Genomic DNA, 100,343 nt, shown 5'->3' on the forward strand with positions numbered 1-100,343 from the left:
CGTATTAAATGTACGATATTTACCTAATTTGCCACACTTATAAGTAGTAACCCACCTCCGCAGCCATTTATTGGTGTGGTCTACAGAGGATTAAGTCTTTTTAGAGGGGAAAATCCCTAGAACCCCATTGTGATACTTGGTAATCATTCCCCCCACGAAATTTATTGCCATTAACTGAAGTAATAGCACGTTTTAACTGATGGTATGCTTCACCTCTGTTCAAGGCTTGCTGGACGTAATGACGCAACGTTGAATTATCAACATACTCCAAAACATAAATAGATTTAATTAAACGGTCGTACTCATGCAATGCTGACAATCTTCGGCTCTTGCCGTTACTCAACTTTCTAATGATTGTGCTTTGAGTGGTGGTTTTACGACTCAATGAACAAACAATATGCTGAATATTGTCCCATTCTTCAGCAATTAGCTTATGATTAATATCTTTCTTTAATTGAATACGGCCTCCGTTCTCTTCAGTCACTTCAAATAGCTCAAAAAACACCTTTTTCATTTTCGCGTATCGAGGGGCGAATGTGTAACCAAAGAAATCTAATATAGCGAAGTTAACATTATTGGTACCATGCGTATCGGTCGATAAGGTATTAGGCTGTATATCTGAAGAGTTGTTATAGAGTAAGTCAAAAGCAAAGTGACCTTCATATTCGTTAGCGCCAATGACTTGCGTACTCACCGGAACATGACGTGGTCAACCAAAATTGACCAACCCAGTTAAGCTACTTTTTTCAATTTCTTCATGTCCGCCTCATATTGATTTGAAATTTCCATACTTTATCTAATTCATGTTTTTCTAAATTAGCTAAAATGCAACTCAGAAATGTCCAGAAGTGAGTTGTGTGGTGTCGAGTGGAGATTGTACGATTAAGCCCCTAAGTAATTAGTCCGTCAGTCTCCCTCGGTAATCAAATTAGTACATCTTAGCGATCAAATTGGTAAAAAATTAGACATGTAGATGAATGCCCACCTTAAAAAATAGACAGCGGGTTGGGCTGGGTGATTTTTCTGGTGTTAGACGCCAGCAACCCATGCGGCAGAATGGTTGCTCACTTACTCGTCTATTTTTAGCGGGAATTCTTAGCCAACTGTACGCGCTGTATGCAGATTTAAGCAGTCGAGTGATGCGCACTTTGGAGGAGATGGCACCACGAGTAGAGGTTTACTCTATTGACGAAGCGTTTTTGGATTTAACCGGTATTGAGTCTGCCATATCTCTTGTCGAGTTCGGACAACAAGTGCGAGAGCGCATAGGCCACTGGATTGGGATCACCGTCTGTGTAGGCATTGCACCGACTAAAACACTCGCCAAACTGGCTAACCATGCCGCCAAAAAATATCCAGCTACTCAGGGGGTTGTAGACCTGACCAATCCAGATCGGCAACGTCGATTGCTCGCATTAGTCCCGGTTGATGATGTTTGGGGCGTTGGTAGACGGCTTTCTAAGCGTTTAAATGCGTTGGGTATCACCACAGCCTTAGATCTCGCCAATGCCTCTCCTAGAGCCATCAGAGACCAGTTTTCAGAGGTTTTAGAAAGAACCGTCAGAGAGCTCAATGGTGAGTCGTGCATTGAACTTGAAGAGATCCCGCCAACTAAGAAGCAAATCGTCTGTAGCCGTTCATTTGGCGTAAAAGTGACGCACTTTGAATTTTTAAGTGAAGCCGTATGCGAATACGCAACCCGCGCCACTGAGAAACTTCGCAAAGAACAGCAGCAAGCCAAAGTGCTGACCGTGTTCATACGTACCAGCCCCTTTAAGGACAACGAGCCGCAGTACAGCAACTCTGCATCGGGTGAATTGCTAATCCCCAGTTGCGACACGCGGGATTTTATCGAGCTGGCCAATCACTTACTCAAGCGGATATGGAAGGATGGTTTTCGTTATGCCAAAGCGGGCGTCATGCTGTCTGACTTTTACGATCCTGGCATGTTTCAACCAGGACTATTCGATGACGTATCGACCCGCTCTAATAGCCAGCAGCTAATGTCTGTATTGGACACCATTAACCAAAGCGGTGCCGGAAAGGTTTTCTTTGCTGGACAAGGACTCAAGAAAGATTGGTCGATGAAGCGAGAGCATTTGTCTCCCGCTTATACAACACGCTGGGACCAGTTACCGCGAGTGAAGTAGCGCAGTTGACTCAATACGCATTCACTCTGCGACGCAGCATGTTGAGCTTATCAACCTGGCGTCGAATATCACTGAAGAATTCCTCTTTCTCCATGGCCAGCGCTAGCTCCCATTCTTTGGCCAAACCTTGGCAGTCTAAAAATGCGTATCTCAGCTTCGTCTTTGAGATACGCAGCCCCTTGCTAAAGACCACGCGTTTGCCTCGTTGACCGTGAAAACTGTTGATATACCACTCTATGCCAAAGCCATACTTAAAGTCTCTGATACGGACACCAAGCAGACCCCAGTCTTTAAAGGGCTCATTCTCTCGAACCTTGTAATGGGTAACCCAAAAGTCATCAACTTCAGCTCGTGCCAGCGCTTTTAGCCTGTCCGTTTCTTGCTGAAGTAAATCTGATACATCTGCTTTCCATTGTTCATTGACGATTTCTACCAAACCAATTTCCCCATCCAATTAACCCCTAAAGCCAAAACCACTATCCGTTTGGCTTTTGGATCGAAACGCCAAACGTAAAACTGCCGTCACAATCACTGTTTGGCGTCTCGATATAAATCGACTCGCTCAATCCCATACCCGACAAGGGATACAGGCTGATTTCACTTAAAAACACCTAAAAAGACGTATCGCCATGAAGATACAAACCGTTTGGCAAGTTCAGGCCAGAATGCAAACGACGTTTGGCGTCTCAATTTTTTTGGCTAGGTCACCAGCCGCCAAACAGAGCCTATTCTCATACTTTTGCAAAAATGCAATAGGCAGATAGATGAAAGGATTTGTCACCTTTCTGCCCACCGCCAGTGCACCGAATCCTGATAATGACATTTGAGTAAACCGCCAGAGCACTTGGAAATGCCCAAGCGTGAACAGCGCGGTTGATTGAAAACCGTTAGAGCACTTTGAGTGCACAGGAGATAAGTATGTTTGTACTAGGCGTAGATATCGGTTACTCAAACCTGAAGCTGGCAATTGGCCAATCAGGTAGTGAACCGAAAACCATTATTCTACCTGCGGGTGCCGGTCCAGCGGATCGTATGCCGGAGCGTATCGGTGGAGGCGATGATGAAACTTGTTTGTATGTCTCTGTCGATAATGAGCGCTGGGCCGCTGGTGTTCCTGCTGGACGCCTTCAAGGCTGGGAACGAGAGCTTCACCCGGAATATCCCACCACAAAAACCTATAAGGCACTTTTTCATGCCGCCTTGTTAATGGCTGAAACAGAATCCATCGATTTGGTTGTCACTGGATTACCGGTTTCCCAGTTTCATGAACCACAACGTAAGTCTGACCTTGTGCAGCGTTTAAAAGGTGTCCATCAAGTGACGCCTAAGCGCAGCATCACCGTTCATGACGTCAAAGTACTACCACAGCCTGCCGGTGCCTATATGGATCTGGTTCAAACGGGTGGTGATCTGGGCTTGATTGAAGAAGGTCGTGTCGTCGTCATTGATCCCGGCTTCTTTTCTGTTGATTGGGTTGCCCTTGAGGCCGGAGAAATTCGCTACAGCTCATCAGGAACCAGTCTTCAGGCAATGTCCGTGCTACTGGAAACCATCGATAAGCTGATTTCGGAAGATCATGGTGCCAAAGTCGGAATGGATCGACTTGAAAAAGCCATGAGAACCGGCGACTTACAGGTCCTGCTATTTGGAGAAAAAGTCGATATTTCACCTTATCTGAATGCTGCCATGAAAAAGGTAGCGCCTGTTGCTCTTACAGCCATGCGTCAATCCATGCGTGACGAAAGCATTAATGCGGACTTGGTATTGATCGCCGGAGGTGGAGCCTTGGCTTATAAGGAAGCGGCCAAGGAGATTTTTTCACGAAGCAAGATCATCGTGCCTGAGCAGTCTGTTTTGGCGAACGTCCGAGGCTTCTGGTTTTATGGGGCATGATCATGAGAGTTGTCGTCAACATTCCCCCAGGGAGCCACCCAGAACTACTCAAAGAATTGGAAAAGACGCCACCACGGGAACGCGCTGAGCGTCTGCGGATGCTGGCAACCTTTGGGTTAATTCAAATGAGCCAACCCAATCTATCCACGACATCTGTACCGGTGGATGGCCTTGCACCAGATGGTGAAGTTACTTCTATGAGTACAGCGCCAGAACCCAAAGCAGAAACACGTAAACAATCATTAAAATCAAAACTAGGGCTGGGCTTATAACATGGCGTTATCAGTTAGCTGGCTCGATGCCAGGTTAAATAAAGAAGCAAAAGAAACCGTAGTAAAAGCCGACCGAGATGGGCTAAGTGCTCGGGTATCGCCCAAGGGCAAAATTGTTTTTCAGTTTCGTTATCGTTTCGATGGCAAGCAACAGCGGGTAGACATAGGTACTTACCCACTTATGAAGCTTGCTGAAGCCAGGAATGAGCTGGATAGGTTAAGGGCAGTACTTGATCAGGGCAGAAATCCCAAGCTCTACCTTCAGCAGGAACGGGCCAGGTATTCTGCCAACCAAAGCTTCGAATCGATTTTTCGAGACTGGATAGACTCTGCCGGTAAGCAAGGGCTAAAGGAGAAAACGTGGCACTTCCAAAAACGCAGCAGTGAAATATATTTGCTGCCCCGACTTGGCAAGTACCCATTAACTGACATCAATGAATTGTCCTTGCGAAACTGTCTTCGTGAGGTTTCGGAGTCGTCCCCTTCAAACACAGAACGCCTAGTGTCTGTACTGCATAAGTTTTATGACTGGCTGATTGATGAACAAATTTTGGAAATTAACGCTGCCGCTGGGATCACAGCAAAAAAGGTTGGCGGTAAGAAAGGCAAACGAACTCGGGTGCTAAATGACAACGAGATCAGGATACTTTGGCGCTATTTGCATGAGTCAAAAATCACTGAGAAGAATCGCATCTACATAAAATTGCTTCTGTTATTGGGAGGCCGTAAGGGAGAACTCATTCAAGCTGAAAAGCATCACTTTGACTTGCAATCTGCAATATGGACAGTGCCCATAGAGATCCGCAAACAAGGTGAGAAAATTGGAGCGCCGATCATGCGGCCATTGATTAAGCCAGCTATTGAGCTGATTGAACTGGCGATGCAGATGAGCAAATCAACCTACTTGTTTCCCGCGAACGGACAAGAAGAGCTTGCCACAAATGGCTTTGATACCACTATTCCTAATAATGTGAAAATCTGGGCTCGCAGATCGCTTGGTGTTGAGATGGAACATTGGTCTATGCATGATCTTCGCAGAACGATGCGAACGCGAATGTCAGCCATCACCACGCAAGAAGTTGCCGAGTTGATGATTGGCCACAGCAAAAAAGGGTTGGATGCTATCTACAACCAATATCAGTACCTGGATGAAATGGGTCATGCTTACGACGTTTGGTATCAACAGCTAGAAACCATCATCGAGCCGACAGGCTTTTCATTCAACTGGCGTTTCGGACAATAAAATAAAAGAAAGAGGCTCAATCCTCTTTCTTCTCATACTCTTCTAGGTCTTCAATGTGCCACAGCTTGTTTCGTGTATTTCGGTTGATACGAGGTTGCGGCAAGCTGCCATCTTTTATTCTTCGCCAGAGCGTCGTATAGCTAATGTGGTAACGAGCCATCACTTCGTAAGATGTTAGAAAAGGGGTTACCTGGTGCGCTACTGCTGTCATCTGCATTCTCCTGAAAATCAATGTAAAGCTATCATCGCCTGATTCATCACTTGTTGATGGTCAGCAAGATGCATGATTTGTTCAGAAGATCAGCCTTATCATGACACCGGTATCATTGTGCAGTTTACCAAATTTCCAGTTTACGGCGAAAAGCGCCGTAAAATCGCATTAAGTTAAACCATCTTTATCGATATGCACGCTCTAGCTACTAGGAATTCAGCGTAGCGGTATACTTCGTAAGTGCATTTCGATGGCTTCAATCACTGACTTAGTGAGGGGTAAATGCGCTTTTTCTTTCGCCCATACCTCATGGAAGCCTGCTACAGTTTGCTTTGCAGTATCTAACACCAATTTTTCTGGCAACATGGCTTTAGCCGCTAAGTGTGATAGCTCATCCAGCGTGAAATCGCTGAATTTCTTGCTACGGCTCACCTTAAGCGATGCACTATCATCTGGGATATAGGGAATGGTTGAAACGAAGTCATAAGCAGGTGCAATAGACGCTGTGCGCTTATCTTTGTAGATCACAGACCAATTCTTCAAATGCATATCAGCATTGCCAATTAGAGTATTGAACACCAATCGGCGAGTAAATTCTGCAATGTCTTCGTCTTCGCCTTCAATACCGATAACCTGAGCAATATTCCGCATACTGGCTTTTTTGTATTTATCTTGAGGATAAACGCCAAACACTTGCGCAAAGTCCTCAATGTGCACAGCTTGACCATCTGCACGGTCAAAACGCTTAATCACAAACGCACTGTCACCAAATTTGCCAATGCCATTTGGGATATTAGCAATTCGATTAATAGGGAGTAGCTGCGTTTCTGGCACGTCCATTCCCAACATTCGAGCCAGTTCCATCATCGAATATTCATTTTCTGGCACAGCTTCAAATCGAGACGACGGCAATTTTACAATCCAAGAACCACCTTGACCGGTTGCTGGGATCGTCAAACCGCCATTTGCCTGCTGCACAGCTGAAAACTTCAATTGAACTCCCGCTAATGAAAAACGCATTGGCCCATCTGTTTTCGTTTCATCTTCTATGTCTTGATGCACATTAGGTGGTAAGGCTTCACCATCCGCAGGCTCAACCGTGATCGCGCCTGCCAAATCCTGTCCCAGCACCCACAATAGAAAAAACTCCCGCGCTGGATTAACACCGGCACGCTCTGCCAGGTAATTTCGCATGGTTTCTTCTGGCAAAAGGTTAGAGAAAAACGGGGTTAACTTGGTTTGGGTCGGTTTGAAGCTAGTCAGCAAGCCACCTAGCGAATCTTTAAAGCCAAGCCCTAACACAGGCCGTGATTCGTCATTAATGTACGAATCCATAAAGGCAAAAAGTGTTCTGTCATTGCCCACGTTGGTGATCGTTGCAATGGGTTCACCGTAAAGCAAAACGTTGAGCGTAGAGACATGGTTAGTCATCGTCGTCTTCCTCTAACTGATATGCGGGCGACATTGGCTCACCCTCGTCGCTGATGCCGTTAATACCTTGTCCACTTCGAATGATCGACTTGATGGCAGGTACAGATTTTTTAGGCGCAACCAATAGCTCTAGGTCTAGTACACGGGCAAGAGCAATCAAACTGGATACTCTTAAATCAACACCGCCAGACTCGATTCTGGATATATGGCTTTGCGGCACACCCGAACGCGCGCTCAGCTCTCTTTGACTAAAACCTTTACGTACCCGAGCTTCTCGAAGGCTTTCTAGTATCTGCTCTGTTACATAGCTCATTTCGATACACCTTAATACATCACTTAAGAATAATTATATACAAAAACATATCACGGTAACTCAAATAACACAAATTCGATTAGCCATTACATATCAAAAGCCATGAACTGATACATAATTACATATAAGTAGAAGGAGATTTTTGTCATCGACAAAAGAGCGATACTCTCGCTGATAATCGCGAACTGACACATCAAACTCCCTAAGTACTTTTGTCGCTCAGACCTTATACAGCAGGGGCTACAGAAGAACTCGCGTCAAATCTCCAGAAGATAAGTGCAACAAAGAGGAAGTTTGTACACAGTTACAGGAAATTTTGTACACACAGGCCGATAATAAAGTGCAAAACGAGGGTATGAACTGTAGTTAAATTTGAGGGTAAGTCCGATATCTCAGTTAGAAATAGTCGTATTGGTTCGCTTCAAGCATCTTCAAAAACAAACGCCAAAGCAAGAATCACACCAACAATAAACCCCTTAATTAAATTTTGTATTTTGGTGCAGAAGAAAACATTTATCAAAAAATGGGGACTCTTTTTAGAGGTAGTACTTTTCACGTAAAACCCAGTAACCACAAGGCCTACAGCCAAGTTTGTGTCATGGAATTATCGCCAAAGGCCTTTAAAACGGAATTTGTACTCAAGTTTGTACACACTTTCCGAGGTTACGCTTGAACATCATTGAAAAGCAAAGAAACGAGAAAAAGACAAAAAGCCTTTAAATTCAGTACGTAGAGATGTGATTGTGGTGTGCAATGAAAGGTGGTTTTAAGCGTTGAAAGGCTGGGCGGCATCAGGGTGCGAAATTATTGCGAAAGTGCGGCGTTGGTTAACCTGACTGATAAATTCTTGATTCGACATGATATGGGCGTTTTGGGTCTGCAGCTGGTAAGGAAAAGTCTAAGGGGCGCTATTGTCCCTGATCTTGGCGGTGGAAACAACGGCAAAAAAGTCGCCTTAGGCAGCGCCGTTATTTTTCGGTACTGACTAATATAGCCGTGGTACTGGGGGGTGTTTCTGGTTGCAAGAGTAACTGTTGTAATTCGCCGATGTTGCCAACCCCATCCGTTTCCAGCTGCTGCTGTACTTGCAAACGCTGGCAGGGGCCGAGAAGCTCATAGCGGTAGGCCATGGAAGTAGCGCGACGTTTATCCGTTTCCAAAGTTTTAAGAGCCGTATAGAAGACTAAGTCGGAACGTTCCGTACCTGCGGCTCGACAGGGAGCTTGTTGAGCTCTGGCAATGTTGTTTTCCTGCCAGTCCGCTCCCCACAAGGAAATCAGGGTATCATGGTGCCGCGTAACCACACTGCGAGCCAAATCTGATGCTTGAATATATTTAATAAGCTGCTCACGAACTCTAGAAATATCACGAAAATCTTCAGAGGCAGGCTTGAACCCGAGCATATCGTCCAGATCCCTTCCGTAGTACTGTACTAGGCCAATGTCCCAACTAACACTCGCTTGATGCAAAATAGCTTTGCGCATACCCGCGAGTAAGGCATGTCGATCAGCCAATGGAATGGTATCTAAACGCAACAAATAGGGAACGCCATAGCGGTTAAAGAAACGCTGAATATGGTGATCAACCACCATCAAGTAGTGGGTTTTGGAGGGATAAATATCGTAAGGCTTAGTAAAACCATAAACCTGAGCCGCATTCTGCTGAGCCCAAGAAACCGGAACAAAGCACAAAAGTACGATAAAAAGCGTTTTTCTCACTAGCATGGATAGAAACACAACCTACTTCGAATCATCACCGGGACAACATAGCATCAATGACGCTCAGGCATATCAGATACAAGCTGAAGATTACTACAAGTTCGCCCCACTGCAACTTAACCCTATCAAAAGTATGTTAATACTCAAACTATTTACTCATTCTGTGAACAGTATTTAAGCAAAACCAACAAACTTCCCGATGCTTTTTCGCTACCATGGGAGTCATTCATTGCCAACGATGAGAGCCCTAACCCATGAGCCACTCCCTCAATCATGCACAACTACCACTCCTGCTGGCCGGACCTATGTTAAGACGTGCCACGCCAGAACAGTGCCTAATTTGGGTGGCAACATCTAGGGCAGTTGAGATAACCGGGGAGCTCACACAAGCTAGCCAAAATGTACCAACCAAGTTCACTAGTCAGAGTGTACGCATTAGCGACGCCTTACATATCCATTTAGTTGAGATTGCGATAAAGGCGGAAATTGACCCACAGATCCCTCTTAGCTACCAGCTTTTTGCCCTTGATCAAGACGGATCAGCAACTAACTTAGTGACGCCAGTAAATGGCAACACCCCCTTCACTTTTCGTCCTTGTTGCCAAATTCGCAAAATTCTGCATGGATCTTGTCGAAAACCACACCATCAACAAACACAACAGCCCCATGCCGATGGTTTGGCTCGAGCAGCCCAGTATTTACGCTCTCACACACCGGAACAATGGCCTGACGTATTGATACTTTCAGGTGATCAAATCTATGCGGATGACGTGGCAGGACCCATGCTAAGGGCAATTCATCAGGTGATAGCACTGCTCGGGCTGCCCGACGAGGAGCTAGATAGCCTAAACAATCATTTAACGGGACTGCATACCACAGCCACCTATCTGTACCGTCGAGAAGAACTACTGCCCTCCAGTGAGGGAAAATCCAGTGATGAAGAAGTTAAGCGGCAGTTTTTTGGTGGCGTGAAGAAACCCATTTTCTCTTCCGACAACGCCCACAATCATTTGATCAGTTTCGCCGAAGTCATGGCCATGTATTTATTGTGCTGGTCTCCCACCCTATGGCAATGGGTGGATTTATCTGCACCAGAAGATTTATCAGAGGAATATATCGAGCGCTATAGCAAAGAACGAATCGCCATTGAAGATTTCAAACGGGGGCTAGGAGATGTTGCTAACGTGCTCGCCCAACTACCAACCGCTATGATGTTTGACGACCACGACATTACCGATGACTGGAATCTTACCGCCGAATGGGAACTGATGGCCTACGGGCACCCCTTATCGAAACGCATTATCGGCAATGCGCTGATGGGATATTTTCTCTGCCAAGGCTGGGGGAATAACCCTGAAGCATTCGACTCGACTTTTCACCAGCACCTTCAGCTAGCCATTGGGAATCTCGGCAAAGAGCAGCATGATGACTTTATTGATCAGTTGCTAAAATTTGACCAATGGCATTACCAGTGGCAAACCACACCTAAGCTAGTGGTATTGGATACGCGAACCCATCGCTGGCGCTCAGAAAGCAACTTCGGCAAACCAAGTGGTCTAATGGACTGGGAAGCCCTAACCGATTTACAACAAACCATTCTTGGTGAGCAGGCCGTGATTTTGGTGTCTCCCGCGCCGGTGTTTGGTGTCAAACTGATTGAAGCCATTCAACGGCTCTTCACCTGGATTGGCAAACCACTGTTAGTAGATGCAGAAAACTGGATGGCACACCCTGGGGCCGCTCACGCCCTCTTAAACATGTTTAAACACCCCAAAACCCCGCAAAATTTCCTGATACTTTCCGGTGACGTACATTATTCGTTTGTTTATGACATCGCGATTCGGAGCAAATTGAGCAGCCCAGATATTTGGCAGGTGACTAGCAGCGGCATTCGTAATGAATTTCCAGCGCCACTGCTAACTTGGTTTGATCGCCTTAATCGTTGGCTCTACGCTCCTTGGTCTCCTCTCAACGTTTTCACCAAACGTCGAGATATGCGAGTCACACCCCGTAAACCGGAGTTCGCCGACAATGGCGAACGTTTGCTCAACCAAGCGGGGATTGGTCTAATTGAATTGGATGAGCACGGCAAGCCAACACGCATAGCTCAACTTTGCACCAGCGGCACAACCATCCATTTTGACCGTGAGCCGGATTAAGAGGCAGTGAAGACCGCACGAATTTGCGTCCATTTGCTGATCAACATAGCGATAAAAATCAAACTACATCCTACTATTTGTGTCAGCGCCATGGTTTCCATAAACCAAAAGCTGGCGAACACTGCCGTCCACATAGGTTCTAGGTTCATAATTACCGCTGCATGACTCGCAGGGGTCAAACTCATACCGTAGGTTTGCAACAGAAAACGCAGACTTGTGGCAATGAGTGTACTTGCAAGGAACCAGCCAAACACCGGCAAGCTAACCACTTCAGGCCATGTTTCCAAAAATAGAGACAAAATAAACGCCAGTGTACCGGCGCTTATAAGCTGGATAGAAGTCAGTACCAGCACATGCATACGGGTGGAAGAACGGGATAGTAAGTTAAACTGTAACGCAAAGGTCACCGCTGCAACTAAAAAATAAAGATGAGATAACTCAAACGCTAAGCCGTCGTTTAACGCCAGTAAACCAAGCCCTATTACCGCCACCGGCAGCGATAGCCATACAGGCAACCCAGGACGGTCGCCAAACAGTAGCTTGGCCATAATCGGCACCAAAATCACCCCCAAGCTGGTAATAAAAGCACCAACACCTAACTGGGTGGAATGGTCTAGTCCCACGATCCATAACATCATAGCCACCCCCATTACCAAGCCTACTAAAATCGCATTCTTGATGTCGGAGAAACGCAGGCCAACAAAGTACTTACGCCCAGCCAATAACAGGATAAAACCAGCAACAAGGAAACGCACACCCATGAATAATAGAGGAGGCAGGCCAGCTAGGGTTTCTTTAGAAAAAATCCAACCGAATGCTGCCAAAATAGTGACGAGGATAAGTACCAATTCAGCACGAAAGTGAGAACGCAGCATGGGAAAACCTCGATGAGGAAAGCGTCAGCGCCTCACATGACGCTGAAACCTGAAGTAAAAACAAATTTAAAGAGTCACACTAGTGACATCGTAGCCATAGATAGGATCAAGCTTCACATTGGCAATAGCAGGAATAAGTTTGGTCGCAAGGCCAATACCTTTAAGTTTCAGCTTGCCGGAGAGACCGCCATACATATGATACAAGCCGGCATTTTCTCGGGAAATACGCTGAATCTCAGTCGCTCTGGGTTTACGCAGCTCTTCGTAGCGCGGTAGCGCCGCTTCCACCGGATCACGCACTAAAAGATTTGCCAGCACGTATGCGTCTTCAATCGCCATCGCCGCACCTTGTGCCATAAAAGGTAACATTGGGTGACAGGCATCTCCGAGCAATACGGCCCGACCATCATGCCATTTTGGTAACGTGGGACGACCATTCAAAGCCCAAACAAAGGTCGACTCGCAAGCTGACAAAATCCCAGTAACTTCAGGATGCCAACCGGAAAATAATCGGCGTAACTGCTGCAAATCCCCTTGATGGCTCCAGGATTCTTCTAACCACTCTGCCCGCTCTTCCACGGCCACAAAGTTAATTAGGTCACCACCTCGCAGGTAGTAGCTGACAAAATGGCGCTTTGGTCCAACCCAAACACACGCATCATGGGCGATGGAGACATCTTTAATCGCGTCCTTATGCACCACTCCTCGCCAAGCAATCTGCCCAGTAAAAATAGGCGCTTGAACTCCTAACATGGTTTCACGGATGGTGGAGCGCAACCCATCGGCGCCGATAATCACATCCGCTTTTTCGCTGCCATGGTCAAGTAATAAAGTGGCTTTATTGCCTTCGTTGCGATAACCCCGCACAACCTGACCGAGCTCGATATCTACCCCATGCTGTACACAGGCTTCTACTAACAGCGCATGTAAATCCGCCCGATGAATATGCAGGTAAGGAGCCCCATACCGCTGCTGCGCCACCTCTCCAAGTGGCGTACGCAGGTAGTATTCTCCACTTTCATAGTCACGTATGGTGGCATTTTGTGGCGCAAAGGCGGTCGCCTTAATGGCCTTCTCCAGATCAAGGTGACGCATCACCTTCATAGCATTAGCACTTAACTGTAGCCCAGCACCGACTTCACCTAGTACCGGCGCTTGTTCTAGCACCCGCACTTGTTTGCCTTTTTTCGCTAGCGCTAATGCTACTGTGAGGCCGCCGATACCGGCACCTGCAACCAGAATGGTGTCTGCAAATTCTGCGTGTTTCAACGGCTTCCCTATTCGCACAATTGGTCAAAAAATTGCTGGTTATAGTAGCAAACTTGTTATCAGAAACGCAGGCCACAAACACGATAAATAACAAGGACATTGACATTTGTTGTGCGCTTGTAAAGAGACACTATTGCTGGCTTAGTTTTTGCTGTTATACCTATCGTGGCAGTCGCAAATAGGACATTAGCCCCTAATTGGGTAAGCACTGACACAAATATGCAAAAAATTTGATCCAAAACGGGATCTAGCACTTGCCTCTAACACCAAACTGGGGCATTGATACACACAATGGATCACGGCAACGCACTACATTGACTCAGCCGATCCCATTGTCAGAGAGGACATACGCCTATGGATACACTCACAAAAAACTATAACAGCGGTGAATTTTACGACGAACTGATGGATCACCAAGGCTCGCCCCGCACTCCTGCAGAACAACTCATTAAATATCTCGACACCCTTCCCCCCGACGAACTAGAAAAACGCAGACTGTTAGCCGAAGCCACTATTCAAGAAATGGGTATCAGCTTCACTGTGTACACGGACGAAGGCAATATCGACCGAGCTTGGCCCTTTGACATAGTGCCCCGTATCATAGATGCGGAAGATTGGAAGGTTGCCGAAGCTGGGCTTAAACAGCGACTTAAAGCCCTCAACCACTTCATCGACGATCTCTACCACGATCAAAACTGCATTAAAGACGGCATCATCCCTGAGCACATCATCAAAGATTCGAAAAACTTCCGCCCAGAATGTGTTGGTGTGAGTCCCGCTTTCGGTGTTTGGGCCCATATTTGTGGTACCGATTTGGTGCGCGATGACAAGGGTACGTTTTACGTACTGGAGGATAACCTACGGGTTCCTTCAGGCGTATCTTATATGTTGGAAAACCGCGCTATTACGAAACGAGTATTACCTGAACTGTTTGAAAACGACGATATCCAACCGGTAGGCGCTTATACAGCCCATCTTTTTGATACCTTGGCGGCACTTTCGCCGCGTAAAGTGGAGCGCCCTGAAATCGTGGTGCTCACACCAGGGATTTATAACTCGGCTTACTTCGAGCACTCGTTCCTGGCACAACAAATGGGGGTTGAGCTGGTCGAAGGCTCGGATCTTTTCGTCGATAGCGACGATTGCGTCTACATGAAAACCATTTACGGGCCAGAGCGGGTCGATGTGATCTATCGTCGCATCGATGACCTGTTCCTAGATCCCGAAGTATTCCAGAAAGACTCTGTGCTCGGTGTTCCTGGTCTGATGCGCGCTTGGAAAGCCGGCAATGTAGCCCTTGCCAATGCCCCCGGGGCTGGGGTGGCTGACGATAAAGTGGTGTACGCGTACGTGCCCGCCCTGATTCATTACTACTTGAATGAAGAACCCATTCTCGCCAATGTGGAAACCTACTTGTGTGAAAACCCGGAAGATCGAGAGTTTGTACTCGCTAACTTAGACAAACTGGTAGTGAAACCTGCCAATGAGTCCGGCGGCTATGGCATGTTAGTTGGGCCCCATTCGACCAAGAAAGATCAGCAACTATTCGCGGAATTGATTCAGAAGAATCCGCGCAACTACATCGCTCAGCCAACGCTGAAACTGTCTACCGCCCCAACGCTCGTTGGTAAAGGCGTACTAGAACCGCGTCATCTGGACCTACGCCCATTTATTCTGCAAAGCAAAGACACCTACGTCACCATGGGGGGGCTCACTCGCGTCGCCTTGAAAAAAGGCTCTTTGGTTGTTAATTCGTCCCAAGGGGGCGGTAGTAAAGACACTTGGATTGTCGCCACAAAAGGACATTAATCATGCTTTCACGTGTTGCAGAACGTTTATTTTGGAGCGCTCGCTACCTAGAGCGGGTGGAAAATACCGCCCGTTTAGTTAGCGTGTATGACGAATTGTTATTTGACCTTCCCAGAGACATTAATATCTCTTGGTATAACTTGATCGAAATTAACAGTGGTGTGGAGCTGTTTGAGCAGCGTTATCGGGTCAAGGATGAGCGCAATGTGGTGAAGTTCCTTCTTGCCGATGATACCAATCCTAGCTCCATGCTCTCTTCCCTAAACATGGTGCGGGAAAACATTCGTACTACTCGGGATGTGGTACCCGGTGAAATGTGGGAGCTGATCAACGAGCTAGATCTATTCGCCAAACAGAACATCAAACAAGGCATCAACCGCTCTGAACGTCACGCTTACCTAAATACCATTATCGAAGGTTGCCAAAAACTGATTGGCTTACTCGCTGGCACCATGCCGCGGGATGCAGGCTGGCGCTTTTTGACTATGGGACGCTACCTAGAGCGGGTAGACATGAATACCCGTATCTTAGACGCAGCTATCTCGCTGATGTTGCAATCCCAAGAGGAAGAGAGCGTCCGTTTAGGGCAGGTCATTTGGTCGAAAGTATTAAAATCCCAGAGTGCCTACTTGAGCTATCGTCGCACCGTACGTGCTGCCGTAAATGGTGCCCATGCGGTGACTTTCTTGATCAATGATCCTTATTTTCCTCGCTCCCAGCGTTACTGCCTCAGCCAAATCAAGGAAGCGGCAGAAGCCCTACCCCGTGCCGGAGTGATTGCTAAGCAAGTGGAAAAGCTACTAGAAGACACGCCAGTAATCGAACACTCGGAAGACTTAAACAAAGCATTCAGCGACTACCTAAATGACGTGCAGTTAAGTCTGATGGAGCTTAACCATCAAATCACGGAAAACTGGTTCTACTTTCAGCAGGGAGACGCCTAATGACAATTCGCGTAGCCATCAAACACTCGACTACCTACGAGTTTGATCGTTTTATTAATGTGTCGCCCCATATCCTGCGGTTGCGTCCAGCCCCCCACTCTCGCACTCACATTCATGGTTATTCCCTGAAAGTGACGCCGGAGAAACACTTTATCAACTGGCAGCAGGATCCTTTTGGCAATTACCAAGCGCGCTTGGTGTTTCCAGAAAAAATGAACAAGTTGTCGTTTGAAGTGGAAGTCATCGCTGACATGACGGTGATTAATCCCTTCGACTTCTTTATCGAGAAATACGCGGAGACTTTTCCATTTGACTACGATGCCAGCCTCAAAGAGGAGCTGGCACCGTACTTGAAGAAATGTGAACTTTATCCAGAATTGGCCCACTGGCTCAAAACCGTGGAGCGCAAAGAAACCGCTATTGTCGATTTTATTGTCTCCCTCAATAGCCGTTTGGCTCAAGAAATCGATTACGGCATTCGCTTGGAGCCCGGCGTACAAACACCCCAAGAAACCCTGACTCTGAAGAAAGGTTCTTGTCGTGATACGTCTTGGTTGTTGGTGCAAATTCTACGTCATCTTGGTCTAGCAGCCCGTTTCGCCTCGGGTTATTTGGTACAGCTTACCGCCGATGTGAAAGCGCTAGATGGCCCTTCTGGTCCAGAAGAGGACTTCACCGATTTGCATGCTTGGTGTGAAGTGTATCTTCCTGGTGCCGGCTGGGTTGGTCTCGATCCAACCAGCGGTCTATTCGCCGGTGAAGGACATATTCCACTGGCTTGCACCGCAGAACCCGCCTCCGCGGCACCCATTACCGGCTTTACCGACGAGTGTGAATGCGAGTTTAGCTACACCAATAAGGTGATTCGTATCCACGAAGATCCGCGCGTCACTAAACCTTACTCCGATGAGGAATGGCTCAATATTAAAGCCCTCGGAGAAGCGGTTGATGAAGAACTCGTTGCTGGTGATGTACGCCTCACCATGGGGGGAGAACCGACGTTCGTCTCCATCGACGATATGGACTCCGCCCAATGGAATACGGAAGCCCTAGGGGCCCATAAGCTAAGTCTGGCAAAAGATTTGCTCCTGCGCATGAAGGAAAAGTACGGTGCCAATGGACTACTGCATTATGGACAAGGCAAGTGGTACCCCGGTGAAGAAGTTCCACGCTGGGCATTGGGGTGTTTCTGGCGCTTAGATGGTGAAGCTTTGTGGCATAACCCAGAACTACTTGCTCGGGTCGATAAAGACTATGGCGTGAGTGAAAAAGACGCTTTGCGCTTCGGACAAACATTCGCCAAACAAGTTGGTGTGGATGAAAAATATGTGCAGGCGACCTTTGAAGATAGCCTTTACTACCTTTGGCTAGAACGCTCGTTGCCAGAGGACGTCAACCCGAAAAAAGCCAAACTTAGTGACGACCTCGAACGCCGTCGTTTAGCCAAAGTGTTATCCCGTGGTCTAAACACCCCAAGTGGCTATGTACTGCCATTGGAAAACCAATGGGGTAGCTGGCACTCTAGCCTTTGGCAAACCCGTGCCGATGTGATTACCCTGATTCCGGGTGATAGCCCCATGGGGTTGCGCTTGCCGCTCAATTCCTTACCGCCAGTCAGCGAGGAAGAATTTACTCCTGAACGCGATCCCTTTGACCCAAGAGACCCATTACCTAAGCAGGGAAAGAAACAAACAGCGTCAAGTACGGAAAAAATCATTAAGAATACCGTTCGCACCGCAGTTTGCTTCGAAGCCCGTGACGGTCGTATGCACGCCTTTTTACCACCCCTTAGTTACCTTGAGCACTATGTGGCACTGATCAACGCCATCGAGAAAACCGCAGCAGAGCTGAAGATACCGGTGGTGATCGAAGGGTATGAGCCCCCCAAAGACTACCGCTTACAAAAATTCCTCATTACGCCTGATCCCGGTGTGATCGAGGTAAACATCCACCCTGCGAAAAGCTGGGATGAATTGGTCTACAACACCGAAACCCTCTATGAACAAGCCTATCTATCACGCCTCGGCACCGAGAAATTTATGCTCGATGGGCGTCATACCGGCACCGGTGGCGGTAACCATGTGACCCTAGGGGGTCTGACCCCTGCCGACAGCCCAATTTTACGCAAGCCGGATTTGTTACGTAGCTTGGTGACGTTTTGGCAGCACCACCCTGGGCTTTCTTACTTGTTCTCTGGCATGTTTGTCGGCCCGACCAGTCAAGCGCCGCGAGTAGACGAAGGTCGTGATGAAGCGCTCTATGAATTAGAAATCGCCTTCCAAAATATGCCCGATGGCTTTGTCGATCAGCCGTGGCTGGTGGATCGCCTTATGCGCAACCTGCTAGTGGATGTTACTGGCAACACCCACCGCTCGGAGTTTTGTATCGACAAACTCTATGCCGCTGGTAGTGCCAGTGGCCGCCAAGGGTTATTGGAGTTTCGTGGCTTCGAGATGCCCCCTCACGCCCGCATGTCATTAGTACAAATGCTACTGCTAAGATGTTTGGTGGCCCGTTTCTGGAAAGAACCTTACAAGCATAAGTTGATCCGCTGGGGCACCCGTCTACACGATCAATTCATGTTGCCATACTACGTTTGGGAAGATATCAAAGAAGTGGTCGCCGACCTAAACCAACACGGCTTCCCATTCAAACTCGAATGGTTAGCGCCATTTGAGGAGTTCCGCTTCCCCCATTACGGGCGCCACCGCATCGATAAAATGGAGCTTGAATTGCGTTGGGCGATCGAGCCTTGGCACGTATTGGGTGAAGAAATCACCCAATCTGGTACCGCTCGTTTTGTAGACTCCTCGGTGGAACGTTTACAGGTGCGTTTAACTGGCTTTATCGAAGGTCGTTACACTTTATCTTGTAATGGTCGCCGAGTGCCGCTGCGCACTACTGGCACTCAAGGTGAGTTTATCGGCTCAGTGCGCTACCGGGCCTGGGCACCACCGTCGGCATTGCACCCTACATTGGGGGTCGATGCACCTTTGGTCTTTGATATTTATGATACTTGGAATGGGGTATCCATTGGTGGTTGTACCTACCATGTGAGCCACCCAGGTGGTCGTAATTATGAAACACTACCGGTCAATAGTAACGAAGCTGAGGCCCGCCGCATCAACCGCTTCTGGGATTATGGTTTCACTCAGGATGTGTTAATGCCGCCACCAGAGTTCAACGCTCTGCGCCGCTTCTATCCGAATGAGACCGTACCGCGTCCAATGTCGCCGCCAGTGGAACAAATAAGCGAGGAATATCCCCATACACTGGACCTAAGAAAGCAGTATACTAGGCTCTAATTTTCGTTCAGACGATAAAAGACTATGCCTAAAACTGCATCCCCTGCACCGACACCGGCCATCGAGCCGGTGTCTTTTGATCATTGTATTGCCCCGAGCAAAGCCTATGACGAGGCCTTTGACGCTTCCCATGGTCTGCGCCCCCACTGGCAATCCTTACTAGATAAACTGACCAAACTTGGCGTGCAAGGGATGCGCGATCGCCAGGCTCACGCCCAACGTATTCTGCGTGATGACGGTGCCACCTACAATTTGAAAAGTGACCCCTTATCACCCAACGTTTGGGCGCTGGATATCATTCCTAATGTCATCCCAGAAGCGGAATGGTATGTGCTAGAAGCTGGCCTTAAACAACGAGCTAATCTGCTCGACCTATTGTTCAAGGATTTATACGGCCCACAAAATCTGATCAAAGATGGCGTGATACCCGCTCAGATCGTTTACTCCCACCCAGGCTTTCTACGTCCATGTCACGGCATGGAACTCCCCGGCGTGAAAAACTTGGTGCTACATGCGGCGGATGTCGTCAAAGATCAAAACGGCAACTACTTGGTAGTTGGCGACCGCACCCAGACCCCAGCAGGAGCAGGCTACGCTTTAGAAAACCGCACCGTTGTCTCGCGGGTGATGCCTGATCTATTCCGGGATAGCAACGTACGCCGCATTATTGGCTTCTTTCATACACTGCGCCGCTCCCTGTCGGAAATGATGAGTCATAACACCGACAACCCTCGGATTGTGGTACTTACCCCGGGCGCATACAGCAGTAACTATTTCGAGCATGCTTATTTAGCGAACTTTTTAGGCTTTCCCCTAGTGCAAGGGGGCGACTTAACCGTACGCAATGGCAAGGTCTGGATGAAATCGTTACACGGGTTGAGCCAAGTAGATGTGATACTGCGTCGAGTTGACGATAGTTTCTGCGACCAAGCGGAGCTGCGTGCTGATTCTATGCTAGGGGTGCCTGGGTTATTAGAAGTCGCCCGAGCGGGTAATGTCTTGATTGCGAACCCACTTGGGGCTGGTATTTTGGAAGCACCAGCACTGATGTCTTTCTTACCCCAGATATGTGAGTACTTACTTCAAGAACCATTACGAATTCCATCTGTCGGTAGTTGGTGGTGCGGCGATCAAGACAATCTCGCCTATGTGGCGAACAACCTGCATGAGCTTATTATTAAACCCATCGCCCGTAGTGCTTTGCAAAAAAGCGTTTACGGCCACACCCTCAATGAACAAGAGCGTACGGCGCTGCTTGCAACCATACAGGAAAATCCAGGAAATTATGTAGCGCAAGCCTACACTCCGGGGCCACACCTGCCGACTTGGCAAAAAGGCAAACTAACTTGCCGCCCAAGTTTACTGCGCACTTTCACAGTAGCCGACGGGAATGACTACAGCGTTATGCCAGGGGGGTTATCCCGTATCGCGACGTCGGAGCAGGAACATATTGTCTCGATTTTGTCCGGTTCTAGTAGTAAAGACACATGGGTCAAAACGAGCCAAGCTGAGCCTTATCGTCCATTGTTGGAAGAGCAACACGAGGACGAAGCTCAGCAAACCAACTTGCCGAGCCGGGTAATCGAAAACCTATTTTGGTTTGGACGCTACGCAGAGCGTGCCGAAACCTGCTTACGCCTGATGCGTACTCTCTTTAAACAGCTCAACGGCTTCGACCCGTTACCCATTGAAAGTAAGCGCATATTACTGCATGCGGTTTCCCACCAAACCGGGGTATTGCCAGGATTTACCAGTGATGAAGCCGAGCTATTGGACGCCCCCGAAGAAACGCTAGCCGCTCTGGTTACCGATGGGGATTTGATTGGCTCAATCAAATCCAACTTACATGCCATGCTGGCTTGTGGTGAACAAGTCAAAGAAATGTTGTCGGCGGATACGCGGGTTATTCTCAACGAATTACGCGACCACATTCACGAGGTGGATCGGGCCTATGTGAACGGTCTGCCGGCTATTCCTGAAGAATCCTTGGACAGCTTAGTCACTTCCTTATTGGCGCTCTCGGGATTGAATAACGAAAGTATGTTGCGGGGCCTAGACTGGGTATTCCAGGAAATTGGGCGCCGTACCGAGCGGGCACTGCAAACCACTACCTTGCTCCAGTCCACTCTGACGCAAGCTTTACCTAGCATGCCTCAGCAGCAAGTGCTGGAATCCGTCTTGCTGAGCGTGGAAGCACTTATCTCTTTCCGCCGTCGTTACCGTACTCGGACAAGGGTGGCGTTTGGTTTGGATCTGCTGATGATTGATCGTACCAACCCACGCTCGCTAATCTACCAAGTGGAGCAACTACGCAAATACTTGGACGCCCTACCTAAGCCCGAGCGGCAGCAGCTAGGTTTAGCGCTGGAGCAACGCTTGATCATCAAATCACTCAATGATTTACAGCTTGCCGATCTAGAAGAACTCGCACAGGCGGATGAAACCACCGGTGAGCGAAAACAGTTGACCGAATTGCTGACGAGCATTACTGAGCAACTAGAGCAATTCACCACCATCATTAGCGATAGATACTTTGATCATACTGCGGGACCACAACAGCTGATCAAGTCAAAATGGAAGGTGCAAGTATGAAGTACCGCGTCCGGCACATCACCAAATACCAATACAATGCGCCCGTTACCTTGTGCTACAACATGGCCCATGTAATGCCCCGAGATACTCATAATCAAAAGTGTCTATCGAGCGCAGTACATATTTCCCCGACGCCTATTTACCAACGGGAAGGGGTCGATTATTTCGGCAATGCCACCTATTACTTTTCCATTCAAGAACCCCACAAAACCTTAGCCATTGACGTGGTGAGCTACTTTGATATCACCCCGAATCAGCACGCTCTTCAAGTAGCCACTCACACTCTAACCTGTGGTCAGCTAAGGGCACTACTCGCGCAGCCGAATACACCAGCTCTGCGACTGGCAGTAGAGTACACTTTAGACTCTACCCATATCCGTCGTTCCAAAGCCTTACGTGAGTACGTGGCCGAGCTATTTAACGATGATGCTCCGGTACTACAAACGGCCCTGCGTTTTACCCAGCAAATCTTCCGTGATTTTAAATTCGACCCAACTGCCACTAGTGTCAGTACACCGCCTGAGCAGGTATTAAAAGAAAAACGCGGTGTCTGCCAAGACTTCGCTCACTTGGCGATCGCTTGCTTGCGCTCTGTTGGCTTACCGGCACGTTACATTAGTGGCTATATTGAAACACTGCCGCCACCGGGACAAGAGAAACTCGTTGGTGCCGATGCTTCTCATGCGTGGTTTGCCCTGTATTTACCAGACCTTGGGTGGGTGGAGTTTGACCCGACCAACAACCAAATGCCCAGCGAGCAGCACATAGTGACTGCCTGGGGGCGAGATTATGCAGACGTAACACCCTTGCAAGGGGTGATATTTGATGGGGGTGACGGACAACAATTACATGTTTCTGTCGATGTACAACGGTTATAATGCCTTCATTCACACCCTAGGCAACAGTCTAGGGTGAACCTGCAAAGAGTTTCCCATGCGTTTTTCTGATTTCCCCCTAAGCGATACCATCCAAAGCAACTTAAACGAATTGGGTTACCAAAACCCAACACCGATTCAACGCCAAGCGATTCCCGAGATTTTGGCGGGGCGCGATGTCTTAGGGGCGGCACAAACCGGCACCGGTAAAACTGCGGCTTACTGCTTACCTTTAATACAGCACTTACAGGGCAAAGCCCGCCCAGCTGCCGCAAAAGTGCGTACGCTGGTGTTGGTGCCCACACGGGAACTAGCCACCCAAGTGGTGGATCAGGTACGGGCCTATAGCAAAGACCTGGGACTACGCAGCCAGATCATAGTGGGTGGCGTTCCGGCTCACCCGCAAATTAGTGCCCTAAAACGGGGTACCGATATCCTAGTAGCGACTCCTGGGCGCTTAGTGGACTTAGCCAAACAGGGGGCGGTGCAATTTGACGAGTTAGAGTACTTGGTACTAGACGAAGCAGATCGGATGCTGGACTTAGGTTTTACCGATACCTTAAACAGCCTTTTGCCCCTATTACCCGATAAACGTCAGACCTTATTGTTTTCTGCCACCTTTTCCGATGTGGTGTTAACCCTAGCGACGATCTGGCAAAGCAATCCCACCAAAATACAGGTGAGTAAGCAAAATAGCGTCGCCACTACCGTACGTCATCAGCTTTATCCTGTGGACAAAGCACGTAAACCTGAACTACTTATCGACCTGCTCACCCGACAACATTGGCAACAGGCCCTTATCTTTGTCAAAACCAAACGGGGGGTAGACGAGCTAACCGAACTATTACAGGCGGAAGGATTTCGGGTGGACTCGTTACATGGGGACAAACCCCAAGCGGCACGCCTACAGGTGTTCCAAGCCTTCAAGGCTGGCACGTTACCCTATCTGGTGGCTACCGATGTGGCGGCACGGGGTCTGGATATCGAAGGCTTGCCAGTGGTGATTAACGTCGATCTACCCCATGTGGCAGAAGATTACATCCACCGTATTGGCCGTACCGGACGGGCGGGACAAGAGGGCCGAGCAGTGTCTCTTGTGAGTGCTGATGAAATCGACAACTTGCGTGCTATAGAAGCGTTGCTCAAACAACGCATCACCCGCCGTGAGATTCCAGGGTTTGAGCCAGACCATCGTGTGCCAGACTCCCACCCTCGCAATCAACGGGGAGCAGACGCGGGAACGAAAAAGCCTAGCAAAGGTGGCAACAAACAGAAAAAACCAAAACCACCCAAACCAGATATCAGCCAAGGGCCGGGGCTACGCTCCAACCCATTTGCCAACGCGAAAAAGCGTTAACTTATGCTAATGGTTGGGATGCTACATCCATACTTTGATGTAGCACTCTCACGATTTCTAAACTCTGATGAGCGACTTGATACAGTAGAATATGCCGCCCACAGGGGTATAAACGACAGTTCGTAAAGATCTCATCGACAGATCTTCCCATGGTTGGGTTGTCAGCAAGCTTGGATACTTGAGTAGAAATATTCGTTACGTAAAGATCGGCTTGGGGTTGCCCCCAAGTTTTTGCTGTATAACGCCAAATTTCAACCAAGTCTTTCCGTGCTAAGGGCCGAATTTTTATCTCAAGCATTACCTTCAAACGTATCCTTCGCTTCCTGCAAAATACTATCTAAATCGAAAGGTTCAGCATCACCACTCTGTAATCCGGCTGATGCTGCCGCACGCAGAGCATCCAGCTTGGCTTGGTAAACCTGTTCCTGCTGCATTTTCATACGTAACGCTTCCCTGATCACTTCACTTGCATTGTTATACAAACCAGCATCCAATTGCTGTTTGATATAATTCTCAAAAACTGGGCTTAAATTAACATTCATGGCAGATACCTCTACCATGAATGCTAGTTTTTACTGTCCAATATTGTCAACATCTGACAACCTCCCTTAACGAATCTTATATGAAGACACCTCGTGCAGTACTTGATCAAAGCGTTTCATGGCTTGTTCAGTACCCGTTTCAGTATCGGTAACTGCATCCAAGATATGATGGGAACGCTCATTCACAGTTTGCACATTACGGTTGATGTCTTCCGACACCTGTGATTGCTCTTCCGAAGCTGTCGCTACTCGCTCGATGGTTTGGTTAATGGTATCGATTGAGGCAAATAAGGAGCGCATCATTTCTACGTTTTGATTCACGACGCCAGAAGTATCCGTCGCCATTTTGGAGCAACGATCCATAGAGGTGAGCGCACTTTGACCAGAACGAACCAAAGACTCAATCATGGTTCGAATTTCCTCGGTGGAGTCTTGCGTGCGTTGGGCAAGGCTGCGCACCTCATCCGCCACTACGGCAAAGCCGCGGCCTTGCTCGCCAGCGCGGGCTGCCTCTATCGCCGCATTCAGGGCGAGCAAATTGGTCTGCTCGGCAATTGACTCAATGGTCTGCAATATGGAACTAATCTGTTCCGTCTGATCGGTAACTTGCTGCACCGCTTGGAAACCGCCTTCGACTTCATGGCTCAACGAACTAATGGAGCCCAAAATGTTATCCATACGGTCACGACCTTGGTTACCTTGCTGTTGAATTTGCTCGGTTTCCTTGGCGAGGGATACCATGTCCTCGGAAATGGTATTGCTCGTCAACGACATTTCTTCCACCGCTGAGGCAATTTGATCGGTACGATTAAATTGATCTTTTGTCTCTGCTAATGCCGCTTGGGCACGACCGAACAGAGACTGCATGCTGTCCCTCGACTGCTCTGACAAGTCATACAACAAAGAGAATGATTTGGATAAATGCACTAGGTGCTCATTCAATGCGGTGATAATCTCACCCACTTCATCGTCAGCGGTATTGGGGATCTTTTGGGTCAAATCCCGGTCTTTGGCAATCGCCCGTAGTACGTTATGGATCAATTCAACACGGGAGGCGACCGAACGAATTACGCTACGAATCAGCCACAAGACAGGAACCGTCACCACGAATAACAACACAAGCAGCAAAGTCATACGCTGCTTGCTGGCATCCACGTTGGCCATTGCACTTTGGGCAACCCGATCACCGATATTGTCCGCCACACCTTTTACTAAACCGATGCGTTTCGTCGCGATGGCAAACCAATTCTCTGGGCCATTGATAGCGCTAAGATCTTTAGCCTGACTAAATGCCAATACATGAGTATCCACCGCTTGCCATTCACTGGCTTTCATCGCTTGATCCAATTCTGCTAAGGACGCAGTACTAGCAAAGGCACGAAAATCCTGTAGCCTACGCGTTTCATCGCTTAAATACCCCAAGATCTCGGTGTAGCGTTGCGGGCTTACCGATTTGGCCGCAAACACACCATTTAGCGCCCCACGGTACTGGCCGATACGCTCTTTCATCCATTGCAGACTCAAGCGAGCGTTGAGCATATGGGCAAGATCCACATCGCTAATATCGGTAATCAAATACTTGATACTACTCAGTGCGGTAGCATTCAGCTTGGAATAGTAAGCAAAAGCGCCGTTATCTGGAGCAAGTTGATCTATTTTATTTCGTACTTGTTTTTTACCATCGAGTAAACGCAGTACCGGATCAACTAAAGCTTCCAACTCGGCGTCGGTCAACTGATCAAAATCCGCCGCGGTTAACGCCCGCAGCCGCTGAGCTGATTCATCGGCAACGCCACGTTGCTTGAGCATCGCCTCCTTGCCATTAACGCCCTTCGACCCCAGAAAGCCAGCCGACAAACCACGCTCTACAGCATGGTTATGGGCAACACTATCTAAATAACCGGAGAGCTTTACCATATCTTGGGCACGCTCCCCTTGGCGGATTTCAGCTAACTGGCCATTGATCAGCAGCCCAGCTAAAACCAGCGCCAACAGCACCGGTAGAAAACCGACCAAAGCAATAGCGTGGGAGACTTTTAAACGTAAAGCAGACATGAACATCCTCTTTCAAACAATGAACAGCAGTGCGAACGACTGCTGTAAAAGTTTCACGAATAAAAAGAATGGTCCATGAATGGAAATACGGCAAATTTTTCTGTGTTTTTGCCGACACAAAATTCAGAAGATACTTTGATGTTGAGAGAAGAATATTTTCTTTGATTAAAGGTGTTTCAGAACAGTAGAAATGAAAAAGGCCGCCAATACTGGCAGCCTTTCTGTATATGGTGGGCCTTCCGGGACTTGAACCCAGGACCTGCCGATTATGAGTCGGATGCTCTAACCAACTGAGCTAAAGGCCCCAAAAACGGCGCTCATTATAGCCACCCCCAGCATTAATGCCAATACAATGGGTGGAAATAATTACCGCTAAATCAAGGAGCTAGTTTTACATAGCAGCGCGGAAGATATCAGCCACTTCAGCATTGCTTAGCTCACGAGGGTTAGTGAGGCGGCAAACGTCTTTTTGCGCGTTCTCTACCATCTGGTCGATGTCTTCTTCTTTTACACCAAGCTCAGCTAAGCCTGATGGGATACCGACATCAGCAGACAAGGCCAAGATAGCATCGATGGCGTATTCTGCAGCGTCTCGTACAGATAGGCCTTCGGTGTTTTCACCCAAAGCAGCGGCGATATCTGCGAAGCGTTCCTGGCGTGCCATTAAGTTCACTTGGCATACATGAGGCAATAGCAGAGCATTACATACCCCGTGTGGCAGATTGTAGAAGCCACCAAGCTGGTGTGCCATAGCATGCACGTAACCTAGGCTGGCATTGTTAAATGCCATACCCGCTAGGTACTCTGCGTAGGCCATTTTGTCACGGGCTTCCATATCACTGCCACGGGCAACGGCGCGACGTAGGTACTGACCGATCAAGGTGATGGCTTGTAGCGCGCAGGCATCGGTAATTGGTGTTGCCGCGGTAGAAACATAAGCTTCAATCGCGTGGGTCAACGCATCCATACCGGTTGCTGCAGTCAAAGACTGGGGCATATCGACCATGAGCTCGGGATCATTAATCGCCACATCTGGGGTCACACGCCAATCAACAATAGCCATTTTCACATGGTTAGAAGTATTAGTGATGATGGTAAAGCGCGTCATCTCACTGGCTGTACCCGCCGTGGTATTAATAGCAATGTATGGAGGTAGCGCCGCTTTTGCTTGGTCTAGCCCTTCGTAGTCATGGATGGTGCCACCACTGGTGACCACCAAACCGACCCCTTTACAACAGTCATGGGCGCTACCACCGCCAAGGGAAATCAACATATCACAGCCGTTGTCTTGGTAGACTTTCACGCCATCGGCGACGTTGGTATCCGTTGGGTTCGGTACGGTTTCGTCGAATACTACCGACTCAAAGCCTGCCGCCCCCAAAAGTTCGGTGATTTTGGCGGTGTAGCCAAGCTGAGTCATCCCCTTATCTGCAACTACGAGTGGCTTCTTGCCACCTAGCATTTTAACGCGCTCTGGTAACGACTGTAGGGAACCTGGGCCCATCAAAGATACGGTTGGCATAAAAAACGCGGTAGTAGACATGTTGATCTCCTTGTGTTTGGTTTGGTTATTAGCCAAGCCCGATGCTAACCTGCCCACTTAGTTAGGATTCTGACAATTGTCAGTCTTTAGCCCGATGAAATATGAAGGTTTTGTGAGCATTTCTCTGCACAATCCATCAATTTTCGCTGTACATTTTCTCGTCTTGCCATACTATCAAAGTCGTTCACTGACCCGCCTGTATGAGACCCAAGGAATGCCTGAGAACCCCTATTTAACCCGCGTGCGCACTCTTTCCGACCGCCTGGTCGCGATTCAAAAACCGATCCAAATTCTGGATGCCATTAAATGGCCGAACCACATTCAAGAAACCTTCTTCGCCACTGGTGAAAAAGAGCTTCCTAAGATCGATCGGGAATTTTATAAGCAGCAAGCATTGAGCTTCGATGATCAAAAGGTATACGGGGAGTTGCTTGAGCTGCGGCGGGATATTAAGCGCCAACTGGGTAACAAAGACGGTTTAGGGCGAATCTTGCTTGATACAGTGGATCAATATCTCGTGGTAATCGACATGTTACGCCATCGTGGAGAACCTTTGTTTGGTGAGTCTAGTATCCGCTTGTATGGCAGCGCCCATGAAAAGCTGAGAGGGGATCGCAAAACCCTGCGCGAGGTGGGTGAACGTCTATGCGCGATTTTCTCCTCACCGGCAGTGGAACATTTAAAGCGTCCCTATGCCAACGACATTCCTGCCTGCCAGGCAGTGGACTTACTTGCTCGTAAACTGCATACCTATTTTAATGAAGGGGATATCAAGGTCATGCTTAGCAACGGTATCGTTTCCGATGCGGCAGCCGGTGGCGATACCATCAAACTGAATGAAAGCGCCATGTTTTCAGAGCTGGATTTACAGGTATTAGAAGTCCATGAGGGCTGGGTGCATGTGGGCACCACCTATAATGGCCGCGCACAGCCCTATGCCACTTGGCTTGGGGTTGGCTCCCCCCGTATCACCGCCAACCAAGAAGGCTTGGCCGTTTTAATGGAAACCCTCACCTTTAGCTCTTTCCCGATTCGCGCTCGGCGTATTAGCGACCGCGTGACAGCCGTCGCCATGGCCGAAGAAGGGGCTAACTTTATCGAGGTCTATAATCACTTTCGGGAAAAAGGCATCAGCCGTCATGACAGCTATCGGGTAACCCAACGGGTATTCCGCGGCGGCATGGTGGAAGGTGGGGCTGTATTTACTAAGGACATTTCCTATGTGAAGGGCTTTGTGGAAAACGTCAATTTTATCAAAAGCGCCATCGAATCTGGCGTGCCAGAAATCTTACCCATGATGTTTGTCGGTAAGGTGACCCTAGATGATATTCCGATTCTGTATCAGCATTACTTAGAAGGCACTATTGCAGCGCCTCAGTATTTGCCGCCCATGTTCCGGGACTTGAATGGCTTGTTCGTTTGGTTTGGCTTATCTAGCGGCATGAGTTTGGTCGATATGGGCAGTGTCAAACGCCACTACCGCAAGCTTTTCGATAAGCTTCCCAAAACGGCACCACTATTTGAAGCCAGCGCTGATATTGAAATCAACTAGAGAGTACGGGGGAGCTAGCACTCCCCCATTGTTTTACTACTTCAATTCAAACCCTTGTTGCGCCAAAAACTCCCGCATATGGGGGCGCAGTTTTTGTCCAAACATGCCCTTCATTTCTTCTGACCACACGGAATCCTTATTACCACCAGTACGGGATTGGTAATACTCGCGAATGGTCTGATCATAAGCCGCAACTTGAGTCTCATCATCCGCATCTGAATAGACATCTTGTTTCAGTATGGAAGCAACTGGTAAGCGAGGTTTCACTTCGGGGTCTTGAGCAGGGTAACCGAGACACATGTTTGGGAAGCTGTAACAGAGCACTAATTTCCGCCGGTTTATTCCGTACCGCGCCGATGTAGACCAAGCCAAGACCCACTGATTCAGCGGCAATGGCGACGTTTTGCGCCATTAGTGCTACATCTACCGTAGATACCAATAGCTGCTCTGTCATACCCATAACCGGATCAATTCCAGTGGTACGGGCGGTAGCTTCGGTGTTGCGTTTCATATCGGCACAAAATACCAGAAATTCCGCCGCCTCTTCGATGTAGGCTTGGTCTCCGGCGAGTAAACGCAACTTTGCCCGGTTTTCCGGGTTAGCCACACGAATCACACTATAGGCTTGAATATTATTACCGCTGGATGCCGCCTGCCCTGCTTCGATTAGGGTTTCCAATAAACCTTCCGGCAATGGTTGGTCGGTAAATTTGCGGATGGAGCGATGCTGCTTTAGCTGTTCAATAATCGGATTCATGTTCTGCCTCGGTCAAGGGTAGGAAGTGCATAACACCAACTTGCCACAGTCAAAAGGTCTGGTCAAAGTGAAAACTCGATCTGCATCATCAAAAAATTAGAAAGCTCTAATTTTAAGTCTATTCCGCGCTTTTTCCCTGTTTTTGTGATTACTTTGCCATTGTAAGCGCAGTAACCTAGGTGATCGTATTTTTGATGACCTAAACAACGAAATTAAGCGAGCGGACGAATACACAATGAAATGGTATTTTTGGGTAGTACTAGTATTGGCGGTGCTGGCATTAGGGGTTTACTTACTAAATTCCACGATTGCTGCCAAAGCCCCTGAATTTAGCCAATCTGATCATTATCAGGATGGAAAGTTCCATAATGAGCAACCCAGAATGGCGTTGTCGTTTAGCAAAAACATCGGGCTATTTTGGCGTTTTTTCACTGAAGAAAAAGTGAATACCATCCCCCCTAGTGTACCAATGAAGACTGTTTCTCGTGCCGAGCTCGACGCATTGAGCAATAACGAGGTGCATATTGTGAAGCTCGGCCACTCTTCTTTATTGATCAAAATGTATGGTGACTATTGGCTAGTGGACCCGGTCTTTGGTGAACGGGCATCACCGTTCTCATTTGCCGGCCCCAAACGCTTTCACCCAACTCCCATTACCCTTGAGGAGCTCCCCCCTATCCGTCGCGTTTTGATTTCTCACAATCACTACGATCATTTAGATAAACCCACTATTGAGTTTTTAGCCAAGTCGCAACCGCTATTTCACGTCCCCCTTGGCCTAAGTGGCGACCTTACGCGCTGGGGTATTCGCCCAACGAATATCACCGAGTACGACTGGTGGCAGGAACAAATGGTGGGCAATATTCAGCTCGCGTTTGCGCCAACCCAACACTTTTCTGGCCGCGGTATGAGCGATAGCAACATCACCCTATGGGGAGCTTGGATTATTAAAACACCCGATACGGCTATCTTCTTCAGTGGTGATTCTGGCTACTTTGATGGCTTTAAACGTATTGGCGAACGCTATGGTCCCTTTGACCTTACCTTTATTGAAACTGGCGCCTACGATAAAGACTGGGCAGATATTCACATGACCCCTGAGGAAAGTGTACAAGCCCACTTGGATGTCAAAGGTAAACTCATGCTGCCCGTGCATAATGGCACCTTTGATCTAGCCTTCCACGCTTGGTCTGATCCGTTTGAGCGGGTACTAAAAGCCGCCAATCAGCATCAGGTAACGTTAAGCACCCCTATTGTGGGTGAGGTGTTTACCCCGACATCCGCCCCAGTAGAGACCCGCTGGTGGCAAAACCTCGCTCAGTAATATTTCAGCTAGGCCAGTTTGCCCAAGACTGGCCTAATTGCGCCTCCCAGATCAATATTAAAAAAAGCTATTAATACCAAAAAATCATTAAATTAGGCAAATATCCACTTTGCATTCTATTGTTAACCCTAACGAAGGCAATCACCTTCACCACAACAAACAATAGCAATGCAAGGAGATCATCATGACAGCTTCACACAGTGGTAGCGGTATGGGTAAATGCCCAGTTATGCACGGCGCCAATACCAAAATGGGTGGCAATGGCACCACCAACCAAGACTGGTGGCCAAACCAGCTAAACCTGCGCATTCTGCACCAAAACTCCCAGTTGTCGAATCCCATGCAACCGGGGTTTGACTACGCCACCGAATTCCAGAAACTGGATTTGGATGCCGTCAAAGCCGATCTCTACGCCTTGATGACGGATTCCCAAGACTGGTGGCCAGCGGACTACGGTCACTATGGTCCGTTCTTTATTCGCATGGCATGGCACAGTGCGGGCACCTACCGTACCGGTGATGGCCGTGGTGGGGCTGGCTCTGGCTCCCAGCGTTTTGCTCCCCTTAACAGCTGGCCAGATAACGTCAACCTAGACAAAGCCCGCCGCTTGTTGTGGCCAATCAAACAGAAATACGGCAATAAAATTTCTTGGGCGGATTTGTTCATCCTCACCGGTAACTGTGCATTGGAATCCATGGGGTTCAAAACCTTTGGTTTCGCTGGTGGTCGAGTCGACATTTGGGAGCCAGAGGAAGATATTTACTGGGGCAACGAAAAAGAGTGGCTGGACGATAAACGCTACTCCGGCGAGCGGGACTTAGAAAACCCATTGGCAGCGGTACAAATGGGCTTAATCTACGTCAACCCAGAAGGTCCCAATGGCAAACCAGATCCAAAGGCATCCGCCATTGATATTCGCGAGACCTTCGCCCGCATGGCGATGAATGACGAGGAAACCGTTGCCTTGGTGGCTGGCGGTCACACCTTTGGTAAAACCCATGGTGCTGGTGATGCGGCCCATGTGGGTGCCGACCCAGAAGGCGCTGATATGGAACACCAAGGTCTAGGCTGGGTAAGTAGCTACGGCAAGGGCCATAGTGAAGATACCATCAGCTCCGGCTTAGAAGGTGCTTGGACACCTACACCAACCCAATGGGATATGAGTTATTTCGACACCTTACTGGGTTATGAGTGGGAGTTAGTGAAAAGCCCAGCAGGGGCTTGGCAGTGGATTCCTACCAATGGTGCTGGCGCGGATGCAGTGCCCGATGCCCACGTCCCTGGGAAATTCCATGCGCCAATGATGTCGACCGCTGACTTGGCCTTAAGAGAAGACCCGATTTACCGGGAGATTAGCGAGCGCTTCCATAACGACCCAGAAGCATTTGCGGATGCCTTTGCCCGCGCTTGGTTCAAACTGACGCATCGGGATATGGGGCCAAAATCTCGCTATTTGGGTAAGGAAGTACCCGCAGAAGATCTGATTTGGCAAGATCCAATCCCTGTAGCGAATTACGAGCAAGTGGATGCAAACGATATCGATCAGTTAAAAGCTGCGATCAAAGCGTCAGGCTTAACCGTATCTGACATGGTGCGTACGGCGTGGGCTTCTGCCTCGACTTACCGCGGTTCAGATAAACGTGGTGGGGCAAATGGTGCCAGAATACGTTTAGCACCTCAAAAAGACTGGGCCGTGAATGAGCCAGAAAAACTCAGTCATGTACTTTCCGTGCTAGGTCGGATTCAGGGCCAGTTCAACGAAAGTCATGACAAGAAACAAGTGTCATTGGCAGATGTCATCGTTCTCGCTGGTAATGTGGGTGTGGAACTGGCCGCAGAAAATGCTGGAGTCGCCGTAACGGTACCATTCCTAGCGGGACGAACCGACGCGACTCAAGAGCAAACGGATGTGGAATCCTTCGCGGTACTAGAACCAGTTGCAGACGGCTTCCGCAACTTCAGCAAACACCGCTTTACTGTGTCTGCCGAAGAAATGCTGATCGACCGTGCCCAGTTACTGACCCTGACGGCCCCTGAAATGACGGTGCTAGTGGGTGGCCTACGGGTGTTAGGAACCAATGTAGCTGGCAGTCAAGAAGGCGTCTTTACTGATCGTGTGGGCACCTTGAGTACCGACTTCTTTGTGAACTTGCTGGATATGAGTACCGCTTGGTTCCCGGTAGACGAAACCAAAGAGTCATTCCAAGGTCGGGATCGTACCACAGGTAAAATCAAGTGGACGGCGAGCCGTGTGGATTTGGTCTTTGGTTCAAACTCCCAGCTACGGGCATTAGCGGAAGTGTATGCTTACGACGATGCCAAAGAGACCTTTGTGCAGGACTTCGTTAAGGCTTGGACTAAGGTAATGAACGCTGATCGTTTTGATGTGAAATAGCCCCCTTCCTTATTTCACTTCTGTTTGGCGTTACCAACACCATCCCCGCTTCGGCGGGGATTTTTATACTTTTTGAAGCAATTAAGGCAGCACCCAGTGACTATGCTGTTCCCACAATAGCTTCAGCGCCATTGCCATGGACATAGTAATGACCAAGGGGCGAATCCACTGCTGTCCCTTGGCCACTACCATTTTTGATCCCAACTGAGCACCAAGGAACTGTCCAACCGCCATCACTAACCCCAACTCCCATACCGGCAATCCCGCTGCGATAAAGAACAACAGGGCAGCAAAGTTGGAAGTAAAGTTGAGCACTTTGGTGCGAGCCGTGGCCTCGACGATGGATAAGCCACCCAGCACGATAAAACCGGCGGCGAATAAGGCGCCCGTGCCGGGACCGAAGAAGCCATCATAAAACCCAACACTAAAACCCACTGTCAGAGCAAACATGTTTTCTGAAAGCTTGGCTTTACTGGGCTTGTTCGCTGGGGAAAATAGGAAATATAACGCCAGACAAATCAGCAAAATAGGGATAAGGCTATTGAGCAAACTGGTGTCGATACGGCGGACCAGCTCTGCTCCCACCCCCGAGCCAACAAAAGTACAGACAATCGCCCACTTTAATTGACTTAAAGAGACCATGCCTTTACGCACAAAGTAATAGGTAGCAGAAAAGCTGCCGAAGGTACCTTGCAGCTTATTGGTCGCCAACGCTTGCGCCGGCGGCACACCCGCAGCCAGTAAAGCTGGCACCGTAATCAAGCCGCCACCGCCTGCTATCGCATCCACAAAACCAGCGATGCTTGCCGCTAAAAACAGCAGCCCTAATATGTCGAGAGAAACATCCAAAATACAGCACCGCCAAGGGAGTGAATGAAAACAGGTGAAACAGGTAAATCAAACAGACTAGGAAAGATTCTGTTGCAACGCTTCCGTGCCAAGCTCAATAAAATCAAACACTTGTTGGTAATAACCATGATTGATAACTGAGCGGACAATTTCTGGGTCAATATTCAAATAGTCATGTACCAGAGCGTTACGTAAACCAATCACCTTGCGCCAAGACGCCAGCTTTTCCAAGCTCAAGTGTTGATGCTGAGCGAGCACCTCGAAGGCTTGATAAGCATCACTGGGGCTGAACCCTGCAACCGATTTAGCCCAGTGTTTTGCCACTCCGATCGCGGCTTCGATACTGACTTGGAGAGATCTCTCACAAGCCCGGTATTCAAAGGTGCTGAAATTACGCTGTTCTAGAATTGCTCGGAGTTGATCTAATTCCTTTTGATAAATCTCGGCATTGAGTTTAATCGAAGCAAGGTAATGTATATCGGCCATAATTAACCTCCAAACTGTTGTAAATGGTAGCGATAATCGAGCTCCGCTTTGGACATGATCATTCCCTCTGCCGCCAAACGAGCATCATGGTTCTCGCAGTGGAGCAATTTTCCAGAAATGATATTCATGGCTAGCGGTATTGGTACAGACTTTATATCTGCCACGCTGATCATACCTTCAGGCAAAGCGAGCTGTCGCTGCCAATCCAGTGCGAGCAATTCTGGCCGCAGCCGCCGCTCTAACGGGTCTGCAAGGTAGTCTCGAAATAAGATGCCTAAGTCAAAGTCGCTGTCATCTCTGGCAGTTCCCTTGGCTCGGGAGCCATATAACCAAAGTGCCGCTACATCAACGTTCTGTCGCGCTAAATTGACTATCTGTTGCAGCCTATCCAAAATCATCACCTTGTCCGATCAAATCACCATCTGAGCCTTAAATGTACTGCCTTTACCAACTAATTGCATTGGGATTGAGTTAGCGTTACACCAAAGAAAAAGCCGATGCATTGGGCATCGGCTTCTTTCACAAGCAGTGAACTGTGTAGTTACGCTTCTTGATTGACAAAGTAGTTAAGGATAAAGCTTGGCAAATCAGCCGTATTCACAACTTCTTGTGCCATGGTGTCGCGATGACGCACGGTTACCGGTGCACCTTCTTGCTCGATGGTATCAAAGTCAACCGTGATACAAAGCGGGGTACCCACTTCGTCATGGCGGCGGTAGCCTTTACCCACGTTACCAGTATTTTCAAACAGAATACGACCTAAGCCCAATTTTTGTAGGCGGTTTTTAATCGCTTTGGCAGCTTCGACGATCTCTGTTTTGTTTTTCTTCAGCGGCAATACAGCGACTTTGATTGGCGCTAGATGCGGTTTCAATTTCAACACGATACGACTAGAGCCGTTTTCTAACTCTTCTTCGGTGTAAGCTTCGGTCAATACCGCTAGCACACCGCGATCTAAACCAGCAGAAGGCTCGATACAGAAAGGCACCACGTTTTTGTTTTCTTCTAAGTCACGTACCGCAAGCTTAGTGGTAGAGTGCTCGTTTTTCTTCACTTTAGCCGATAGGCCAAACTCTTCTTGGGCCTTAGTGTGGGAACCTAGATCATAATCGGTACGGTTTGCCACCCCTTCTAACTCTTCATAACCGTGTGGAAACTTGTAAAGGATATCCACAGTCGCTTTTGAGTAGTGGGCAAGGTCATCACCAGTAACATACTCAAACTGGATGTTTTCTTCAGCTAGACCTTGATCCAACCACCACTGCTTACGCAGTTTCACCCAAGTGTCGTGCCATTGCTCGTCTTCACCAGGCTTACAGAAAAATTCCAGTTCCATTTGTTCGAATTCACGTACCCGGAAAATAAAGTTACGTGGGGTGATTTCGTTACGGAAAGACTTACCGATCTGAGCGATACCAAATGGCAAAGCGCGGGAAGTAGAGTCCACTACGTTTTTGAAGTTGGTGAAGATACCTTGGGCGGTTTCTGGACGCAGGTAGGTGTAAGACTCTTCGTTCACCATTGGGCCAACGTTAGTTTTGAACATCAAGTTGAAGTCGCGGGGCTCGGTCACTTTAGTGGAACCGCACTGGTCGCAGACTTTGATGTCTTTCATATGGTCAGCACGCATACGGGCTTTACAGTCATGGCAGTCAACCATTGGGTCAGTAAAGGTATCTTCGTGACCAGAATATTTGTACACATACTTATTTTGAATGATGGCAGCATCTAGACCTTCTACATCGTCACGGTCATAGACCATAGCGCGCCACCAAGCATCTTTCAGGTTATTTTTCAGCTCAACACCTAGCGGACCGTAATCGTACGCACCTTGCATACCACCGTATATTTCGCTGCCTTGGAAAATAAAACCACGGCGTTTACAAAGGGAGACGAGTTCATCCATCGTTTTTGCTGGCATTTTTCTGATACACCTTACTATTCGTGAATAATGGAGCCCTGGGGGATCGCTCCGATTTAGGAGACTTTACAGGGATAAGTGGCGGTCATTGTACTCTGCACCCCCCTATTGCTCAATGGCTGCGGCGGTGAACTAAGCGTACAACCAGTACGTATTAGGTATATTCGTTCACGGTTCTGGAAGGTTTTCTATGCTGTCTTCTTCACTGGTACAAAGACTCGGCTACGCTGGGCTAATTCCCTTTTTAATCACTGCCTTGTGGGCATGGTTTGACCCTAGCCATCAGCCGTGGGCCAACCAGCTGTTTGTCTATTACAGCGCCATTATTTTGAGCTTTATGGCCGGCACTCTATGGGGGCGTACTTTGCACACGGACATTGCTTCCCACCCTCAAGCCGTATTTATAACCACCAACATTATTGCCGTAACAGCCTGGCTGGTTCTGGCTCTTGGTTTTTTAACTATCGCAACCAGCGTTTTGTTACTGGGTTTCGTAGCTATTCTTTGGACCGAGCTACGCTACCTGCGATCTACTCCAGCCAGTTACCCAAACTATGCCACCATGCGTTTCGTTCTCACCACCGTCGTGGTGGCTTGTCACTTATTGATGCTATTCAGCGGGGAGTAAAACATGATTACGGTTTTCTACGATAGCCAATGCCCCCTCTGTGTCAAAGAGATGGCGCATTTGAAGCAATATGACCGACACAATCAGGTGATATTGGCGGACATACATGCACCGGATTTTGCTGTGTATTATCCTCATATTGATCAGCAGGATGCCTACGATGTGCTCCACGCCGAAACCGATGAGGGTAAAATTTTGCTAGGACTAGATGCTACAGTAGCTATCTGGCAGCAAGTGAATAAATACGCTTTTCTAAAGGTGCTCCGGTGGCCGGTCATTCGTCTTTTTGCCGATTTTGGTTACCGAGTATTTGCCCGCTATCGGGTCCCCATCTCCTTATTACTCACCGGTCAGCGGCGCTGTGCTAGTGGACAATGTGATCTTCCCAATAGCAATCCTAAGGAGATCAGCAAATGAGCTATTGTGCTTTAATCGTCGGTGCTAGCGGTGGCATCGCCCAAGCTTTAATAGATGAGTTGGCTAGCGATGAAAGTTGCCAACAAGTGTATGCCGTCTCCCAATCGGCTTTGCATGGTTTACCGGAAAAAGTAACCGCCACGCAGCTTAATTATGACGACAAGAGGATTCAGGAATATTGCGATACCTTAGCGCCAAGCTTTCCCATCACTAAAGTATTTATCTGTAATGGGGTATTACACGGGGAAGATCTGTTTCCAGAGCGCAAGCTAGAGGAAATACATGCGGACCAACTAAGCGCCTTGTTTCATAGCAATACCATCGTTCCTTCCCTATGGGTACGCTCTCTTATGCCTAAACTGAAGGGTCAGACCCCATGCTTTGTAACGGTATTTAGTGCCCGTGTTGGTAGTATCGCCGACAATGGCTTAGGTGGCTGGTATGGTTATCGTGCCTCAAAAGCTGCCCTCAATATGATGCTGAAAACCTATGCTGTAGAATATCGCCGTCGCGCGAAAAACGTTAAATTATTGGCGTTTCACCCTGGCACTACCGACACAAGACTGTCAAAGCCTTTCCAGCGGTCGGTGCCGGAAGGTAAATTGTTCACCCCTGCTTTTGTTGCTACGCAACTTCTATCCCTGTTGGAAAACTTGCCACTCGACGGGGAAGCCAGTTATAAAGATTGGGAACACAAAGACATCCCTTGGTAAGCCTCTAAGCGCCCAACATTGTCGACAATTATTACCAATATATGAATTTCAAACCTAATACCTAAGTATAATTGTCGACAATCCACCTTGATCTATACTGATTTCCACACTATAAACAGTCTCATTGTTAACACTTTGATGGATGCTGAAGTTTGGAAAACGTTACCCCGATCAAATCTGCCACCTTATCCGATGACTTGGCACAACAGCTGACCCAAGCCATCGTTGAGGGTTCTATGGCCCTTGGCAGTAAAATTTCCGAGCCAGAGTTGGCGAAACGTTACGGCGTTTCTCGCGGTCCATTGCGTGAGGCGCTGGTGAAGTTAGAAAGCCTCGGCCTGATCACACGCACCGCCAATGTTGGCGCTCGGGTTATTGATCTGAAAGTGAGCGACTTAATGGACACCTTTGCCATGCGCGAGGCATTAGAGGGCATGGCCGCTCGGCAAGCAGCGGAGTCCATGGCTGATGAAGAAATCCAAGCCCTGTATCGGCTATTGGATGATCATCAAATGTTCCTTGATAACAACCAAGACGAACATTACACCAGCCAGTCCGGTAACGAAGACTTCCACCAGCGCATTATTCAGGGCAGTCAAAACCAAAAATTGATTCGTCTGCTAAACCAAGATTTATACGCCACCATCCAATTGTATCGCCGCCATACGGCGGACTCCCGCCCAGAACCGCGCCAAGCATTGCGGGAACACAAAGCCATTTTGGACGCTATCGCCAATCGCGAGGGTGACTTGGCAGAGTTATTAATGCGTCGACATATCAGTCGCGCAGCCAACCTACTAAAGAAAGCCATGCTTCAAGAGAGCGTGGTGAATGAGAAAAGCAGCCGACACTCGGCACAAAAATAACAACGAAAGTCGTCAAACAAGACAAGTGAGGACAGTATGACCACAGCATCACCCGGCGCTCGCTTTCGCCAAGCGGTAAAAGAACATGCTCCGTTGCAAGTAGTGGGCACAGTAAATGCCTACTGCGCCATGATGGCCGAACAAACCGGGCACAAAGCCATTTACCTGTCTGGCGGCGGTGTGGCCAACGCTTCCTACGGTTTACCAGACCTAGGTATGACCGACTTGAATGATGTACTAGAAGACGTACGTCGTATTACTGCAGCGAGTAGCTTGCCACTATTGGTTGATATCGATACTGGCTTTGGTGGTGCCTTTAACATCGCCCGCACTATCCAAAAGATGGAAAGCGCTGGCGCTGCTGCGGTACATATCGAAGACCAAGTGGCGCAAAAGCGCTGTGGTCACCGTCCAAACAAAGCCATCGTCACCCAAGCTGAAATGGTAGATCGCGTCAAAGCCGCCGTAGATGCCCGCAACGATGCCAACTTTGTCATCATGGCCCGTACCGATGCGCTAGCGGTTGAAGGTATGCAGTCTGCGATTGAGCGTGCCGTGGCTTGTGTTGAAGCTGGGGCTGACATGATCTTCCCAGAAGCCATGCTGACTCTTGAGCAATACCGTGAATTTGTAGATGCAGTGAAAGTCCCGGTACTCGCCAATATCACCGAGTTTGGCGCTACTCCTTTGTTTAGCAAAGAAGAGCTCGCCACTGCCGGAGTAGAAATCGTGCTGTACCCACTAAGCGCCTTCCGTGCCATGAACAAGGCTGCACAAAATGTTTACCAGCACCTACTTGATGACGGTCATCAGCGTAACGTAGTCGATACCATGCAAACCCGCATGGAGCTTTACGATTACTTGAACTACCACAGCTACGAGCAAAAACTCGACGCGCTATTTTCGCAAGACAAATAACCACTCGTCTAAAAGACAAATAACAATAGGCCAACGCCATAGCAGTAAGGTGGCGTTTATCTCGCTAACAAGAATAATGGAGATACGACATGGTAGATAAAGTACTTTCAGGAGCAGGCTTGCGTGGCCAAAGCGCTGGTGAAACCGCCCTTTGTACCGTTGGTAAAACGGGCTCTGGGCTTACGTACCGCGGCTATGATATTGAAACCTTGGCAGAAAAAGCCTGTTTTGAAGAAGTCGCTTACCTGCTGCTATACGGTAAATTACCTAACCAAGCTGAATTAGATGGCTATCGTGCTAAGTTAAAATCCTTACGTGAATTGCCAGAAGCACTACGAGCCGCGTTGGAATTGATTCCTAAAGATGCCCACCCCATGGACGTGATGCGTACCGGCTGCTCTTTCCTTGGCAACTTGGAAACTGAAGCAGACTTTAGCCAACAACAGGACGTGGCTGACCGTTTAGTAGCCACTCTCCCGGCGATTATTCTCTACTGGTATCGTTATAGCCATGACGGCGTGCGTATCGACACCGTGAATCCGTCGGTTGACAGCTTAGCTGGACACTTCTTGGCGATGCTGCACAGTGACCAGCCAAATCCACTGCACGAAAAAGTGATGAATGCGTCTCTGATTCTTTACGCAGAGCATGAATTTAACGCCTCAACCTTCACCGCCCGTGTATGTGCTTCCACCCTTTCTGATATGCACTCCTGTGTAACCGGTGGCATCGGTAGCTTACGAGGCCCACTTCACGGAGGCGCCAACGAAGCGGCAATGGATATGATCGAGCCTTGGCAAACCGCCGATGAAGCGGAAGAAGCCATTATGGGAATGCTAGCGCGCAAAGAGAAGATCATGGGCTTTGGTCACGCTATCTACCGTGAACGGGACCCTCGTAATGACATTATTAAGCAGTGGTCGAAAAAGCTGTCTGAAGAAGTGGGTGATACTCACCTGTATGCTGTCTCGGAACGTTGCGAAGCCGTGATGTGGCGTGAGAAGAAACTGTTCTGTAACGCAGACTTCTTCCACGCGAGTGCTTACCGTTTTATGGGCATCCCAACCAAGTTATTTACCCCGATTTTCGTGTGTTCACGGGTTACCGGCTGGGCGGCTCACGTGATGGAACAGCGTGCCAACAACCGCATCATTCGCCCAAGTGCAGACTACACTGGGCCAGAGAAAGCGGCTTGGGTTGATATTGCTGATCGGGATTAAGTTAACGGCAGTAAGCCGGATGGAGATGCTTTGCAGCGCCAACATCTGGCTGGGGTGGCAGTCATACTCTCTACGCCGGGCGCGTTAATCATCCCTGATAAAGCGCCCTATTGCGCCATCCATGGCGCGGGCTTAAGAGAGAAATGACTGCCGCCTTTACGAAGAATGAAGCTGGATGGTGGATGCTTTGCAGCAGCGTCAGGATGACGCGGAAGGTCGTTGGGGCAGGACGCCCCACTAGACCGGTGGAAAAGCACCACCATCTGGCGTGGTAGCAGAGTTACTCTCTACGCCGGGCGCGTTAATCATCCCTGATAAAGCGCCCTATTGCGCCATCCATGGCACGCGCTTAAGAGAGTACGACTGCTACCACTTATAAATATCGAGGTAGTGCAGAAACAAGCGCTGCTAATGATCTGAATTACAACGCGATTAAGCGAAGAGGAACCAACATGAGTGCAAACGTAGATTTAAACAACCGTCCCGATTACGACAAAGTCATCCAAGACATCGCGGACTACGTTATCAACTTCAAAATCGAAAGCGAAGAAGCCCTAGATACCGCCCGCAACTGCCTGATGGATACCCTAGGCTGTGGCCTGTTGGCACTACGCTTCCCAGAATGTACCAAACACCTAGGGCCTATGGTGCAAGGCACTGTCGTACCAAATGGCGCCCGTGTTCCCGGCACCTCTTTCGCCCTTGACCCAGTTAAAGCCGCTTGGGATATCGGCTGTATTATTCGCTGGCTCGACTACAACGATACTTGGTTAGCCGCTGAGTGGGGCCACCCATCAGATAACCTAGGCGGAATTTTGGCCGTAGCCGACCACCTGTCTCAGGTTCGCGTTTCCCGTGGCGAAGAACCACTGACCATGCGTCAAGTGCTAGAAGGCATGATCATGGCCCATGAAATCCAAGGCGTTATCGCCCTAGAAAACTCCTTCAACCGCGTCGGTCTATGTCACGTACTCCTAGTTCGCGTTGCCTCTTCTGCTGTAGTAGCCAAAATGATGGGCGGCAACCGTGAGCAAATCATGGCAGCGATTTCCCAAGCTTGGGTGGACGGTTCCGCACTACGTACATACCGTCACGCACCAAACGCCGGTTCCCGTAAATCTTGGGCGGCGGGGGATGCCACTTCCCGTGCCGTACGTTTGGCGGACATGTCTCTGCGCGGTGAAATGGGTATCCCAGGGGTATTAACCGCGCCGCAATGGGGCTTCTACGATGTGTCTTTCTCGAAAACCAACAAAGACCAGAAAATCAAAGCGGACGCGGACCGTGAGTTCAAATTTACGCAGGATTACGGCACTTATGTAATGGAAAACGTGCTGTTCAAAATCTCCTTCCCAGCTGAGTTCCATGCCCAAACCGCCGCTGAAGCCGCTGTGACCTTGCACCCACAGGTAAAAGACCGCTTGGATCAAATCGAGAAAATCGTCATTCGTACCCACGAATCGGCTATCCGTATCATCTCTAAAGTCGGCCCATTGGCAAACGCCGCTGACCGTGACCACTGTCTGCAATACATGGCAGCCGTGCCGCTAGCGTTCGGCAACCTAATCGCCGAGCACTATGAAGATGACTTCCATGCCGCGAATCCGATCATTGACGAGCTACGTGAAAAAATGGAAATCGTCGAAGACGAGCGTTTCACCCGCGAATACCTAGAAGCCGACAAACGCTCTATCGCCAATGCAATTCAAGTCTTCTTCAAAGACGGCACCAGCACCGAAGAAGTATCTGTTGAGTACCCAATCGGCCACCGTCGTCGTCGCGCCGAGGGTATCCCACTACTTGAGAAGAAATTCAAAGCCAACTTAGCAACTCGCTTCCCTGCTGCTCGTTGTGCTGACATCTTCAGTCTGTGTAAAGACCAAGCGGAATTAGAAGCGACTCCAGTACATAAATTTATGGATAAATTTGTTATCTAAAATCCCTTAGCTCACGACAACGGCGCCGCAATAAAATTGCAGCGCCGTTTTTTTTTACCCCAAGGGGACAAAACCTTGTAAATTTTTGATATAGATTAGTAAATGTACTGTATGAAACTGTGAGTAAACGTAAGAGAATTGAGCTATAAATATAGCTAATTTATTATTCTGGATGAAAACCATTCTCACTAAGTAAGGTGGCTCCATGCTAGCTCGGCTTCGCTCAATCTCACTGCCCAATCAACTCGCATTGGGATCTTTTATTGCAGTTTTACTAATATTTGTTGTACTCATTGTCTTTATTGAGCAACTCTTTAAAGACAAACTCAACGGTATCGTTACCGATCACCAATTAGTAGAAACCCAATTAATTGCCCAACGCCTTGAAAATCAATACAACATGATTGGGGATTCTATTTCCCTGTCTGCCAGTGGCATTAATTACGACCTTGGACGCAATATAACGGGCCAAGCCGGAGCATGGAAGTTTGATGGTGGACCATTTGCCGATGCTAGCTACACCCTCGCCAGTATGAAGAAAGGCGTCAAAGCCGACATCGCCATTTTAGATACCAGCAAAAGCGGAGCTAGCGTCTTAGTTACAACACTAGGTGCACTACCCAAGCAGCTTTCTCTACCTGAGGGAAAAAAGACCTTCACTGGGAAATGGCGTATCAACAATGTTAATTACTACGCACACTTGCAACCTATCTCCGGTAAAGACGGGCTCAGTTTTGCGCTGCTTGTACCATTCCAAACAATTTTATCCTCAATCCGTGATGAATTAGGACAGATGACTTTTGGTAAAAAAGGCTATGTTTATGTTACCGATGCAGGTGAAGACAAAGGTCAGCTACTGGTTCACCCAAGTGAATCAGTAATTGGCAAAAACGTGTTTGAGTTATTCCCAAGTGCCAAATCAGCATTCGAAGAAATGCACCGCGGTCACGAGGGCGTAGTCACTTACACAATTCAAGTCGCTGGCCAAGATACAGCTCAGGAAGAATCCAAAGCCATTTATAACCACGTAGATGGCTGGAACTGGGTTGTCACTATCAAGACTTACAGTGCCGAGTACCAAGAAGAAATCAACTCTGTGCTTTACTACGTAATCGGAATTTGTGTTCTTGCGATCATTACCCTGTCTAGTATTTTATGGATCCATATTAAGTCATCCCTCAAGCCGTTGGTGGAAATTACCAATGGTGTACAAGAAATTGGCCAAGGCAACCTATCTTATCGATTTACTCAAGACCGTGACCCTAGTAGTCGTAACGAGACTCATCAATTGCAGCTATCTATTCAAGGTATGCGTGATGGCTTAATCGATTTGATTAACAAGGTACAGCTGTCAAGTGTGGAATTGCTCAATGCAGCCAAAGCCATTACCGTAGCCAACACCCACTTAATCCAGAGCGCAAATCAAAGCACAGATACATGTTCTCAAGTTGCCTCAGCGATTGAACAAGTCTCTGCCTCAATCGAGGAGGTGGCGAATAGCTCTACGGAAGTGTCGGAAGAGACGGTTTCGGTGAATCAGATCACGACTCAAGGCTACAATGCTACGAAGCAGGTCGAAAGTACGGTAGCTAGTTTATCCACTTCTTTTGAACATGCGGCACAAACCATACAAGAAGTAGAATCTAGCACCGAAAATATTGGTAATGTGGTCAATGTGATCAATGCCATCGCGGAGCAAACCAACTTACTTGCATTAAATGCTGCCATCGAGGCTGCCCGTGCCGGTGAACAAGGCCGTGGCTTTGCCGTAGTAGCCGACGAGGTACGAGTATTGGCGCAACGCACACAGCAATCTACCGAAGAAATCCAGCAAGTAGTAGAACGTTTGCAACAGGGCAGCCGCGCAGCCGTTGCCACCATGCAACAGGGCCGTGACCAAGTTGCCAAGAGTGTGAAGCAAGCCACCGATGCCGGTGAGCTATTAGCGAAGATCAATCAGTCCATGGGCATTGTGTCTGAGGGCATCGCTAATGTGGCCGCTTCCACTGAAGAGCAAAGCGTGGCTGCCACTCAAATCCGTGGCAATGCAGAGGATTTACGCAACGAAGCGTTGAATACACTCAAAGAAGCGAAAAACTCTCAACAGGAAAGCCAGCGTATTAACCAGTTAGCTCAAGAGCTGCAGCGGAATCTGACGCAATTCAAACTCTAACAGGTTTCACGGCTTGTGATAGTATAAAGGCACGCTGCGGCGTGCCTTTTTGCTGCTCAGGATTTTCCATGCTCAATTCTCTTCATCGACATTGTGTTTGGCTACAAGCCAATTGGACCGACTGGCTACCTGAGCTACTGGCATTTCAATCGACAAAACTCGCGATAATCACCGATGACGAGGAGTTAGCGACCAATATCCCTCTTGGTTTCGTTATATCGACCTCTAAAGCTAAACAATTACTCGGCCAAACATTAGACATTTTGGTACTAGATGTACGCTGGGGTTTGTCTTTAAGCCAGCTGAGTCTATTAGCGGGCTGTGTCAGAGGCGGTGGCATCTTTGCTTTATATACGGGCAACATTCTGTCATGGTTAAAGGCCCCAGATCATCAACTTGATCGTTACCTACCCTGGCCACTCACGTCGGCCCAAGTTCCGCAGCCCTACAAACAGCTATTTTACCGAGCCTTACAGCAGGGGCCGTTTACGGATTATTTCCCTACTACCATCCCAGGGGTTGAATCAGAGAGCCTAGAACTCACCCCAGCACAGCAGACCGTTCAAAATAGCTTAACCTGCACACCCGTGACGCTATTACTCGCGGCCCGAGGTCGAGGTAAATCGACCTTGCTTGGAGCTGCTGCTGCCTATTGGCAACAGCAACACTATAGCGTGGCGGTTTGCGCAGCGAGTCGCCAGCAAACCCTCGCCGGTGCCGAGCAATTTGAACAAAGTCGGCAGGTCAACTCGCCCTTTCCATTTTTCTCGCCAGACAGTTTATTAGCCTCGACCCAACACTTTGACTTACTGCTGATAGATGAAGCCGCCAGTCTGCCAGTACCTGTATTAGTTGGCTTGCTCAGTCATGGTAAACATGTGGTGTTCTGTAGCACCAATGACGGCTATGAAGGCTCAGGCAAGGGCTTTGGTATTAAGTTTCGCCAATATTTGCGTCAGCAAGGGATCAGCTTCATAGAGCATAATCTGCTTACTCCCACCCGCTGGGGGGAAAATGACCCATTGGAATTATGGCTGGAAGCCCTACTGTTTTCGGGCACCATGAGAGTGGCTCAGAAATGGGTTGAAAACACACTCAACATCCAGGCTTATCATTCCCAACAATGGCTAGAGCAAACGGATTTACTGGATCAGACTTTTTCTCTGTTGGTGAACGCCCACTATCAAACTACTCCCGATAATAAAAGGTGGCTAGTCGATGACCCTAGTGCAACTACGTTCATTGCAACACAGCAGGGGCAAGTCGCTGGAGTATGCCTTACCACCAGCGAAGGGGAGCTACCAAGAGAGCTAGCATTACAAATTGAGCAAGGCTCCCGCCGCCCTAGAGGGCATCTTTTCCCCCAATCCATGCTGGCCCACGGGGGCTACAGTGATGCCTACCAATACCGCTATTGGCGTGTTAGTCGCATCGCGGTAAGCCAAGCACACCAGCGTCATGGCATTGGCAGTGCACTGATTGCTGAAATTCAGAGTAGAGCCGTTAGCGCTAATGTCGATATGCTCTGTACCAGCTTCGCCTTTGATAAAGACGTGCTCGCGTTTTGGCAATCTTTAGGGTTTAGCGTGGTTCGTGTCGGTGTGAGCAAGGACAAATCCAGTGGCACCTATTCCATTATGATGGCTAGAGCCATCAAGCCCGCAGCACAACAGAGCTTGAGCAAATGGGTGGCGGAATTCCGCCATCACTTCGTGTGTGGGTTACCACTGCGAGTTCAAGACTTGGATTTAGTGTCCTGTTGGCAGTTAACTCAGCCCCTCGGCGAAGCGACTGAGAGTCTTCCCCTGAGCGATACTTTACGTCACCACTTAGGCCTATTTGCCCATTATTCCCGCCCTTTAGAAACCGTACAAACCCTGCTGTGGCAAGCATTACAGCCATGTTGGCTTAGCTCAAACCGAACAGAGACAATCTTGCTACTGACTCGTGTGGCTTTTGGCGAAATTCATACCGGCAACTGCCAGCAATTTGGCTTCAAGGGCAAAAAAGACTTTATTGAACAAGCTCGCCAGAACGTTGCTTGGTTACTCAGCACCTACGAAAAATAGGCGGATTTCCACACATATCAAAAAGGTGAATGGGTTATATGTCCCCCACTCTAGCTCAGCAGCCCCCTCAAAAAAACCGCCAAAATTAAAATTTAATTCTTTAAAAACAAGCAGTTAAATAAATACCTAAATAGTTGGCACCAAATGTGTATATAAGAAGACTACGCGAAAAATCGCAACCTCGTTTGGCTACGGCCAAGCACACAATAATAACTATGCACTTTGGAGTCGTATAACAATGAAAAAAATCAGCCTAGCTCTTACAACCGTTGCTCTTGCACTGACTGCTGGTACCGCTGCTGCGAACTGTGATTCTGGCGAGCGTGTGGTTAAGTTCAGCCACGTAACCGGTGGTACTACTCACCCTAAAGTAGTGGCAGCAAACAACTTTGCTGAGCGCGTAAACACTGAAATGAACGGTAAATTGTGTGTTGAAGTTTACCCAAACTCTACTTTATTCGGTGATTCAAAAGAGCTTGAAGCCCTTCTATTAGGCGATGTGCAACTGCTTGCGCCATCTTTGTCTAAATTCGGTTCATACACTTCCAAGTACGGTGTATTCGACTTGCCATTTATCTTCAAAGATATGGATGCAGCGATTCGCTTTACCAAAACACCTGAAGGTAAAGGCCTACTAAACGAAATGGATGAATATGCCGGTTTCGTTGGTCTAGGTTACTGGATGTCTGGTATGAAATATTTCTCTGCCAACAAACCACTAATGGTACCAAGCGATGCTAAAGGCTTGAAATTCCGTGTACAAACGTCTGATGTAGCGAAACAAATGATCGCAGCCATGGGTGCTTCTCCACAGGCGATGGCCTTCTCCGAAGTATACGGTGCTCTACAAACAGGCGTTGTGGATGGTCAAGAAAACACTTGGTCTAACATCTACACGCAAAAATTCTACGAAGTTCAAGATAGCATCACCGAAACGAACCACCAGTTGTTAGCTTACTTGTTCATGACTTCTTCTGAATTCCTAGACAGCCTAAGCGATGAGGATCGCGCCCAGTTCCTAGCGATTGCTGATGCTGTGACCCAAGAAGCCAACGAATCGGTAAAAGCGAAAGAAGCAGCTAACCGTGAAAACATCCTGAAAGCTGGCGGTAAGATCAACTCGTTAACTCCGGCACAACGTAGCGAGTGGGTTGAGACGATGAAACCGGTTTGGAAGCAATTTGAAAGTGATATCGGCAAAGATCTAATCGATGCCGCTGCTGGTGCTTAAGCGCACCCGATAACGAGCAGCAACGACTGGCCCGGCCGGGCCAGTCTTCTTACTCCTTCACTCCTGTTCAATACACGCTCCTGCGCCATTTGCTGGGGTGAAGGGTATTTTTTGCTGTATTCCTAAGTTTAGGAGAGAAAGTCATGGCATATTGGCCTCATTTGTACCTACTCATTTTTATCATAGCCCTTTGGCTATTAGAAAAACGCTTTCCCGTTTTCATGGAAAAGCTCGAAGAAAACCTATTGGTAATCGTCATCTCTTCGATCATGGCCGTGTCTTTTGGCCAGGTAATCGCCCGCTACGGCTTTAATACAGGGTGGGTAGCCGCACTGGAGTTCAATACCGTGATGTTCTCCTGGCTGATCTTGCTAGGCATGAGTTACGGCATCAAAACCGGTATTCATCTCGGCGTGGATATACTGCTTAACGCTGTCCCCAAACCCATTGCGAAAACCTTGTCGTTAATTGGTGCTGCCGGTGCCTGTTTATACGGTTTAATTTTATTGGACTCTACTTGGCTAGCTATGTTGGGCGTTGATGTGCGCGGTGGAGCGATCGAGTACTGGCACAAAATGTACCGCATCGGCTTGGGTCAAGATGAGCTGCGTTACCCAGCCTTTATGGTGGAATGGTTTGATCTTAAACCACGCCTACACCGCTGGATTGTATTGATTGTATTACCGATTGGTTTGGCCTTGCTGTCCTACCGTTCACTGCAAGCGTTCTGGGCGATTGCCACTGGCAAACGCGAGATGCTGATCAGTGGTCACGAAGCAGCAGACCTTGTTGAAGAAAATAAAGGCGCCTTGAAAGACTAAGCGGTTAGGAGACTATTGTGGAAGCAATCATATTATTTACCATGGTACTAACCCTGCTCTTTATCGGGCTTCCGGTTGGTATTTCGTTGGGCTTATCGTCCATCCTATTTATAACCTTTTTCTCCCATGACTCCTTGTCATCGGTGGCAATTTCCTTGTTTGGTGCAGGTCAACACTACACCCTTTTGGCGATCCCATTCTTTATTTTGGCCTCGTCTTTTATGTCCACTGGCGGTGTAGCGAAGCGTCTAATTAATTTCGCTATCGCTTCTGTCGGTCACTTCCGTGGTGGTTTGGCAATGGCGTCCGTATTGGCTTGTATGATGTTCGCGGCCTTGTCTGGCTCGTCACCTGCCACAGTGGTTGCTATCGGTACTATCGCTATCGCCGGTATGCGCCAAGTAGGCTACTCCAAAGAGTTCGCTTCCGGCATCATCGCTAACGCCGGTACCCTAGGTATCTTGATCCCACCTTCTATTGTAATGGTAGTCTACGCGGCATCGGTAAACGTTTCGGTAGGTCGCATGTTCCTAGCTGGCGTTATCCCTGGCTTGTTGGCTGGTGGCTTACTCATGTTAGCGATTTATGTGGTTGCCCGCGTAAAAAACCTACCTGCTGAAGAGTGGAAAGGGTTTGGTAACTTTGTCAAAGGCGGTAAAGAAGCGGGCTGGGGCTTGTTCCTAGTTGTCATCATCATGGGCGGTATCTACGGTGGCGTATTCACCCCTACTGAAGCTGCTGTCGTGGCTGCTGTCTACTCCATGTTCATCGCGTTATTTGTTTACCGCGACATGGGCCCACTACAGGGTATCGGCTGGACTAACGAAGATGACGCTCCTGAAGCTAAAGTAGGTTTTAACGGCACTGTATATGGCGTGTCTTTCTTCCTCGTTTGGGAGATCATGTCTTTCTTCATGTTCGCCGGTAGCGAGAGCTTCACCGCAGGTTACCGAGCCTTAGTTGGCCTAGCCATTGGTTTGGTGCTAGCGATCTTCTATGTATCAAAACGTGGTGCCCACTTAAATGCTTCGATTGGCACTTGTATCTCTCAGGGTATGCCAATCTGGAGTCGCAACCTATCTTTGATGCTACGTAAATTTTTCCCATCTCTATTTGGTCAAGAGTCTCGTAAGGTGATGCTAGAGGGCACCAAGACCACTGTGATGTTGATGTTCATCATCGCCAACGCCTTGCTATTTGCTCACACCCTATCTGCCGAGCGCATTCCGCAAGCTATTACCGAATGGATGCTAGATGCTGGCTTCAACTGGTTTACCTTCTTGATTGCGGTAAACATCCTGCTATTAATCGGCGGTCAGTTCATGGAACCATCAGGCCTATTGGTTATCGTGGCGCCAGTAGTATTCCCAATTGCGATGGAGCTAGGTGTAGACCCAATCCACCTAGGTATCATCATGGTGGTAAACATGGAAATCGGCATGATCACACCACCGATCGGTTTAAACCTATTCGTAACCTCGGGGATCACCGGTATGAGCTTGGCACGCGTAGTAAAAGCAGCCATGCCATTTGTAGCGGTATTGTTCGTCTTCTTGATTCTTGTAACTTACATTCCTGCTCTATCTACTGCGCTACCATACGCAATCATGGGGCCAGAGATCATCACTCAATAAGGCGAGACCTGACAGCTCACCCTTACCTTTTGCCCACTTCGGTGGGCTTTTTTTGCCTTGACATAGAGGTTAGCTCGACAGAGCTTGCCATATGAGGCGCAATGCCAACAGCGTCAGTATCCAGTTAAACCACAAATGGAAGTGGCGATCGGGTAGGCATTTTAGTACCTTCAGTCCAACCCAAGTCCCTATGACAGCATTAGCCCAGTTGGGCTACCCTAGTTACCTGAATAACGGCTCCTATTGCTTGTACAAATCTTTATCCAAGCCGTATTTACGCATCTTGTCGTATAAGGTTTTGCGCGGCAGTCCGAGGGCATCCATGGTGTCTTTGATAGAGCCTTTTTGACGCATAAGTTCTTGCTCTAACAGTGTTTTTTCAAAGCGTTCCACCTGCTCTGGCAAGGTCATAAAACCGGGGTTATTTTCATTGATAATAATTTGGTCGAACTCAAATGACCCCGCTTCTCCCATTAACACATAACGCTCAGCGAGGTTGCGTAACTCCCGCACATTTCCGGGCCAGTCGTAGCTCATTAGACTGTGCATGCGCGCCGCTGACAGGGGTTCAGACTCCCGTTTGTATTGGGCAGTCGCCACCAAGCAGAAGTGCTGCCATAGCAACGGGATATCGTCTTTGCGTTCCCGCAATGGAGGGATATCAACTCGAACCACGTTGAGTCGGTAGTATAAGTCCTCCCGGAAAACACCGGTTTCACTCAGTTCTTTTAGATCCACTTTCGTCGCTGCCAAGATACGCAAGTCCAAATCAATGGCTTTGTTGGAACCCAAGCGTTCCACTTTACGCTCTTCCAGCACTCGCAATAGGCGAATCTGCATGGACATGGGCATGCTTTCGATTTCGTCGAGGAACAAGGTACCGCCATTGGCGTGTTCGATCTTGCCGATACGCTGGGTTTTCGCGTCGGTGAAAGCCCCTTTCTCATGACCAAATAGTTCCGACTCCATAATTGAATCAGGCACAGCACCACAGTTTATGGCCACAAAGGGATGCGTGCGGCGTTGGCTATGCTCGTGAATATAACGGGCTACCATTTCTTTACCGGTGCCGGTTTCCCCCTGAATCAGAATATCCGCACCGGTATCCGCTACATGCAAAAGCGCCTGACGTAAACGGTGAATTCCCGGGGTATTACCAATGATGCGTGGGCCGGGGGCATTCTGTGCCGCCAACTCTAAACGCAAATTGCGGTTTTCTAGGGTTAAGCGGCGTTTTTCACTGGCCCGACGTACCACCTCAATAAAGTCATCGTTAGAAAATGGTTTTTCGATAAAGTCATAGGCCCCATCGCGAATGGCGTTTACCGCCATACTAATATCCCCATGCCCCGTAATTAAAATAAAAGGAATCTCTGCATCGATTTTCTGTACCGCGTTGAAGAGATCAAGGCCACTCATGCCGGGCAAGTTGATATCGCTCACAATCACACCGGGCCAATCAATGGATAGCTTATCGGTGACTTGATCCGCTGCGGCAAACTCACAGACTTGAAAGTCTTCCAGCTCTAACGTTTGTGCGATGGCCATACGCACCGCTTGTTCGTCATCAATTAAAAAGACTAAATCTTGCTCGGGCATCAGATTTCCTCAACCAACTGTTCTCGCCGATAAGGCTTTAGAGTAACACAAAATTCCGCGCCGCCCCCGGGATGGTTTTGCGCACTTAATCGTCCTCCCATCGCCTCCACAATACGCTGGCTAATGGATAGACCTAGCCCCAGCCCCACTCCAGAGGACTTGGAGGTATAGAAGGGTTCAAATAGACGTGCCAAAGCCTCTTCACTAAGCCCAGTTCCGGTATCCAAAACCTTGATACAAACTTGCTCTGGCTGTTCCTCTAGCTCCACGCTGACTTCTTTGCGTTCACCTTTGTGTTCCAAAATAGCGTCAGCGGCGTTGGCCAATAGATTCACCAATACCTGCTCCAGGAATACCATGTCCCCTAGTACTTGGCAGCCAGTGGTATCCGGTAGCTGAATGCGAATATTGGTCGCTTTAAAACGGGGCTCCATGATGCGTACTGCACCACTGATGGCATTACCTACATCAATCGGACTGGGGGTCACATTGCCTTTACGGGCAAAGACTTTGAAGCGGGCGATAATATCGCCCATATGGTGCCCAAGGCGGGCGATTTGTTCTAGATTTTCCCCTACTTTGTCGTAACGTTCCCGTTGCAAAAACTTGATCCCGTTTTCGGCGAAGGCACGAATAGCCGTTAGTGGCTGGTTCAATTCGTGGTTTAACCCTGCACTTAGCTGGCCGAGTACTGCTAGTTTTGCCGTTTGAATCAACTCCTGTTGGGTGCCTTTGTGCTCTTCAATCTCTTTGGTTAAACGCTGGTTAGCATTCTCTAAATCCGAGGTACGTTCACGCACCCGTTGTTCCAAAGCGAGACGGGCTTCCGTAATATCTTGCTCATAGCGTTTACGCTCGGTCATATCGTGGAACGTCACCAAATGACTGCGCCGATTCGGCAACTGCATTTCACATAGAGTCACCTCTACCGGTACGGCTTGACGATTACCTGCTCTGAGCTCCCCTTCTACCGTCACCACTCTTGGTTGGGCTGGGGATAGATCCGATAAAGCAGCATGCCAGCGGTCACCATGGCCGGGGGCAACAGTAAATACCTGCTGTAGCGGTTGTCCGATAATATCGATCAGGGATTCCCCGACTAAATGTTCTACCGCTGGGTTATAGGATTCAATACGATAATTGGCATCCAGGGTCACTAGACCGGCTTGGGTATTCTGAATAACTTCGCGGATGTAGGCTTGGTTATGACGGGCTAATTCAATGGCATCAGAACGCTCCTGCAACATTCGCCGCCGCAAACGTGCCAAGCCAAACGCCAATACCGTGATGGTAACGCCACCGGCGAAAATCGCGCGCCACAGGGCAATTTGCTCTTCGATGGTTTTCAATGGCACCAGTAACGCTAGCTGGAAGTCGAGCAAGCGAATCGGTTGGGACATATTCAAAAAGCTCAAACGTTCAATGTGTTCTTGCTGTATGCCTGTCGCCTCTACGTTTTCTAGCAGTTCAATCACAGTAGCATCATCACTGAACCGCTGACGGCTAACGATCGGCATGGTCTCGATGGTTTTATCAAAATAGCGCTGGCTCTCAGCAATGCGAGTTTGTTCCTCATGGGACAATTCCCCCATCACCTTATAAAGCCACTCACTTTTAGATGAGCTGAAAACCACTCCGTCTGGGTCGAGCATCAGAAACTCATAGCCTTGGTTGTTAAAGCGTTGCTCGAACTGCTTGAGGTCAACTTTTACCACGGCAACGCCAATGACACTGGCGCCGTGATACACCGGGTAGGAAAAATAATAGCCCCGTAAATTGGAGGTGGTTCCCAAGGCGTAATAACGCCCCGGTTGCCCCCCAAGGGCTTCTTGAAAGTAAGGGCGAAAAGCGAAATTCTTGCCCACAAATGAGGTATCTAGCCGGTAATTGGATGCCGCAATGGTGAGACCGTTGCGATCGATAATATAACTGTCCGACGCTTCGGTAATGCGGTTGATTTGCTCTAATTCCCGGTTGAGCTGGCGAATATCCGCTGGCAGCTCATCCAACAATGCCTTTCGTACCCTATCATTTGACGCGAGCAAGGTCGGCATATGTTGGTATTTGGAGATAGCGCTCTCAATGACATTGCCAAGCTGCGCCATTTGTTCTTGGGTATTTAGACGTAACTCGTCAATCTGCTGGTTTTTAAATGCGTCACCACCACGCCAAATAATCACAAAGCAAACCAGCAGCACGGTAACGTACAGCCATAGGGGGCGCGGTTGACGCCGTGTATCTTGTATCAATCTTGATGTCCGTTGCCGCAATGAATTTCGAGGATGATGTCCCAAACCTGCCTCCGGTTTTGTTTTTATTGTTTTGTTGTTTTTATTTTGTTGGTAGCGTCAGGCACGGTCAAATTTTAGGCGTAAGCTCCCCCAAACGGTAGCACTTCGTCGATATGCTGCTTATTTAGCAACAACATCAGCAGTCGATCCACTCCCAAGGCAACGCCAGCGCAGTCAGGAAAGCCATGCTTTAGGGCAGATATAAGCCGTTCATCGGCCTGGCGCCAAGATTTCGCCTGTTGCTCTCGCTCAGACATTTCGCTACGCATCCGCGTCAGCTGCTCATCAGCATCGGTGAGTTCATAGTAGCCATTGGCAAGCTCTATACCACGCCAATACAGTTCAAACCGAGCGGCAGTTTCTTGACCATCGGCTTCTAGCTGGCGGCGTGCTAAGGCGGCTTGGCTGGCTGGGTAACTATGGATAAAGCACGGCTGCTCCGTACCGATGTTAGGCTCAATCACAGTAGCGAATAGCAGTTCTAGAAGCGTATCCCGATCGCTTTCCTGTAGACCATATTCGGTATGTTGATGACAAAGTTGCTGTAGCTCGTGAATCCCAATTGTCAGCGGATCGCATCCCAAAAAACGTTGAAACGCGTCACGGTAACTTAACCGCTCACACTCAATCTGCTCGCCACTCAGTTCGCTCAGTAGTTGATCGATTTCGGTCATCAGTTGCCAGTGGTCAAAGCCAATTCGATACCATTCCAGCATGGTAAATTCCACGCTATGGCGTCGACCAATTTCCTCGGCACGAAACACTTTTCCGAGCTGATAGATGGAAGGCATACCTGCCGCGAGTAAGCGCTTCATGGCGTATTCGGGGGACGTTTGCAGATAGTAAGTCGTCGCGTTACGGCCAAAGCGATTCTGAGTTTCTAAGACCTCAATATGGGGGTCGGAGATACTGCCCAAGGACAAACAGGGAGTATCCACTTCCAGCACATTCCGAGTAGCAAAAAAGGCTCGGATGCGGGCAAACATCTGCGCCCGAGCGGTCAGCGTTTCCAGACTCCCAGTGGGTTGCCACTTGCTTGATTGATACATGTTCAGCTCCGAATTTTGGTCACAAAAAAGCCCCCACAGCCAACTCGGGCTTGGGGGCTTGATCGATTCGGTAATTACTTACCAGTCGCGCGGGATACGTACTCACCCGTACGAGTATCAACACGTAACACTTCACCAATATTGATGAATAGCGGAACACGAACCACAGCACCGGTAGAAAGGGTTGCAGGCTTAGAACCGCCGTTGGCAGTATCGCCTTTTACGCCAGGGTCAGTTTCCACAACTTCTAGCTCGATAAAGTTCGGTGGAGTCACCGCTAGTGGCGCACCGTTGTACAAAGTCACAACGTAAGATTCTTGCTCTTTCAACCATTTCACAGTGTCGCCTACCGCGTTCGCGTCGGCACCGTGTTGCTCGAAAGAACCATCAGTCGCCATGAAGTGGTAGAACTCACCGTCGGTGTACAAGTACTCCATATCGGTGTCCATTACGTCGGCACCTTCCAAGGATTCGCCAGACTTAAAGGTACGTTCCCAAACGCGACCGGTTTTTAGGTTACGCAACTTGATGCGGTTAAACGCTTGGCCTTTACCTGGTTTAACGTGTTCGTTGTCTAGCACCGCACAAGGTTCACCATCAACCATTACTTTGTTACCGCCGCGCAAATCGCTGGTAGAATAACTCGCCATAAATCCTCACAATGTCATGATTTAGATAACGGCTCCGGGCAAGTTAAAAAGTTGCCACGCCAGCACAAAGGAATTTGAGCCAGTTCTCAACAGAGCCAAAGGCCATTGGGCCACAGGATGGCGGCAATCATACCCTAATTAAACTCGATTTTGCAGATATTTGACGTGATCAAGATTGAAAACCAAGCTGCCACTGACTGGCGCCATGAACTGACCCAAGCAATCCGTACATTACCGGAGCTTGCCGCACAATTAGCCTTGTCTCCTGCCCAACTACCTGCCGCTGAGCAAGCAACGGCAGCCTTTCGTTTGCTGGTACCGCGCCCATTCGTTGCCCGTATGCAGCCGGGGGATCCAAATGACCCCCTGTTACGCCAAGTATTGGCCGACGATATCGAAATGCAACCGACCGCAGGTTACACCACGGACCCATTAGACGAAGGGGAACACAATCCGCAAAAAGGCTTGGTACACAAATACGAGCGGCGAGTTTTAGTGATCACCACCGGGACGTGTGCGGTGAATTGCCGCTATTGTTTCCGTCGCCATTTCCCTTATGGGGACAACCAACTAGCGCAAAAAGAATGGGATTCAGTGGTCGCCTATATTCAAAATCACCCCGAAGTGAACGAAGTAATTTTAAGCGGCGGTGATCCATTAATGCTAAAAGACAGCCAATTACGGCAGCATGTGGCGGCCATGGAGCAGTTACCCCAGTTAAAACGATTACGTATTCACTCCCGCTTGCCGGTGGTGATACCGTCGCGCATCGACAGGGAATTACTCGATTGGGTGCGCCAGACCCGGCTCGACGTGGTGTTTGTTTACCATGCCAATCACGCCAATGAAATTGATGATGACATCGCCACCGGCGTCGCCAACTTGAAACAAGCTGGCGCCACAGTGTTAAACCAAGGGGTGATTTTGAAAGGGGTGAACGATTCAGTTACGGCTCAAGTGGAGCTGAGCGAAGCGCTATTTGCTGCCGGTATCCTGCCCTATTACATGTTTACCCTTGATCCCATCGAGGGCGGCGCCCACTTTGATATTCCCATTAGCGAAGCACAGCAACTGATGGGCAAAGTGGCAGAAAAACTGCCCGGTTACCTAGTGCCGCGGCTCGCCAAAGAAATTCCCGGTCGCCCCGCCAAGACTTTATTTTCCCCGAAACTCTCGGATTAAGCCACCGCTAGCCCTTGGCGCTGTTGCCAAGGGCGCTCATCCACCGGCAAGTGAATCAATGCGGAGATCGCACCAACGCCAACGCCAATCCACCAAACGAAGGTATAGTCACCGTAGATGTCGTACATGGCGCCACCTAACCACACCCCCATAAAACCACCGATTTGATGGGACAGGAATACCAAACCATACAGAGTCCCCATGTAGCGCAAGCCATAAATTTGCGCGATCAAGCCAGAGGTTAATGGCACAGTGGCCAGCCACAAGCCCCCCATCAAGGCAGAGAAAATCAACACGCTTTCCGGAGTGATCGGACTCAAAATAAATACGGCAGCCACCACGGTGCGCATAGCGTAAATAGAGGCCAACAGATATTTGCGAGAATATTTATTCCCCAACCAACCGGCCAAGATGGTGCCACAGATATTAAAAATACCGATTAGCGCAATCGATAAGGCTCCCAAAGATGCTGTAGTGCTGATTCCTAGAGCATTCAGCATACCCGTTGGGGAAATCGTCCCACACATTTCCGTGATAAACGCCGGGAAGTGGGCGGTAATAAAGGCCAATTGGTAGCCACAGGAAAAGAAGCCCAAAAAGATAAAAATAAAGGTTGGATCCTTCACCGCCCGGCGAACAACTTGCCCAAGATTTTCTTCATTTTGTGCCAATGGCGCTGGCGGCGGTACCTTCATCGCCAACAAGGCAAACATGGTGACCATAATAAAACCGGCAAGTACCACAAAGACTTCCTGCCACGGCATGCCTTGCAATAGCCACTGTACCACTGGCGGCCCAACAACCTGCCCCGCAGAACCCGCTGCGGTGGCAATACCCATGGCAAGGGAGCGATGTTCCGGTGCCGTAGCACGCCCGACGACCGCCAAGATTATGCCAAAGCCCGTGCCAGAAATACCAAAGCCAACGAGAATTTCTAACCATTGATGCTGGCCGGGGGTAATTGCATAGGATGACAGAACCAGCCCTACCGCATAAAAGACTCCGCCCGCTAAAATCGCTTTGCGATCACCAAACTTTTCCGCCATCGCACTGAAAAGCGGCGCACTGATGCCCCAGAACAAATTCTGTAAGGCGATGGCAAAAGAGAAATCCGCCCGCAGCCAGCCAAACTCCTCGGCAATAGGGATTTGAAACAAACCGAAGGAAGCACGAATGGCAAAGCTTGCCATTACCACCAAACAGCCGGCAATCAGCACTGGGTGGAATAAATTTGGGTAACGTCCGGTGGCTTGGCTCATTGGGCAGTCTCGGTGGTTAGTAAAAGCCTGATCTTAGTGAGGATCAGGCCAAAACAACAGTCGCAGATTCACCACCAAACCAAGAATAAGTGTATGGGCACACTATTAACAACGCTGGTACCGCTAGCCCCACACCCCATCGACGGAGCGCACGCTGTCTAGGATTTGAACATAGTTGGTGCGCTCGTAGATTCCGGCGTCAGAGGCTTTGGCCCGGGATAGGCTGCCTTTAAGTTGCCCAATAGACTCATATTCGTGCTCTTCCAACCACTGGGTTAATGCGGTTAACGTCTGAGTTATATGCTGCTCGCCAAAGTGCAGCAAGGCGCTGCACATATGGGTGACATCAGCTCCCGCTAGGAGCGCTTTAAGCATATCTTCATGGCTGTGGATGCCGCCGGTGACAGCGATGGAAGCCGTTAAATAATCGGCCAGTATTGCCGTCCAGCGGATCCGTAGTAGCGCTTCTTGCGGGTCTGACAAGTGAATACTTGGCTCGATCATCAAGGTTTCAAGATTGATATCAGGCTGGTAAAAGCGATTAAAGAGCACGATTCCATCTGCGCCCGCCTGTTCTAGGCGCTTAGTAAATGGTACCAAAGCGCTAAACTGGGAGGACAGCTTCACCGTGATAGGGATATTAATATGGCTACGCAACGCGCAAAGCACGTCCACGTAGCGATCCTCCACCAGCTGGCTGGTTTCTTCCAATTCCGTTGGGATGTAGTAGATGTTGAGCTCTAAGGCATCCGCTCCGGCTTCTGCCATCATCAAGCCATAATCAAGCCAGCCTGTCGGCGTGGTGCCGTTCAGACTGGCGATGATGGGAATATTCAAGCTGCTTTTGAGGGCCTGTAGTTGATTTAGGTATTTTTCCTGATAGGTAATATAGTCATCCGGAATCGGATGAAAGCTGTTGGCTTCCCCATAACCATAGGATTGCTGATGGACAAAGCGCATCAATTGCTCTTCTTCCGCTAGTACTTTTTCTTCAAACATAGAGTGCATTACCAGCGCCGCAGCGCCGGCATCTTCCAGCTTTTTCGCACTGTCCAGATTTTTACTAAACGGTGATGCCGAGGGCACTAGTGGGTTTGCCAATGACAACCCTAGGTACTGTGTAGATAAATCAACCATTGGGCTGCTCCTTAGAAGTAGATTCGGTAGTCGGTGTTTGTGCTGGGCTCTTGGTTTGCAGTTTGGTTGCCGCAATACTGACAGGATCACTCCAATCCAGTTCGGCCAGTTGTTGGTAATAATGAAAGCGATGCTCTACTTCTTGCTGGGCTTGAGCTAGTAACGCCTCCGCCTGCACTGGATGAGTCTGCCACAGCATATTGAAGCGGGTTTCCGATTTGACGAAATCCTTGTAGGGCACACTGGGTGCCGCAGAATCTAAATGCAATGGATTTTGCCCTTTTGTCGCTTTCGCTGGATCGTAGCGGAACAGGGGCCAATGACCGCTATTTACCGCTAAATTCTGTTGCCTATGATTGTTGGAAAGATCCACCCCATGGGCAATACAAGGAGCATAGGCAATCAGCAACGACGGCCCATCATGGGCTTCTGCTTCCAAAAAGGCGCGCAAGGTTTGCACATCCTTAGCGCCATAGGCCAAGTGCGCTACATAGACATTGCCATAGTCCATGGCCAGTAGGGCCAGGTCTTTTTTACCGTTGGCTTTACCACCGGCTGAAAATTTGGCAACCGCACCGCGAGGAGTGGCTTTGGACGTTTGACCGCCAGTATTGGAATACACTTCCGTATCAAGTACTAAAATGTTGACGTTTTTGCCAGAGGCCAGCACATGATCAAGACCGCCATAGCCAATATCATAGGCCCAGCCGTCCCCACCGATACACCAAACACTCTTGCGGGTAAGGTTTTCACTGAGTAACTGCAAACGCTGTGCTTCTAGGGAGCCAATCTTAGTAAGCTGCTGATTGAGTTCGTCGATGCGTTGGCGTTGCTCAAAGATACCCGCCTCGGTGGTTTCGTCCGCATTTAAAATCCCTGACACCAAGTTCCCATCCAACTCCGGGGCGAGCATTTGCAACAATTCCAACGCTTGATGCCGCTGTTGATCAATGGCTAAACGCATCCCTAAACCGAATTCGGCGTTGTCCTCAAAAAGGGAGTTATTCCACGCGGGTCCACGCCCCTCGGCATTCTTCGTCCAAGGGGTCGTCGGTAGATTGCCCCCATAAATGGAAGAACACCCGGTAGCATTAGCAACTAGCATCCGATCGCCAAATAACTGACTTGCCAAACGAATGTAGGGAGTTTCCCCACAGCCAGAGCAAGCGCCGGAAAACTCGAATAAAGGGTCAAACGCCATGGCTCCTTTAATGGTACTGGCTTTTAGCGCGCTACGGTCGTAACTAGGCAGAGACAGGAAATAGTCCCAATTCACTTTTTCTTGCTCACGCAGTGGCGGCTGGGGCGCCATATTCAAGGCTTTGTGGCTAGCATTGCTCTTGTCTCGAATGGGGCAGATGTCGACACACAAACTACAGCCGGTGCAATCTTCCGGCGCCACTTGATAGCTAATGTGATCCCCTTGAGGAAAACCCTTGCCAATCATGGCTTTGTGTTTAAAACTCTGTGGCGCATTGACCAATTCACTCTCTTGAACGATCTTGCTGCGAATAGCGGAGTGCGGACAGACCAACACGCATTTGCCGCATTGGGTACAAAGATCCTCATCCCAAACCGGAATTTCCAGTGCGAGGTTACGTTTTTCATAGGCAGCGGTGCCCACCGGAAAGCAGCCATCGGCAGGAAATTTCGACACCGGCAACCGATCCCCACGACCAGCAATCAGCTCGGCGGTGACTTCTTGGACGAATGACGGCCCTTTGGCGAAGCGCTTATCCACTTCAAGGTTTACCAGTGGAATTACATTCGAGAGTTTCGTCGGCACTGGTACTTCAAACAGACAAGCTAGAGTGTAATCAATGGCCTGCTCGTTCATTTCCACGATGCGTTTGCCTTTTTTGCCATAGGTTTTCGCCACCGCACCTTTAATCGCCGCGATCGCATCTTGTTTCGGCAAGACACCGGAAATGGCGAAGAAACAGGTTTGCATTATGGTATTGATGCGTTTACCCATACCATTGCGCTGGGCCAGTCCGTAAGCATCGATACAATAAAAACGAATCTGCTTTTGAATCAGTTGTTTTTGTACCGAGGTCGGCAGGGAGTTCCAAACGCTATCCACAGAGTGTGGCGTGTTGAGCAAAAACACCGCGCCCTTAGCGGCCATATCCAGCATGGGATAACGCTCTAAAAACACCGGCTGGTGACAGGCAACAAACTGGGCATCACCGTCCCCGATAAGGTAGCTAGAACGAATTGGCTGTGGGCCAAAGCGCAAATGGGAGACTGTCACCGCACCGGACTTTTTCGAGTCATAGACAAAATAGCCTTGGGCATAGAGATCCGTTTGCTCGCCAATAATTTTGATACTGTTTTTGTTGGCGCTCACGGTGCCATCACTACCTAAGCCATAAAACACTGCCTGAATTGCCCCCTCATGGGCTTGAGTGCGATAGCTTTCATCCCATGGCAAACTGAGGTAAGTGACGTCATCATGGATACCAATGGTGAACTCTTGCTTAGGATAAGGGTGGGATAATTCGTCGAAAATGGCTTTTACCATTCCCGGGGTAAATTCTTTGGAGGACAAGCCATAGCGTCCGCCACTCACTTTTGGCATTGCGCTGATGTCGCCTTTAGCAAACGCCTGAGCAAGAGCGCCAAGCACATCTTTATACAACGGCTCACCGTCGGCACCGGGCTCTTTGGTTCGATCCAATACAGCGAGGGAGTTGACAGTTTTGGGTAACGCTCCTAGTAACCCATTCGCCGAGAATGGACGATAAAGGCGCACTTTTAGCACACCTACTTTTTCCCCTTGGGCACACAAATGCTCTACGGTTTCATGGGCAGTTTCGGCTCCTGAGCCCATGATCACCACTACCCGTGTGGCGTCTTTGGCGCCCACATAGTCAAATAGCTTATATTGGCGGCCAGTAAGATGGGCGAAGCGATCCATACATTCTTGTAGCACATCTGGCATTACACCGTAGTAGGGGTTAACTGACTCGCGCCCTTGGAAAAAAACGTCTGGGTTCTGGGAGCTACCGCGAAGGCTTGGCCGCAGTGGCGACATGCCCCGCAAGCGGTGGGCGTTGACTTTCTCCTCGTCGATCATTTGGCGAATCACATCGACGCTCGGTTCGGCGAGCTTGGCAACTTCGTGGGAAGTACGAAAACCATCAAAGAAATGCAGAATGGGAATACGAGATTCCAGCGTCGCTGCTTGGGCAATCAGCGCCATATCTGCCACTTCCTGGGGGCTGTTGGACGCTAACATGGCAAAGCCAGTAGCCCGAGTCGCCATCACATCACTATGTTCTCCGAAAATAGAGAGGGCTTGGCTGGCAATAGAACGCGCGGCCACATGGAGCACCATTGGAGTCAGTTCCCCGGCGATCTTGTACATATTAGGGATCATAAGCAATAACCCCTGAGAAGCGGTAAAGGTGGTGGTTAATGCCCCCGCTTGCAGTGCTCCGTGCACAGCACCGGCCGCCCCCGCTTCACTTTGCATCTCAATCACTTCTGGAACATTACCCCAAAGGTTTTTGATCCCACGGGACGACCAATCATCGGCCCATTCCCCCATGGGCGACGCCGGTGTAATAGGGTAAATAGCGATTACTTCGTTAGTAAGATGGGCAATACGGGCAGCGGCTTGGTTGCCGTCAATCGTCACAATGTTGGACATAACAGACCCCAGATAATGGAAGATGGATAACGCATCCGTTTTATCTGTTTAACATAGCTGCTTTTTGGTGCGGCTTTCGCTCAGGCTGACGATTGCTTGATATTCGGCAGGAAAGTCCAGAAATTATTTTTGTTTCAAATTTTGGCGACAAAAAAAGCGCCCCCTTATGGCGCTTTTGCAATTCAGGGGCAACTAGACTTTGATATCAATATTCTGACCAAGATTGCCGACCGGGCTACTTGGTGCAGTTTGCTGTGGAGCCGAACCAGCCGTACTAGATAATAGCTGCAAAGTCTGGTTACCCTGTTGTACTTGCTGGGATTTTGCCAAGCTCGCACTTAATACTTCCATGCCATAGGAAGAACTGGCGGAACTGACGCTACTCATAATGTCTCCTCGCGGCGATGACCTGTGATCGATATGTAAGCGATTTCAAATAAACCTTAGCGGAGTTAGCGCCACTATGCCAGTGAACAAATGTGATCTTTTTACCCAGTGGGTAACTCCATGTCACTAAATGTCAGCATTCTGGAGAAAATATTCCCAATATTGGCTGATACGTTGCTGGTGCTGACTTAACGTATCTTCCGCTACCACCCGCCCAAGTTTTTGCAAATTTAAGCGATGCACTAGGGCACGATATTCTTTGTAGGTTTCGCGCATATACTCGGCGGTATCTAGGTCCAACAAACCAACCTCCGCCGCGGCTTCGATTTGCCTGACGTTATCCGAGTACCGCATAAGCTGCGGAAATTCATGGGAGCGAGCCAACACCAGATATTGCACCATAAACTCAATATCGATAATGCCACCGGCTCCTTGTTTCAGATCGAATCCCTTGTCTTTACCACCACTATCTAGATGGGCGCGCATTTTTTCGCGCATTTCAATGACGCTTTGCTTAAGTTCAATACGATCGCGCACTTGCCCCAAAATAGCTTTGCGACTGTCCTCGAAGCGGGACATCAAATCACTATCACCGGCCAGTGCACGGGCTCGACAAAGGGCTTGATGCTCCCATACCCAAGCTTCGTTTTTCTGGTACTCCTCAAACCCAGCAAAACTTGCTACCAACATGCCCGAGTTACCCGATGGGCGCAGGCGCATATCCACTTCATAGAGTCTGCCTGCGGCAGTAAAGCTGGTCAAAGCGTGGATAAGTCGCTGCCCTAGACGGGTATAAAAGGTCAAATTATCCACACTACGCTGGCCGTTGGTGGCACCTTTGCCATCCGCATCATGGAGAAACACCAGATCCAAATCCGAGTCATAACCCAACTCCCAACCACCAGATTTGCCGTATCCCACGATAATTAATTCTGGCGTCAGACGTGGCTCCCCATCTCGTATCGGGTAGCCATGTTTTTGGGTTAAGTAGTGCCACGCCTGTTGCAGCACTCTCTCTAAAATCACTTCCGCCAACCACGTAAGGTGATCACTCACCTTCATGACCGGTAATATCCCCGTAATGTCACAGGCCGCAATACGCAATATGATGGAGCGACGGAAACGACGCAGGGCATCCATATGAGCTTCTTCGTCTTCTTCCGGGAGACGGTTCAGAATCTGGTCTAACTCGATCTGCAAGTCCTGTTTGCTCGGCGGTGAAAATAGTGCGTGGGCATCTAGTAACTCGTCTAACAGTGCTGGCGTAGTGGAAATCGCCTCGGAGAACCAAACACTTTCCCGACACAGGCGAATCAAGTGGGTAATGGCACTTTGGTTTTCACATAGCAGTACTAGGTAAGAAGTTCGACGTAGCACCGCTTCCAGAATCGGTAAGATACGCTCTACCACCACATCTGGGTGTTGCTCGTCTTCCAGAGCCTTAACGAAGGCGGCCATAAAGGTCGCAAGGCGCTCTTGGCCGATGGGCTGCATGAACACCACGGCTTTAGAGCTGACAAAACTGTAAACACGGTTGATAGTGTCGTCTACTGCGTGCCACGGAATGGTTGCCAACACTTCCGCAAGATGCTCTTCGTCGGGCTGTTTTAGCATGACGCGCCAAGCTTCCTGAGCGGATTCATCACAACTGGTTTCTTCCGGATCATCAATTAGACTCTTGAAAAAACCATGTACTTGATGGCGATAGTCCCATAAACGCTGGTCGAGGGCTTGCCAACTGTTTTCCCCCATACGTAATGCCAGTAGTTCGCGCTCCACCGGGTCACTTGGTAACAATTGGGTTTGCTCGTCCCGAGCCCCTTGCAACGCATGTTCCACCCGACGCAAATAACGGTAGGCATCCAGTAATAAATCCACTTCTTGCTGGGGCAAATAGTCATGCTCTGCCAGCAATGGCAACACTTGGAACAGGGCTTGATTTTGCAGGCCCTGGTTGCGTCCCCCATGGAGGATTTGCAACGCCTGCACGATAAACTCCACTTCCCGAATGCCGCCCTCACCGAGCTTAATATTGTGTTCAATACCTTTGCGGCGGACTTCTTTGGCAATCATGCCTTTGAGGTCTCGTAAGGCAGAAATAGCACCGAAGTCCAAATATTTGCGATACACAAATGGGCGGCGGATAGCTTCAAACTCTTTTTTATCCTGCTCACTACCCGCCATGACGCGGGCTTTGATCATGGCGTAACGCTCCCAATCTCGCCCCTGATCTTGGTAATAGTTTTCCAGTGAATCCATATTGAGCACTAGCGCACCGGACTGACCAAAAGGACGCAGGCGCATATCGACCCGAAATACAAAACCATCGGCGGTGACCTGATCTAAATGCTGAATCAGCTTTTGGCCGATTTTGGTGAAATATTCCTGATGGGAGGTGCTTTTCTTGCCCCCTTGGGTTTCACCGTGTTCGCGAAAAGCAAAGATCAAATCAATATCAGAAGACAGGTTAAGCTCATAGCCGCCAAGCTTACCCATACCGATCACGATCAAACTTTGTGGCTTTCCTTGCGCATCCAACGCTTGCCCATACAAGTTTTGATACTGGCGCTGGGACCAAATCACACTCGCATTAACCACCGTATCCGCCAGCAGACTCAAACACCGGGTTAAGGTTTCTAACTCAATGGCCTGATTGATGTCCGCATAGATCAAGCGCACCATCCAATAGTGGCGATACCAGCGCAACTGGCGCATAAAGGTCGCTTCGTCCCACTCTGGCATGTCGGCTATAGAAGACACTGCAGACATGGTGCTGTTATCAGGATCACTCTCCGGCGCGAGCCAATGCTGTTCACCACCATAGAAATGGGACAAGCTTGGCTGCCAATCTTGACGTTTACTGGTCACGGCCGCTAGCCATTTAGGATGACGCTCCAGTTGCTGCAATAGGTAATCGCTGAGCAGACAAGGAGCACCATGGTCCTGCCAATCGGCCTCTGAAAAGGAAACACCATGGCGTTCACAGGATTCCAGTAGACGTTGAGATTTTGGTGCAAGAATAGAGGTGCTCACATGAGCAGCAATTTGAGCATGAGTTGCGGCGGTCAATGTTATTTTCCTTATGCTGACAATACTGCGGGCGCGTCGGTAAGATTAAGATGTTTGCTGATTTAGCCAGCGCCCCGTCGTGACCATCATCTTACCGGTATTCGTTAGAGCGGCAAGCTCCTCCAACAGGCGTGACGGCGTGCTCGGTAAAATTTCGCCATAGCTTTTATCTAGGTCATGTAACTGAGCCCGTAACGCCTCAGGTAAACACTGAGCCAACTGGGTTAACGCATGGCGTACTGGATGCAAAAAGGCTTCATCTTTTAAATAATACATGGCCTCCCAGTACACTAACCAAGCCTCGTACCAATAGGCAGCGAAGCTGAGTAAATCGGAATGCGCTGCTGGTTTCGCCGGCAGCTCGATTTTACGATGCCGTAATCTTGCGCCTTTTTGCGCTTTGGAAACCACACTCACTTGAACGGGTAGGTGCTCTGCTAAGAAAGCAGCAAGACCGTATAAGTCCTCGGCTGAACCTTGCTTTAACTCCAACTCTAATTCGCTAATACCATCTTGCCCGTAGGGTGAACTGACTTCCCCTTGGTCACATACCATTTCGATAGCACTGTTACCGAAGCTCACATCCCATACTTGACGTTCAAAATCGGTGCGAAACACCTCGATCAGCTCCCGGCTCCAGGACATATCTTTTAGCTCATCCGGTAGTGGCAGCTGCGCCACTAGATTGAGATCTAAACTATCACTGGGGAGCTGCCACTCCCATTCCCCCCGCTCATGCATACCGATTCGGCTGCTACCACGGGTTTTCACTGTCTGAATATATTGTTGATTGACCGCACGAATCCGCAAGGCAATACCAGCGTTAAGCAACTTGGCATCCGCCGTGTCATAGTAGCCATTCATTAGAGTGAGTGTCGGTCGTCGCGCTCCTTGTAAGGTATTACCGGCGAGCTGCTGATTAATAAAATCGCACACCGACTTGAGATAGTTGGGCTGAACCATTAACTTTAGTTCAAGTTCCATTGCCATAGCGTTGACCTCTTATACTTCCGGCACGGCCGGAGACCTCATTGTTCTTACAGTGTAGTTTATCAGATGGTCCTATAAGCGAACTAAAATTCAGAAAAATTTCCGAGGAGCCCACATGGCCGATATCCCATCATTAATCAGCATGATGAGTCAGCTGATCGCCACGCCGTCAATTAGCTGTAGTCAGGCCCGCTGGGATCAATCCAACCAAGGTGTCATCACCCTATTGGAAAGCTGGTTGGCTGATCTTGGGTTTCACTGTGAAGTCATGCCGCTACCCAACCAACCGGGAAAATGCAATTTGATCGCCACCATCGGCCAAGGTAGCGGGGGCTTGGTACTGTCCGGCCATACGGATACGGTGCCTTATGATGAAGGCCGTTGGCAAACTGATCCATTTAGTTTGAATGAACGGGATAACAAGCTTTACGGCCTTGGCACCTGCGATATGAAAGGCTTTTTTGCGTTGGTACTGGACACTTTACGGGGAATGGATTTAACCAAATTACAACAACCACTGATTATCCTAGCAACAGCGGATGAAGAAAGCTCCATGTCTGGTGCCCGCGCTTTGGTCAAAGAAGGGCGACCCAAGGCTCGCTATGCCTTGATCGGTGAACCGACGGGACTGACCCCCATTTACGCCCACAAAGGCATCATGATGGAGCGCATTCGTATCACCGGTAAATCTGGTCACTCTTCCAATCCTGGTCTGGGCAATAATGCGTTAGATGCTATGCATGCGGTCATGGCTGAACTCATGGTATTCCGCCAGCAACTCAAGCAGCGTTTTCACAATGCGGATTTCGTAATCGACTACCCGACCATGAATTTTGGTTGTATCCATGGTGGCGATAACCCGAACCGTATTTGTGGCCGTTGTGAGCTGGAGTTTGATTTGCGCGCCCTACCGGGGATGGATAACCAAGCCCTATTCCATGAAATCAAAGCCCTGTTGCCAGAAATCGAATCAGCTACCAACACACAAATTGAGTTAGCCCATCTATTTCCTGACGTACCTTCATTCTCAACCCCGAAAGAGTCCGATATCATTCGCGCCTGCGAACAGTTGACGGGCCATCAAGCGGAAACCGTGGCATTTGCCACCGAAGGGCCATTTTTAAATCAATTGGGGATGGAAACCTTGGTACTGGGCCCCGGCTCGATTGATCAAGCACACCAGCCCAATGAATTTATGGCATTGGATCAGATTACGCCGATGCAGAATGTGATTCGCGGCTTAATAGAAAAGTATTGCCTAACCCCACAGAACGACGAGGTAGAGCGTGTCTGAGAATTTAAATTACGTGGATTGGTTTCGCCACTCTTCGCCCTATATCAACGCTCACCGGGGTAAAACCTTCGTGTTGATGATTCCAGGGGAGGCGTTCGAGCACCCCTCCTTTTCCGGCATTATTCATGATTTAGCCTTGCTAGATTCCCTCGGCATTCGCTTGGTTCTGGTACAAGGCGCTCGCCCACAGATTGATAGAGCCTTGAGCAATCGCCGACTATCTTCCCAGATTGAAGACGGCTACCGCGTTACCCCTTACGACCAACTTTTGGACGTGATTCAGGCTTCGGCGGCTGTTCGAGTGCAGCTAGAAGCCCAACTATCCATGGGATTGTCTAACACCCCAATGGCCAATGCACGCCTGAAAGTCTGTAGTGGTAACTATGTGGTGGCGCGCCCATTGGGGGTAGTAGACGGCATTGATTACGGCCATTCTGGCGAAGTACGCCGCATTGATACCGATGCCATTTTCCGCTTATTGGAAGACGATAATATGGTGCTACTGCCGCACCTTGGTTTCTCCCCAACCGGCGAGGTTTTCAACCTGAAAGCCGAAGATGTAGCAACCCAAGCAGCCATTCAATTACGGGCCGACAAGCTGATTATTTTTACCGAAGAAGAAGGTATCTATAACACTGAGGGTGAGCTGTATTCGGAGTTGTTGGCTAATGATGGGGAACTCTTACTGCATGAAAAGCAACTTCCCCCCCATACCCACGGCGCGTTGGAAGCCTGTGTTGCTGCAGTGCGTAATCAAGTCCCTCGCGCCCATATTATTTCCTTCAAGAACAACGGTAGCTTGATTCAGGAGCTGTTTACCCGGGAAGGTGCTGGCACCATGGTTGATGAAGACAGCTATGAGAAACTGCGCCCAGCAGTAATAGATGATGTTGGCGGCATGATGCAATTGCTAGCACCACTAGAAGAAAAAGGCATCTTGGTACGTCGTTCTCGGGAATTGTTAGAAAATGAGATTGATCGCTTTCAAGTAATCGAGCGCGATGGTGCTATCGTTGCTTGCGCAGCACTTTACCCCTTCGAGCAGGAACATGCTGGGGAACTTGCTTGCTTAGCCGTATCTCCAAATTACCGTGGCTCTAACCGAGGTGAGCGATTACTTACAGGCATTGAGCGAGAAGCAAAACGAATGGGGCTAGACACCCTCTTTCTATTGACGACCCGCACCGCCCATTGGTTTATGGAGCGCGGCTTCAAACCATCCACACTAGACAGTTTACCGACTAAAAAACAGGCCCTATACAACTACCAACGTAACTCGAAAATCTTCTTGAAACGTTTGTAACGGCAAGATTTTGGATTACTCCAGACTATTACAGTAGTCGGTGAAGTCTACCAAAATGTACAAGTCGCCTTGACGCTCAATAGTGCCCTGTATGCAATCATGGGGGTAATATTGGGCGCTCTGGCGGTCTACTTCTTCGTTATTAATCGACATAACATTTTCGACGCCTTCAACTCGGACGCCAAAATACCCTTCCGGCAAATCCAGCACCAGAATGTGTCCTTCCTCTGCCGCATCGTCAAGGGAAACGTCTAAAATACTACTGCCGTACACTACGGTAACTAGGTTACCACGCAACTCAATCATGCCCTCAACACAGGCTGGCGCACCAATAACCGGGTTGGGTTCCTCATAGGGCAATACTTCTTTCACGTTATTGATTGGGTGCAAATAGTTTTCGCCACCCATGCGAAAGCAAATCCCCTGTTCTAATACTTGCGCCATAACTGGAACCATTTAGTTTGTTTTCAAATAATTAGTTTACGGTGATCATTAGATCATTTAACTAAAACCTAACAAAAATGGTTACATATCTAACTATTAATCACAACCTTACAAAAAGAAAAAGCCACGTCCAAAACTGGTACGTGGCTTTTCAGTGGCTGAGTTATCGGTTATTCAACGATTTTAAACGGAATAAACATAGGATAACCATCACGGATTACCCGCATCGGCACGGAACGATTCGATGGTACTTGCTTGATAATGTTGTTGAAATCTTCGACGCCGTTAATACGCTGACCATTCAGCATGGTAATCACATCACCCTGCTGCAAGCCATTGCGCGCCGCAGCGCCACCGAATACTTGCTCAATCACCACACCACCGCGGATATCGAGGCGCTTGCTGAGATTCGCAGGTACTTCACCAACGATCATGCCAAGACGGTTCTGCTCTTGTTGGGACTGAGAAATGGTCGAAGCTGGATCCTCCGGACGTTTTGCCAAGGTGATCTGGATATCCCGCTCTTTGCCGTCGCGGAACACGGTCGCATTCGCCACCACACCCGCTTTCATTTGCCCAACCAAGTAAGGCAATTCGGAAGACTGTTCAATCTGTTTACCTTCAAAAGACAGAATGATATCCCCCGGGTTCAGACCAGCGTCTTCAGCAGGGGAGCCCGGAAGCACTCGGCTAACCAAAGCCCCATGGGGACGATCTAAACCAAATGACTCAGCTAGGTCGTTGTTCACGTCTTGAATAATCACTCCCAACCAAGCACGGGAAACTTTGCCTTCTGACTTGAGCTGATCCACAACAGACATAGCAAGATTTGCTGGAATCGCAAAAGACACTCCCATAAAACCACCGGAGCGGGTGTAGATTTGCGAGTTGATACCAATCACTTCACCATCTAGGTTAAACAATGGGCCCCCAGAGTTGCCTGGATTAATGGCTACGTCTGTTTGGATAAAGGGCACATAGTTATCACTTGGCAAATTACGACCAATAGCACTAACGATACCGGCGGTGACGGTGTAATCAAAACCAAAAGGAGAACCAATCGCCAGCACCCATTGCCCGGGTTTCATGTCATCGGAATTGCCCATTTTTACTGTCGGCAGGTCATCTTCTGCTTCGATCTTCAATAGGGCTAAATCGGTCCGAGCATCAGTTCCTACTAAGGTTGCCTCATATTCACGGCGATCATTCAGGCGCACATGAATCACATCGGCTCCGTCGATAACATGGTTATTCGTTAGTACATAACCATCATCGGAAATGATAAAACCTGAGCCTAGGGAACTACGTTGACGTTGTTTTGGCTGCTGCTGTTGCTGACCAAATGGCTGTTGACCAAAGAAGTGACGGAAAAACTCGTTCAATTCTTGGGCATCTGGGCTGAGCTGCGGACCTCCACGGGCATCGACTTTTTGCTCGGTACTAATGTTCACCACGGCGGGGGAGGCTTTTTCTACCAGTTCGGTAAAGTCCGGCAGGTTCACTGCACTGGCAAAACTGGCCACCAGCAAACTACACATCATTACCATCATTTGGATGGGGGTGCGAAGTCGGTTCATTGAGCAATCTCCTCAAAGACATTTCAAGTTCATAATTACTCGGCAGTTACCGAGTGCTGCGCTTGGGGTCTCAGGATTGTGGCACAAACTTAAGCGGCTGTGTTACTGCTGTCTCGACGCGCAAAATGCGAGGATAGAAATCGGGGTTTTCCGTCATACCGAAAGACTTTTTGCGTGCCCACCAAAGGCCTCCAAAAAATCCTCCTAACGCACCCAACACATTCACCACACTTTGCTCAGTCAACAGGCTCGGCACCGTAGCACCCATCACTAATCCAAGCATTGGAACAGCATACATCCAGATAGAGGCACTCAATAAGGAATCTTCGGGGATACCCACGACCACTTTATCACCAATTTGCAAAGATTTTGGCGCTAAGGTTTTCATAAGCATTCTGTTGCTGTTCGATACTTGGGCGATAGCATGATGACCACAGCCATGGCGCGCACGACAGGTGCTGCAGCTGCTAGTACGGATAGTTTCTACTTCGGCAATGCCATCTTCGATGGCGAGGACCACTCCGGATTCTTCAATCATGGTGCCTCCCGCAACTCAGCGCCCTGCAATAGCTTATCGATGGTTTGCGGTGGGATTTCACCTACCGCACTAATTAGATACTGCTGTCCACGCCAAGTTTGCATACGCTCGGCCACACTAGTCGCGCCACTAGCCAGAAGCTTGTCATCACTCTGCTCCTCATTACCGACTGGCAAAGCGAATAAGGAAACGCTCGCGATACCATCAGATAGCAGCATCATGCTTACCCCATTAGATAGTTGCTGACTCTGTTGCCAAACGGGCTGCATTCCCGTTGGTAACCAGGCGAAACGCCACCCATGATCAGCATCTTGAGCTTGTTGTTCTTCTTCAAACACTTGCACAGCACTAGCGGGTGCCGGAACAAAATCTGCTTCGGACAATTCCGGAGTAAAAGTAATGGTGGTAAATTGAGTGCGTTCTAGTAACTTACCCTCCCCATCAACTACATCGTGCTTTAGTAAAAAGCCATTCCCTTGATCGAGCCAAAACACGTGACCATAACGTTGGTCATCTTGGGGAATCAGTTCAATCCGTTTCACTTCACGGTCAGCCACCCAAGTAGTCTGGGTGTCCAGTTGAGCAGAGTAAGTTTGCGCTAATTGCTGTTCGTCTAACTGACGGAACTGACTGAAAGGACGTTCTAATACCGGTAACTGAGTCAAACGATGGATATCTGGCGCTACGCATAAAGTCGTACCATCAACCCGAATCATTTCATGGCGTTCACCATCCAGATCAGACAGGCTTTCGTAGCGTACCCCTCCAATCAATCCATGGCGTATACGCATACTGTTAATGTCATTACCTTGGTTGTAGACAAATACGCCGTCGTAACTGAGCTGATTAAATGCCTGAGACATTTTGCTAAGCCAGTCATAGCCAGCACTACTCCAGCTAGAAACAGACCACATTACGCCAACGAACACACACAGCAGTTTCAACATAGGTTTATTGATCCACCGGTAAATTAACAACTCGGGCCATAGGCATCATTCCCTGTCCGCCAGTCAAGCTCGCATGTTGCGCGTGCTGCTGCAAATAGCGCTGTAGTCGTAAATTGTCACGCTCTGGCAAAGTCGTAAATGACGTGTTCAGTGACGCTGTAGCTAATGGCAAGCTGGTATTTTGGGCTTGAAACTGAATCCCAACCAATACCGCCAATGCCAAACTGGCGGCCACACCCATTCCCCACCAAGCAGCTTTCTGCCCCCGTTTTGGTTGGGGCACACGAATAAGCGGCGTGACATTATCCACTACAGGAAAATCAGCGTCGGCTTGGTTGGCAAGTCGGTTGTGAATACCAGCTAAAAAATCTTGGCTACACAGTGGCTGACTCAACTGCGTTCGTTGCGCTTCACCAGTCATAACAAAGGCATCGGTTTGCTCTGCTAAAACCTGGATGTCCTGCTGCAACAGACGATCGATATCTGCACTGCTGGCTTCGTCATCAAGCAAAGCCGAGAGGCTTTCTAGGGCCCGCTCGTCAAGCGTATGGTGCTGCTGTGACATGCTTTATTCTCCTTCCCCCAACAGAGGACGAATATGCTTTTCCACTGCTTCCCGAGCACGGAAAATGCGGGATCTTACGGTACCCACAGGGCAATCCATTATTTGGGCAATTTCTTCGTAACTTAACCCTTCAAACTCCCGTAGGGTCAAAGCCCCACGAAGTTCTTCCGGTAACATATTGATTGCGATGTGTATTTCCGAGTTCAAACGTTTGGTATTTAGCTCTGCATCCGGTGTATTGATATCCGCTAAAGCATCGTACACAGCATGAACATCCTCGTTATCTAGCTCCACATCACTGGCGGGAGGTCGACGGGATCGGTTCACAATCTGGTTTTTTGCCGTATTCACCGCAATTCGATATAACCAAGTGTAAAACGCACTTTCACCACGAAAACTATCAATAGCCCGATAGGCCTTCACAAAGGCTTCTTGAGCCACATCCATAGCTTCGTGATGATCCTGTATATAGCGGGAGATTAGCGCGATGACTTTATGCTGATATTTCAGCACTAAAAGGTCAAAGGCTCGCTTATCACCTGCTTGAACTCGCTCTACCAACGCTTCATCGCTGGATGTCTCGCGCTGCATAGGCACCTCATAAAATACACTTTCATACCAGTGCCCACTGTTTGATAAATGGACAACTCTTCGTCATGCAAGTTCCGATGGGAGAAATAAATTGACCCGATTGAACAAAAACGCCGTAAAGGCATCTTGCCACGACGGTGGGGGTAGAGAAAGTGTTCACTCAACCTTATAAACAAGTGTACCATTAATTCCATAATCACCAATAAGATAGAGACTTATGAGCAACCATCTTCACTACGATATTGTCGTTGTCGGTGCCGGTGCCGCAGGCCTGACGTTAGCCCTTGAGTTGGCTGACCAATTTACCGTCGCGATTCTGACCAAAGGCGATATTGAAGAAGGTGCTACCCTGTATGCTCAAGGTGGCGTGGCGGCGGTTTTGTCAGACACTGATACCATCGACTCCCATATTGAAGATACGGTCTCCGCTGGCTCTCATTTAGGTGATAAAGAGGCGATTCGCTTCACGGTAGAAAACTCCAAAGCCAGTATCGATTGGTTGATCGAGCAAGGAGTGCCTTTTACCCGCTACGGTGAAAGTGACCAGTACCACCTCACCAAAGAAGGTGGACATAGCCATCGACGTATTATTCATTCTGCCGATGCTACGGGTCGTGCGATCTCGCAAACCTTGGTACACAACGCTATCAATCACCCTAACATCCACTTTTTTCCAGATCGCATTGCGGTGGATCTGATTAATAGTCGTAAACTAGGATCAAAAGAAAGCCGCATCGTGGGACTCTACGCTTTGAACCAAGAAACGGACGAAGTGGATGTGTTTCATGCCCAGCGGGTGGCACTAGCCTGTGGTGGTAGCAGCAAAGTGTACTTATACACTAGCAACCCAGACACAGCCTCGGGAGATGGCATTGCTATGGCGTGGCGAGCGGGCTGTCGCATTGCCAATATGGAATTTAACCAATTCCATCCAACTTGCTTGTACGATGCGAAAGCGAAAACCTTTTTGATATCTGAAGCTGTACGCGGCGAGGGTGGCCGCCTGTTACTACCAGATGGCACCCGCTTCATGTTCAATTTTGACGAGCGTGGCGAGTTGGCTCCACGGGACATTGTTGCCCGCGCTATAGATCATGAAATGAAACGCTTGGGGATCAAGCATGTACTGCTGGATATCTCCCATAAAGATCCAGATTTTATCAAAGAGCATTTCCCAACCATCTATCAACGCTGTCTTGAATACGGTCACGATATGACCAAAGGCCCGATTCCAGTAGTGCCGGCAGCCCATTACACTTGCGGTGGTGTGGTCGTAGATCAAAATGGCAAGACAGATGTGGAAGGGCTTTATGCTATTGGTGAAACGGCTTACACCGGTTTGCATGGTGCCAACCGTCTAGCCAGCAATTCCCTATTGGAATGTATCGTTTACGGTCGTTCCGCTGCTGAACACATCAAGTCAACTTTGGTACGTGAAGCCGATATCAACATTCCGGATTGGGATGACACGCAAGTAACGGATTCGGATGAGGATGTGGTGATCTCCCATAACTGGCACGAACTACGCCGCTTTATGTGGGACTACGTAGGCATAGTACGCACTGATAAGCGCCTGTTACGGGCTAAACATCGCGTAGATTTATTGCTGTCCGAAATTGATGAGTTTTACGCTAACTACAAGATTTCAGCGTACCTTCTGGAACTACGTAACTTGGCGGTAGTCGCCGACTTAATCATCCGGTCTGCCATGTCCCGTAAAGAAAGCCGTGGCCTGCACTTCACCCTCGACTATCCAGAACAGCTAGACACCGCAGCGGCGACGATTCTAACCCCGCCAAAGGCGCTCTCTTAGGGAGCGCTGCGGCGTGGTAATTGCCTGCACAGCCAAGAAAGAACTAAGGCAGCGCCATTGTTCATAAGTCATTTGATCCCGATAAATGACATGGCGCAGCAGTCCAAAACTACGACATTCACGCACCACCACAAACCACTGGCCCCGAAACACTAACGCCACTTCCCTCGCTCGATTACGGCAATCATAGACATGACATGTTGATCCAATACTAACCTGGACACATAGAAATCGCCGACGATACCAGCCCAGCCCGAGACCAAAGCTAGTAACCGCACCCCCCCACCAAACTACGGGATAATAATAAAAACGCGTTGCCGCAAGAAAAGTCACTGCGGCGGCAATCAGCAGCCACAGTGCTAAAGCTAGAACAGAGAATTTAAGCGGAATAATTTTCGGGTTGGACACGATTCACTATCAGGCTGACGATGCGCGCAAGATCCGCATCCTCAGGCACTTCCTTTTGCATAAACCAAGGGAAGATCTCCTGATCTTCACATTCTAAAAGACGATAAAAACGCTGACGATCCGCTTCATCTAGACTGAGAAAAACCTCATCTAGGAAGGGTTCTAGCAACAAATCTAACTCTAGCATGCCACGGCGACACTGCCACTGCAGTCGTTTAAAGGCCAAGGAATCTTTACTTTCGATCAGGTCAGACATGTCAATTCTCCACACAAATGTGGCGCCATTATATGCCAGCCCCAAGGAGGAGGAAATTGCCAAAAGTAGCCCTATTGATGCCTTTTTGTTTCAGAGCCCTTTGTTTGCGGGTGATCAAGATCAAAAAACAATCAGTCAAAAGAGTATTATTTTGACCACTATTTTGTAGAAAAAGGTAACTACTAAACAAATTTGTACCAGTATTGGCTATATATGTATTAGCGAGTCAATTACCCCATCGCCTATATTTACTGCCACTTGATTGCGATTCAGATCAAGAAATTAGGTATCACTATAAAAAAAACTTACTCCTACTGGGGGAACCTATGAAAAGCCTTACCAAAACAGCCGTCGCTTGTGCGGTTTCCTTCGCAGCGTTCAGCGCTTTTGCACAAACTACCATCACTGTTGCTACCGTAAACAACGGTCACATGATTGAGATGCAGAAACTGACGCCTGATTTCGAAAAGCAATACCCTGATATCAAAGTGAAATGGGTGACCTTAGAAGAAGGTGTACTACGTCAAAACGTGACGCAAGATATCGCCAATGGCAGTGGTCTCTACGACGTTATGACTATTGGTATGTACGAAGCGCCAATCTGGGGTGAGCGCGGCTGGTTAGAGCCAGTTGACGTGAGTGGCTCATACGACGTGAACGATATCCTACCTTCCATCCGTGGTGGTCTATCTTACGACGGCACTATGTATGCTGCCCCATTCTATGGTGAAAGCTCCATGGTCATGTACCGTAAAGACCTAGCCGAAAAAGCCGGTGTTACCATCAGTGACCGTGATAGCTGGGATCACATTCGTGATGCGGCTAAAGCCATGCATGACCCAGACAATGGTGTCTACGGCATCTGTCTACGTGGTAAAGCAGGCTGGGGGGACAACATGGCGTTCTTGTCTGCCATGGCCAACTCTTTCGGTGCTCGCTGGTTCGATATGGACTGGAAACCTCAGTTAACTTCTGACGCTTGGAAAAACACTGTCACCTTCTATGTTGATATGTTGAACAACTACGGACCTCCAGGTGCCAGTGGTAACAGCTTCAATGAAAACTTGGCGCTGTTCAACGAAGGCAAATGTGGTATGTGGATCGATGCGACTATTGCAGCCTCTTTCGTCACCGATCCTAAGCAGTCCAAAGTGGCTGACAAAGTTGGCTTCGCTCAGTCTCCATTCAAAGTTACTGAGAAAGGCGCTAACTGGCTGTGGTCTTGGGCGCTAGGTATCCCATCCGCGACGAAGAAAGCGGACGCGGCCCAGAAGTTTGTCCGTTGGGCAACCTCTAAAGACTACATTAAGTTAGTGGCTAGCCATAACGGTTGGGGTGCGGTGCCAACTGGTACACGTACTTCTACCTACGAAAACCCTGAGTTCCAAAAAGCTGCCGTATTTGCTGATGCCGAGCTGAAAGCGATCAACTCTGCTAATCCAAATGACAGTACTTTGGAACCTTCTCCATACGTTGGCGTTCAGTTTGCCGCTATCCCTGAATTCCAGGCGATCGGTACAACTGCTGGCCAAATGATCTCTGGTGCGTTAGCTGGTAGCTTGACTGTTGACCAAGCGTTGCAGTCTGCCAACCGCTCGGCTGATCGTCAGATGCGCCAGGCTGGTTACTACTAAGTTTTAGTAGCTAACGACCCTACTAAAGAGCGGAGTCCTTACTCCGCTCTTTTATCTAGCTTCGTCGCGAGACGCGTTCTAAAACACCTACGAGAGTAACATCCCATGAAGCGTTCCATCACTCGCTTACTAATGGCTCCCTCTGTGCTACTACTGCTAGCATGGATGATAGTGCCATTATCCATGACCATTTACTTCTCAACCATTAACTACAACTTGTTATACCCTGGGCGTAACAATTTTGTTGGCTGGTTGAACTTTGAATTTTTTGTCACTGATCCGGGCTTCTGGATTGCCGTCTCCAACACCTTAATTTTGCTGATCTCAGTGTTGGTGATCACGGTGGTCTTGGGTGTCGCCCTATCGGCTCTAATCGACAAACCCTTTCATGGGCGCAACATCGTACGGGTGTTATTGATTTCTCCTTTCTTCATCATGCCAACGGTCAATGCCTTGATCTGGAAAAATATGATGATGAACCCGGTTTATGGCATCTTCGCTTGGATATCCAATTCTTTGGGATTAGAACCGATCGATTGGCTCTCCGATTACCCTCTGATGTCCGTAATTATTATGGTGAGCTGGCAGTGGCTACCGTTTGCGATTCTTGTATTCGTTACCGCATTGCAATCACAAGATACGGAACAAAAAGAAGCCGCTCAAATGGATGGTGCGACTGGCTGGCATATTTTCCGTTACCTAACTATTCCACATCTAGCGCGCCCAATCGCCGTGGTTGTGATGATAGAAACCATCTTCCTGTTGGCCGTATTTGCTGAGATCTACGTTTCTACCGGCGGTGGCCCAGGCTATGACAGTACCAACCTTGCTTACCTAATTTACAACCAAGCGCTATTGCAATTCGACGTGGGTGTCGCGTCTGCCGGTGGTCTATTTGCCGTTGTACTTGCCAATATCGTCGCTTTCTTCTTGATCCGCGCTGTCGGCAAGAACCTAACAGTGTGAGGTGACTGACATGACATTAACACAACAAAGAAAACTCAAAACCTTGCTGGTCGGCCTTGCCTCTTGGGCAATCGCTTTGCTGCTGTTCTTCCCGATCCTGTGGATGTTTTTGACCTCCTTCAAGACCGAGCTACAGGCCATTTCCGTACCGCCACAGTTCTTGTTTGAACCGACATTGGAAAACTTTGGCATCGTGCAAGAGCGTAGCGACTATTTAAAACATGCTTGGAACTCAGTGGTCACTTCTTTTGGTTCGACCATTCTGGCGCTCATCATCGCCATACCGGCGGCCTATTCGATGGCGTTTTTCCCCGGTAAGAAAACCAAAGATATCTTGCTATGGATGTTGTCCACCAAAATGCTGCCAGCCGTCGGTGTGCTAGTCCCCATCTACATCCTTGCTCGGGATAACGGTTTGCTAGATACCAAACTTGGTCTGGTGATCATTTTCACTTTGATGAACTTACCCATCATTGTGTGGATGCTGTTCTCTTACTTCAAAGATTTGCCCAAAGAAATCCTAGAAGCAGCCCGCATGGACGGTGCCAGCCCATGGGGCGAAGTCACCAAAGTGGTACTGCCACTGTCGGTTGGCGGTATTGCCTCCACTGGTCTGCTATCCATCGTCCTGTGTTGGAACGAAGCCTTCTGGTCGCTCAACTTGACTGCGTCAGAAGCCGCGCCACTCACTGCCATGATCGCCTCTTACTCAAGCCCTGAAGGTTTATTCTGGGCCAAGCTATCTGCTGCTTCAACACTGGCCTGTGCGCCCATCGTGGTATTTGGCTGGTTCTGCCAGAAACAACTTGTGCAAGGCCTCACCTTCGGCGCTGTGAAATAATTTATAGGAATAATAACAATGGCTTACTTAAATATTACCGAACTACAGAAGCACTACGACAACTACCATGCGCTAAGGGGCATTAACCTCGCTATCGAGGAAGGCGAATTTATCGTCTTCGTGGGGCCATCTGGCTGTGGTAAATCTACTCTATTGCGCACCATCGCCGGCCTCGAATCCAGTACCGGTGGCACCATTCAGCTCGATGGTCGCGACATTACTGAGCTGGCTTCATCCAAACGTGACCTAGCCATGGTGTTCCAGTCCTACGCTTTGTACCCGCATATGACGGTGGCAGAAAACCTCAGTTTCGCTTTACGTCTGGCTAAAGTGGACAATGATATTATCGAGGAAAAAGTGAAGTCAGTTTCGGCGTCCTTACAACTTGATAAACTTCTGGAGCGTAAACCGAAAGAGCTATCTGGCGGTCAACGTCAGCGGGTGGCTATCGGTCGCGCCATCGTACGCCAGCCAAAAGTATTCTTATTCGACGAACCACTTTCCAACCTAGATGCGGCACTACGGGTGCAAATGCGTCTAGAGCTTGCGCGCCTACACAAGAAACTCGGCACCACCATGATCTATGTAACCCACGATCAGGTTGAAGCCATGACGCTGGCGGATCGCGTGGTCATTCTAAACGCAGGTCAAATTGAACAGGTTGGTACGCCTCTAGAGCTGTACCGCTCACCTAATAGCCGTTTCGTAGCCGAGTTTATCGGTACACCGAAGATGAACCTGATTCCGCTGGATAATGTGATCCGCGAAGGGGACGTGCTGCATCTTAAATTGCTTGAAGCCAGCATCGACTTCCCTGTGTCGCGTATCCACGGCCCACTGCCAAATCAAGTCACCATGGGCATTCGCCCTGAGCACATGCACCTAGTGGAAAGCGGCGGTGATCTGACTGGTAAGGTGGAATTGATTGAACACCTAGGTTCCGAAGCCTATACCCATATTCGTTTGGCCAATGACCAGACGGTAATCGTTAAAGCCCCAGCTCGCACCAACATCAAAGATGGTGAACTGGTGCACATCAATGTGGATCGCGCTGAAGTCATCTTATTTAACGAAAGCGACCGCGTATTTTCTGTTGTAGCCGAGGACTAACACATGGCTGACCGTCTTACTTTTACTCAAAACAGTGACCAAATGCAGGTGCAAAACTATCGCCGGGAAGATATCCAAGCCGGTGTGATGCACCTCGGTGTCGGCGCATTCCATCGCGCTCACCAAGCGGTTTATTTTGATCGGTTGCTCGCCACCGAGGCAGGCAAAAACTGGGGCATCACTGGCGTCAATATTCGCCCTCAAGATAGCGCCATATTTGCCCGTTTTATGGAGCAAAAAGGCGAGTACGTGTTGAAAACTATGGACTCTGAGGGGGCCACGGTTTACGAACATATTCGTTCTGTTGTGCAGCAAATTGACGGTGCTCAAACGCCAGAGCTAGTGGATCAAACCATGGCCGACGAGCGCACCCAATTGGTTACCTCGACAGTTACCGAAGGGGGCTACTACCTAGATGAAAGCCGCAAGATGATGTTTGATCATCCGGCAATCAAGGAAGATTTAGCGGGTGGACGCAATACGCTTTACGCTTTCCTATACGCCGGTTTGAAACTGCGTAGCCAAACTTCCCAAGGGAAAATCACCCTATTGTGCTGTGATAACTTGCGCCACAACGGTGACATTCTTGAGGCGGGTTTGATGCAATTCTTAGAGGCCAAAGGCGATACGGAACTCGCCGCGTGGGTCAAAGCCAACGTAGCCTTCCCATGCTCCATGGTGGATCGCATCACACCGAAGCCAAGCCCAGTTCACGTTGAAGATGTGCAAACGCGTTTTGGCTGTGATGACGAAATGACCGTGATGGGGGAAGACTTTATCCAGTGGGTGGTAGAGGACAAATTCGCCGGAGCAAAACCGGCCCTTGACTTGGTAGGCGTTCAATTTGTCGAGCAAGTAGACCCCTACGAAGAAGCCAAAATTCGTATCCTAAATGCAGGCCATACCAATGTGGTTTATCAAGCTGCATTAAAAGGAATGACCTACTTTGACGAAGCCATGCGGGATGAAGAATTAAGCCAGTATCTAACCGACTTCATCACTCAGGACTCGATTCCGGCGATTGGGGAGTCCATTGTCGACTTACCGGCTTATTACCAAATCATTGCCCGTCGTTTCAGTAATGCCAACATTGGCGATACGGTAGAGAGGATTTGTACCGACGGTTATGCCAAATTTCCGATTTTTGTTTATCCTTCTCTAGTTGGCTCTTACAAGATTGGGAATACCCCACAGAAAACCATTGAAGGCATCGCCGCTTGGTTCACCTACTTCCAAAAGGCAGCAGCCGGTACTGTGGCAACCCCGTACCATGAACCAAACTTAGCCGCATTGGCGCCTTTTACCAATGATGATGCGGGTATAAACGCTTTCGCGAACGATCGTTTTTTGTGGGGAGAAGTACCGACTTCCTATCCGGAATTTGTTACAACGTTAACTGAAGCCATTAAAGTCATGCGGGCACGTTACGCCTAAAAATGAAGAAAGTGGTGAGCGAAAAATACCCGCCACCACTCTCTCGATGATGTGAACAAACGCTTTACCCACAAGTACGGATACTTGTGTTGACAATAATAAAGGCAGGACGCGAATTAGCAGGAATTACCTATGTCTAAAACCAATAAACGTTTTGCGCCGGAATACGAGATTGTTGATAACGGCATAGAGACCATTCGCTATCTAGAACATGGCTACCCCAGTGATTTGATTCGTTGGCACGCCCACGATGACTATGAACTGCATTTTATTGTGGCTACCAGCGGTAAAGTTTTCGTTGGGGACTACATCGGTAACTATGGCCCGGGACAGTTAATCCTCACTGGTCCACGTTTACCCCATAATTGGATTTGCCAACACAACCAAGAACCGGTGGAGCTACGTGACATGGTGATACGCTTCGACCATGAATCCTTTGAGCATGGCATGAAGATCATCCCTGAATTAGCTGAAGTGCTGCCCATGCTATCGCGGGCTAAATCCGGCATCGAGTTTTACGATTTTGACCCAGACTATCTAAGCAAGGTGTTTGCCCAAGTACGAGATTCATCGGGACTACAGCGCTTGCTGTATGCCTTACCGCTACTACAAAAGCTGTCTCAAAGTAGCAATTACCGCCTGCTCTCGACGGTGCAAATTGACGTCAAATCCAACGAAACCTTGCAGCGCAAGATTAACACCGTCGTGGACTATGTTTCCCTCAACTATAGCCAAGACATCTCGCTTTCCAATGTCGCTAGCTTGATTGGCATGTCGGACAGTCACTTTTCCCGGTTTTTCAAAAAAGCCACCGGCAACCGCTTTATCGAGTTTGTAAATCGAGTACGTATCAGCCGCGCCTGTAGCTTGCTCACTGAAACCGATCAGCAAATTGCCAATATTTGTTTCCAAGTCGGCTTTAATAATGTGGCGAATTTTAACCGCCGTTTTCATGAACTTAAAGGCGTGACCCCGCGAGATTTTCGTGCTCAGTTTCACAAACGGATCGAGCACCACGGCTTGCACTAATCTCATCCTCTGTCCAGATTTACCGTGTCAGGACTATTCCCGACACGGTTTTTTTATCTGTTTTTAAAGGCTAGAACAAACTAGCCAGCGCCCCTTCGAGAGTTTTGGTTTGTTGGTAAAGCTCACGATAGATGGCGTATTTCCCTCGGTAGTAGGCGCGTTTGTCTGGCTGTGGCTGATGAGTATCGAGTACCTTTGGCAGCGGGCAATAGGCCTGAATCAAGGCCTCGACATTCTCTCCTTGGCTGGCACGGTGCCCAAGCAAAGCTAATCGTGCGGCGCCCAGCCCTGGCCCTACTTCGCCACCATCCCGATAGACAATAGTTTTCCCTAAGGTATCGGCCAAGATCTGACGCCATAATGCACTGCGGGCACCGCCACCAATAAGAGACAATTCATCCACATCCGTACCCGCTTGGGCTAAGGCGTGCTGACAATCAAGCATAGAAAAGGCCACCCCTTCGAGAATGGCTAAAGTCATCTCCATTTGGCTGGTGCCGTTGCTCATGCCATAAAACTGTCCACGGGCATCAGGAGCATTAATTGGCGTGCGTTCCCCGTTGAGATAAGGCAGGTACACCACGCGGGTTTGGGTAATGTCGCTTTCGTAGAGTCGGTTTAGCAACACAGGTACTTGGCTATCACAAATATCGGCAAACCAAGCCAGGGAGTTAGCCGCACTAAGAGTCACCCCCATTTGATGCCAACGGTTCGGCAAAGCATGGCAGAAGGCGTGTACAGTATGTTCCGGTGCCGCATTGTGGGCATCGCTTACGCTAAAATAGACCCCAGAAGTACCCAAGGAGACAAAACCTTGCCCAGGGTTAGTTACTCCCATACCGACTGCACCACAGGCATTATCCCCCCCACCAGCAACCACCGGAATGGGAGCCAGACCAAGCTCAGCCGCGATATCTTCTCTCAGTGTCGCCACGACTTCATGGCCTTCGTGTACCTTAGGCATGTGCTCTAAAGTCAGTCCTGTCAATTGCAACAGGGTTTCATCCCATTGACGGGTGGCGGGATTCAGCCACAAAGTCCCAGCAGCATCAGAGCAGTCGCTGGAAAACGCTCCGGTTAGTCGATACAGCAGGTAATCTTTCGGCAGTAACACTTTAGCGATGCGGGCAAAATTCTCTGGCTCGTGCTCTCGCACCCATTGAATTTTGGGGGCGGTGAATCCGGGCATAGCAAGGTTCCCCGAGCGTTCCATGAGCTCGGGATGAGACGTCATAAGGCGCTCACATTGTGGGTAACTACGCCCATCGTTCCATAAAATACAGGGGCGGATCACCGCCCCCTTTTGATCCAGTAAGGTAGCACCGTGCATCTGGCCAGACAGACCTAGCGCTTGCACTTGTTGCAATTCATGACCGGCTTGTTTTAGCTGCATTAATACAGAGATTGTTGCCTGCCACCAATCTTCAGGGTTTTGTTCTGACCAGTTAGGTTGAGGTGTGGCGACGGTTAACGCCGCCGAGGCTTGATCGATGAGTGCTCCTTGATGATCCAGAAGTACCCCTTTGATGCCGGATGTGCCCAAATCTAAACCCAAATACATTGCGCTAACCTTTTTTATATCGTTGTTGGTCGTCTCAATGCCTCGTTGTTATGCCATGATAGCAGCGTGGCAGATGGTTATTTCACATCTTCTGGAGTTCTGGGTAGGGAGTCAAGATAGAGGATAAAAGCTGCATTTTTAGTATTAATACCGGCTAAATTTCGTCAATTTTGGCAAAATATCATTGTGTATTCGCAATCGCGCCAAGCCTAAAGGAGGCGGTTGAAATTGACTTAGATCAACACCATTATGTCATCCTATACGATCCATATTCTGTGAGCACATCATGACCATCGACAGCCTGCTATCTCAATTACCCAAATTCAGTCGTGCCCACGGCAGTCACCTTGGCGTCATCCGCCTTACGGGGCCAGACAGCGCCAAGTTTTTGCAAGGGCAATACACCTCTGACACCAATCTACTTTCACCCACTGCAAGCCTGTACGGTGCGGTCTGTAACCCAAAGGGACGCATTATCAGCAGTTTCTTTGCTCTCAAAGCGCCACAGGGCGAAAACCTACTATTGGTAATGGAACGGGATCTGGTTGAAACCACTCTGACGCATCTACAAAAATACGCGGTCTTTTTTAAGACCCAGCTAAGTGATGCCAGCGACGAGTTCGCACTTTATCTTGAATATGATCAACGGGGTGCAGAGCAGGAAGAGACGGTCGCGAATACATTAGCAACCGTGGCAGAAGATTCAACCATCGTAATAACGACAACTGCCGGCAACCTACAGCGCCACTTGCGATTGGTATCTGGGGAGCAATCTTTGGAGGAAGTGCAAGCCGACGCGGCGCCGGTGTTCGAACTACTGATTGCCCGCCCCCTAACCAACTTAGCTGATACCAGTAACTTGTTACCCCAGTGGCTCAATATGCAGGCCAACGGTGGAATTAACTTCCGTAAGGGCTGTTATACCGGGCAGGAGATCATTGCCCGCATGAAATACAAGGGACAGTCGAAAAAGCAAATGGGACTATTTGCTAGTAGCGCTCCCTTGAACGAAGGCAGTGACATCACCAATGAGCAAGGAAAAAACATTGGTAGTGTGTGGCGCTCAGCATCCTTTGGCGATCTGCATATTGCATTAGCTATTTACAATGTGGAGGAAGATGTCCAATACCAGTGCGCTGACTCAGCATTAACTCAACTACCGTTGCCTTATGAAGTTGCCTAAGCTCCGCTCAGCAACGGCCTATTAGTCTTACCTTAGGTGAGCGCCCCAATCGATGGGCGCTTTGCCGACCGATTGCAGATACTGATTGGCGGATGAAAATGGTCGGCTACCAAAGAATCCTCGGTAAGCCGATAGAGGCGATGGATGCACCGACTGTAAGACCAGATGTTTCGAACGATCGATACCTGCACCTTTCTTCTGGGCGTAGCTGCCCCAAAGAATAAACACCACCCCCTGATGATGGGCGTTAATTTCTTGAATAATGGCATCGGTAAAGGACTCCCAACCCTTACCTTGATGGGAACCCGCTTTCCCAGCCTCAACCGTCAACACACTGTTTAGCAGTAACACCCCTTGGCTTGCCCAATTCACTAAATGCCCATGATTAGCAACCGGTATGCCTAAGTCACTTTCCAATTCTTTGTAAATATTGACCAACGATGGTGGCACCTTCACCCCCGGCAATACAGAGAACGACAAACCGTGAGCTTGACCGGGGCCGTGGTAAGGGTCTTGCCCTAGAATCACCACTTTTACCTGATCAAATGGCGTATGATTCAGGGCGTTGTAGCAATCTTGAGAGTGGGGATAAATGACTTTTTTCGCCTGTTTCTCCGCTGTCAAAAACGCCTTTAGGGATTGCATATAAGGCTGGTCAAATTGGTCAGCTAGGCGTTGCTGCCAGTCTTGGGCGAGATTTAATGCCATCGTTGTCGCTCGATATCTACTACAGGATTCAAAGAAGGGTCTGATTTAAACGCATAGTAACATTCTAGCGCTTCTAAATCTTTCGGCGTGACTAAGTGCTTTAATAGCAACCAAGCCATTTCCCGTAGGCCATAAGCCAACATCAATACGTTCACGTCCCGTCGATGGGCGACAATATCGTGATCCAAACCATAGGATTGCAACAGCAAGTCAATTTGTACGCTGGTGAGGTTATGGGAACGAGCCAATACCGCCAAATCAAAGGCAGGGTCCCCTACTGCTGCCACTTCCCAATCAATTAGCCAACAATGTCGTGCGTCCATTAAGATATTTTTGGGGTTAAGATCGTTGTGACAAAGTACCTTGTTACGTTCGATTTGCATCATCGGTAACTGACTAAAAGCCTGTTGTAGATAGTCAACTTCTCGATTTAACTCATGGGAATGGCTGGGCAAATGATGGCGTATTTGCTGCAAATAATGGCGAATCACCCCATACACTTCGTAATCTTTATTCACCAACGGGGCCCGATGCAGCCGAGCGAGCTGCTGGGCTAAACGGATCACATCTTCGTCGGGATGCTGTACCTGCCAAGATAGACTTGGCGCGGCGATATACTCACTGGCGACCACACCCTCATCATTCGCCCACAACAAAGCCGGGGTAAGCATTTGCTCCGCCGCATAGCGCCACACTTTTTGCTCTACCTGCCGGTTTAATAGGAAGGCGTCCTCTGGTAAGGCAGGCACTCTCACCACTACCCGTGGCGCATTGAACCAAGACAATTTATAGACCTGATTGGAAAAACCATCTTCTATGGTATCGACTTTAATCTTCTGCAAATGGGGCAGAATGTCGCCCATCTCGCTGAGATAATGAGAAAGTGAGTTCATTGTGAAACATTTATTGCCAGATTTGATAGCGGCTGTCAGAATGTCCTGCATGTCCCTTTGAGTCAATACCTATTGTTGAAGCGCATCAATGAACAAACACGAAGACATCATTCGTAAGATCCAAGAAAAGCTAAGCACCCTGAGCAAGTCTGAACGCAAGGTAGCCGAAGCGATTCTGGCTGACCCGAAAACGACCATCCACTCCAGCATTGCTAAGCTAGCTGCCCGAGCAGAAGTCAGTGAGCCGACCGTAAACCGTTTTTGCCGCAGCTTGATTGGTAGCGGTTTCCCTGATTTTAAAGTCGCGTTGGCACAGAGCCTTGCCACTGGCACCCCTTATGTAAATCTCAACGTTGAGCCTGATGATGCCCCTGGCGCCATTACCAACAAGATTTTCGAGGCTGCGAAAAATAACCTCACTCGCGCTCAAGAGTTATTGCCTGAGTCCTTGATCAGCCGTGCCGTAGACATTCTGGCTCAAGCGCGCCGTATCGAGTTCTATGGCCTAGGCGCCTCCGGCCCCGTCGCAAAAGATGCGCACCATAAGTTCTTCCGCTTGAATATGCCCGTTGTCGCCTACACGGATATTTTGGTACAACGCATGGCGGCAGCCGGTACTCACCCAGGAGATGCGGTCGTCGTCATTTCCCTTTCTGGTCGCACCTTGCCTTTGATTGAAACCGCTCGCGTTGCCCGTGAAGCAGGCGCTACCGTTGTCGGTATCACGAACCCAGGCTCACCTTTAACCGAGCATTGCTCTATTGTTCTGCCGATTGAAGAGACCGAGGATACTGATATCTATACACCGATGAGTTCACGGATTGTATACCTTACCCTGATCGATGCTTTGGCAACGGGCGTGCTACTCAAACGTGGCCCTGAGTTTAACGATCACCTACGTAAGCTAAAACTGAGCGTGCAAGATACCCGTCTACCTAAAGTAGACAAATAAGTGCCAAAAAAAGGGCTTACCGAGGTAAGCCCTAAACACCATTACTAACAAACGTTAGTAGTCAGAGGAACCAAAATTAATCATTAAACAAGCTACAAGCGCCCTGCTCCGCGCCGCTCACTAGCAGACGTTGTGCGCTAAATAGTTCACGCCCCATACCTTGATGAGAAGCGCGTAGATCACAGGTTGCAGCCTCACGCTGCGCAAGCTCTTGCTCACTTACCAATAATGACAACTCACCGGTATTGGCATCAACACGCACCAAATCACCAGTCTGTACCTTGGCAATTAAACCGCCGGCCAATGCTTCAGGTGTTAAGTGAATAGCGGCGGGCACCTTACCGGATGCGCCAGACATACGACCGTCGGTCACCAATGCCACCTTGTAACCTTTATCCTGTAAATTGCCGAGGAACGGAGTCAGCTTGTGCAGTTCTGGCATACCAATGGCTTTCGGACCTTGGAAACGCACCACAGCGACACAGTCCCGTTCCAACTGACCAGAGGAGATAGCGTCGGCCAATTCGTTTTGATCGTGGAATACTACCGCCGGAGCTTCAACAACACGGTTTTCTTCCTTCACCGCCGACACTTTCATCACCGCACGGCCAAGATTACCCGTCAATAAGGACAAGCCACCCTCTTTGCTGAATGGGTTGTCAATCGGACGCACCACGTCTTCATCTAAGCTCTTGGCAGGGCCATCGCGCCAAACCACTTTGTCACCCTCTAAGAAAGGCTCTTTGGTGTAATGCTCTAAACCACGACCAACAATGGTCATCACATCTTCGTGCAAGAGGCCGCCATCCAGTAACTGACGCACCAAGAAGGCCATACCACCAGCAGCATGGAAGTGATTAATATCTGCCTGACCGTTAGGGTAAATACGAGTCAATAGAGGCACGACTTTGGATAACTGTGAGAAATCTTCCCAGTTCACAATAATGCCTGCGGCACGGGCAAAGGCGACAATATGCATGGTGTGGTTTGTCGAACCACCAGTCGCCAACAACCCAACAATGGCATTCACGATGCTACGTTCATCAATGATTTCGTAGAGAGGACGATAATCCGAACCAAGCGCAGTAATTTTCGTCGCTAATTGAGCCGTGTGGCGAGTTAAGGCTTCGCGTAGTGGATCATCTGGGTTCACAAAAGATGATCCAGGTAGTTGCAAGCCCATCATTTCCACTAGCAACTGATTAGAATTGGCTGTGCCATAAAAAGTACAAGTACCAGCACTATGGTAGGAGGCAGATTCCGCTTCTAGCAATTCATCTCGCGTCGCCTCACCTTTCGCAAAACGTTGGCGCACTGCCGCCTTCTCCGCATTGGTGATGCCAGATCTCATTGGGCCTGCAGGAACAAATAGGGCGGGTAAATGACCAAAACGTAATGCGCCAATTAGCAAGCCTGGAACAATTTTGTCACAAATACCTAGATATAAAGCAGCATCAAACATGTTGTGAGACAAAGCAATGGCGGTGCCTTGAGCGATATTGTCGCGGCTAAATAAACTTAGCTCCATACCGTCCTGACCTTGTGTCACCCCATCACACATTGCCGGAACGCCGCCAGCAAACTGGGTCACAGATCCCATTTCTGCAACCGCTTTGCGGATAATTGCAGGGTAATCCTCATAGGGTTGATGTGCCGACAGCATATCATTGTAGGAAGAAACAATACCGATGTTGGCTTCCTGCATTAGCTTTAGCTTTTGTTTTTCCTGTGGCTGACAAGCAGCAAAACCGTGCGCTAAATTGCCACAAGACAACTTACCCCGGTGTGGGCCCTGCTCCTGAGCCTTGCGCATATCAGCTAAATATTGGCTGCGTAGTTCTTGGCTGCGCTCAATAATATTGTTGGTCACTTGGGACACTAAGGTATTCATGTCTACACTCCTGATGGTAGCGTTCTTCGTGACGCCTCACTCATTTTTGGTAATTTTACTACATAATAAAAGCAAAACTCCAGATTTAAAGCGAAAAATCGCTGGAAAAACCTCTATTTTTGTAATTTAATTACCTAAATAGATGTTGAAGCGAATATAAAAGGGTTGCAAGGCAGGTTTCTTGTTCTTTTTTTGACCTGAAATCGTAATAATTTCATTTTATCCTGTTGCTGAAGCATTTTTTGCGGATAAATCGCACAATTCCTTGCGACAAAATCCCTTTTTGTAGTATTTTTTCTAAATATTAAGAACAGACTAACAAGCACATTCGGTGCCAACAGTCTTCTTAACCGCAAAGCTTAAGAGGTGAGTATGACAATTAAAGTAGCTATCAATGGTTATGGTCGTATCGGGCGTAACGTACTTCGCGCTCTGTACGAGTCCGGTAAACGCGAGCAAATCCAAGTTGTAGCCATCAACGATCTCGGCGACGCTAAGATCAATGCTCACCTAACTAAATATGACACAGTTCATGGACGTTTCAATGCGGATGTTACTTTCGACTCTGAAGCACTGTACATCAACGAAGATAAAATCCTGACCTACTCCGAGCGTGATCCAGCCAAACTTCCTTGGGCTGACCTTGGTGTTGACGTGGTTTATGAATGTACTGGGTTCTTCACTTCTAAAGAGACAGCTGGCGCTCACATTACCGCCGGTGCCAAGAAAGTGATTATTTCTGCCCCAGGAAAAGACGTTGATGCTACCGTCGTGTACGGAGTTAACCAAGACGTGCTGACTGCTGACATGACGGTGATTTCTAACGCTTCTTGTACCACTAACTGCTTGGCTCCGATTGCTAAACCACTGAACGACAAGCTAGGTATCGAAAGCGGGTTGATGACCACCATCCACGCTTACACTAACGACCAGCGTTTGTCTGATGTTTACCACTCTGATCTATACCGCGCCCGTGCCGCAGCAATGAACATGATCCCGACTAAAACTGGCGCTGCAGCGGCTGTCGGTCTAGTGGTTCCTGAACTAGCAGGTAAGTTTGACGGTATGGCGGTACGTGTACCGACTATCAACGTTTCTCTAGTTGACCTTACTTTCCAAGCTCCACGGGAAACAACTGCGGAAGAAGTGAACCAAATTATCGCTGACGCTATCGCAGCAGATCCCGTTTTGGCTGAAGTACTATGTATCAATAACGAGCCACTCGTCTCTATGGACTTCAACCACAGCACTTATACTTCCAACTTTGATGCCACCCAAACCCGTGTACAGGGCAAACTGGTCAAAGTGATGTCGTGGTATGACAACGAATGGGGCTTCTCAAACCGCATGTTGGATAATACCATTGCGTTAATGAACGCAAAGTAACAGATATACCCAAGGGCTGCTGACGCAGCCCTTCTTGTCTCTTATACTTCCTTTTATCTTAAAATCTTTTGGTAACCAGATATGACACGTAGAACGAAAATCGTCGCCACGCTTGGCCCTGCATCCAGCTCTCCAGAAATGATCGAGAAGCTGATTCTTGCCGGAGCCAACGTATTTCGCCTTAACTTCTCCCACGGAGCGCCGGAAGATCACATCAATCGCGCCAATGTGGTGCGAGAAATGGCGGCGAAAAACAATCGTCACGTGGCTATCTTGGGTGACTTACAGGGCCCTAAAATTCGTATCGCCCGGTTCAAAGATACCAAGGTAAAACTTGCCGAAGGCGCGACGTTTGTTTTGGACGTTGGCTTTGATAAAAATGCTGGCGATGAAACCCGCGTAGGCATCGACTACCCACAGCTTGCTGCCGACTCAGAGCCAGGCAACATCTTGTTATTAGATGATGGCCGCGTGGTACTAGAAGTGCTAGAAGTAAAAGGCCTAGAAGTTATCACCAAAGTCATTGTCGGCGGACCTCTGTCCAACAACAAAGGCATCAACCGTTTGGGCGGTGGCTTGTCGGCTGCGGCCCTCACTGAAAAAGACAAAGAAGACATTAAAACGGCTGCTGCACTAAAGGCCGACTACCTTGCCGTTTCCTTCCCACGTAGCGCCGCTGACCTTGAAGAAGCCCGCTCATTGGCTCAAGCCGCTGGCCTAAACGCTGGTATCGTCGCCAAAGTAGAACGTGCCGAAGCGGTTGCAGATAACGAAACTCTCGACGCGATCATTCTTGCTTCAGACGCTGTGATGGTTGCCCGTGGCGACCTAGGTGTAGAAATCGGTGATGCAGAGCTGATCGGCGTACAAAAACACATGATCAAGCGCTGCCGTCAACTAAACCGCCCGGTTATCACGGCAACCCAGATGATGGAAACCATGATCACCCAGGCTATGCCAACCCGTGCTGAAGTATTCGACGTAGCGAACGCGGTACTTGATGGTACCGACGCGGTGATGTTGTCCGCGGAAACGGCGGCAGGTGACTACCCAGAGGAAGTGGTGAAAACCATGACTCGCGTGTGTCTTGGTGCGGAAAAACAACCTTCCGTAAAACGCTCCAAACACCGTATCGATGTCACCTTTACCAGCATTGATGAAACCATCGCCATGTCGGCAATGTACGCTGCCAACCATTTGGAAGGTGTCAAAGCGATTATCAGCTTGACCGAGTCGGGCACCACGCCATTATTGATGTCTCGTATTACTTCAAGTCTGCCAATCTTTGCCTTGTCACCGAATCAAGAGACATTGAACCGTGCAGCCCTTTACCGTGGCGTTACACCAGTCGCGTTCTCTTCAAAAGAATACGACGTGGACACCATTATCTCTGGTCTAGTGAAGCGCATCGAAGACCTAGGCTACGTGCAAACAGGTGATTTGGTGATCGTGACCAAAGGCGACCACTTGGTTAGCCACGGCACCACTAATGGTATGAAGATCGTTAAAGTGGGTGAAGTGGTTTAACCACTTTACCCTCGCTTGGTAAGGATTTCCCTTTGCAAAAGAAGAAAATCACTGTCGCTGCCCGTAAGCGCATCGCCCTTGTTGCCCATGACAACATGAAGTCAGAGTTGATTCTCTGGGCACGTGAACACAAAGACAAACTGGTTGCTCATGAGCTTATGGCAACCGGCACCACTGGCAATCTTCTACAAAGGGAACTCTCTACCCCAGTACGAGCTTTTATTAGCGGCCCACTGGGTGGCGACCAACAGTTGGGCGGCATGATTGCCTCGGGCGACATTGATATCCTGATTTTCTTTTGGGATCCGTTCGAGCCTATGCCTCACGATCCAGATATCAAGGCCCTACTGCGGGTCGCAGCGGTCTGGAACATCCCCATTGCCTGTAGCGTTTCTTCTGCGAATTTTCTCGTGAGTTCACCATTGTTTAGCGATGAATACACTCGCGATATCCCAGACTATGAAAGCTACCTTGCTGCGCGTGTGTAATCCTGCTTAACGCTCTTCGCGACTTAGCTTTAGATAAACACCTAGACCGGCTAGCAAACCGACACCAGATAACATCATGGCGACGCCGTTAAGAATCTGACTCGGGTCTGATTTCAAAACGGACTTAAACATCAGCAATAGTGCCTCTATGGATACCGCGATAATAATCGCAGAGATAAACCTCATGATAGTTCGTCGAGTGGAGTGATAGTGATTGATATCCTTGCTCATCAACACCTCTTCCTCAAGAATCGTCTTACCAAGATCAAACACTGCCAACGCTAGGGTCAGCATTACCACACTACCAAAAGAGGTGCTGGCAGCATCCTGATCATGGGCTAAACCTACAAATAATGAATAGAAAGCAGACCCTAGAAGCGCAATGGCTACGATAATTAAAGCCACCCCGATAACCCCATGAATCAATTGGAAGTAGGGATGTAGCTTGTCTCTTTTCTCATCCCCCAATAAATATGAGACCAAGCGGGCTAAATTAAAATTGAGGACTAGGTAACCACTACCTTCTGGAGCACGAACGCTGTGCACGACCGAAATCGCCAGTTTATGTGTCGCTGACGATAAATAGGGAGCAGTCACGAAGGTATCAGTATTAGAAACAACAGCCCCTTCGAAATAGGGACGGTGGCTTCTATCCGTCCCTTTGCCCATGGTTCGAGCTTTTAAGCCTGTCACATTCGGGCTTGTTACCGTATCCGCTAACTGCACCCCATGACTATCCAGACTGTAAATTAGCTCTATAAATGGGTATGCATGTGACAACTGCTCAATAGCTTCTCGTTGTTTAACCACATCTCGCAGTAATGCCTGGCGATCCAGACTAGTCATAATGGAAGTGAGTAGAGCCTGGATCGTTGATTCGTATTTTTGATACTTATCGAGTAAATGAAAATGGTTGTGCATTGCTTAGAAAACGCTTTTATAGTTTTAATGAATTTTCATAATTCACACAAACAATACAGCTTAAATGACGCGATTGGAACAGCAAAAACTCGCGAAAATACGCCATTTCCGCTATATTATCGCCCCATTCGAATGTGGCTTTTTGCCACTCAATCTCATTTTTGACCATTTATGCCTCCAATCCCTAATACGTTGGAGCAAAAATCGAGGAGAGTCACCTTGCAACCACAAGTAGCCCTTATCATGGGATCAAAAAGCGACTGGCCAACCATGGAAGCCGCAGCGGAAATCATGGATAAACTAGGCGTCGCCTACCATGTGGAAGTCGTCTCTGCCCACCGCACACCGAACAAACTCTGCGAATTCGCCGAAGCCGCTGCCGAAAAGGGTTTTAAAGTTATTATTGGCGGCGCCGGTGGTGCTGCTCACTTACCTGGTATGGTTGCCGCTCACACACGTCTACCGGTTCTGGGCGTACCAGTACAGAGCAAAGCATTAAACGGCATGGATAGCTTGTTATCTATCGTACAGATGCCCAAAGGGGTAGCCGTAGGAACCCTAGCAATTGGCACCTCTGGTGCATTCAATGCCGGCCTACTGGCTTGTCAGATTCTTGCCAATAACGACCCTCAACTGGCAGAAAAGATCGAGGACTTCCGCAAAGAACAAACTGAAGCAGTTCTGGAAAATCCAGACCCACGGGAGGAATAAGTCATGTCTAGTATTTGGGTACTTGGCGCTGGACAACTTGGGGCAATGTTAAAACAAGCGGCTAATCCACTCGGGTTAGACGTACGTCCTATCGATATTGAAACCGACGCAACTCTGCCTCTTGAAGCAGACGATATCGTGACCGCTGAACGTGAAGACTGGCCTGAAACGGCGGCAACGAAACAACTCGCAGCCCATCCGAATTTCGTCAATCTGACTACTTTTCCACAGCTAGCTGATCGCCTCACACAGAAGCAATGGATCGATAAACTGGAATTAGCAACTGCCCCTTGGTTTCCGGTAGAAGCCGATAGCACTGCAGACTACGCCTACAACACTTTAGGTGATCGTGTGCTGATGAAACGCCGTCGTGGTGGCTATGATGGCCGCGGTCAGTATTGGTTAAAACAAGCTGAAAATACGCAAATTCCAGATGATTGGAAAGGTCAAGCGATTGCCGAACAAGCCATTAACTTCGATGAAGAAGTCTCCTTGGTTGGTGTTCGTGGTCGAGATGGGGTGAAATACTTTTATCCTCTAACCCTGAACTTACACATCAACGGCATCCTTTACGCTTCTATATCGCCTTTAACACGTCTAGCTTCCTTACAGCCTCAAGCTGAGACGATGCTAGGTAAGTTAATGGATGCCCTAGACTATGTTGGGGTCATGGCTATGGAATGTTTCCGTGTTGGCGATAAGCTACTCATCAACGAGTTAGCGCCGCGAGTTCACAACAGCGGCCACTGGACACAGGCTGGAGCAAGCGTGAACCAATTCGAAAACCATATCCGTGCTGTAGCAGGCTTGCCTCTAGCTCCAGCGGTAATCAAAAACCAAAGCATGATGGTTAACTTGATTGGTGTGGACGTTGACTACTCATGGATCGGGATCAAAGGTTTAGAACTCTACTGGTATCAGAAGTCCGTTAGACCAGGGCGCAAGGTTGGCCATATCAATATGTGCTCTGGCGAGCTAAATGAGCTTCAAGCAGCTCTTAACAAGCTAGCGTCAGCTATGCCTGAGCCTTATGACCAAGCTTTAGCTTGGCTGAAACAAAATCTTCCAACTGCTTAATGCCCACATAGCCCGTGATACCCAGATGCCACGGGCTACCTTTCTTTCTTACCCACCTTACCTACGGAAATACTCCCCTTAGCATAGACTTCGGTGTCCGGCAGACCGCTCAGTATTTATGTTGGGAGGATGACCTAGCAACAGCCTTTTGTGTGTCAAGGAGCGAGACATTAGGCTCAGTAGCGACCTTACGAGCTGCGCTTGGACTGCGGGGTCAGACCCCTTGTCAGGAGATCGACTCCTACCAAAGAGCGAGGCATCGGGCTCTGTTCCGCAGCGACCTTACAAGCTTGCTTGTGGAGCTAGGAACAGTTGCCTGATGGCGAGTGACAGGGGATCACTTACCTACCGGGGTCTACCGAGGCCAGCCCCCCTAGACATCAGCTTCCAGCTCAACCACCGTTTTTCTGGGGGTCTGACCCTTTTGCTATTTAGCTTTTCAGCAGGCACAAAAAAGCCCTGACCGATTCCGATCAGGGCTTCTGTGTTTGAAGCTTGACGACGACCTACTCTCACATGGGATCTCCCACACTACCATCGGCGATGGCGCTTTTCACTTC

At 48.9% G+C, this 100,343-nt stretch carries 82 protein-coding genes, 1 tRNA gene and 1 pseudogene; 43 read left to right on the forward strand and 41 right to left on the reverse strand.

The features are described 5' to 3' along the window. Window positions 1–100: 100 nt before the first annotated feature. On the reverse strand, window positions 101–694 hold the full coding sequence (locus tag FJM67_RS08575) for a Tn3 family transposase (protein WP_000107352.1): 594 nt from the start codon (window positions 692–694) through the stop codon (window positions 101–103). Between the two features lie 283 nt (window positions 695–977). On the opposite strand from FJM67_RS08575, the gene umuC reads away from it, so the two are divergent. Next, complete coding sequence (umuC, locus tag FJM67_RS08580) at window positions 978–2,150, forward strand: translesion error-prone DNA polymerase V subunit UmuC (protein WP_001142610.1); 1,173 nt, start codon at window positions 978–980, stop codon at window positions 2,148–2,150. 10 nt (window positions 2,151–2,160) lie between these two features. Here the strand turns inward: umuC and mobI are convergent, their stop codons facing one another. Next, window positions 2,161–2,604, reverse strand: coding sequence for a conjugative transfer protein MobI(A/C) (gene mobI, locus FJM67_RS08585; RefSeq protein ID WP_000348524.1), 444 nt, complete (start codon window positions 2,602–2,604; stop codon window positions 2,161–2,163). A gap of 464 nt (window positions 2,605–3,068) precedes the next feature. On the opposite strand from mobI, the gene FJM67_RS08590 reads away from it, so the two are divergent. Genes FJM67_RS08590 through FJM67_RS08600 form a run of 3 tightly spaced genes read left to right on the forward strand, consistent with a single transcriptional unit; the run spans window position 3,069 to window position 5,558 of the window. Beyond that, on the forward strand, window positions 3,069–4,043 hold the full coding sequence (locus FJM67_RS08590; protein ID WP_000497807.1) for a ParM/StbA family protein: 975 nt from the start codon (window positions 3,069–3,071) through the stop codon (window positions 4,041–4,043). A gap of 2 nt (window positions 4,044–4,045) precedes the next feature. Continuing rightward, a complete protein-coding gene (locus FJM67_RS08595) occupies window positions 4,046–4,315 on the forward strand; it encodes a hypothetical protein (RefSeq protein ID WP_001995600.1) in 270 nt (89 codons plus the stop codon). A 1-nt stretch (window position 4,316) separates the two neighbouring features. Further along, window positions 4,317–5,558, forward strand: coding sequence for a tyrosine-type recombinase/integrase (locus FJM67_RS08600; RefSeq protein ID WP_086597894.1), 1,242 nt, complete (start codon window positions 4,317–4,319; stop codon window positions 5,556–5,558). Between the two features lie 16 nt (window positions 5,559–5,574). Here the strand turns inward: FJM67_RS08600 and FJM67_RS08605 are convergent, their stop codons facing one another. The 4 genes from FJM67_RS08605 to FJM67_RS08625 form a co-directional block, all read right to left on the reverse strand. Further along, a complete protein-coding gene (locus FJM67_RS08605; RefSeq protein WP_000127614.1) occupies window positions 5,575–5,769 on the reverse strand; it encodes a helix-turn-helix transcriptional regulator in 195 nt (64 codons plus the stop codon). Window positions 5,770–5,985: 216 nt separating this feature from the next. Next, window positions 5,986–7,200, reverse strand: a complete 1,215-nt coding sequence (locus FJM67_RS08610; RefSeq protein ID WP_086597895.1) for a type II toxin-antitoxin system HipA family toxin — start codon at window positions 7,198–7,200, stop codon at window positions 5,986–5,988. Beyond that, window positions 7,193–7,513 carry a helix-turn-helix domain-containing protein gene (locus tag FJM67_RS08615; protein ID WP_086597896.1) on the reverse strand — a complete coding sequence of 107 codons (321 nt, stop codon included), beginning with the start codon at window positions 7,511–7,513 and terminating at the stop codon, window positions 7,193–7,195. Before FJM67_RS08615 ends, FJM67_RS08610 begins: the two co-directional genes overlap by 8 nt. A 968-nt stretch (window positions 7,514–8,481) precedes the next feature. Next, window positions 8,482–9,237, reverse strand: coding sequence for a hypothetical protein (locus FJM67_RS08625; protein WP_140588459.1), 756 nt, complete (start codon window positions 9,235–9,237; stop codon window positions 8,482–8,484). A 248-nt stretch (window positions 9,238–9,485) separates the two neighbouring features. Here FJM67_RS08625 and FJM67_RS08630 point away from each other — a divergent pair, with 248 nt between their 5' ends. Further along, window positions 9,486–11,390 (forward strand): alkaline phosphatase D family protein, encoded by a 1,905-nt coding sequence (locus FJM67_RS08630; protein WP_140588461.1) that lies wholly within the window; start codon window positions 9,486–9,488, stop codon window positions 11,388–11,390. On the opposite strand, the gene FJM67_RS08635 is transcribed toward FJM67_RS08630, so the two are convergent. Both FJM67_RS08635 and FJM67_RS08640 read right to left on the reverse strand, forming a co-directional pair. Further along, window positions 11,387–12,265: a DMT family transporter gene (locus FJM67_RS08635; RefSeq protein ID WP_140588463.1), complete on the reverse strand. Its 879-nt coding sequence runs from the start codon at window positions 12,263–12,265 to the stop codon at window positions 11,387–11,389. The two genes, FJM67_RS08630 and FJM67_RS08635, sit on opposite strands and share 4 nt — an antisense overlap. 66 nt (window positions 12,266–12,331) lie before the next feature. Then, a complete protein-coding gene (locus FJM67_RS08640; protein ID WP_181161458.1) occupies window positions 12,332–13,534 on the reverse strand; it encodes an FAD-dependent monooxygenase in 1,203 nt (400 codons plus the stop codon). A gap of 354 nt (window positions 13,535–13,888) precedes the next feature. Between FJM67_RS08640 and FJM67_RS08645 the strand changes: the two genes are divergently transcribed. Genes FJM67_RS08645 through FJM67_RS08670 form a run of 6 tightly spaced genes read left to right on the forward strand, consistent with a single transcriptional unit; the run spans window position 13,889 to window position 24,416 of the window. Then, window positions 13,889–15,343, forward strand: coding sequence for a circularly permuted type 2 ATP-grasp protein (locus tag FJM67_RS08645; RefSeq protein ID WP_140588465.1), 1,455 nt, complete (start codon window positions 13,889–13,891; stop codon window positions 15,341–15,343). Between the two features lie 2 nt (window positions 15,344–15,345). Beyond that, entirely contained in the window at window positions 15,346–16,287 is a 942-nt protein-coding gene (locus tag FJM67_RS08650) for an alpha-E domain-containing protein (protein ID WP_140588467.1), read from the forward strand. After that, the gene (locus FJM67_RS08655) at window positions 16,287–19,592 is read left to right on the forward strand and encodes a transglutaminase family protein (protein ID WP_140588469.1); all 3,306 of its coding nucleotides are present in this window, start codon (window positions 16,287–16,289) and stop codon (window positions 19,590–19,592) included. Before FJM67_RS08650 ends, FJM67_RS08655 begins: the two co-directional genes overlap by 1 nt. A 24-nt stretch (window positions 19,593–19,616) precedes the next feature. Then, on the forward strand, window positions 19,617–22,184 hold the full coding sequence (locus FJM67_RS08660) for a circularly permuted type 2 ATP-grasp protein (RefSeq protein ID WP_140588470.1): 2,568 nt from the start codon (window positions 19,617–19,619) through the stop codon (window positions 22,182–22,184). Next, complete coding sequence (locus FJM67_RS08665) at window positions 22,181–23,062, forward strand: transglutaminase family protein (RefSeq protein WP_140588472.1); 882 nt, start codon at window positions 22,181–22,183, stop codon at window positions 23,060–23,062. The genes FJM67_RS08660 and FJM67_RS08665 overlap by 4 nt, the downstream gene beginning before the upstream one ends. 55 nt (window positions 23,063–23,117) lie before the next feature. Next, complete coding sequence (locus FJM67_RS08670; protein WP_140588474.1) at window positions 23,118–24,416, forward strand: DEAD/DEAH box helicase; 1,299 nt, start codon at window positions 23,118–23,120, stop codon at window positions 24,414–24,416. 1 nt (window position 24,417) lies between these two features. Here FJM67_RS08670 and FJM67_RS17955 read toward each other — a convergent pair whose 3' ends face one another. The 5 genes from FJM67_RS17955 to FJM67_RS08695 all read right to left on the reverse strand — a co-directional run bounded on the left by FJM67_RS17955 (window position 24,418) and on the right by FJM67_RS08695 (window position 28,556). Beyond that, complete coding sequence (locus tag FJM67_RS17955; protein ID WP_140588476.1) at window positions 24,418–24,714, reverse strand: type II toxin-antitoxin system RelE/ParE family toxin; 297 nt, start codon at window positions 24,712–24,714, stop codon at window positions 24,418–24,420. Continuing rightward, the gene (locus FJM67_RS08680; protein ID WP_140588478.1) at window positions 24,707–24,958 is read right to left on the reverse strand and encodes a type II toxin-antitoxin system ParD family antitoxin; all 252 of its coding nucleotides are present in this window, start codon (window positions 24,956–24,958) and stop codon (window positions 24,707–24,709) included. Before FJM67_RS08680 ends, FJM67_RS17955 begins: the two co-directional genes overlap by 8 nt. Window positions 24,959–25,024: 66 nt before the next feature. Continuing rightward, window positions 25,025–27,013 carry a methyl-accepting chemotaxis protein gene (locus tag FJM67_RS08685; protein WP_181161460.1) on the reverse strand — a complete coding sequence of 663 codons (1,989 nt, stop codon included), beginning with the start codon at window positions 27,011–27,013 and terminating at the stop codon, window positions 25,025–25,027. 228 nt (window positions 27,014–27,241) lie between these two features. After that, window positions 27,242–27,318: transfer RNA gene (locus FJM67_RS08690), tRNA-Ile, on the reverse strand. Window positions 27,319–27,404: 86 nt separating this feature from the next. Then, window positions 27,405–28,556 carry an iron-containing alcohol dehydrogenase gene (locus FJM67_RS08695; RefSeq protein ID WP_140588481.1) on the reverse strand — a complete coding sequence of 384 codons (1,152 nt, stop codon included), beginning with the start codon at window positions 28,554–28,556 and terminating at the stop codon, window positions 27,405–27,407. Between the two features lie 112 nt (window positions 28,557–28,668). On the opposite strand from FJM67_RS08695, the gene FJM67_RS08700 reads away from it, so the two are divergent. Next, window positions 28,669–30,108, forward strand: coding sequence for a flavohemoglobin expression-modulating QEGLA motif protein (locus FJM67_RS08700; RefSeq protein WP_219845936.1), 1,440 nt, complete (start codon window positions 28,669–28,671; stop codon window positions 30,106–30,108). A 36-nt stretch (window positions 30,109–30,144) separates the two neighbouring features. Here FJM67_RS08700 and nfsA read toward each other — a convergent pair. Further along, window positions 30,145–30,865: pseudogene (gene nfsA, locus FJM67_RS08705) on the reverse strand (oxygen-insensitive NADPH nitroreductase). Between the two features lie 235 nt (window positions 30,866–31,100). Between nfsA and FJM67_RS08710 the strand changes: the two are divergent. Together FJM67_RS08710 and katG are read left to right on the forward strand one after the other, a co-directional pair. Further along, the gene (locus tag FJM67_RS08710; RefSeq protein ID WP_140588483.1) at window positions 31,101–32,189 is read left to right on the forward strand and encodes an MBL fold metallo-hydrolase; all 1,089 of its coding nucleotides are present in this window, start codon (window positions 31,101–31,103) and stop codon (window positions 32,187–32,189) included. Between the two features lie 184 nt (window positions 32,190–32,373). After that, window positions 32,374–34,584: a catalase/peroxidase HPI gene (gene katG, locus FJM67_RS08715; RefSeq protein WP_140588485.1), complete on the forward strand. Its 2,211-nt coding sequence runs from the start codon at window positions 32,374–32,376 to the stop codon at window positions 34,582–34,584. Window positions 34,585–34,665: 81 nt separating this feature from the next. Here the strand turns inward: katG and FJM67_RS08720 are convergent, their stop codons facing one another. The 4 genes from FJM67_RS08720 to FJM67_RS08735 form a co-directional block, all read right to left on the reverse strand. Beyond that, the gene (locus tag FJM67_RS08720; protein ID WP_140588487.1) at window positions 34,666–35,433 is read right to left on the reverse strand and encodes a TSUP family transporter; all 768 of its coding nucleotides are present in this window, start codon (window positions 35,431–35,433) and stop codon (window positions 34,666–34,668) included. Between the two features lie 57 nt (window positions 35,434–35,490). Next, window positions 35,491–35,919, reverse strand: a complete 429-nt coding sequence (gene hepT / locus FJM67_RS08725) for a type VII toxin-antitoxin system HepT family RNase toxin (protein WP_140588489.1) — start codon at window positions 35,917–35,919, stop codon at window positions 35,491–35,493. A gap of 2 nt (window positions 35,920–35,921) precedes the next feature. Then, window positions 35,922–36,311, reverse strand: a complete 390-nt coding sequence (gene mntA, locus FJM67_RS08730) for a type VII toxin-antitoxin system MntA family adenylyltransferase antitoxin (protein WP_219845938.1) — start codon at window positions 36,309–36,311, stop codon at window positions 35,922–35,924. Between the two features lie 149 nt (window positions 36,312–36,460). Then, window positions 36,461–37,840 carry a glycine--tRNA ligase gene (locus FJM67_RS08735; RefSeq protein ID WP_140588493.1) on the reverse strand — a complete coding sequence of 460 codons (1,380 nt, stop codon included), beginning with the start codon at window positions 37,838–37,840 and terminating at the stop codon, window positions 36,461–36,463. A gap of 190 nt (window positions 37,841–38,030) precedes the next feature. On the opposite strand from FJM67_RS08735, the gene FJM67_RS08740 reads away from it, so the two are divergent. The 12 genes from FJM67_RS08740 (at window position 38,031) to FJM67_RS08795 (ending at window position 52,467) form a co-directional block, all read left to right on the forward strand. After that, on the forward strand, window positions 38,031–38,468 hold the full coding sequence (locus FJM67_RS08740; RefSeq protein ID WP_140588495.1) for a DUF3429 domain-containing protein: 438 nt from the start codon (window positions 38,031–38,033) through the stop codon (window positions 38,466–38,468). A gap of 3 nt (window positions 38,469–38,471) precedes the next feature. Next, a complete protein-coding gene (locus tag FJM67_RS08745) occupies window positions 38,472–38,885 on the forward strand; it encodes a thiol-disulfide oxidoreductase DCC family protein (RefSeq protein WP_140588497.1) in 414 nt (137 codons plus the stop codon). After that, window positions 38,882–39,598, forward strand: coding sequence for an SDR family NAD(P)-dependent oxidoreductase (locus tag FJM67_RS08750; protein ID WP_140588498.1), 717 nt, complete (start codon window positions 38,882–38,884; stop codon window positions 39,596–39,598). The genes FJM67_RS08745 and FJM67_RS08750 overlap by 4 nt, the downstream gene beginning before the upstream one ends. Before the next feature lie 152 nt (window positions 39,599–39,750). Then, entirely contained in the window at window positions 39,751–40,464 is a 714-nt protein-coding gene (locus FJM67_RS08755; RefSeq protein WP_140588500.1) for a GntR family transcriptional regulator, read from the forward strand. Window positions 40,465–40,500: 36 nt separating this feature from the next. Continuing rightward, a complete protein-coding gene (gene prpB, locus FJM67_RS08760; RefSeq protein WP_140588502.1) occupies window positions 40,501–41,382 on the forward strand; it encodes a methylisocitrate lyase in 882 nt (293 codons plus the stop codon). A gap of 89 nt (window positions 41,383–41,471) precedes the next feature. Then, complete coding sequence (prpC, locus tag FJM67_RS08765) at window positions 41,472–42,602, forward strand: bifunctional 2-methylcitrate synthase/citrate synthase (RefSeq protein ID WP_140588504.1); 1,131 nt, start codon at window positions 41,472–41,474, stop codon at window positions 42,600–42,602. A 452-nt stretch (window positions 42,603–43,054) separates the two neighbouring features. Next, entirely contained in the window at window positions 43,055–44,539 is a 1,485-nt protein-coding gene (prpD, locus tag FJM67_RS08770) for a 2-methylcitrate dehydratase (RefSeq protein ID WP_140588506.1), read from the forward strand. 205 nt (window positions 44,540–44,744) lie between these two features. Continuing rightward, window positions 44,745–46,712, forward strand: coding sequence for a methyl-accepting chemotaxis protein (locus FJM67_RS08775; protein ID WP_140588507.1), 1,968 nt, complete (start codon window positions 44,745–44,747; stop codon window positions 46,710–46,712). Between the two features lie 68 nt (window positions 46,713–46,780). After that, entirely contained in the window at window positions 46,781–48,781 is a 2,001-nt protein-coding gene (locus tag FJM67_RS08780) for a GNAT family N-acetyltransferase (RefSeq protein WP_140588510.1), read from the forward strand. A 238-nt stretch (window positions 48,782–49,019) separates the two neighbouring features. Then, window positions 49,020–50,012 (forward strand): TRAP transporter substrate-binding protein, encoded by a 993-nt coding sequence (locus FJM67_RS08785; RefSeq protein WP_140588511.1) that lies wholly within the window; start codon window positions 49,020–49,022, stop codon window positions 50,010–50,012. Window positions 50,013–50,155: 143 nt separating this feature from the next. Continuing rightward, complete coding sequence (locus FJM67_RS08790; RefSeq protein ID WP_140588513.1) at window positions 50,156–50,833, forward strand: TRAP transporter small permease; 678 nt, start codon at window positions 50,156–50,158, stop codon at window positions 50,831–50,833. A 17-nt stretch (window positions 50,834–50,850) separates the two neighbouring features. Then, window positions 50,851–52,467, forward strand: coding sequence for a TRAP transporter large permease (locus FJM67_RS08795; RefSeq protein ID WP_140588515.1), 1,617 nt, complete (start codon window positions 50,851–50,853; stop codon window positions 52,465–52,467). A gap of 240 nt (window positions 52,468–52,707) precedes the next feature. Here FJM67_RS08795 and FJM67_RS08805 read toward each other — a convergent pair whose 3' ends face one another. From FJM67_RS08805 to efp, 4 genes are all read right to left on the reverse strand, one after another. Continuing rightward, the gene (locus tag FJM67_RS08805; RefSeq protein ID WP_140588516.1) at window positions 52,708–54,066 is read right to left on the reverse strand and encodes a sigma-54-dependent transcriptional regulator; all 1,359 of its coding nucleotides are present in this window, start codon (window positions 54,064–54,066) and stop codon (window positions 52,708–52,710) included. Continuing rightward, on the reverse strand, window positions 54,066–56,315 hold the full coding sequence (locus FJM67_RS08810; protein ID WP_235890021.1) for an ATP-binding protein: 2,250 nt from the start codon (window positions 56,313–56,315) through the stop codon (window positions 54,066–54,068). Before FJM67_RS08810 ends, FJM67_RS08805 begins: the two co-directional genes overlap by 1 nt. A gap of 116 nt (window positions 56,316–56,431) precedes the next feature. Further along, a complete protein-coding gene (gene epmA / locus FJM67_RS08815) occupies window positions 56,432–57,406 on the reverse strand; it encodes an EF-P lysine aminoacylase EpmA (RefSeq protein ID WP_140588518.1) in 975 nt (324 codons plus the stop codon). Between the two features lie 74 nt (window positions 57,407–57,480). Next, window positions 57,481–58,056 carry an elongation factor P gene (efp, locus tag FJM67_RS08820; protein ID WP_140588520.1) on the reverse strand — a complete coding sequence of 192 codons (576 nt, stop codon included), beginning with the start codon at window positions 58,054–58,056 and terminating at the stop codon, window positions 57,481–57,483. A gap of 165 nt (window positions 58,057–58,221) precedes the next feature. Between efp and epmB the strand changes: the two genes are divergently transcribed. After that, window positions 58,222–59,238, forward strand: a complete 1,017-nt coding sequence (epmB, locus tag FJM67_RS08825) for an EF-P beta-lysylation protein EpmB (RefSeq protein WP_140588522.1) — start codon at window positions 58,222–58,224, stop codon at window positions 59,236–59,238. On the opposite strand, the gene FJM67_RS08830 is transcribed toward epmB, so the two are convergent. The 6 genes from FJM67_RS08830 to FJM67_RS08855 form a co-directional block, all read right to left on the reverse strand. Then, complete coding sequence (locus FJM67_RS08830; protein ID WP_140588523.1) at window positions 59,235–60,497, reverse strand: MFS transporter; 1,263 nt, start codon at window positions 60,495–60,497, stop codon at window positions 59,235–59,237. The two genes, epmB and FJM67_RS08830, sit on opposite strands and share 4 nt — an antisense overlap. A 123-nt stretch (window positions 60,498–60,620) precedes the next feature. Further along, a complete protein-coding gene (locus tag FJM67_RS08835) occupies window positions 60,621–61,634 on the reverse strand; it encodes a dihydroorotate dehydrogenase-like protein (RefSeq protein ID WP_140588525.1) in 1,014 nt (337 codons plus the stop codon). Beyond that, on the reverse strand, window positions 61,627–65,289 hold the full coding sequence (nifJ, locus tag FJM67_RS08840; RefSeq protein ID WP_140588527.1) for a pyruvate:ferredoxin (flavodoxin) oxidoreductase: 3,663 nt from the start codon (window positions 65,287–65,289) through the stop codon (window positions 61,627–61,629). The genes FJM67_RS08835 and nifJ overlap by 8 nt, the downstream gene beginning before the upstream one ends. 192 nt (window positions 65,290–65,481) lie before the next feature. After that, window positions 65,482–65,676: a hypothetical protein gene (locus tag FJM67_RS08845; protein ID WP_140588528.1), complete on the reverse strand. Its 195-nt coding sequence runs from the start codon at window positions 65,674–65,676 to the stop codon at window positions 65,482–65,484. A 126-nt stretch (window positions 65,677–65,802) separates the two neighbouring features. Next, on the reverse strand, window positions 65,803–68,745 hold the full coding sequence (gene glnE / locus FJM67_RS08850; protein WP_235890022.1) for a bifunctional [glutamate--ammonia ligase]-adenylyl-L-tyrosine phosphorylase/[glutamate--ammonia-ligase] adenylyltransferase: 2,943 nt from the start codon (window positions 68,743–68,745) through the stop codon (window positions 65,803–65,805). A gap of 45 nt (window positions 68,746–68,790) precedes the next feature. Beyond that, complete coding sequence (locus tag FJM67_RS08855) at window positions 68,791–69,735, reverse strand: CYTH domain-containing protein (protein WP_140588530.1); 945 nt, start codon at window positions 69,733–69,735, stop codon at window positions 68,791–68,793. A 115-nt stretch (window positions 69,736–69,850) separates the two neighbouring features. Here FJM67_RS08855 and argE point away from each other — a divergent pair, with 115 nt between their 5' ends. Both argE and argA read left to right on the forward strand, forming a co-directional pair. Continuing rightward, window positions 69,851–71,029, forward strand: coding sequence for an acetylornithine deacetylase (argE, locus tag FJM67_RS08860; RefSeq protein WP_140588531.1), 1,179 nt, complete (start codon window positions 69,851–69,853; stop codon window positions 71,027–71,029). Next, window positions 71,022–72,332, forward strand: a complete 1,311-nt coding sequence (argA, locus tag FJM67_RS08865; protein WP_140588533.1) for an amino-acid N-acetyltransferase — start codon at window positions 71,022–71,024, stop codon at window positions 72,330–72,332. The genes argE and argA overlap by 8 nt, the downstream gene beginning before the upstream one ends. Before the next feature lie 15 nt (window positions 72,333–72,347). On the opposite strand, the gene FJM67_RS08870 is transcribed toward argA, so the two are convergent. The 6 genes from FJM67_RS08870 to rpoE all read right to left on the reverse strand — a co-directional run bounded on the left by FJM67_RS08870 (window position 72,348) and on the right by rpoE (window position 76,994). Then, entirely contained in the window at window positions 72,348–72,776 is a 429-nt protein-coding gene (locus FJM67_RS08870; protein WP_181161461.1) for a chemotaxis protein CheW, read from the reverse strand. Between the two features lie 170 nt (window positions 72,777–72,946). Continuing rightward, the gene (locus FJM67_RS08875) at window positions 72,947–74,353 is read right to left on the reverse strand and encodes a DegQ family serine endoprotease (protein WP_140588536.1); all 1,407 of its coding nucleotides are present in this window, start codon (window positions 74,351–74,353) and stop codon (window positions 72,947–72,949) included. 70 nt (window positions 74,354–74,423) lie between these two features. Then, the gene (locus FJM67_RS08880; RefSeq protein WP_140588538.1) at window positions 74,424–74,891 is read right to left on the reverse strand and encodes a SoxR reducing system RseC family protein; all 468 of its coding nucleotides are present in this window, start codon (window positions 74,889–74,891) and stop codon (window positions 74,424–74,426) included. Beyond that, on the reverse strand, window positions 74,888–75,838 hold the full coding sequence (locus tag FJM67_RS08885) for a MucB/RseB C-terminal domain-containing protein (RefSeq protein WP_140588540.1): 951 nt from the start codon (window positions 75,836–75,838) through the stop codon (window positions 74,888–74,890). Before FJM67_RS08885 ends, FJM67_RS08880 begins: the two co-directional genes overlap by 4 nt. 4 nt (window positions 75,839–75,842) lie before the next feature. After that, the gene (locus FJM67_RS08890; RefSeq protein WP_140588541.1) at window positions 75,843–76,403 is read right to left on the reverse strand and encodes a hypothetical protein; all 561 of its coding nucleotides are present in this window, start codon (window positions 76,401–76,403) and stop codon (window positions 75,843–75,845) included. A gap of 3 nt (window positions 76,404–76,406) precedes the next feature. Next, on the reverse strand, window positions 76,407–76,994 hold the full coding sequence (gene rpoE / locus FJM67_RS08895) for an RNA polymerase sigma factor RpoE (RefSeq protein ID WP_140588543.1): 588 nt from the start codon (window positions 76,992–76,994) through the stop codon (window positions 76,407–76,409). Window positions 76,995–77,211: 217 nt separating this feature from the next. Here rpoE and nadB point away from each other — a divergent pair, with 217 nt between their 5' ends. Continuing rightward, the gene (gene nadB, locus FJM67_RS08900; RefSeq protein WP_140588545.1) at window positions 77,212–78,807 is read left to right on the forward strand and encodes an L-aspartate oxidase; all 1,596 of its coding nucleotides are present in this window, start codon (window positions 77,212–77,214) and stop codon (window positions 78,805–78,807) included. On the opposite strand, the gene FJM67_RS17505 is transcribed toward nadB, so the two are convergent. After that, the gene (locus tag FJM67_RS17505; protein ID WP_181161462.1) at window positions 78,781–79,215 is read right to left on the reverse strand and encodes a hypothetical protein; all 435 of its coding nucleotides are present in this window, start codon (window positions 79,213–79,215) and stop codon (window positions 78,781–78,783) included. The two genes, nadB and FJM67_RS17505, sit on opposite strands and share 27 nt — an antisense overlap. Next, complete coding sequence (locus tag FJM67_RS08910; protein WP_181161463.1) at window positions 79,187–79,471, reverse strand: FAD assembly factor SdhE; 285 nt, start codon at window positions 79,469–79,471, stop codon at window positions 79,187–79,189. The genes FJM67_RS17505 and FJM67_RS08910 overlap by 29 nt, the downstream gene beginning before the upstream one ends. Window positions 79,472–79,797: 326 nt before the next feature. Here FJM67_RS08910 and FJM67_RS08915 point away from each other — a divergent pair, with 326 nt between their 5' ends. The 6 genes from FJM67_RS08915 (at window position 79,798) to FJM67_RS08940 (ending at window position 86,485) form a co-directional block, all read left to right on the forward strand. Next, complete coding sequence (locus FJM67_RS08915; RefSeq protein WP_140588548.1) at window positions 79,798–81,105, forward strand: ABC transporter substrate-binding protein; 1,308 nt, start codon at window positions 79,798–79,800, stop codon at window positions 81,103–81,105. A gap of 105 nt (window positions 81,106–81,210) precedes the next feature. Next, window positions 81,211–82,071 (forward strand): carbohydrate ABC transporter permease, encoded by an 861-nt coding sequence (locus FJM67_RS08920; protein WP_140588549.1) that lies wholly within the window; start codon window positions 81,211–81,213, stop codon window positions 82,069–82,071. Between the two features lie 10 nt (window positions 82,072–82,081). Beyond that, window positions 82,082–82,912 (forward strand): carbohydrate ABC transporter permease, encoded by an 831-nt coding sequence (locus tag FJM67_RS08925; RefSeq protein ID WP_140588551.1) that lies wholly within the window; start codon window positions 82,082–82,084, stop codon window positions 82,910–82,912. A gap of 18 nt (window positions 82,913–82,930) precedes the next feature. Beyond that, the gene (locus FJM67_RS08930; RefSeq protein ID WP_140588553.1) at window positions 82,931–84,022 is read left to right on the forward strand and encodes an ABC transporter ATP-binding protein; all 1,092 of its coding nucleotides are present in this window, start codon (window positions 82,931–82,933) and stop codon (window positions 84,020–84,022) included. A 3-nt stretch (window positions 84,023–84,025) separates the two neighbouring features. After that, window positions 84,026–85,456, forward strand: a complete 1,431-nt coding sequence (locus FJM67_RS08935) for a mannitol dehydrogenase family protein (protein ID WP_140588554.1) — start codon at window positions 84,026–84,028, stop codon at window positions 85,454–85,456. Between the two features lie 132 nt (window positions 85,457–85,588). After that, window positions 85,589–86,485, forward strand: coding sequence for a helix-turn-helix domain-containing protein (locus FJM67_RS08940; protein ID WP_140588556.1), 897 nt, complete (start codon window positions 85,589–85,591; stop codon window positions 86,483–86,485). Window positions 86,486–86,555: 70 nt separating this feature from the next. Here the strand turns inward: FJM67_RS08940 and xylB are convergent, their stop codons facing one another. Next, a complete protein-coding gene (gene xylB, locus FJM67_RS08945) occupies window positions 86,556–88,046 on the reverse strand; it encodes a xylulokinase (protein WP_140588558.1) in 1,491 nt (496 codons plus the stop codon). 286 nt (window positions 88,047–88,332) lie between these two features. Here xylB and ygfZ point away from each other — a divergent pair, with 286 nt between their 5' ends. Next, entirely contained in the window at window positions 88,333–89,229 is an 897-nt protein-coding gene (ygfZ, locus tag FJM67_RS08950) for a CAF17-like 4Fe-4S cluster assembly/insertion protein YgfZ (RefSeq protein ID WP_140588559.1), read from the forward strand. A 27-nt stretch (window positions 89,230–89,256) separates the two neighbouring features. On the opposite strand, the gene ung is transcribed toward ygfZ, so the two are convergent. Next, window positions 89,257–89,937 carry a uracil-DNA glycosylase gene (gene ung / locus FJM67_RS08955; protein ID WP_140588561.1) on the reverse strand — a complete coding sequence of 227 codons (681 nt, stop codon included), beginning with the start codon at window positions 89,935–89,937 and terminating at the stop codon, window positions 89,257–89,259. After that, on the reverse strand, window positions 89,928–90,830 hold the full coding sequence (locus FJM67_RS08960; protein WP_181161464.1) for a choline kinase family protein: 903 nt from the start codon (window positions 90,828–90,830) through the stop codon (window positions 89,928–89,930). Before FJM67_RS08960 ends, ung begins: the two co-directional genes overlap by 10 nt. Window positions 90,831–90,918: 88 nt before the next feature. Between FJM67_RS08960 and hexR the strand changes: the two genes are divergently transcribed. Continuing rightward, on the forward strand, window positions 90,919–91,782 hold the full coding sequence (hexR, locus tag FJM67_RS08965; protein WP_140588565.1) for a transcriptional regulator HexR: 864 nt from the start codon (window positions 90,919–90,921) through the stop codon (window positions 91,780–91,782). Between the two features lie 76 nt (window positions 91,783–91,858). Here hexR and edd read toward each other — a convergent pair whose 3' ends face one another. After that, window positions 91,859–93,673 carry a phosphogluconate dehydratase gene (edd, locus tag FJM67_RS08970; protein ID WP_140588566.1) on the reverse strand — a complete coding sequence of 605 codons (1,815 nt, stop codon included), beginning with the start codon at window positions 93,671–93,673 and terminating at the stop codon, window positions 91,859–91,861. Between the two features lie 372 nt (window positions 93,674–94,045). Here edd and gap point away from each other — a divergent pair, with 372 nt between their 5' ends. The 3 genes from gap to FJM67_RS08985 all read left to right on the forward strand — a co-directional run bounded on the left by gap (window position 94,046) and on the right by FJM67_RS08985 (window position 97,074). Next, window positions 94,046–95,059: a type I glyceraldehyde-3-phosphate dehydrogenase gene (gap, locus tag FJM67_RS08975; RefSeq protein ID WP_140588568.1), complete on the forward strand. Its 1,014-nt coding sequence runs from the start codon at window positions 94,046–94,048 to the stop codon at window positions 95,057–95,059. Between the two features lie 81 nt (window positions 95,060–95,140). Beyond that, window positions 95,141–96,586, forward strand: coding sequence for a pyruvate kinase (gene pyk / locus FJM67_RS08980; RefSeq protein WP_140588569.1), 1,446 nt, complete (start codon window positions 95,141–95,143; stop codon window positions 96,584–96,586). A 32-nt stretch (window positions 96,587–96,618) separates the two neighbouring features. Further along, window positions 96,619–97,074 (forward strand): methylglyoxal synthase, encoded by a 456-nt coding sequence (locus tag FJM67_RS08985; RefSeq protein ID WP_140588571.1) that lies wholly within the window; start codon window positions 96,619–96,621, stop codon window positions 97,072–97,074. Window positions 97,075–97,080: 6 nt separating this feature from the next. On the opposite strand, the gene FJM67_RS08990 is transcribed toward FJM67_RS08985, so the two are convergent. Next, window positions 97,081–97,995: a PDC sensor domain-containing protein gene (locus tag FJM67_RS08990; protein ID WP_140588573.1), complete on the reverse strand. Its 915-nt coding sequence runs from the start codon at window positions 97,993–97,995 to the stop codon at window positions 97,081–97,083. Window positions 97,996–98,214: 219 nt separating this feature from the next. Between FJM67_RS08990 and purE the strand changes: the two genes are divergently transcribed. Beyond that, window positions 98,215–98,706, forward strand: coding sequence for a 5-(carboxyamino)imidazole ribonucleotide mutase (gene purE / locus FJM67_RS08995; protein ID WP_140588575.1), 492 nt, complete (start codon window positions 98,215–98,217; stop codon window positions 98,704–98,706). Window positions 98,707–98,709: 3 nt separating this feature from the next. After that, window positions 98,710–99,783 (forward strand): 5-(carboxyamino)imidazole ribonucleotide synthase, encoded by a 1,074-nt coding sequence (gene purK, locus FJM67_RS09000; protein WP_140588576.1) that lies wholly within the window; start codon window positions 98,710–98,712, stop codon window positions 99,781–99,783. The last annotated feature ends 560 nt before the right edge of the window (window positions 99,784–100,343 follow it).

The organism is Maribrevibacterium harenarium, from assembly GCF_006385675.1.
Classification (GTDB): domain Bacteria; phylum Pseudomonadota; class Gammaproteobacteria; order Pseudomonadales; family Marinomonadaceae; genus Marinomonas; species Marinomonas harenarium.

What these genes read in the sequence shown, in the direction of transcription:
- FJM67_RS08740 (WP_140588495.1), top strand. Translation starts at nt 38,031, where the DNA reads ATGCTGTCTTCTTCACTGGTACAAAGACTCGGCTACGCTGGGCTAATT.
- FJM67_RS08605 (WP_000127614.1), bottom strand. Translation starts at nt 5,769, where the DNA reads ATGACAGCAGTAGCGCACCAGGTAACCCCTTTTCTAACATCTTACGAA.
- FJM67_RS08710 (WP_140588483.1), top strand. Translation starts at nt 31,101, where the DNA reads ATGAAATGGTATTTTTGGGTAGTACTAGTATTGGCGGTGCTGGCATTA.
- gap (WP_140588568.1), top strand. Translation starts at nt 94,046, where the DNA reads ATGACAATTAAAGTAGCTATCAATGGTTATGGTCGTATCGGGCGTAAC.
- hepT (WP_140588489.1), bottom strand. Translation starts at nt 35,919, where the DNA reads ATGGCCGATATACATTACCTTGCTTCGATTAAACTCAATGCCGAGATT.
- FJM67_RS08595 (WP_001995600.1), top strand. Translation starts at nt 4,046, where the DNA reads ATGAGAGTTGTCGTCAACATTCCCCCAGGGAGCCACCCAGAACTACTC.
- edd (WP_140588566.1), bottom strand. Translation starts at nt 93,673, where the DNA reads ATGAATACCTTAGTGTCCCAAGTGACCAACAATATTATTGAGCGCAGC.
- nadB (WP_140588545.1), top strand. Translation starts at nt 77,212, where the DNA reads ATGAGCAACCATCTTCACTACGATATTGTCGTTGTCGGTGCCGGTGCC.
- FJM67_RS08885 (WP_140588540.1), bottom strand. Translation starts at nt 75,838, where the DNA reads ATGTTGAAACTGCTGTGTGTGTTCGTTGGCGTAATGTGGTCTGTTTCT.
- FJM67_RS08645 (WP_140588465.1), top strand. Translation starts at nt 13,889, where the DNA reads ATGGATACACTCACAAAAAACTATAACAGCGGTGAATTTTACGACGAA.
- FJM67_RS08660 (WP_140588470.1), top strand. Translation starts at nt 19,617, where the DNA reads ATGCCTAAAACTGCATCCCCTGCACCGACACCGGCCATCGAGCCGGTG.
- FJM67_RS08615 (WP_086597896.1), bottom strand. Translation starts at nt 7,513, where the DNA reads ATGAGCTATGTAACAGAGCAGATACTAGAAAGCCTTCGAGAAGCTCGG.
- FJM67_RS08785 (WP_140588511.1), top strand. Translation starts at nt 49,020, where the DNA reads ATGAAAAAAATCAGCCTAGCTCTTACAACCGTTGCTCTTGCACTGACT.
- hexR (WP_140588565.1), top strand. Translation starts at nt 90,919, where the DNA reads ATGAACAAACACGAAGACATCATTCGTAAGATCCAAGAAAAGCTAAGC.
- FJM67_RS08930 (WP_140588553.1), top strand. Translation starts at nt 82,931, where the DNA reads ATGGCTTACTTAAATATTACCGAACTACAGAAGCACTACGACAACTAC.
- FJM67_RS08665 (WP_140588472.1), top strand. Translation starts at nt 22,181, where the DNA reads ATGAAGTACCGCGTCCGGCACATCACCAAATACCAATACAATGCGCCC.
- FJM67_RS08735 (WP_140588493.1), bottom strand. Translation starts at nt 37,840, where the DNA reads ATGCCAGCAAAAACGATGGATGAACTCGTCTCCCTTTGTAAACGCCGT.
- purK (WP_140588576.1), top strand. Translation starts at nt 98,710, where the DNA reads ATGTCTAGTATTTGGGTACTTGGCGCTGGACAACTTGGGGCAATGTTA.
- katG (WP_140588485.1), top strand. Translation starts at nt 32,374, where the DNA reads ATGACAGCTTCACACAGTGGTAGCGGTATGGGTAAATGCCCAGTTATG.
- FJM67_RS08680 (WP_140588478.1), bottom strand. Translation starts at nt 24,958, where the DNA reads ATGAATGTTAATTTAAGCCCAGTTTTTGAGAATTATATCAAACAGCAA.
- FJM67_RS08670 (WP_140588474.1), top strand. Translation starts at nt 23,118, where the DNA reads ATGCGTTTTTCTGATTTCCCCCTAAGCGATACCATCCAAAGCAACTTA.
- argE (WP_140588531.1), top strand. Translation starts at nt 69,851, where the DNA reads ATGGCCGATATCCCATCATTAATCAGCATGATGAGTCAGCTGATCGCC.
- FJM67_RS08635 (WP_140588463.1), bottom strand. Translation starts at nt 12,265, where the DNA reads ATGCTGCGTTCTCACTTTCGTGCTGAATTGGTACTTATCCTCGTCACT.
- FJM67_RS08935 (WP_140588554.1), top strand. Translation starts at nt 84,026, where the DNA reads ATGGCTGACCGTCTTACTTTTACTCAAAACAGTGACCAAATGCAGGTG.
- FJM67_RS08685 (WP_181161460.1), bottom strand. Translation starts at nt 27,013, where the DNA reads ATGTCTGCTTTACGTTTAAAAGTCTCCCACGCTATTGCTTTGGTCGGT.
- prpC (WP_140588504.1), top strand. Translation starts at nt 41,472, where the DNA reads ATGGTAGATAAAGTACTTTCAGGAGCAGGCTTGCGTGGCCAAAGCGCT.
- FJM67_RS08610 (WP_086597895.1), bottom strand. Translation starts at nt 7,200, where the DNA reads ATGACTAACCATGTCTCTACGCTCAACGTTTTGCTTTACGGTGAACCC.
- FJM67_RS08845 (WP_140588528.1), bottom strand. Translation starts at nt 65,676, where the DNA reads ATGAGTAGCGTCAGTTCCGCCAGTTCTTCCTATGGCATGGAAGTATTA.
- FJM67_RS08890 (WP_140588541.1), bottom strand. Translation starts at nt 76,403, where the DNA reads ATGTCACAGCAGCACCATACGCTTGACGAGCGGGCCCTAGAAAGCCTC.
- FJM67_RS17955 (WP_140588476.1), bottom strand. Translation starts at nt 24,714, where the DNA reads ATGCTTGAGATAAAAATTCGGCCCTTAGCACGGAAAGACTTGGTTGAA.
- FJM67_RS08910 (WP_181161463.1), bottom strand. Translation starts at nt 79,471, where the DNA reads ATGTCTGACCTGATCGAAAGTAAAGATTCCTTGGCCTTTAAACGACTG.
- prpB (WP_140588502.1), top strand. Translation starts at nt 40,501, where the DNA reads ATGACCACAGCATCACCCGGCGCTCGCTTTCGCCAAGCGGTAAAAGAA.
- FJM67_RS08915 (WP_140588548.1), top strand. Translation starts at nt 79,798, where the DNA reads ATGAAAAGCCTTACCAAAACAGCCGTCGCTTGTGCGGTTTCCTTCGCA.
- pyk (WP_140588569.1), top strand. Translation starts at nt 95,141, where the DNA reads ATGACACGTAGAACGAAAATCGTCGCCACGCTTGGCCCTGCATCCAGC.
- FJM67_RS08775 (WP_140588507.1), top strand. Translation starts at nt 44,745, where the DNA reads ATGCTAGCTCGGCTTCGCTCAATCTCACTGCCCAATCAACTCGCATTG.
- FJM67_RS08835 (WP_140588525.1), bottom strand. Translation starts at nt 61,634, where the DNA reads ATGGTTGATTTATCTACACAGTACCTAGGGTTGTCATTGGCAAACCCA.
- FJM67_RS08925 (WP_140588551.1), top strand. Translation starts at nt 82,082, where the DNA reads ATGACATTAACACAACAAAGAAAACTCAAAACCTTGCTGGTCGGCCTT.
- FJM67_RS08745 (WP_140588497.1), top strand. Translation starts at nt 38,472, where the DNA reads ATGATTACGGTTTTCTACGATAGCCAATGCCCCCTCTGTGTCAAAGAG.
- efp (WP_140588520.1), bottom strand. Translation starts at nt 58,056, where the DNA reads ATGGCGAGTTATTCTACCAGCGATTTGCGCGGCGGTAACAAAGTAATG.
- FJM67_RS08880 (WP_140588538.1), bottom strand. Translation starts at nt 74,891, where the DNA reads ATGATTGAAGAATCCGGAGTGGTCCTCGCCATCGAAGATGGCATTGCC.
- FJM67_RS08875 (WP_140588536.1), bottom strand. Translation starts at nt 74,353, where the DNA reads ATGAACCGACTTCGCACCCCCATCCAAATGATGGTAATGATGTGTAGT.
- FJM67_RS08650 (WP_140588467.1), top strand. Translation starts at nt 15,346, where the DNA reads ATGCTTTCACGTGTTGCAGAACGTTTATTTTGGAGCGCTCGCTACCTA.
- FJM67_RS08940 (WP_140588556.1), top strand. Translation starts at nt 85,589, where the DNA reads ATGTCTAAAACCAATAAACGTTTTGCGCCGGAATACGAGATTGTTGAT.
- nifJ (WP_140588527.1), bottom strand. Translation starts at nt 65,289, where the DNA reads ATGTCCAACATTGTGACGATTGACGGCAACCAAGCCGCTGCCCGTATT.
- xylB (WP_140588558.1), bottom strand. Translation starts at nt 88,046, where the DNA reads ATGTATTTGGGTTTAGATTTGGGCACATCCGGCATCAAAGGGGTACTT.
- umuC (WP_001142610.1), top strand. Translation starts at nt 978, where the DNA reads ATGCCCACCTTAAAAAATAGACAGCGGGTTGGGCTGGGTGATTTTTCT.
- FJM67_RS08870 (WP_181161461.1), bottom strand. Translation starts at nt 72,776, where the DNA reads ATGGCGCAAGTATTAGAACAGGGGATTTGCTTTCGCATGGGTGGCGAA.
- FJM67_RS08780 (WP_140588510.1), top strand. Translation starts at nt 46,781, where the DNA reads ATGCTCAATTCTCTTCATCGACATTGTGTTTGGCTACAAGCCAATTGG.
- ung (WP_140588561.1), bottom strand. Translation starts at nt 89,937, where the DNA reads ATGGCATTAAATCTCGCCCAAGACTGGCAGCAACGCCTAGCTGACCAA.
- prpD (WP_140588506.1), top strand. Translation starts at nt 43,055, where the DNA reads ATGAGTGCAAACGTAGATTTAAACAACCGTCCCGATTACGACAAAGTC.
- FJM67_RS08790 (WP_140588513.1), top strand. Translation starts at nt 50,156, where the DNA reads ATGGCATATTGGCCTCATTTGTACCTACTCATTTTTATCATAGCCCTT.
- ygfZ (WP_140588559.1), top strand. Translation starts at nt 88,333, where the DNA reads ATGACCATCGACAGCCTGCTATCTCAATTACCCAAATTCAGTCGTGCC.
- FJM67_RS08625 (WP_140588459.1), bottom strand. Translation starts at nt 9,237, where the DNA reads ATGCTAGTGAGAAAAACGCTTTTTATCGTACTTTTGTGCTTTGTTCCG.
- FJM67_RS08630 (WP_140588461.1), top strand. Translation starts at nt 9,486, where the DNA reads ATGAGCCACTCCCTCAATCATGCACAACTACCACTCCTGCTGGCCGGA.
- FJM67_RS08655 (WP_140588469.1), top strand. Translation starts at nt 16,287, where the DNA reads ATGACAATTCGCGTAGCCATCAAACACTCGACTACCTACGAGTTTGAT.
- epmA (WP_140588518.1), bottom strand. Translation starts at nt 57,406, where the DNA reads ATGTATCAATCAAGCAAGTGGCAACCCACTGGGAGTCTGGAAACGCTG.
- rpoE (WP_140588543.1), bottom strand. Translation starts at nt 76,994, where the DNA reads ATGCAGCGCGAGACATCCAGCGATGAAGCGTTGGTAGAGCGAGTTCAA.
- FJM67_RS08830 (WP_140588523.1), bottom strand. Translation starts at nt 60,497, where the DNA reads ATGAGCCAAGCCACCGGACGTTACCCAAATTTATTCCACCCAGTGCTG.
- FJM67_RS08590 (WP_000497807.1), top strand. Translation starts at nt 3,069, where the DNA reads ATGTTTGTACTAGGCGTAGATATCGGTTACTCAAACCTGAAGCTGGCA.
- FJM67_RS08750 (WP_140588498.1), top strand. Translation starts at nt 38,882, where the DNA reads ATGAGCTATTGTGCTTTAATCGTCGGTGCTAGCGGTGGCATCGCCCAA.
- FJM67_RS08855 (WP_140588530.1), bottom strand. Translation starts at nt 69,735, where the DNA reads ATGGCAATGGAACTTGAACTAAAGTTAATGGTTCAGCCCAACTATCTC.
- FJM67_RS08600 (WP_086597894.1), top strand. Translation starts at nt 4,317, where the DNA reads ATGGCGTTATCAGTTAGCTGGCTCGATGCCAGGTTAAATAAAGAAGCA.
- FJM67_RS08960 (WP_181161464.1), bottom strand. Translation starts at nt 90,830, where the DNA reads ATGAACTCACTTTCTCATTATCTCAGCGAGATGGGCGACATTCTGCCC.
- FJM67_RS08805 (WP_140588516.1), bottom strand. Translation starts at nt 54,066, where the DNA reads ATGCCCGAGCAAGATTTAGTCTTTTTAATTGATGACGAACAAGCGGTG.
- FJM67_RS08695 (WP_140588481.1), bottom strand. Translation starts at nt 28,556, where the DNA reads ATGTCTACTACCGCGTTTTTTATGCCAACCGTATCTTTGATGGGCCCA.
- FJM67_RS08920 (WP_140588549.1), top strand. Translation starts at nt 81,211, where the DNA reads ATGAAGCGTTCCATCACTCGCTTACTAATGGCTCCCTCTGTGCTACTA.
- FJM67_RS08990 (WP_140588573.1), bottom strand. Translation starts at nt 97,995, where the DNA reads ATGCACAACCATTTTCATTTACTCGATAAGTATCAAAAATACGAATCA.